This is a genomic window from Faecalicatena contorta (genome assembly GCF_001404335.1).
Lineage (GTDB): Bacteria > Bacillota > Clostridia > Lachnospirales > Lachnospiraceae > Faecalicatena > Faecalicatena contortus_B.
In genome coordinates, this window is sequence record NZ_CYZU01000008.1 from 1 (window position 1) to 112,706 (window position 112,706).

122 protein-coding genes and 5 pseudogenes (1 of these 127 running past the window's edge) are annotated in these 112,706 nt (G+C 47.7%); 79 read left to right on the forward strand and 48 right to left on the reverse strand.

What is annotated here, in order from left to right:
- Positions 1-181 precede the first annotated feature (181 nt).
- Positions 182-310 carry a putative holin-like toxin gene (locus ARB69_RS28235; RefSeq protein ID WP_334291936.1) on the forward strand — a complete coding sequence of 43 codons (129 nt, stop codon included), beginning with the start codon at positions 182-184 and terminating at the stop codon, positions 308-310.
- A 665-nt stretch (positions 311-975) separates the two neighbouring features.
- Here ARB69_RS28235 and ARB69_RS05470 read toward each other — a convergent pair.
- Both ARB69_RS05470 and ARB69_RS05475 read right to left on the reverse strand, forming a co-directional pair.
- Positions 976-1,890: an IS3 family transposase gene (locus ARB69_RS05470; RefSeq protein ID WP_055151734.1), complete on the reverse strand. Its 915-nt coding sequence runs from the start codon at positions 1,888-1,890 to the stop codon at positions 976-978.
- Complete coding sequence (locus ARB69_RS05475; protein ID WP_009245215.1) at positions 1,887-2,171, reverse strand: transposase; 285 nt, start codon at positions 2,169-2,171, stop codon at positions 1,887-1,889. Before ARB69_RS05475 ends, ARB69_RS05470 begins: the two co-directional genes overlap by 4 nt.
- Positions 2,172-2,281: 110 nt before the next feature.
- On the opposite strand from ARB69_RS05475, the gene ARB69_RS05480 reads away from it, so the two are divergent.
- Positions 2,282-2,728 (forward strand): hypothetical protein, encoded by a 447-nt coding sequence (locus tag ARB69_RS05480; protein WP_055151737.1) that lies wholly within the window; start codon positions 2,282-2,284, stop codon positions 2,726-2,728.
- A 67-nt stretch (positions 2,729-2,795) separates the two neighbouring features.
- On the opposite strand, the gene ARB69_RS05485 is transcribed toward ARB69_RS05480, so the two are convergent.
- A complete protein-coding gene (locus ARB69_RS05485) occupies positions 2,796-2,999 on the reverse strand; it encodes a helix-turn-helix domain-containing protein (RefSeq protein WP_055151740.1) in 204 nt (67 codons plus the stop codon).
- Between the two features lie 73 nt (positions 3,000-3,072).
- Positions 3,073-3,417, reverse strand: coding sequence for a helix-turn-helix transcriptional regulator (locus tag ARB69_RS28240; RefSeq protein ID WP_334291935.1), 345 nt, complete (start codon positions 3,415-3,417; stop codon positions 3,073-3,075).
- On the opposite strand from ARB69_RS28240, the gene ARB69_RS27885 reads away from it, so the two are divergent.
- A complete protein-coding gene (locus tag ARB69_RS27885) occupies positions 3,377-3,511 on the forward strand; it encodes a hypothetical protein (protein WP_278312360.1) in 135 nt (44 codons plus the stop codon). The two genes, ARB69_RS28240 and ARB69_RS27885, sit on opposite strands and share 41 nt — an antisense overlap.
- Positions 3,512-3,958: 447 nt before the next feature.
- On the forward strand, positions 3,959-4,411 hold the full coding sequence (locus ARB69_RS05495) for a helix-turn-helix transcriptional regulator (RefSeq protein ID WP_055151746.1): 453 nt from the start codon (positions 3,959-3,961) through the stop codon (positions 4,409-4,411).
- A gap of 356 nt (positions 4,412-4,767) precedes the next feature.
- Here ARB69_RS05495 and ARB69_RS05500 read toward each other — a convergent pair whose 3' ends face one another.
- Together ARB69_RS05500 and ARB69_RS05505 are read right to left on the reverse strand one after the other, a co-directional pair.
- Positions 4,768-6,300 carry a response regulator transcription factor gene (locus ARB69_RS05500; RefSeq protein WP_055151749.1) on the reverse strand — a complete coding sequence of 511 codons (1,533 nt, stop codon included), beginning with the start codon at positions 6,298-6,300 and terminating at the stop codon, positions 4,768-4,770.
- Positions 6,287-6,643, reverse strand: a complete 357-nt coding sequence (locus ARB69_RS05505; protein WP_055151752.1) for a sensor histidine kinase — start codon at positions 6,641-6,643, stop codon at positions 6,287-6,289. The genes ARB69_RS05500 and ARB69_RS05505 overlap by 14 nt, the downstream gene beginning before the upstream one ends.
- Positions 6,644-6,899: 256 nt before the next feature.
- Here ARB69_RS05505 and ARB69_RS05510 point away from each other — a divergent pair, with 256 nt between their 5' ends.
- A complete protein-coding gene (locus tag ARB69_RS05510) occupies positions 6,900-8,324 on the forward strand; it encodes an ATP-binding protein (RefSeq protein ID WP_055151755.1) in 1,425 nt (474 codons plus the stop codon).
- A 61-nt stretch (positions 8,325-8,385) separates the two neighbouring features.
- Here ARB69_RS05510 and ARB69_RS05515 read toward each other — a convergent pair whose 3' ends face one another.
- Together ARB69_RS05515 and ARB69_RS05520 are read right to left on the reverse strand one after the other, a co-directional pair.
- A complete protein-coding gene (locus ARB69_RS05515) occupies positions 8,386-9,909 on the reverse strand; it encodes a response regulator transcription factor (protein WP_055151758.1) in 1,524 nt (507 codons plus the stop codon).
- On the reverse strand, positions 9,899-11,662 hold the full coding sequence (locus ARB69_RS05520) for a cache domain-containing sensor histidine kinase (protein ID WP_055151761.1): 1,764 nt from the start codon (positions 11,660-11,662) through the stop codon (positions 9,899-9,901). The genes ARB69_RS05515 and ARB69_RS05520 overlap by 11 nt, the downstream gene beginning before the upstream one ends.
- Before the next feature lie 307 nt (positions 11,663-11,969).
- Here ARB69_RS05520 and ARB69_RS05525 point away from each other — a divergent pair, with 307 nt between their 5' ends.
- The 5 genes from ARB69_RS05525 to ARB69_RS05545 all read left to right on the forward strand — a co-directional run bounded on the left by ARB69_RS05525 (position 11,970) and on the right by ARB69_RS05545 (position 17,984).
- Complete coding sequence (locus tag ARB69_RS05525; RefSeq protein ID WP_055151764.1) at positions 11,970-13,316, forward strand: ABC transporter substrate-binding protein; 1,347 nt, start codon at positions 11,970-11,972, stop codon at positions 13,314-13,316.
- A 126-nt stretch (positions 13,317-13,442) separates the two neighbouring features.
- Positions 13,443-14,333, forward strand: coding sequence for a carbohydrate ABC transporter permease (locus ARB69_RS05530; protein ID WP_055151967.1), 891 nt, complete (start codon positions 13,443-13,445; stop codon positions 14,331-14,333).
- A 15-nt stretch (positions 14,334-14,348) separates the two neighbouring features.
- Positions 14,349-15,167, forward strand: a complete 819-nt coding sequence (locus ARB69_RS05535; protein WP_025653733.1) for a carbohydrate ABC transporter permease — start codon at positions 14,349-14,351, stop codon at positions 15,165-15,167.
- A 39-nt stretch (positions 15,168-15,206) separates the two neighbouring features.
- Positions 15,207-17,270, forward strand: coding sequence for an alpha-amylase family protein (locus ARB69_RS05540; protein ID WP_055151767.1), 2,064 nt, complete (start codon positions 15,207-15,209; stop codon positions 17,268-17,270).
- A gap of 75 nt (positions 17,271-17,345) precedes the next feature.
- On the forward strand, positions 17,346-17,984 hold the full coding sequence (locus tag ARB69_RS05545) for an SGNH/GDSL hydrolase family protein (protein ID WP_055151770.1): 639 nt from the start codon (positions 17,346-17,348) through the stop codon (positions 17,982-17,984).
- 274 nt (positions 17,985-18,258) lie between these two features.
- Here ARB69_RS05545 and ARB69_RS05550 read toward each other — a convergent pair whose 3' ends face one another.
- Together ARB69_RS05550 and ARB69_RS05555 are read right to left on the reverse strand one after the other, a co-directional pair.
- A complete protein-coding gene (locus ARB69_RS05550; RefSeq protein WP_055151773.1) occupies positions 18,259-19,227 on the reverse strand; it encodes a LysM peptidoglycan-binding domain-containing protein in 969 nt (322 codons plus the stop codon).
- Between the two features lie 153 nt (positions 19,228-19,380).
- A complete protein-coding gene (locus tag ARB69_RS05555) occupies positions 19,381-19,800 on the reverse strand; it encodes a helix-turn-helix domain-containing protein (RefSeq protein ID WP_055151776.1) in 420 nt (139 codons plus the stop codon).
- 275 nt (positions 19,801-20,075) lie between these two features.
- On the opposite strand from ARB69_RS05555, the gene ARB69_RS05560 reads away from it, so the two are divergent.
- The gene (locus tag ARB69_RS05560; RefSeq protein ID WP_055151779.1) at positions 20,076-20,942 is read left to right on the forward strand and encodes a sigma-70 family RNA polymerase sigma factor; all 867 of its coding nucleotides are present in this window, start codon (positions 20,076-20,078) and stop codon (positions 20,940-20,942) included.
- A 278-nt stretch (positions 20,943-21,220) separates the two neighbouring features.
- Here the strand turns inward: ARB69_RS05560 and ARB69_RS05565 are convergent, their stop codons facing one another.
- Both ARB69_RS05565 and ARB69_RS05570 read right to left on the reverse strand, forming a co-directional pair.
- Positions 21,221-22,384: a tyrosine-type recombinase/integrase gene (locus ARB69_RS05565; RefSeq protein ID WP_055151782.1), complete on the reverse strand. Its 1,164-nt coding sequence runs from the start codon at positions 22,382-22,384 to the stop codon at positions 21,221-21,223.
- Positions 22,385-22,983: 599 nt separating this feature from the next.
- Positions 22,984-23,478 (reverse strand): helix-turn-helix domain-containing protein, encoded by a 495-nt coding sequence (locus ARB69_RS05570; protein ID WP_055151785.1) that lies wholly within the window; start codon positions 23,476-23,478, stop codon positions 22,984-22,986.
- A gap of 145 nt (positions 23,479-23,623) precedes the next feature.
- Between ARB69_RS05570 and ARB69_RS05575 the strand changes: the two genes are divergently transcribed.
- From ARB69_RS05575 to ARB69_RS05635, 14 genes are all read left to right on the forward strand, one after another.
- Positions 23,624-23,818 carry a helix-turn-helix domain-containing protein gene (locus ARB69_RS05575; RefSeq protein WP_055151788.1) on the forward strand — a complete coding sequence of 65 codons (195 nt, stop codon included), beginning with the start codon at positions 23,624-23,626 and terminating at the stop codon, positions 23,816-23,818.
- Positions 23,819-23,893: 75 nt separating this feature from the next.
- The gene (locus ARB69_RS05580; protein WP_055151791.1) at positions 23,894-24,124 is read left to right on the forward strand and encodes a helix-turn-helix domain-containing protein; all 231 of its coding nucleotides are present in this window, start codon (positions 23,894-23,896) and stop codon (positions 24,122-24,124) included.
- Positions 24,124-25,533: a DNA primase family protein gene (locus ARB69_RS05585; protein WP_055151794.1), complete on the forward strand. Its 1,410-nt coding sequence runs from the start codon at positions 24,124-24,126 to the stop codon at positions 25,531-25,533. The genes ARB69_RS05580 and ARB69_RS05585 overlap by 1 nt, the downstream gene beginning before the upstream one ends.
- 176 nt (positions 25,534-25,709) lie before the next feature.
- Positions 25,710-25,937 (forward strand): hypothetical protein, encoded by a 228-nt coding sequence (locus ARB69_RS05590; protein ID WP_055151797.1) that lies wholly within the window; start codon positions 25,710-25,712, stop codon positions 25,935-25,937.
- A gap of 112 nt (positions 25,938-26,049) precedes the next feature.
- Positions 26,050-26,223, forward strand: a complete 174-nt coding sequence (locus ARB69_RS26625) for a hypothetical protein (protein WP_154253260.1) — start codon at positions 26,050-26,052, stop codon at positions 26,221-26,223.
- Positions 26,224-26,406: 183 nt separating this feature from the next.
- Positions 26,407-26,751: a hypothetical protein gene (locus tag ARB69_RS05595; RefSeq protein ID WP_055151800.1), complete on the forward strand. Its 345-nt coding sequence runs from the start codon at positions 26,407-26,409 to the stop codon at positions 26,749-26,751.
- Between the two features lie 239 nt (positions 26,752-26,990).
- A complete protein-coding gene (locus ARB69_RS05600) occupies positions 26,991-27,509 on the forward strand; it encodes a hypothetical protein (protein WP_055151803.1) in 519 nt (172 codons plus the stop codon).
- 6 nt (positions 27,510-27,515) lie between these two features.
- Entirely contained in the window at positions 27,516-28,358 is an 843-nt protein-coding gene (locus ARB69_RS05605) for a hypothetical protein (protein ID WP_055151807.1), read from the forward strand.
- A gap of 75 nt (positions 28,359-28,433) precedes the next feature.
- Positions 28,434-28,799, forward strand: a complete 366-nt coding sequence (locus ARB69_RS05610) for a hypothetical protein (protein WP_055151810.1) — start codon at positions 28,434-28,436, stop codon at positions 28,797-28,799.
- Complete coding sequence (locus ARB69_RS05615; protein ID WP_087148797.1) at positions 28,783-28,989, forward strand: hypothetical protein; 207 nt, start codon at positions 28,783-28,785, stop codon at positions 28,987-28,989. Before ARB69_RS05610 ends, ARB69_RS05615 begins: the two co-directional genes overlap by 17 nt.
- A 407-nt stretch (positions 28,990-29,396) precedes the next feature.
- The gene (locus tag ARB69_RS05620; RefSeq protein ID WP_055151816.1) at positions 29,397-30,092 is read left to right on the forward strand and encodes a response regulator transcription factor; all 696 of its coding nucleotides are present in this window, start codon (positions 29,397-29,399) and stop codon (positions 30,090-30,092) included.
- An 11-nt stretch (positions 30,093-30,103) separates the two neighbouring features.
- Positions 30,104-32,692, forward strand: coding sequence for a sensor histidine kinase (locus ARB69_RS05625; protein ID WP_055151819.1), 2,589 nt, complete (start codon positions 30,104-30,106; stop codon positions 32,690-32,692).
- A 217-nt stretch (positions 32,693-32,909) separates the two neighbouring features.
- Positions 32,910-34,061: a class I SAM-dependent methyltransferase gene (locus ARB69_RS05630; protein ID WP_055151822.1), complete on the forward strand. Its 1,152-nt coding sequence runs from the start codon at positions 32,910-32,912 to the stop codon at positions 34,059-34,061.
- 87 nt (positions 34,062-34,148) lie between these two features.
- Complete coding sequence (locus tag ARB69_RS05635) at positions 34,149-36,584, forward strand: C39 family peptidase (RefSeq protein ID WP_055151825.1); 2,436 nt, start codon at positions 34,149-34,151, stop codon at positions 36,582-36,584.
- 97 nt (positions 36,585-36,681) lie between these two features.
- On the opposite strand, the gene ARB69_RS05640 is transcribed toward ARB69_RS05635, so the two are convergent.
- Both ARB69_RS05640 and ARB69_RS05645 read right to left on the reverse strand, forming a co-directional pair.
- Positions 36,682-37,179 (reverse strand): QueT transporter family protein, encoded by a 498-nt coding sequence (locus tag ARB69_RS05640; RefSeq protein WP_050639073.1) that lies wholly within the window; start codon positions 37,177-37,179, stop codon positions 36,682-36,684.
- A 449-nt stretch (positions 37,180-37,628) separates the two neighbouring features.
- Entirely contained in the window at positions 37,629-38,552 is a 924-nt protein-coding gene (locus tag ARB69_RS05645; protein WP_055151828.1) for a helix-turn-helix transcriptional regulator, read from the reverse strand.
- A gap of 172 nt (positions 38,553-38,724) precedes the next feature.
- Between ARB69_RS05645 and ARB69_RS26630 the strand changes: the two genes are divergently transcribed.
- From ARB69_RS26630 to ARB69_RS27620, 8 genes are all read left to right on the forward strand, one after another.
- Complete coding sequence (locus ARB69_RS26630) at positions 38,725-38,928, forward strand: hypothetical protein (protein ID WP_055151830.1); 204 nt, start codon at positions 38,725-38,727, stop codon at positions 38,926-38,928.
- A 3-nt stretch (positions 38,929-38,931) separates the two neighbouring features.
- The gene (locus ARB69_RS05655) at positions 38,932-39,288 is read left to right on the forward strand and encodes a hypothetical protein (RefSeq protein WP_055151833.1); all 357 of its coding nucleotides are present in this window, start codon (positions 38,932-38,934) and stop codon (positions 39,286-39,288) included.
- A gap of 17 nt (positions 39,289-39,305) precedes the next feature.
- Complete coding sequence (locus ARB69_RS25815; RefSeq protein WP_055151836.1) at positions 39,306-41,147, forward strand: bifunctional DNA primase/polymerase; 1,842 nt, start codon at positions 39,306-39,308, stop codon at positions 41,145-41,147.
- A 198-nt stretch (positions 41,148-41,345) separates the two neighbouring features.
- Complete coding sequence (locus ARB69_RS05665) at positions 41,346-41,702, forward strand: hypothetical protein (RefSeq protein WP_129878870.1); 357 nt, start codon at positions 41,346-41,348, stop codon at positions 41,700-41,702.
- Positions 41,671-42,021 carry a hypothetical protein gene (locus tag ARB69_RS05670; protein ID WP_055151839.1) on the forward strand — a complete coding sequence of 117 codons (351 nt, stop codon included), beginning with the start codon at positions 41,671-41,673 and terminating at the stop codon, positions 42,019-42,021. Before ARB69_RS05665 ends, ARB69_RS05670 begins: the two co-directional genes overlap by 32 nt.
- Positions 42,022-42,092: 71 nt before the next feature.
- Positions 42,093-43,265, forward strand: coding sequence for a sigma-70 family RNA polymerase sigma factor (locus tag ARB69_RS05675; RefSeq protein ID WP_242857543.1), 1,173 nt, complete (start codon positions 42,093-42,095; stop codon positions 43,263-43,265).
- A 427-nt stretch (positions 43,266-43,692) separates the two neighbouring features.
- Positions 43,693-44,343, forward strand: coding sequence for a hypothetical protein (locus tag ARB69_RS05680; protein WP_055151842.1), 651 nt, complete (start codon positions 43,693-43,695; stop codon positions 44,341-44,343).
- Positions 44,344-44,492: 149 nt separating this feature from the next.
- Entirely contained in the window at positions 44,493-44,978 is a 486-nt protein-coding gene (locus tag ARB69_RS27620; RefSeq protein WP_240285572.1) for a helix-turn-helix domain-containing protein, read from the forward strand.
- A 317-nt stretch (positions 44,979-45,295) separates the two neighbouring features.
- Here the strand turns inward: ARB69_RS27620 and ARB69_RS05690 are convergent, their stop codons facing one another.
- A complete protein-coding gene (locus ARB69_RS05690) occupies positions 45,296-45,841 on the reverse strand; it encodes a Uma2 family endonuclease (protein ID WP_055151845.1) in 546 nt (181 codons plus the stop codon).
- 102 nt (positions 45,842-45,943) lie between these two features.
- Positions 45,944-46,123, reverse strand: coding sequence for a hypothetical protein (locus ARB69_RS05695; RefSeq protein WP_154253259.1), 180 nt, complete (start codon positions 46,121-46,123; stop codon positions 45,944-45,946).
- A 431-nt stretch (positions 46,124-46,554) separates the two neighbouring features.
- Between ARB69_RS05695 and ARB69_RS05700 the strand changes: the two genes are divergently transcribed.
- The 14 genes and pseudogenes from ARB69_RS05700 (at position 46,555) to ARB69_RS05765 (ending at position 53,737) form a co-directional block, all read left to right on the forward strand.
- Positions 46,555-46,830, forward strand: coding sequence for a hypothetical protein (locus ARB69_RS05700; RefSeq protein ID WP_055151851.1), 276 nt, complete (start codon positions 46,555-46,557; stop codon positions 46,828-46,830).
- A gap of 115 nt (positions 46,831-46,945) precedes the next feature.
- On the forward strand, positions 46,946-47,413 hold the full coding sequence (locus ARB69_RS05705; protein WP_129878869.1) for a hypothetical protein: 468 nt from the start codon (positions 46,946-46,948) through the stop codon (positions 47,411-47,413).
- A gap of 88 nt (positions 47,414-47,501) precedes the next feature.
- Positions 47,502-47,795, forward strand: a complete 294-nt coding sequence (locus tag ARB69_RS05710; RefSeq protein WP_055151857.1) for a hypothetical protein — start codon at positions 47,502-47,504, stop codon at positions 47,793-47,795.
- A 35-nt stretch (positions 47,796-47,830) separates the two neighbouring features.
- A complete protein-coding gene (locus tag ARB69_RS05715; protein WP_055151860.1) occupies positions 47,831-48,226 on the forward strand; it encodes a hypothetical protein in 396 nt (131 codons plus the stop codon).
- On the forward strand, positions 48,214-48,393 hold the full coding sequence (locus ARB69_RS05720) for a hypothetical protein (RefSeq protein ID WP_055151863.1): 180 nt from the start codon (positions 48,214-48,216) through the stop codon (positions 48,391-48,393). Before ARB69_RS05715 ends, ARB69_RS05720 begins: the two co-directional genes overlap by 13 nt.
- Before the next feature lie 72 nt (positions 48,394-48,465).
- Positions 48,466-48,732, forward strand: coding sequence for a hypothetical protein (locus tag ARB69_RS05725; RefSeq protein WP_055151865.1), 267 nt, complete (start codon positions 48,466-48,468; stop codon positions 48,730-48,732).
- 165 nt (positions 48,733-48,897) lie between these two features.
- The gene (locus ARB69_RS05730; RefSeq protein ID WP_055151868.1) at positions 48,898-49,143 is read left to right on the forward strand and encodes a hypothetical protein; all 246 of its coding nucleotides are present in this window, start codon (positions 48,898-48,900) and stop codon (positions 49,141-49,143) included.
- An 11-nt stretch (positions 49,144-49,154) separates the two neighbouring features.
- Complete coding sequence (locus tag ARB69_RS05735; protein ID WP_055151871.1) at positions 49,155-49,442, forward strand: hypothetical protein; 288 nt, start codon at positions 49,155-49,157, stop codon at positions 49,440-49,442.
- A 197-nt stretch (positions 49,443-49,639) separates the two neighbouring features.
- Positions 49,640-50,773: a DUF6017 domain-containing protein gene (locus tag ARB69_RS05740; RefSeq protein WP_002566677.1), complete on the forward strand. Its 1,134-nt coding sequence runs from the start codon at positions 49,640-49,642 to the stop codon at positions 50,771-50,773.
- Positions 50,774-50,790: 17 nt separating this feature from the next.
- The gene (locus tag ARB69_RS05745) at positions 50,791-51,003 is read left to right on the forward strand and encodes a DUF5348 domain-containing protein (RefSeq protein ID WP_002566676.1); all 213 of its coding nucleotides are present in this window, start codon (positions 50,791-50,793) and stop codon (positions 51,001-51,003) included.
- 43 nt (positions 51,004-51,046) lie between these two features.
- Entirely contained in the window at positions 51,047-51,523 is a 477-nt protein-coding gene (locus ARB69_RS05750) for a PcfB family protein (protein ID WP_002566675.1), read from the forward strand.
- Positions 51,520-53,061: pseudogene (locus tag ARB69_RS05755) on the forward strand (VirD4-like conjugal transfer protein, CD1115 family); the annotation flags it as partial. The gene ARB69_RS05750 and the pseudogene ARB69_RS05755, both read left to right, overlap by 4 nt.
- Before the next feature lie 96 nt (positions 53,062-53,157).
- A complete protein-coding gene (locus ARB69_RS05760) occupies positions 53,158-53,535 on the forward strand; it encodes a TnpV protein (protein WP_055151874.1) in 378 nt (125 codons plus the stop codon).
- A gap of 10 nt (positions 53,536-53,545) precedes the next feature.
- On the forward strand, positions 53,546-53,737 hold the full coding sequence (locus ARB69_RS05765) for a hypothetical protein (protein WP_055151877.1): 192 nt from the start codon (positions 53,546-53,548) through the stop codon (positions 53,735-53,737).
- Between the two features lie 19 nt (positions 53,738-53,756).
- Here the strand turns inward: ARB69_RS05765 and ARB69_RS05770 are convergent, their stop codons facing one another.
- Positions 53,757-54,800 carry a DUF6076 domain-containing protein gene (locus tag ARB69_RS05770; RefSeq protein ID WP_055151880.1) on the reverse strand — a complete coding sequence of 348 codons (1,044 nt, stop codon included), beginning with the start codon at positions 54,798-54,800 and terminating at the stop codon, positions 53,757-53,759.
- 331 nt (positions 54,801-55,131) lie between these two features.
- Here ARB69_RS05770 and ARB69_RS05775 point away from each other — a divergent pair, with 331 nt between their 5' ends.
- From ARB69_RS05775 to ARB69_RS05810, 7 genes are all read left to right on the forward strand, one after another.
- Positions 55,132-55,356, forward strand: coding sequence for a helix-turn-helix domain-containing protein (locus ARB69_RS05775; RefSeq protein WP_055151883.1), 225 nt, complete (start codon positions 55,132-55,134; stop codon positions 55,354-55,356).
- Between the two features lie 115 nt (positions 55,357-55,471).
- Positions 55,472-55,678 carry a hypothetical protein gene (locus tag ARB69_RS05780; RefSeq protein ID WP_055151886.1) on the forward strand — a complete coding sequence of 69 codons (207 nt, stop codon included), beginning with the start codon at positions 55,472-55,474 and terminating at the stop codon, positions 55,676-55,678.
- 324 nt (positions 55,679-56,002) lie between these two features.
- On the forward strand, positions 56,003-57,247 hold the full coding sequence (locus tag ARB69_RS05790) for a hypothetical protein (RefSeq protein WP_055151893.1): 1,245 nt from the start codon (positions 56,003-56,005) through the stop codon (positions 57,245-57,247).
- Positions 57,248-57,262: 15 nt separating this feature from the next.
- Positions 57,263-57,949, forward strand: coding sequence for a CHC2 zinc finger domain-containing protein (locus tag ARB69_RS05795; protein WP_055151896.1), 687 nt, complete (start codon positions 57,263-57,265; stop codon positions 57,947-57,949).
- Entirely contained in the window at positions 57,909-59,267 is a 1,359-nt protein-coding gene (locus ARB69_RS05800; RefSeq protein ID WP_055151899.1) for a virulence-associated E family protein, read from the forward strand. Before ARB69_RS05795 ends, ARB69_RS05800 begins: the two co-directional genes overlap by 41 nt.
- A gap of 267 nt (positions 59,268-59,534) precedes the next feature.
- Complete coding sequence (locus ARB69_RS05805) at positions 59,535-59,762, forward strand: hypothetical protein (RefSeq protein ID WP_055151902.1); 228 nt, start codon at positions 59,535-59,537, stop codon at positions 59,760-59,762.
- Positions 59,763-59,774: 12 nt separating this feature from the next.
- Entirely contained in the window at positions 59,775-61,424 is a 1,650-nt protein-coding gene (locus ARB69_RS05810; RefSeq protein WP_055151905.1) for a recombinase family protein, read from the forward strand.
- A gap of 70 nt (positions 61,425-61,494) precedes the next feature.
- On the opposite strand, the gene ARB69_RS05815 is transcribed toward ARB69_RS05810, so the two are convergent.
- On the reverse strand, positions 61,495-62,415 hold the full coding sequence (locus ARB69_RS05815; RefSeq protein WP_055151908.1) for a helix-turn-helix transcriptional regulator: 921 nt from the start codon (positions 62,413-62,415) through the stop codon (positions 61,495-61,497).
- A gap of 215 nt (positions 62,416-62,630) precedes the next feature.
- Between ARB69_RS05815 and ARB69_RS05820 the strand changes: the two genes are divergently transcribed.
- The 20 genes and pseudogenes from ARB69_RS05820 to ARB69_RS27625 form a co-directional block, all read left to right on the forward strand.
- The gene (locus ARB69_RS05820; protein ID WP_055151911.1) at positions 62,631-63,644 is read left to right on the forward strand and encodes an ABC transporter substrate-binding protein; all 1,014 of its coding nucleotides are present in this window, start codon (positions 62,631-62,633) and stop codon (positions 63,642-63,644) included.
- Positions 63,610-64,683, forward strand: coding sequence for a FecCD family ABC transporter permease (locus tag ARB69_RS05825; RefSeq protein WP_083487028.1), 1,074 nt, complete (start codon positions 63,610-63,612; stop codon positions 64,681-64,683). Before ARB69_RS05820 ends, ARB69_RS05825 begins: the two co-directional genes overlap by 35 nt.
- A complete protein-coding gene (locus tag ARB69_RS05830) occupies positions 64,680-65,675 on the forward strand; it encodes a FecCD family ABC transporter permease (RefSeq protein WP_055151914.1) in 996 nt (331 codons plus the stop codon). The genes ARB69_RS05825 and ARB69_RS05830 overlap by 4 nt, the downstream gene beginning before the upstream one ends.
- A 13-nt stretch (positions 65,676-65,688) precedes the next feature.
- Positions 65,689-66,501, forward strand: coding sequence for an ABC transporter ATP-binding protein (locus tag ARB69_RS05835; protein WP_055151917.1), 813 nt, complete (start codon positions 65,689-65,691; stop codon positions 66,499-66,501).
- A gap of 142 nt (positions 66,502-66,643) precedes the next feature.
- Positions 66,644-68,422 carry an ABC transporter ATP-binding protein gene (locus ARB69_RS05840; protein WP_055151920.1) on the forward strand — a complete coding sequence of 593 codons (1,779 nt, stop codon included), beginning with the start codon at positions 66,644-66,646 and terminating at the stop codon, positions 68,420-68,422.
- Positions 68,419-70,167, forward strand: a complete 1,749-nt coding sequence (locus ARB69_RS05845) for an ABC transporter ATP-binding protein (RefSeq protein ID WP_055151923.1) — start codon at positions 68,419-68,421, stop codon at positions 70,165-70,167. Before ARB69_RS05840 ends, ARB69_RS05845 begins: the two co-directional genes overlap by 4 nt.
- A 464-nt stretch (positions 70,168-70,631) precedes the next feature.
- Entirely contained in the window at positions 70,632-71,000 is a 369-nt protein-coding gene (locus ARB69_RS05855) for an FMN-binding protein (RefSeq protein WP_055151929.1), read from the forward strand.
- A 319-nt stretch (positions 71,001-71,319) separates the two neighbouring features.
- Positions 71,320-71,595, forward strand: a pseudogene (locus ARB69_RS05860) (type IV secretory system conjugative DNA transfer family protein); the annotation flags it as partial.
- Positions 71,596-71,659: 64 nt separating this feature from the next.
- A pseudogene (locus ARB69_RS25820) lies at positions 71,660-71,788 on the forward strand (Maff2 family mobile element protein); the annotation flags it as partial.
- Between the two features lie 161 nt (positions 71,789-71,949).
- A complete protein-coding gene (locus ARB69_RS05865; RefSeq protein ID WP_055151935.1) occupies positions 71,950-72,990 on the forward strand; it encodes an XRE family transcriptional regulator in 1,041 nt (346 codons plus the stop codon).
- A 166-nt stretch (positions 72,991-73,156) separates the two neighbouring features.
- Positions 73,157-73,600: a sigma-70 family RNA polymerase sigma factor gene (locus ARB69_RS05870; RefSeq protein ID WP_055151938.1), complete on the forward strand. Its 444-nt coding sequence runs from the start codon at positions 73,157-73,159 to the stop codon at positions 73,598-73,600.
- Positions 73,593-73,793, forward strand: a complete 201-nt coding sequence (locus ARB69_RS05875) for a helix-turn-helix domain-containing protein (protein WP_006858003.1) — start codon at positions 73,593-73,595, stop codon at positions 73,791-73,793. The genes ARB69_RS05870 and ARB69_RS05875 overlap by 8 nt, the downstream gene beginning before the upstream one ends.
- Before the next feature lie 55 nt (positions 73,794-73,848).
- Positions 73,849-74,220, forward strand: a complete 372-nt coding sequence (locus tag ARB69_RS05880; RefSeq protein WP_055151941.1) for a lipoprotein — start codon at positions 73,849-73,851, stop codon at positions 74,218-74,220.
- Positions 74,221-74,836: 616 nt separating this feature from the next.
- Positions 74,837-75,232 carry a plasmid mobilization protein gene (locus ARB69_RS05885; protein ID WP_055151945.1) on the forward strand — a complete coding sequence of 132 codons (396 nt, stop codon included), beginning with the start codon at positions 74,837-74,839 and terminating at the stop codon, positions 75,230-75,232.
- The gene (locus tag ARB69_RS05890) at positions 75,204-76,826 is read left to right on the forward strand and encodes a relaxase/mobilization nuclease domain-containing protein (RefSeq protein ID WP_055151949.1); all 1,623 of its coding nucleotides are present in this window, start codon (positions 75,204-75,206) and stop codon (positions 76,824-76,826) included. Before ARB69_RS05885 ends, ARB69_RS05890 begins: the two co-directional genes overlap by 29 nt.
- A gap of 184 nt (positions 76,827-77,010) precedes the next feature.
- The gene (locus ARB69_RS05895) at positions 77,011-77,223 is read left to right on the forward strand and encodes a hypothetical protein (protein WP_055151952.1); all 213 of its coding nucleotides are present in this window, start codon (positions 77,011-77,013) and stop codon (positions 77,221-77,223) included.
- Positions 77,213-77,956 carry a phage replisome organizer N-terminal domain-containing protein gene (locus ARB69_RS05900; protein ID WP_055151955.1) on the forward strand — a complete coding sequence of 248 codons (744 nt, stop codon included), beginning with the start codon at positions 77,213-77,215 and terminating at the stop codon, positions 77,954-77,956. The genes ARB69_RS05895 and ARB69_RS05900 overlap by 11 nt, the downstream gene beginning before the upstream one ends.
- Positions 77,953-78,810: an ATP-binding protein gene (locus ARB69_RS05905; RefSeq protein ID WP_055151958.1), complete on the forward strand. Its 858-nt coding sequence runs from the start codon at positions 77,953-77,955 to the stop codon at positions 78,808-78,810. The genes ARB69_RS05900 and ARB69_RS05905 overlap by 4 nt, the downstream gene beginning before the upstream one ends.
- Positions 78,807-78,995 carry a transposon-encoded TnpW family protein gene (locus tag ARB69_RS05910; protein ID WP_002569233.1) on the forward strand — a complete coding sequence of 63 codons (189 nt, stop codon included), beginning with the start codon at positions 78,807-78,809 and terminating at the stop codon, positions 78,993-78,995. Before ARB69_RS05905 ends, ARB69_RS05910 begins: the two co-directional genes overlap by 4 nt.
- Before the next feature lie 111 nt (positions 78,996-79,106).
- A pseudogene (locus ARB69_RS27625) lies at positions 79,107-79,292 on the forward strand (recombinase family protein); the annotation flags it as partial.
- A gap of 7 nt (positions 79,293-79,299) precedes the next feature.
- On the opposite strand, the gene ARB69_RS27630 reads toward ARB69_RS27625, so the two are convergent.
- From ARB69_RS27630 to ARB69_RS05940, 6 genes are all read right to left on the reverse strand, one after another.
- Complete coding sequence (locus tag ARB69_RS27630; RefSeq protein WP_002604471.1) at positions 79,300-80,973, reverse strand: recombinase family protein; 1,674 nt, start codon at positions 80,971-80,973, stop codon at positions 79,300-79,302.
- Between the two features lie 77 nt (positions 80,974-81,050).
- Entirely contained in the window at positions 81,051-81,224 is a 174-nt protein-coding gene (locus tag ARB69_RS25830) for a transposon-encoded TnpW family protein (RefSeq protein WP_002604472.1), read from the reverse strand.
- 458 nt (positions 81,225-81,682) lie between these two features.
- Positions 81,683-81,925, reverse strand: coding sequence for a helix-turn-helix domain-containing protein (locus ARB69_RS05925; protein ID WP_002604473.1), 243 nt, complete (start codon positions 81,923-81,925; stop codon positions 81,683-81,685).
- Positions 81,909-82,346, reverse strand: a complete 438-nt coding sequence (locus ARB69_RS05930; protein WP_002604474.1) for a sigma-70 family RNA polymerase sigma factor — start codon at positions 82,344-82,346, stop codon at positions 81,909-81,911. Before ARB69_RS05930 ends, ARB69_RS05925 begins: the two co-directional genes overlap by 17 nt.
- Positions 82,347-82,819: 473 nt before the next feature.
- Positions 82,820-83,803, reverse strand: coding sequence for a 23S rRNA (adenine(2503)-C(2))-methyltransferase RlmN (gene rlmN / locus ARB69_RS05935; protein WP_002584956.1), 984 nt, complete (start codon positions 83,801-83,803; stop codon positions 82,820-82,822).
- Positions 83,804-83,819: 16 nt separating this feature from the next.
- A complete protein-coding gene (locus tag ARB69_RS05940; protein ID WP_003431289.1) occupies positions 83,820-84,005 on the reverse strand; it encodes a cysteine-rich KTR domain-containing protein in 186 nt (61 codons plus the stop codon).
- Positions 84,006-84,403: 398 nt separating this feature from the next.
- On the opposite strand from ARB69_RS05940, the gene ARB69_RS05945 reads away from it, so the two are divergent.
- The 3 genes from ARB69_RS05945 to ARB69_RS05955 all read left to right on the forward strand — a co-directional run bounded on the left by ARB69_RS05945 (position 84,404) and on the right by ARB69_RS05955 (position 86,586).
- Positions 84,404-84,760 (forward strand): helix-turn-helix transcriptional regulator, encoded by a 357-nt coding sequence (locus ARB69_RS05945; RefSeq protein WP_002584957.1) that lies wholly within the window; start codon positions 84,404-84,406, stop codon positions 84,758-84,760.
- 201 nt (positions 84,761-84,961) lie between these two features.
- On the forward strand, positions 84,962-85,291 hold the full coding sequence (locus ARB69_RS05950; protein WP_002584958.1) for a plasmid mobilization protein: 330 nt from the start codon (positions 84,962-84,964) through the stop codon (positions 85,289-85,291).
- Positions 85,252-86,586, forward strand: a complete 1,335-nt coding sequence (locus tag ARB69_RS05955) for a relaxase/mobilization nuclease domain-containing protein (RefSeq protein ID WP_002584959.1) — start codon at positions 85,252-85,254, stop codon at positions 86,584-86,586. Before ARB69_RS05950 ends, ARB69_RS05955 begins: the two co-directional genes overlap by 40 nt.
- A gap of 201 nt (positions 86,587-86,787) precedes the next feature.
- Here ARB69_RS05955 and ARB69_RS05960 read toward each other — a convergent pair whose 3' ends face one another.
- The 23 genes from ARB69_RS05960 to ARB69_RS06060 all read right to left on the reverse strand — a co-directional run bounded on the left by ARB69_RS05960 (position 86,788) and on the right by ARB69_RS06060 (position 109,002).
- Positions 86,788-86,997 carry a transposon-transfer assisting family protein gene (locus ARB69_RS05960; RefSeq protein ID WP_002584960.1) on the reverse strand — a complete coding sequence of 70 codons (210 nt, stop codon included), beginning with the start codon at positions 86,995-86,997 and terminating at the stop codon, positions 86,788-86,790.
- A gap of 4 nt (positions 86,998-87,001) precedes the next feature.
- Entirely contained in the window at positions 87,002-90,349 is a 3,348-nt protein-coding gene (locus ARB69_RS05965; protein ID WP_002584961.1) for a YodL domain-containing protein, read from the reverse strand.
- Between the two features lie 125 nt (positions 90,350-90,474).
- Positions 90,475-90,843, reverse strand: coding sequence for a cysteine-rich VLP domain-containing protein (locus ARB69_RS05970; RefSeq protein WP_002584962.1), 369 nt, complete (start codon positions 90,841-90,843; stop codon positions 90,475-90,477).
- Positions 90,840-92,915 (reverse strand): type IA DNA topoisomerase, encoded by a 2,076-nt coding sequence (locus tag ARB69_RS05975; RefSeq protein ID WP_002584963.1) that lies wholly within the window; start codon positions 92,913-92,915, stop codon positions 90,840-90,842. Before ARB69_RS05975 ends, ARB69_RS05970 begins: the two co-directional genes overlap by 4 nt.
- A complete protein-coding gene (locus ARB69_RS05980) occupies positions 92,912-93,661 on the reverse strand; it encodes a DUF4366 domain-containing protein (RefSeq protein WP_002584964.1) in 750 nt (249 codons plus the stop codon). Before ARB69_RS05980 ends, ARB69_RS05975 begins: the two co-directional genes overlap by 4 nt.
- A complete protein-coding gene (locus ARB69_RS05985) occupies positions 93,651-93,917 on the reverse strand; it encodes a DUF4315 family protein (RefSeq protein WP_002584965.1) in 267 nt (88 codons plus the stop codon). The genes ARB69_RS05980 and ARB69_RS05985 overlap by 11 nt, the downstream gene beginning before the upstream one ends.
- Positions 93,918-93,923: 6 nt before the next feature.
- Positions 93,924-94,646 (reverse strand): phosphoadenosine phosphosulfate reductase family protein, encoded by a 723-nt coding sequence (locus ARB69_RS05990; protein WP_002604475.1) that lies wholly within the window; start codon positions 94,644-94,646, stop codon positions 93,924-93,926.
- Positions 94,647-94,659: 13 nt separating this feature from the next.
- Complete coding sequence (locus ARB69_RS05995) at positions 94,660-96,630, reverse strand: C40 family peptidase (protein WP_002604476.1); 1,971 nt, start codon at positions 96,628-96,630, stop codon at positions 94,660-94,662.
- Complete coding sequence (locus tag ARB69_RS06000; RefSeq protein WP_002604477.1) at positions 96,627-97,583, reverse strand: DNA-methyltransferase; 957 nt, start codon at positions 97,581-97,583, stop codon at positions 96,627-96,629. Before ARB69_RS06000 ends, ARB69_RS05995 begins: the two co-directional genes overlap by 4 nt.
- Positions 97,580-99,976, reverse strand: a complete 2,397-nt coding sequence (locus ARB69_RS06005; RefSeq protein WP_002604478.1) for a VirB4-like conjugal transfer ATPase, CD1110 family — start codon at positions 99,974-99,976, stop codon at positions 97,580-97,582. Before ARB69_RS06005 ends, ARB69_RS06000 begins: the two co-directional genes overlap by 4 nt.
- A complete protein-coding gene (locus ARB69_RS06010; RefSeq protein WP_002604479.1) occupies positions 99,936-100,328 on the reverse strand; it encodes a PrgI family protein in 393 nt (130 codons plus the stop codon). The genes ARB69_RS06005 and ARB69_RS06010 overlap by 41 nt, the downstream gene beginning before the upstream one ends.
- Before the next feature lies 1 nt (position 100,329).
- Positions 100,330-100,878, reverse strand: a complete 549-nt coding sequence (locus tag ARB69_RS06015; protein WP_002604480.1) for an MT-A70 family methyltransferase — start codon at positions 100,876-100,878, stop codon at positions 100,330-100,332.
- 10 nt (positions 100,879-100,888) lie between these two features.
- Positions 100,889-101,740 carry a VirB6/TrbL-like conjugal transfer protein, CD1112 family gene (locus tag ARB69_RS06020; protein WP_003502113.1) on the reverse strand — a complete coding sequence of 284 codons (852 nt, stop codon included), beginning with the start codon at positions 101,738-101,740 and terminating at the stop codon, positions 100,889-100,891.
- Positions 101,741-101,825: 85 nt separating this feature from the next.
- Positions 101,826-101,987: a Maff2 family mobile element protein gene (locus ARB69_RS28430; protein WP_083487031.1), complete on the reverse strand. Its 162-nt coding sequence runs from the start codon at positions 101,985-101,987 to the stop codon at positions 101,826-101,828.
- 21 nt (positions 101,988-102,008) lie between these two features.
- A complete protein-coding gene (locus ARB69_RS06025; RefSeq protein WP_002605633.1) occupies positions 102,009-103,619 on the reverse strand; it encodes a recombinase family protein in 1,611 nt (536 codons plus the stop codon).
- 100 nt (positions 103,620-103,719) lie between these two features.
- On the reverse strand, positions 103,720-103,902 hold the full coding sequence (locus ARB69_RS06030; RefSeq protein WP_002605634.1) for a transposon-encoded TnpW family protein: 183 nt from the start codon (positions 103,900-103,902) through the stop codon (positions 103,720-103,722).
- Positions 103,899-104,756 (reverse strand): ATP-binding protein, encoded by an 858-nt coding sequence (locus ARB69_RS06035; protein ID WP_002605635.1) that lies wholly within the window; start codon positions 104,754-104,756, stop codon positions 103,899-103,901. Before ARB69_RS06035 ends, ARB69_RS06030 begins: the two co-directional genes overlap by 4 nt.
- Positions 104,753-105,511 carry a phage replisome organizer N-terminal domain-containing protein gene (locus ARB69_RS06040; protein ID WP_002605636.1) on the reverse strand — a complete coding sequence of 253 codons (759 nt, stop codon included), beginning with the start codon at positions 105,509-105,511 and terminating at the stop codon, positions 104,753-104,755. Before ARB69_RS06040 ends, ARB69_RS06035 begins: the two co-directional genes overlap by 4 nt.
- A complete protein-coding gene (locus tag ARB69_RS27350; protein ID WP_006058351.1) occupies positions 105,501-105,692 on the reverse strand; it encodes a hypothetical protein in 192 nt (63 codons plus the stop codon). Before ARB69_RS27350 ends, ARB69_RS06040 begins: the two co-directional genes overlap by 11 nt.
- 186 nt (positions 105,693-105,878) lie before the next feature.
- Positions 105,879-107,501, reverse strand: coding sequence for a relaxase/mobilization nuclease domain-containing protein (locus tag ARB69_RS06045; protein WP_002602093.1), 1,623 nt, complete (start codon positions 107,499-107,501; stop codon positions 105,879-105,881).
- Positions 107,473-107,871 carry a plasmid mobilization protein gene (locus ARB69_RS06050; RefSeq protein ID WP_002602094.1) on the reverse strand — a complete coding sequence of 133 codons (399 nt, stop codon included), beginning with the start codon at positions 107,869-107,871 and terminating at the stop codon, positions 107,473-107,475. The genes ARB69_RS06045 and ARB69_RS06050 overlap by 29 nt, the downstream gene beginning before the upstream one ends.
- Positions 107,872-108,404: 533 nt before the next feature.
- The gene (locus tag ARB69_RS06055; protein WP_002602095.1) at positions 108,405-108,608 is read right to left on the reverse strand and encodes a helix-turn-helix domain-containing protein; all 204 of its coding nucleotides are present in this window, start codon (positions 108,606-108,608) and stop codon (positions 108,405-108,407) included.
- Positions 108,598-109,002 carry an RNA polymerase sigma factor gene (locus ARB69_RS06060; protein WP_055151961.1) on the reverse strand — a complete coding sequence of 135 codons (405 nt, stop codon included), beginning with the start codon at positions 109,000-109,002 and terminating at the stop codon, positions 108,598-108,600. Before ARB69_RS06060 ends, ARB69_RS06055 begins: the two co-directional genes overlap by 11 nt.
- A gap of 300 nt (positions 109,003-109,302) precedes the next feature.
- On the opposite strand from ARB69_RS06060, the gene tet(O) reads away from it, so the two are divergent.
- Both tet(O) and tet(40) read left to right on the forward strand, forming a co-directional pair.
- Positions 109,303-111,222: a tetracycline resistance ribosomal protection protein Tet(O) gene (tet(O), locus tag ARB69_RS06065; protein WP_000691758.1), complete on the forward strand. Its 1,920-nt coding sequence runs from the start codon at positions 109,303-109,305 to the stop codon at positions 111,220-111,222.
- Between the two features lie 69 nt (positions 111,223-111,291).
- Entirely contained in the window at positions 111,292-112,512 is a 1,221-nt protein-coding gene (gene tet(40) / locus ARB69_RS06070; RefSeq protein WP_055151979.1) for a tetracycline efflux MFS transporter Tet(40), read from the forward strand.
- Positions 112,513-112,666: 154 nt separating this feature from the next.
- Here the strand turns inward: tet(40) and ARB69_RS25855 are convergent.
- Positions 112,667-112,706, reverse strand: a pseudogene (locus ARB69_RS25855) (Maff2 family mobile element protein); its annotated part runs 89 nt beyond the window's last position; the annotation flags it as partial.

Consider the following 112,706-nt stretch of genomic DNA (forward strand, 5'->3'; position numbering starts at 1 on the left):
TCGTCCGCTATAAGGCGTTTTAAACCGACCATACAGGCCGGAGGGCTTGCCGCTTACAGTCCGCTTGGCTGGTTCATCCGATCGGCAGGAAAGAACTCGTTGCTAAGTTGGGAGCCCGAAACGGGGGCGGCGGATAGGAGTGGCTATGCGGATTGCGTACCTTGCTCTTCTTTTCGGGGGGATGATTCCTTCCAGACGAAAGAAAGGAGGGTGCTATGTGGTTACATATTCTGATCTGATTCAGTTTAGTATACTCATAGTTGCCCTTGTAGGTCTGTGTTATCAGATATTCAGGGACAAAAAGAAATAGCCGCCACTACTACCAATAGTGACGGCTGCTTTAAATAGTAACTTCACATAATAAAGGGGTAAGCCGCTTTCGGTCTCCCTTTTGTATTTTTACTATACTATATTTACATAATAATTTCAAGTACTATGCCTTCATTTCGGGATAATATAAACCAATTACAAAAGTAAAATGTAACAGTTCAGGCAAGCATGAACTGTTACAGTAAAAGTACTCTGCATTTTGTTTCCTGATTGTCACTGTATTCATAGACTGTCTATTTCAGGCCCTGAATAAAGTTCGTTCTAAAAGTATCTATCAACACAAAATGATACATTAAGAACAGCGAAAACCCCTGCAGTGTCGGCAACAGGGGTTTCGTTGTTTTTATAGTTATCTAAAGGAATGAGGGGATATCGAACTGGTTTATATCGTATTATAAAATGCTACAAATCCCGGAAATCCGGGTTTTTCTTAATTTAGTAAACATATAAGTTGTTATATTTATTTGTCCCGATTTGACCAACAAGTTGGGTTTTGGCTAAGAAGGGTTAATAACAGAGTGACAACGATATAAGGTAATGTTATAATACATATATAATAAAAGTATCGAATAATAGTTAAAAATTAAAAAGGGGGATGGTCCTATGTCAAGATTTAGTACAAGTTAAAATGAGGTTTTCCTCATCTTAACTTGCCATCAGCAATTCGTCTTTCTGGATTCTACGATACAGTTCTTCATAATCATTTGGAGACATATAGTCACAATGGCTATGAATACGTTTTGTATTGTAGAATGCTTCCAGATATTCGAAGACCAATCGGTACGCATGATCATAATCGCGGATTTTGAAGCGGTTCAGCCATTCACGTTTGATCAATGAATGGAATGATTCAATACATGCGTTGTCCCAAGGATAAGCTTTTTTCGAATAGCTACACTGTATACCGGCAGTTATCCTCTTGTATTCTTTGGATACATACTGGCTGCCACGATCGGAATGCAGAATCAATGGTTCTTCGATTTTACGTCTTGCTTTAGCTTTATTTATTGTTTCAATCACGCAGGATACTTCCAGTGTTTTAGAAAGTGTCCAGGCAATGATTTTTCTGGAATATAAATCCATAATACTGGTTAGATAAACAAATCCGTCTATCGTCCAGATATATGTGATATCAGAACACCAGACAGCATTTGGGCGTTCCGGATTAAACTGTTCATCAAGGATATTTTGCAATTCGCTACTGAAGTCAGAATCTTTTGTGGTAATAGTCCATGGTTTTACCCATTGTGCTTTGATTCCCATTTGCCTCATGTATTTACCAACTGTACGTTCAGAGATTATTTCCCCTGATTTTCGCAGTTCTTTGGTAATCTTTGGGGCACCGTAATTCTGTTTTGATTCATCATAAATATCCTTGATTTTGGCTTTTACCGTTTCACGACGCTGTTCAGCGTTTGAAGGAACATGTTTTAGCCATGCACGGTAACCAGAACGGGAAACGCCGAGATATTTCAACATTCCGGAGACAGAAACCCGGCGTCCAGCCTTATGGGCAGTTTCTGCCTTCTCAGCAACTTCGAGATAAATGGCTTCCGTCATTTTCCCAGAATGTTGATTGCTTTTTTTAGTACATCAAGAGCGTCCTGTGCATCACGAAGTTCACGTTTTAATCGTGCGATTTCTTTTGCTTCATCAGAAGCATAATTACCGGAACCACGGCATTCAATATCACCTGTCTCACGTAGCTCCTTTTGCCAACGTGATAATGTTTGTTGACTGATTCCTAAATTTGATGCACAGCCCTGCAGTCCTAAGTCTCTGTGATCATGATAATACTGGACTGCATCCAGTTTAAACTGTTTGTCATAGTGCTTTGCCATAATGAGATCCTCCTTCAGTGCGGTACCTACATTGTACCATGAAATATTAGATTAGGAATTCTCATTTTGACTTGTACTATTTATATTCTAGCACCAGGAATGATTAGCTTATGCATGAGAAAACAAGTTTTTATCAAATAGTCAAAGAAAATTTACAGGGGAAATGGTGTGATGGTTTAGCTATGTTAGATTTATCAGACCAAGACGTTACCATCTATAATATTTTTTCGGCAAATGGCAAAGAAATCAGAATAGATGAGTATCCAATATTGTTACATGAAAAGATTTTTTCAAAAGTTGTTGAAACAGATTATAAGCAGGCGATTAATCAGTTCAAAATAAATAACTGTGATATTATTAGTCCCAAAGTATCAACGGATGAGGTTATCACATTTGAGGGATATAAAAGTATTCAATATGGGCGAAATGTTTATTCTCATGAACGGAATGGTAAAATTATAGTAAATGATACGCATCATTTTGATAACTTAGATGAAATTATTAATTCTGGTCTTATAAGTGAAAAAGAAATTGCAGGTAAATGGTTGGTGTTTTAGCCAATTAATGTTTTATAATTGCAATTAAAAAAGATACTACAAATTCAACAAATGTTTTGTAGTATCTTTATTTTATGGGTTCTACTATAAATTCCATTATATCTGATACATCACATTCCAATATCGCACACAATTTATTAATGGTATGAGCAGAAACGCTTTCGCCTTTCTTCATAGAATAATTTGAACGTGAAAATCCTCTTTTTTCGAGTTCATAGGTACTTATATTTTTTCGTTTCATTGTCTGGAACAATGGTTCGTAGCTAATCATATGTACACCTCATATAACAATTATATGCGTATACTCGGATATTGAACATGTACGAGAATCCACACATACAAGGCTATTCTTCATCTTCAACATATTCTATAATGTCAGAGACAGAGCACTTCAAGATTTTACAGAGTTGATTAATTGTATTTGTACTAACACTATTACCTTTCCGAATGGAATAGTAGGTGGCTTTTGGAAAACCTTTCTTAAATAAGGCATAAGACGTAATTCCTTTTGCGGACATTGTTTCAAAAAGTGGTTTATAACTAATCATTTGAACGTCCTTTCCTCTATCATATGAAATAATTGTAAAGTTATACTCGAATATTGAAAATGTAAGAATATCCGAGTATAAAAAAAGAGGAGCATCGCCAATGTATATTGAAAAAGGACTGGAAAAAATAACTTCAAGCATAAGTCCAAAAGAATTATTAGATGAAGCAGGGAGTGATAGTGAAAAGCTACAATTTGAACAACTGCTAAAATTATTTGACGAAGTACTGGAATAATCCGAAGATTACACATTGTTTACTTCCCTAAGTTGGGTTATGTCGCTATTGACGGTAAATACATGCCCGGCTGTAAAAGTGATTTTGTAATAAGCAAAATCATGTTTCAGCAATTCTTTCCCACACCAAAAGAAATGGCACACAGCTTAATAGAGAACCTACGCTGGCAATGGTATATGAAGAATGGAAGACTCGTGTGTACGGATCATTACAAGTCAATCTTGGAAATGGATAACGAACTTTCAGAGAATGAATATCCAGAATATTTTCAAATACTAAAGAGATATGAACTTGAAATAGATAAAATTATGGGGAGTAGAGCCAATAGAGGGCATAGGACAAGTGGATGGAGTCCTTGTTGTTACCGGAATGGAAACACGGAGAATCTAAAATGTTACTTTTCACAGTGTTTGTGATGTACTATAGTTAAGAAAAGGAGGTTACGCTATGGCATTGAATGATAATATACGAAAGCTGCGGGAGGAAAACAATCTTACCCAGCAACAATTAGCTGACAGGCTATATGTTTCCAGACAAACTGTCTGCCGGTGGGAAAATGGTTCGAGATGTCCGGATTTGGTTACTGCTAAGAAATTAGCGATTGCATTCGATGTAAGTTTAGACGAACTGATTTCTGATGAAGATATAGAAAGTTCTAAAGATGATTTGGGCTTCTGGAAATCAGAGAGGCTTAAAGACAGAAAAAGACTGCACGGATATCAAAAACTTATTTTAAAATGTATTCAGATTGTAGGCGCAATATATATTGTGATTTCTGTGTTTTGTAGAATACAATTAGATATAAGGGTTCCCGTATGGTGTACTCTTACAGGACTTTGTATTGCAGGTGCGGCATTTGTAATAAACTATCTGTTATCCAGGAAATTGGATCATCTGTAAATTCAAATCCAAAGCGGGGGGCATTATTTTCAGAGCAGCGAAAACCCCTGCAGTATCGGCTGCAGGGGTTTCGTTGTTTTTATAGTTATCTAAAGGAATGAGAGTAAAGTGTGATGTCCTGGGCTTCCCCGGACATCAATACTTTATGAGGGGGGAGATAGTTGTTTATCAACTATCTAAGTACAAGTATAAGGGGTAAATGTGCATAAAGTATGTCGATTCTATAAAAGAAGTGGAAAAAATATTATAGAATTCTAAAAACTATATTACTAAAAAGTTCCAGAGTCTCCCGGCGTCAATACTTCGGCGGGTTCCAGCACATCTCAAAGTAAAAAATTACACTCCCCCTTCATCATTTACTTAGCCTGGCTTTCCAGCCATGCGGAAGGTGTCATTCCTGTTTCGTTTTTAAAGATCCGGCTGAAATAACGCGAGTCTTCGTATCCTACGGATTGGGCAACGGATTTGATATTGATATCCGGGTTTTTCAGCAGGATTTCTTTTGCGCGGGACATTCTTAAAACGGTCTGATACTGAATCGGAGAAGTCCCATACTCTTTTTTAAAAAGCCTGTTGATATAGGATGCTGTATATCCGAAGCGCTCTGACAGGTCGGTCATGGATACCTGCTGGCTGTAGTTCTTTTCCATATACTCCGCAATCCGTGCGCAAAGCGTGCTTCCGGTGTAATGGGAGGAGGCATTTTTCCAAAGTGATTTGAGCGATTCTGTGAGGCTGGAAATGCATTCCTCGGGCGCTTTCATTGTGGGGATCCGGCTGCAAAATTCTGCTTCTGCAATGGTACAGTCCTGCATACTGATTTGAAAACTATTGTGCATTGCCTGATAGACCAGATGGATACACGGATGAAATACAGCGGAGGGGAAGTGCAGGATATCCGGAAACATACGGCCGATGCACTGCAGAAAGGCGGCTTCGTTGTTGAGTGTAAACAGGATCTGCATATCCCTGAGAACGGCTTCGGACTGCCCGCTTTGCATATCTTCTGTACTGCCCGCTATTTTGGCTTCCTGCACAAAAGGCCGTGCCAGCCGCTGGGTAAGCGTGCGCAGATGGCGGGCGGTTTTCCAGAGATCCTGGTAGGGGATCAATTCCGGGCTGGAGAGAACAAAAAACGGTAAATCATGAAAACAGGCGGTAAGATATTTCTTCAACAGGATACAAAAGTAGTCTGCGGAAAAATGGGCTGTGTCCATATGCAGGATGAGGAATTTCTGTATCGGCAGATGTTCATCGATCAGCCAGAGATGCTCGATTTCCCCGGCGTTCTCAAAACACCTGGCAAAATCGGTTTTCTGCCAGAGCAAACCGGTATCCTCAGTACAGAACATGGGCGCCCCCTCTACGGACGGAGGCAGATTTCCAAGAGTTATGTGAAACAGAAGAAATCCGCCTTCACTGAACATATAGGGAATGTCGGAATCTATGGAATTGTTCAGGGCAAGGGAAAGAATTTCCCGCCCGTCCATTCTACGCTCTTCGTCAATTCGTGCACAGAGCCCGCGCAGAAGGCCGCAAAGTGTCTCCTGCTCTACCGGTTTCAGGAGGTAATCTTCAACGCCGTAGCGGAGTGCCGTGCGAGCATATTCAAAATTGCTGTACCCGCTTAAGATGATGATATGGACGCTGGGAAAGGATTCTTTTACCTGACGGATTAGTTCGAGCCCGCTAAGCCCGGGCATTTCGATATCTGTAATCAGAATATCCACGTGGGTATGGCCCAGAATCTCCAGGGCCTCCATTCCGGAGGACGCCTTTCCGGCAATCCGGATGTCCGGAGAGGCGCCCTGCACCTTTTTGGCGATGTTATTTAAAATAATTGGCTCATCTTCTGCGACCAGTACAGAGAATGTATTATTTTGTTTCATCTAGAATTCCTCCTATGGTAATAGATACGCCTTCGTATATGGAATCGGGAGGCACTTTGTTTTCCAGCTGAAAGGTGAACTGACTGCTGTAATAAAGTTTTAGGCGGAGATAAATGTTAACCAGCCCCATTCCATTGATGCTGAGGGCCGGATGCTGCTGCTCCGGATTCATATCAGCAATTCTGTCCCTGATCATCTTCAGAGCCTCCTCTGAAAATCCATTCCCATTATCCCGGATATTGGCATACCAGCAGCCATCTTCGCTCCAGATACGTATTGAAATCTTCAAAACCCGATCCGGGCTGCGTGAATATTTTACACAGTTTTCTACAATAGGCTGCATCCTGCAATGGCATATAGGTTCTTACGGAATTCCCAGTGGCTGGCAACATTGTGCTGCTTCTTATTTCCTGTACCCTTGAGTGTGTCTGAAAAGTGCTTCCTGTGTGTAAGCAATATATAACGAATTAACGATCAGAATTAACGAAATCGTTAATTCTTGAAAATTATAGTTAATTCTATTGGAGATACAGTTAATTATTGATTTTATAGTCGAAATATTTTATAATAAATTCAACATCTTTAAGGAGGTCGTGTTAATGCAAACTGAAGCTCTCAAAAAACTGGTTTTAGATATAAAAAACCTGAAAACAGAAACGCAAACAATTGAGTTAAAAGCAGCTATGAAAGGCTGTCCCACAAGATTATTTGATACTCTTTCTTCGTTCTCCAATCAAGATGAAGGCGGCATTCTCATTTTTGGTGTTGATGAATCAGATAACTATGCAATCAAAGGAGTGTATGATGCTCAGGATCTACAAAAAAAAGTTACCGAACAATGCAAGCAAATGGAACCTTCTGTCCGTGCATTGTTTACCGTGTGCGATATTGATGGCAAGACAGTTGTATCTGCTGAAATCCCCGGTGTTGATATTTCCGAACGTCCAGTATTTTACAAAGGAGTAGGGCGCATTAAAGGTTCTTATGTTCGTGTTGGTGAGTCTGACGAGCTGATGAGTGAATACGAGATATACAGTTATGAAGCTTTTCGTAAGAGAACTCGTGATGATATTCGCACCATAGAAAATGGGAAACTAAATATGATTAACAAAAAACGGATGGAAGATTATCTGACCACTGTGAAAAATGAGCGTAAAAATCTTGCCGAAAATGTTACCGAAGATGAAATTTTGGAACTTATGGGAATTACCAATGGAGGTGTTCCTACGCTTGCTGGACTTATGACATTTTCAAAATATCCGCAGGGTTATTTTCCACAGCTATGTATTACCGCGGTATCTCTGCCGGGAACGGAGCAAGGAACGATTGGCGATGATGGAGAGCGCTTTATAGATAATAAGCGTATTACAGGTGCTATTCCAGATATGCTCGAAGAAGCAGTTGAATTTGTACGCAAAAACAGCCGTACCAAAACAATTATTGATGACAACGGCCGCAGAGCCGACAAACCGGAATATCCGATCAAGGCAGTTCGTGAAGCAATCCTCAACGCTTTGGTACATCGTGATTACAGTATTCATACTGAAAATGTACCAATACGCATTGAAATGTACCGTGACCGTATGGAAATCATCAACAGCGGTGGATTATACGGAAAAATCTCTATAGACGCACTCGGCAAAGTGCGTCCAGAAACAAGAAACGCTGCACTTGCTAATATGCTTGAGCTTCTGAACGTGACTGAGAATAGATATTCGGGCATCCCTACTATGCGTAGTGAATTTGCCAACGCCGGACTTCCTGCGCCGATTTTCTCGGCTGTTCACGGTGAATTTAAAGTGGTTATGAAGAACGGTTTATTTGCAGAAACAATGCCTGTTTCTGATTCGCTTGTAGAGTTTTGCGCTACTCCCCGAACAAGAGCCGAGATCGTTGTATTTGTAGGAAAGTCAAAGAATTATGTCATGTCGCAAATTGTCAATCCGCTTGTGGAAAGCGGCAAGCTGAAAATGACAATACCGGAGAAACCGAAAAGTCCAAAGCAACAATTTGTGAAAGCGTAATTATTATCCCAGATATATCTTTTTCTCAAGCCACAGTTCGTCGGGCTTTTACTGTAGCGCTCTAATGCGAAAGGTGCATAAATTCCTTCGGTGAATGCCCGCAGAACGCTTTAAACCGCTTACTAAAGTAGAAGACGTCCGTATAGCCGACCATTTCTGCAACCTCTGCGACTTTATACTGTCTGGTTTTCAGCAGGTTCTTTGCCTCTGTCATGCGCAGGGTCGTGAGAAACTGCAGGATGGAGGTATGATTTACCTTTTTAAACACGCTGCCCATATAAGAAACAGTCAGGTTAAACTGTTCTGCCAGATTTGCAACGCTTAATGACGGTTCCTGGTAGTGCTCCATCAGATAATTGATAATGCCCTGGCTGAGCCGGATGTCCGACGGAACTGCATCGGCGCTTCGCATATAATTCAGTCCATAGCCGCTTAAGGTAGCCTGGATTTCTTCTAATTGGTATTCTTCTGCTATGACAGATTGTGCATAATCCCGCGGAAGAGGGCGGCAGTTTTTCCGGGAAGAGGACAAAATGGAGAAAACGCTGCATATTTCCATTACTGCCATATGGAGGTAATCTGCGGATTTTGCCATTCCAATCGAGCCAAACAAGGTTACCATATAATCATGGAACCCCGCCGTATCCCCGGCATTTAGTAAACGTGTCAGGGACTGCCGGATGGAATCGATGTCCACAATGCGGTCTGACGGGGAATCCGTCTCTTCAAAAACCTGGCTCACAGCGGAAGAAGAGAGCTCGCCTGCAGCAGAGAAAAAACGTGCGTCCAGCCGGTTTAATGCCTGTTTTCTGTAAGGCATCCAGTCTGTATCTGCCGCAAAAAGTTCCCCGAAATAGTAAAAGTGGGGTTCTGCAAATGCACGGAAAAATCGTTTACAATGATACCGGCAGAGCGGTTCCGGCACATCATCCTCCAGAAAAAGCTGGATATAAAAAATGTGATCGCTCTCGATAAAATATTCGCACTCTATTTCCTGGGCGCGCAGGGCTGAAATCAGTTCTCCTGCGGCCGGGGCACTGTCAGCGTCCACATAAAAAGTGTAGAATGCAGAGTAACGGATCCCGGCAAATTCACGGTACAGGGACTGCATGGAATGGAACGTGTCTTTTCCGCGCAGGACCGCGTTGAGCCGTATGTTTTTTTCATAGTGGGAAAGGCTGTCCAGGCGGTTTTGCTCCTGCCTGCGTTCGTCTATTCTGCGGATGCAGTTTTCGAGGGTGGTATTTAAAGTATCCGCTTCTACCGGTTTTAAAAGATAATCAAATACCTGATAGCGAAGCGTTGTCTGGGCATATTCAAAATCACTGAACCCGGAGAGGATAATGACCTTAGTTTCGGGGTGATTTTCGTGTATAACCCGTGCTGCCTCCAGGCCGGAGACCTTTGGCATACGGATGTCCAGAAGGACGATGTCGGCGTGATGCCCGGACAGATAATCCAATACCCCCTGGCCATTTTCGAAATCACCTGCCAGTTCCAGCCGAAGCCCTTCGTAATCAATAATCTTAAGTAGTTTTTTGCGAATATAAAACTCGTCGTCTGCAACAATAATCTTATAGCTCATGTTCTGCCCCTTCCTCTCCTGGTATTATGATAATCGTTCTAAGACCGCCCTGTTCCCGGTTCTGCATGGTAAGTCCATAGTGATCACCATAATACATCTGAATCCGTTTTTGTATGCTTTGGATACCAAAATGCCCTTCCCCGGAAATATTTTGAAGATTCAAAGCTTCCTCCGGTATCCCGGGACCATTATCTTCAATCACGAATTTAATGTCGGAATGACACATCAGCACCCGCACCGTGATATGGCCGAAGCCGTCCAGCTCTTTTACACCGTGATAAATGCTGTTTTCAATGATTGGCTGCAAAAGCAGCTTCAGGCAGCGGCGCGCACGGATCTCCCCGGGACAGTCCACAGAAAAGGAGAATTTGTCCACATAGCGGATCTGCATGATATTGACATATGCCTGCGTCAGCTCCAGCTCCTCTGCAATGGAGACGATCAGATTACCGCCGCTTAAGCTGTGCCGGTAGAATTCGGACAGGTTTGAGACAAGCCGGATAAGAAGCGCGGTTTCATCCAGTTCCGCCAGTGACCCGATATTGTCCAGTGTGTTATACAGAAAATGGGGATTCACCTGCTGCTGCAGAAGATCCAGCGATAATTTGTCTTTGGTCTTCTGGGCGACAATCAGATCCTGGGTGAGCTTTTCCTGGGACAAAAGCATACTGTCAAACTCCTGGAATAAAAGATGAAAATCCACGTCTTTGGGAGCATTGTTCAGCGGACTCCAGTTTCCCTGCTTTACCTTTTGGATATGTGCAATCAGGAGATACAGCGGTTTTGTAATCGTTTCGCTGACTTTTCTGGATATTACCATGGAGAATGCCAGGAACAGCAGATAAATCAGTACTGTTATCATAAGAATGCGGTACAGCGGCTGGAAAAAGGCGGAGAGTTTCACTTCATTTACGATAAACCAGTCCAAATCATGGATGTATGATACAAAACAGATAGACCCATTTCCTGTGTAAAACTGCTTGGGAATGCTGCCGCCCTGATTGGCGATGGGGGCAAAGCGTTTATTTAACGGATAGGTGCCGTCTGTGCTTACAATGTTCCCCGACCGGTCTGTGATCAGCAGTTTACTGGTCTCTGAGGTATTGGCGGTATATAGCGCCGCGATATCCTGTTCGGCAATGGAGATCTCAATATAACCCAGCTTTTTCCCGGTTGCAATCTCATAGAAAGGGCGCAGCAGTGACAAGGTCTGTACCTCGGTCTTCATGTTGAAATTGGAAAACTTTTGTGTAATGGCATAAACACTCTGGCTCTCTGCGCCGAGGGTCTCAAGAGGCGCGGGGGATAAAGCGGTTGCGGTTGAAGCAATGCAGGTATAATCATCCGCATAAATGGTTGCGGAGTGAATATAGGGAATTGTCTGAAGAAACTTCCTCATCTCGGAGCGCAGGAGAGTCCGGTCCGCCTCCGTGTATAGTTCAAAGGGGTCAGACCCCTTTGAGGCCTCCGCGTAGTTCCTTCCGGAATCTTCATACTTGATGACATTTTTCTGGATCATGGTATCGCTGATCATCATTCTGGAATAATTGTCCAGAGAGTCCAGATAAAAATTCAGCTGCTTGTTCACTGCGTTCAGCTGGAGGGCGGAGGATTCCGCCTGTACGGAGAAAAAATGGCCGTAAAAAATAAAGGACATGATGATCAGAAGCAGGACGGTCACGGAGGTGGTCAGGCTGCTCATGGAGAGAAAAAATTTGGTTTTGAGGGGGGCTTCCCGTTTTTGTATCTGCATATATACCCCTGCCTTCTGTAGTGGTAAAATTACTATAATATGTATCATTTTCATATGTCAAGAATATCGGACAAGGTTTATTTTTTCACAGGGGAAATGTACATGCCGCCTAGATTTTGTCCATTTTAATATGCCTGGTTTGCGGTTAGAATAGCAGCATAAAGGTAACAGTTACAGCCCGGTCTGAATTGTTACGCATAAAGTAACAGCTCAGGCCTGCCTGCACTGTTACAGCATAAAGCAGCCGGGGGCCATCCCGGCAGGTTAATAGTTATAACAAAACATAGGTGAGAAAAGGAGAATCATGATGGCAAGAAGGAGACATGTAAAAAAGAAAGTCATATCCATGCTGCTGGCGGCAGCGCTTGGGGCAACAATGTTAGCAGGATGCTCAAGCGGTAATAAGGAAGCTGCGGATAAGGGGAAAGAAACGGGGGATAAGGTGACAATCCGTATCTTAACAAGAATTGCGGGAACCTCCAAACAGACGCAGATCTACAATGAGATACTGGACGAGTTCAAGGAATCCCATCCGGAGGTTGAGATTGTGGATAACTCTCAAAGTGAGGAAAGTGCATTTAATAACCTGATTGCTTCGGATATTGCCTCCGGCGATATGGCAAATATCTTCCGGATTCAGGGTGTTGCGAATCTGGCGGATTATATTGACAACGGCCTGATTAAGGACGTCTCAGATTATCTGGAAAAAGACCAGGAATGGGGCGGCGGTTTCACAGAGGGCGCGCTCAATTACTTTAAAGTTCCGGGCCACGATGGAGTATATGCAATTCCAATGGAATCCGGTACGATTAGTTTTTACTATAATAAAGATCTGCTGAGCAAGGCCGGGATTGATCAATTTCCGGAGACCTGGAAGGAGCTGCTGGACGCAGTTGCAAAACTCAAAGAGACGGGCGTGATCCCGATTGCAATGGGCGCACAGTCCACTTATATGGCTGGACATCTGCATGATTCCATTTTTTACAAATGGCTGGGGACGGATGCTGCAAAAGAGCTTGGAAGCAGGGAAATGAACTGGACGGATCAGGGTGTGGTAGAGACGCTGCAGTTTGTGAAAGATCTGATTGATGCAGGTGCGTTCGACCCCAATGCGGCTGGTCTTACTGATGAGATGGCGCTCACCCAGTTCCGGGAGGGACAGGCAGCCATGGTTCTGACCGGGCTTTGGAACAGTGACAGCTTTTTGGATGAGACGCTGACCCCGGTTTCTGATCAGATTGAGACTGCAAATTTCCCTTATTTTGAGGAAAAACCAGAGTTTAAAAATGAAAATATGCAGACAATTGGTTCCTATATGATCAGCGGTCAGCTGGAAGGAAAAGAGCTGGATCTGACAATGGAGCTGATAAGGATGCTGACTGATAAAGACGCAGCCAAGAGATTTGCTGAGGAGGCAGGCGTTCTGATCCCGAGAAATGACATCGATCTGGATGAGACAAAGGTTCCAAGGCTTCTGGCGGACAATATCAAACTCTGTGAGAATAATACCGGTATCGGAGTAGATGTGTTTGATTTTGACCCGATTCCTTCTATGATGGACCGGACAAGGAATTCTATTGTGAGTATGTTTATCAATGCATCGGCGGAAGATGCGGCAAAAGAAATTCAGGCAGAAGTGGATGCGGCACAGTAAATGAAAGCCATCTGTCCGGGAGATGCGGCTTGGGCCCGCGTTCCCGGAGGGTGGCTCGTTTTATACCTCTGGGCATACCATAAGGCAGGGCGCATGGGCGCCCACTGGATCAGGAAGGAGAGGGCAATGCTCAAAATTAAAAATAAAAAGGATATACTGACGGTCTTAGTTTTTCTGCTTCCGGCAGTGATGATATACACCGTGTTCCAGATTATTCCGCTGGTGCAGGCGGGGTATTTTTCGGTAACGAACTGGAACGGAATTGCCGGCTCTGCAATAGAGTTTGCCGGTTTGGATAACTTTAAAACGATATTTAAAAGCCCGGATTTTTTGCTTGCGCTGAAGAACATGTTTAAGATGGTTGTTTTCAGTGTCTTGTTCCATACTCCGGCTGCGCTGCTCCTGGCAGTGGCTCTGAACACGAGGTGCAGAGGGTTCCGCATATTTAAAGCCATGTATTTTGTACCTACGGTATTTCCCTTATCGGCCGTCGGACTGATGTGGTATTTCATATTCATGCCTACGGGTGCAATCAACGCGTTTTTAGATGTGATCGGTCTTTCGGATATGATGACACCATGGCTGGTCAATGAAAGTACGGCTATGAATTCGATCATCTTTGTGAATATCTGGGCTGGTATCGGCTATTATATGGTGATTTTATTGGCCGGGCTGACATCGATCCCGGAGGATGTGTATGAAGCGGCTGCAATTGACGGCGCCGGTCCTGTCAAAAAGTTTTTTTGCATTACGGTACCGATGCTGAAGGATGTGATTTTTGTCTGCATCTTAATTGATATTATGGGTTCGGTAAAGGTCTTTGATTTGGTGTATGCGATGACAGGCGGAGGGCCGAACGGGCTGACCAATCTGCCCACAACGCTTTTGTACAATGAGGCTTTCAAATATAAACACTATGGACAGGGCAGCGCCATCGGGATTGTGATCCTTTTGATCTGTCTTGCAGGAACCCTGGCAACAAATCTGATTCAGGCTAAGACGAAGAAAAACGATTAGGAGAAAGGGAGAACGATGAAGAAAAAACGGGTTGGAGTATATATTTTTCTGTCGGTCATGGCAGTGATGTTTGCGGCGCCAATGCTTTTTACGCTGATGTCTTCACTGAAGACAAAGGTGGAGATCTTCGCCGCCCCATTCGCGCTTCCCAAAACGCCAATGTGGTCAAATTATATAGATGCGTGGCAGGGGGCCCGGATGAGCCGGTATTTTTTGAACAGTATCATACAGTCGGGAATCACGGTGATTGTTTTGGGGATTCTCTCTTCTATGGCGGCATTTGTATTATCCAGGTTCCGGCTTCGCATCAGCAAAGGGGTCATGCTTTTTTTCCTCATCGGGATGATGGTTCCGATGCATACGGTGCTGGTACCGATATCCTATATGATTGGGAAGCTGAATCTTTCCGACAATATACCGGCGCTGATCTTGGTATATGTTGCCTTTGGACTGCCATTCAGTATTTTAGTCCTGACCAATTTTATGCGGGGGGTGAACCGTTCCCTGGAAGAGGCGGCGCTGGTGGATGGGGCAAATTATGTCCAGATCTACTGGAAGGTGATGCTCCCGATGACAAAGCCGGCGATTGCTACGGTATCTATCTTTAATTTTCTGAATGCGTGGAATAATGTGATCTTTCCGCTGATTTTTATTAAGGATAATGATCTGAAGCCGGTGGCTCTTGGCATTCTTAATTTCAATGGGGAGAGAGGCACCGAGTATGGGCTGATGATGGCGGCAATCGTCATTACGGTAGCCCTGCCGATGTTCATTTATATGCTGTTCCAGGAAAAGGTAGAGGGCGGGCTTGCCGCAGGGGCGGTGAAAGAGTAGTTGAAGGCTGAAAATATACAGAGCAGAAGGAGACGTAAAATGGAAAAATTAAGATACAGACAGGTACATATGGATTTTCATACAAGCCAGTATATAACAGAGATTGGAAAAGATTTTGATGCGGAGAGGTTTGCAGAACGGCTGGAACGAGCGCACGTGGATTCTGTGACGTGTTTTGCCAGATGCCATCATGGGTGGCTGTATTATCCGTCCGTGAATCATCCGGAGCTGATACATCCGAATCTGGAAAACAGGAATCTTTTGCTGGAACAGATCGAAGCATGCCACAAACGTGGGATCCGCGTGCCGGTCTATACAACCGTGAGATGGGACGAGAGGATTATCCGTGAGAATCCAGAGTGGCTGTGCCGTGATGAACATGGTAACCCGGTGGACAAAGGAAATGTGCCGGAACCGCATTTTTACTATGACATATGCTTGAACAGCGGCTACCGGGAGTTTTTTAAAGAGCATCTGAGGGACATCATTGAGGTGGTTGGAAGAGAGAATCTGGATGGAATCTTTATGGATATCATGTCCCAGACAGAATGCTGCTGTAAGGACTGCAGGCGGTTAATGCTGGAGGAAGGGCTGAATCCGGGGCTTCGGGCAGACCGGGTTTATTTTGCAGAGCTTACACTGAATCGTTTCCGGAGCGAGATATCGGCTTTGATTCGGGAAAGTGCACCGGATGCCACGATCTTCTATAATGATCCGGGCGTGGATCTGGTCATGAAACGCTCCGTTGACACCTACAGCCATCTCGAACTGGAATCACTGCCGAGCGGGGACTGGGGGTATGATCATTTCCCAATTATGGCAAGGTATGCGGGGCATTTTGGAAAAGAAATGATTGGGATGACAGGGAAGTTCCACACTTCGTGGGGGGATTTCCATTCTCTGAAAAATAAAGCGGCGCTGGAATTCGAATGTTTCCATATGCTTGCCATGGGAGCGGGCTGCTCCGTGGGAGACCAGCTTCATCCGTGGGGGCGATTGTCGGAAGCGACCTATGATTTGATCGGCAGTGTCTATGAGAGTGTGGAACAGAAGGAGCAGTTCTGCCGTGGTATATATCCGGAGGCGGAGATAGCGGTACTTACACCGCATGTGTTTTTAAATCCGATTCTGGACGGAAGAGAGCTGCCCAAATCACTGATCGGCGCAGTGCATATGCTGCAGGAGATGGCGTATCAATTCACGCTGATTGATCCGGAAGAATGCTTTGAAGCGTATCCGCTGCTGCTTTTGCCGGATGATATTCCCTATTCGGAGGAACTGGAGAGGAAGCTGAGTGCGTATGTGGAGAAGGGGGGAGCGGTTTTTGGCTCTTTTGACGCGTGTATCAAGGGAGACGAAAGTGAGCTGTATGGTATCCGTGATATGAACAAATCAGAGTACAGCCGGGAATTTGTACTGCCGAATGAGACGATTGGGGAGGAGCTTCCGAAAGAGCCCTTTGTCATGTATGAGAGAGGAATGGATGCGGAGGCTGTTTCTGCAAATGTGATCATGGAGAAGATTCGTCCGTGGTTTGAGCGGGGCAGCAGGGGCACATGGTCAGAGGGAACTGCGTCCTGTGAAGGTTTGGCTGGACATGAGGGGCTTCGTTTTTGCAGCCACCAGCACGCGCCTACCCCGGATTATGAGCGAAAAGGGGAGCTGTTCCAGAAAGGAAATGTGATTTATTGTGCACATCCTGTATTTGGGATTTATAGGAAAAATGCGCCGAAATGGTGTAAAGTTATGGTGGGTGATGCAATCCAGAGATTATGTGGAAATAAAATGGTTTCCCATAACGGCCCGTCCAGCCTGCTGTGTATATTGAATCAAAAGACACCGGATCAGGCAGAAAAGAATTGTAAAATAATGCATCTGCTTCACTATATTCCGGAAAAAAGATCGGAGGAAATCTATACGATTGAAGATGTGATTCCTTTATACCATACGGAGTTCAGGGTACATTTGGGCGGGCGCCATGTGAAGGAAATGCGGCTTGTTCCGGAGAATAAACCGATTGTTTATGAGGAAACGGATGGATATGCTGAATTTGAAATCGAAAAGATAGAAGGGCATCAGATGGTTGAGATCAGATTAGAGTAACAAAAGGCGCCGATGATAAAGGATTGAACCAATTGGATTTCTGAAAGATAGATAAGCGTGCAGGAGGTACAAAATATGCTGTTGACAGAAAAATGGAAGAATAAAAGGGTATGCTGCATGGGAGACAGCCTGACGCAGGCAGGCGTATGGACGGAACGGTTAAGCCAAAATCTGGGCTGCAGGGTGTACAGACACTGCAAAGGCGGTCTTAAAATGCGGGAGATTGTGGACGGCGGCGTCGGTGCGGAGGGCGTACTCCCCCCGTTGTCCGCCTCAGTTCTGGCGGGAATGGATCTGGCTATTTTTTTTGCGGGATATAATGACAGGGTGGATACGGACACAGCATCTGCCTTGCAATATTGCATTGATACCATTTACGACTGCCTGGAGGAGGCCGGCAATCTGGCCTGCCGGATTCTGATTGTCACACCGCACTGCGTAGGCAAATATTCATATATTGATGCGGATGGGTATGAGGAGTATCCGCCCGGGTCAGGAAGGTCCCTGAAAAAAATGGCCGAGATTATGGAAGCAGTAGCCGCGGATAACAGCATACCGGTGTGTAACCTGTGGAAAACAGCGGGGATTAACAGGAGAACATGGTGCGTTTATGGAGCGGTTCCGGGAGAAGATATGGTTCATTGCTCTGATAAAGGTTATGAACTGATCGGGGATGTAATCAGCGGGGCGGTCGTTAGTAGTTTTGGAGGATGATATGTCTTTTCAGCAGAACAATCACGCATAAAAAACATAATACACAGCGAAAACCCCTGCAGTATCGGCTACAGGGGTTTCGTTGTTTTTATAGTTATCTAAAGGAATGAGAGTAAAGTGGGCATTCTGTGCATTTCAGAATGCCTTTACTTTATGAGGGGGGAGATAGTTGTTTATCAACTATCTGAGTATCATTATAAGAGATAAATGTGCATAAAGTATGTCGTTTCTATAAAAGAAGTGGAAAAATTATTACCAAATTCTAAAAACATTCTTATGAGATTCTAATCGTATTCCCGGCGTAGATCAGATTTGGGTTGCTGATGCCGTTGAGCCTCTGCAGTTCGCTGACCGTAGTACCGAATTTCTGTGCGATTCCGCTCAGTGTATCCCCGGGCTGTATGGTGTAGTAGCGCGCGGTGGAGCTGCCGTCCTCCGGAATACGGATCGTCTGGCCGGCATAAATCAGGTTTGGATTGGTAATGCCGTTCAGTGCGGCGAGCGTCTGATAGGTAGTGCCGTAGCGTGCTGCTATGCCGCTTAATGTGTCGCCGGGCTGTACCACATACGTAATGTAGTCCTGAACGGGCGGCGGTGCAGGATTGCTTCCTCCGTCAAGATGATTCAGGCCGGCTTTGCGGATGACGGCGGGATAATCGATAAAGCCGGTATCCAGGTCTACATTGCCGCTGATCCCGGGAACACTGCCCTGGTCCGTAAACTGCCATATTCCGCAGTTGGTGCCGTCGAACTGACTGTTATAATAGGCATACCACAGTGCGTAGCGGTCAGACAGATCGGCCGGGAAATAGGTATTCAGAAAGTTACGGTTACTATAAAACATGGCATAATAACCACGTTCCTCCACTCTGTCACAAAAGCTCCGGACAATCTGCGTCGCAAGGGATGGGGTAAGTGTCACCCCGTTCTGGGCTGCGTAGTTGACCGTTGCCTGTTCTATATCGTAGCATATCGGATAATCCAGACGATAGGAAGAGATTGCATTTATACAGCCGTCAGCCTCCCGGCGGGCCGTTTCAGGGCTGATGGCATAGCAGAACCAGTATACGCCGATGGGGAGTCCAATTCGGTTACATTCTGCGGCGTTTCTCTGAAACTGCTGATCTAAAGTGCCGAAACCGTATCCGGCACGGAGCATGGCAAACTGATATCCGGCAGCTTTTACCTGCTCCCAGTCTACAGTACCTTGAAATTCACTGACATCTAGTCCTCGTGTGCTCATAAAAAAACTCCTTTGCCATATAAAAAGTGGCTATACTTATCATTCTATTATATGTCTCAGGAGCAAAATTGGTTACTATTGATGCATCAGAGACCGTGGAGCGGGACGGTATATTGCGGCAATGAATTTTCAGATACGCTCTGGCACAGCGGCCTATTTTCTCTCCTTTTTATATTCCGGTATCTTCGTCAGCAGTTCGACCAGACGGATGGCTTCAGCTTGTCCGTTCCCATTGAGTGACTCCATATATTGGAGCACGGTCTCCTGGCTTCGGGTGATTTGAGTTTCTAAAGAAACTGTTTTCTTTTCCCGTTCTGCCATCCTATCCTGCAGAACCTGGCTTCTGGCTTTTTGTACGTGTTCCTTTTGTTCCGGCGCAGTATAGCCCAGTAAGTCATAAAGTTCCACGTTCAGTATCCGTGCGATCTTCATAAGCTGATCATTGCGAGGCTCCCGTTTGTTCGACTCGTACTGGCGTATTGTGATCTCGGCTGCCCCGCATTTTTCCGCAAGCTCTTTCTGGGTCATCCCGACGCTCTTTCTTGCATTTTTAATATGATCTCCGACTGACATTTTATCCCACCTTTTTCTATTCTCACACTTTCTATCTCAAAACTATAACATATTAAGTAGTGTTTGAATAGATTCAAAGTGAATAATAAAAACATATTGACGATTCGAAATGAATATGATATGATTTTTATAGATTCGAAGTGAATCTATAAAATATGGAGACGCGGATAGGATATTATTTGTGAGGGTATCCCGGACTTTCAAATTTTATGATTGTCCGGGGTATTTGTAAAAATGCGGTGTAAGAGCAAAAATAACAGGAGGCGGATGGGATTATGTTAAATGAGCAGTTAACAGCACGAATTCAGGCAGGAATAGACGAAGCGGATAATATGCTCCGGCTCTGGCAGCAGAACGAACCCTTTATCAGAATGATGGGACGGCGCTTTGCGGGGCCGGGCAAGGCGGAATTAGAGGATTTGATGCAGGAGGGCTATCTTGCACTGTGTGAAGCGGTCAGGCACTATGACATGGAACAGGAGGTGCCATTTATCAGTTACGCCGCCTTTTGGATTAAACAGGGAATGAAGCGCTACATAGAAAATTGCTGTGGAACCGTCCGGATTCCCACGCACGCAAGGGACTGGGTCCGCAGATACAGGAAGATGACAGCAGAGTACTGTAAATATTATGGCTCAGAGCCGGGGGATGATACTTTATGCGCGCTGCTTCAGATCAGCCGGGAAAAGCTGCAGGCGGTCAGAAAAAGTGCGGATATGGAGAAGATATGCAGTCTGAGTGAACCTCTGGGGCAGGTGGACGGCGGCCTGGATATGGAGGAGACCATCGCTTCGGGAGAGGATCTGGAGGAGGACGCTGTACGGCGGCTGGATTATCAGAATATGAAAAGTATGCTCTGGGAGGCCGTGGACGGTCTGGAGGAGAAGCAGGCGGAAGTGATTCGCTGCAGATTTCAGGATCAGAAAACGATCAGGGAAACCGGAGAGGCAATCGGTATTACAAAGGATGCCGCTGCCCATCAGCAGTATAACGCCCTGCGTCTGCTCGGACAGCCCAGCAGATGCAGGAGGTACCGGGGATACTATGAAGAGTACCTGGCTGCATCCTGTTATCACCATGTGGGGCTTGAGACTTTTAACAGAACCTGGACGAGCGAGGTGGAGAGGGAGGCTTTGAGATAAGAGATGGCGCGGCTGGAAGCGGAAGAAGATGAATCGCCCCATCGGCTCCCTGGGTAAGCATTTTACATCCAGAGGGCATTCCGTAATTCATGCCCTTGCGGGCGGATCAGCAGAAAACTGCGGAATAATGTATAAGGTTCTAATCAATTTAAGAAAAATATAAGAGCAATAGTGTTGGGAATGGCGTAAAATGGGCATTCCTGGGAATAAACAGCACTAATAAAATTCTAATAGAAGAGCCATGAGTACAGCGGGTAAGGCTGCATTCATGGCTTAAATTAAATTTTCTCAATGGCCTTTCGAAGCTGGTTGATATCCTTGTGGGCGTATACTTTTTCATTGATATCCTTTCCTGCGTGCCCCATAATTTTGTACCGGGCTACTCGGTTCACTTCCGCGTTATCCAGCAGGGTATTGCAGGTATGCCGGCAGTCGTGTGGGGTGTGAGGTTCGGTGATCCCACAATCCAGCAGCGCTTGATTGAACTGTTCCCTATAGTCTGCCTCAGATATATCTTTCGTTCCGTTGTGGTATATCAGGCTTTTGAACTTAGGGTCATACCTGGCTGCCACCATGTCGATAATTTTGGAATGTATTGGTACAGTCCGGTTACGGCTGTATTTGTTTTTCAATCCCCCGGTGAATGTCCGGTTAACCAGGTCGATATCTTTCAGCGGCATCCGGGCCAGTTCATTGAGCCGCCAGCCGGAGTAACAGTATATAAGGATGGTATCGACAAAAGGCCGATCCTTATTCTTCCAGAGGAGGGCAAGCTCATCCTCGGTAAATGGTACACCGGGTTCGGTATCATCCTCTTTGCCTATCTGAACAAATTCTGAGAGGTTCTTTGCCACGATCCCAAACTGCAGCGCGTACTTATACATCTGGCTAAACAGGTTTTTTATATGCTCCAGCGTGGAATGGGATAAGTCTTCCCTGTCCAGAATCTTCTGCAGCTCTGTGGTCTGTAATTTGGACATTACGCGGTCGTGCAGGTCTTCGCAGTGCTTAAATGCTGCCACGCTGCAATACTGGGAGCTGGTCTTTTTGCCCTTTGCGTCTACGGGCTTCTTGAACTTCCACTTGTACCAGTCCTCAAACACTTCTTTAAAAGTTTTCTGGCGGTTCGCTGGGTCGTAAGGGTCCTTATTGTATTCAGCCAGGGCGATGTCTGCAGATATCTGATCCGGGAAGTTTCCCAGAACATCATAAATCGGATAGCCCCGATCATCGATCCGGGTATTGACCCGTACCTGGTACCGGTTCTTTTTCTTGCCCTTTATGGGGACAATGGTGCCTGTGCCGTTTGGACGGCGTTTTCCGGCACGTTTGGGCTTCCGGGCAGGAATTGGTTGATCCTGCAATGGAAAGCCGCAATGCGGGCAGAATAACGCCTTGTCAGATATGTTCCCGGTGCATTCCGGGCATGTTATCAGTGCCATCTATATTCTCCTTCCATTCATCCACGGTGCGGGTGTGGGCTTTGGAATGGCTGGAAGATATATTGACAGAATCCGTAATATTGACTATAATATACTTACTAAGACAGTCGAGAAGATAGCTCAAACCTATCCGCCTCGGCGAGAACTTAAAAGTTAACTATCAGAGATAGCCGCCTAATTCTTTACCAGAGAGCAGGGCGGCTATTTTCTGTCTTTGTCATTTCTGACTAATGTGATAATAGCGCATATCATAATCACGAAAGTAAATAAATCACTATATGTAATCATGTATATCATCCCCTTCCTAAGACTCAAAGCGGATGATATGGCCGCCCTCTCGGCTGCCTTAATAAGTATATTATTGTCAATGTGCTTTCGTTGAACCAGTGAATTCAGGTACGGGTTGGACTGGGGAATCTTCCCTTGTCCTGCGTCGAAAAATCGACGGTGGTGCTAAAATTTTAGCGGCTTTGTACACTGGCATAAGGCGTACAAAAATGTACGGCTTTGTACACTGGCATAAGGCGTAGAAAAATCTACGGCTTCGTACACTGGCATAAGGTGCCGAAATTTCGGCTACTAAAAAATTAGTAAGCTCTCTATTCTTTGTCTTTCTGATATTCAGGGATCTTGGTCAGGAGTTCTACTTGTTCTATGGCTTTGTCTTGTCCGGAGTCGTTGAGTTTCATACCGAGTTTATCCATTTTATTTATAAAATCAAGTTCCTTCTCTTCCTGTTCTCGTTCCGTTATTGATTCGGGTGTTTGTTTGCGAACTGGTATAACAATTTTACCATCTGTAATACAACTCATAGCATCATTATATTGCCTTTTGTTAAATGATTCATTTTCTGCGTATTTAGGATTGGACACAGTATCAACAAAACAGTGAAAATAAGGTTCTCCATTCTGTGCGTAAGTATATCCGATACCAAGGACTTCCGATATCTTAGCAAGTGTCTCTTTCTTTGGCTTTCTTACTCCTCTTTCGTACTGCGCATAATTTTGTGGCGTTGTTTTCAATCTTGTAGCCATGTCTTGTTGTGTAAGTCTTGCTTTTTTCCTTGCTTCTTTTAAACGGTTTCCAAAGCTCATATTGTTCACCTTCCTTCGATGTAAGAATAACATATCAGAACAAAAAACACAATCAAAAAGATTTTTTATCATTGACAAACAAATCATAATGATTTATTATTAAAACGAACCAATCAATTTGATTTGCAAAAGTGGGGTGAGAAAAATGAGAATCGACAGACAGAAATACATGATAGCCAGGGCACGGGCTTGCATGGGTCAGAAGGAGCTTGAAGCTGCTGGCATCCCAAAAGGGACTCTGTGCAGGGCGATGAGAGACGATTTAAGACCCGAGACTGTCGGCAAAATTGCGAAGGCTCTCGGCGTAGACGTAACTGAAATCATTGAGACTGAAAACTAACACACGGTGCGGGTGTGGGCTTTGGAATGATTGGAAGGTTTTAGCCTGATATCAGGCAGAAAGGAGTGAATCAGGATGGTATGTGCAAAAGTACAGGTTATTATAGGGGCGATGGCAAAAAGCTGCCTGACCCCGCAGGAAATAGCCGATAAGGCGGGGGTAAGCGTCAATATAGTCTATCGGATGCGAAGGGGCTATATGGTCAAGCTGGAGCGATTTGGACGGGTCTGCAAGGCACTGGAGATTGATCCAGATGCAGTAATAGATTATGACAGGCTGGAGACGGGAAAGGCAGCGGGTGAATAATGATAGGCATCGAGGAACTAGACAAGCTGCAGCCGTCAAGATATCCAAGGAACGACATAGGGGCCAGTACATTATTTTGTAATATATACAAAGAGAATCTCTTATATGTTATAGAGCGGAAGTCATTCTTTGTGTATGACGGGAAAGTGTGGCGGCACGACATAGACTCACTGCAGACACATGCGCTCGCAAAAGAGTTTGCGACATCGGCGGCAAATTACTTCAATAGTAAAGAACATGAAAATGAGGATTCAGCCAAATTCTATGCGAAATATTTCTCTTACGAAAAGCGGTGTAAGCTGATAAGAGACGCTATGAGCGTGAATCCCAAGCCGTTCAGTATATTTGATAAACAGCCGTATTTGTTTAACTGCCAAAATTGTACAGTGAATCTTACCACAGGAGCGGCGAATCCACATGATCCATATGATTATCTTACAAAGATTTCAAATGTGTGGTATGACCCGGAAGAGAGCGGCGAAGAGTTCCAGAAATTTATTTCGGACATCATGCAAGACAATTCGGAGCTGATCGAGTATTTAAAGAGGGCGCTGGGTTATTCCTTGTCAGCAGCAACATTTCAGGAATGCTTCTTTATTACTTACGGTGAATCGACCAGGAATGGGAAAGGTACCCTCAATAGCACCATGCAGAATATGATGGGGGATTATGCTAAATCGGCATCCTATGAAACGTTTGAAAGTAAGAAGTACAAGAGCGGAGGCGGCGGGACAAGTGAGGATATCGCAAGGCTTGCAGGGGCGCGTTATGTGTCTGTATCTGAACCACAAGAAGGAATGACGCTCGATAGCGCACTTATAAAGATGCTCTCAGGTAACGATACGATTACGGCAAGGAATTTGTATGAGAAGAGTTTTGAGTTTGTGGCATCGTTTAAAATCTGGATAAACACCAATCACTTACCGAATATTTCAGACGATACAGTGTTCAAGAGCGGACGTGTACAATTGATTCCGTTCAATCGGCACTTCGGTGAGGACGAACAGGACAAAGGATTGAAAGCCAGGCTAACCAAAAGGGAAAATATAAGCGGTGCATTTAATTGGTGCATGGAAGGTTTTCAGCTCATGGCAACGGAGGGCGGTCTTAAAGTTCCGGAAGTTATCAGGCAGGAGATAGAAGCATACAGGGCGAAAAGTGACAGAATAGGAATGTTCCTGGAGGACTGTTATAAAAAAGCATTTGATCCGATGCACAGAGAAAAGATGTCTGAGGTATATAAGATTTATAAATGGTGGCTGGCAGACAATGGATATAAGGGTCAGTTGAGTAAGAAGAAGTTTAAACAAGAACTTGAGAAAAAGACTGGCGTAGAGTCCTATGGCGGGCAAGATGTTATGATCGGATTTGAACGCTCAGACATTGTCCCAGATACGATGTTCTACTGATATCCTTTTGGAAATTGGGAAAATTTGATTTTTTTCTAAAACTTTTTAATTTTGATTTCCATGTAAAAGTTTTAAAAAAAGTCCAAAAAATCCAAAAACCCAAACATGAAACAAAATAGTTTCCTGCGTTGATTGCTTGAACAGCAGTTTTGAGCAGCATTTGAAAGGAGAATGAAATGAAAAAAGAGTTTGAGAAAATTGTTAATGAGTTTTTAGAGCTTCCAGATGGAAGTGAATGTGAATTTAAAGAAGTATCGGATATGATTCCTATAGGTGCGCTTATATGCAAACGACTTGACCGTATAGCAACCGCTCTGGAAGGAATAGACAGCAAACTTGGAAAGTGCGTAGGAAAAGAAGGGACGTTCTTCATCTGTGGCGATGTGACAACTTATGAAGGGTAACAATGAAAACAGCCCCATAGATACGCCAATATCCACGGGGCGGCACAGCCGGAGCCATGCAGAAAGGACACTTACATAATAGCATGTGATCCGGGGAAAGGACAAGGAAATTATGAGGAAATTAAGGGAAGAAATTATACAGATGGTTGCTGAACTGATTGTAGAATGTCGGAAACTGTCAAAGAGTGAGTTCCAGCAGTGGAAAAACGAAGTTATGAGAGAGACAACGGCCACTGCAAAACCGTTCATAGAAAGAGTAATCATGGTGGTTGAGGATAGTTCATAAAAGTATTCGCCTTCCGGGGGACGGTGCGCCAACACCTGAACCCGGCGGCGGGATGTTAAGGCTGAGCGGAGGAACGTGGAATGAATGAGGAGAGAGAACAAAGGCTATATGACATAATGGATAACTACGGAGTGGATCAGGATACGGCAGAGTTGCTCCTGCTGGATGAAGAGGAGGAAGAGCGTGAGTAAAATTGAGGATATTATTCGTTTATGCATCGAAGTAAACACAACAGATGAGCTGGAGTATATGTTGGCTGAGGAATGTTGGACAGAGGGTGTGAAGAGGATTTTCAGAGATGAAATAAGCGAAGGAGACGAATACATGAGCGTAAAGATTAAAGTGTCCTATACGGACGATAAGGAGCTTTCAGAGGTATTAAAGCGGTTGCATCCAGTCAAGAGGGTAAGGCCGCAGCCAGCAAAAGGGAGGTTCAAAAGAGCGTATATTGACATCAAACAAGGTGGTTTATCTGCTGATTTGGTTAACGAAAACTGGTGGCAGACGGCGGAAAATAAGGAAAAATGATTGCATACCTACCCTATATGTGATAGAATAAATATAACAATATATCGAAGTACCGCACTGGTGTTTCTCCTACCAGTGTAAGCCTGAGGGCGTGGGAATAGCTTATGGACAGAAATGTCTTAAAGCCGTTCCTGCGTCCTCTTTTGATGTGTTGTTACTCCGGTTTTGAACTGCGTGCGGCATCACGGTATAAACTGCGAAAATTATAGCCGGCGGGCTTAAAACGGAAAGGAGCCAATATGGGCGAAGAATTATTGAATCAGGGTACAGAAGGTATTGAAGGTGCAGGGGCTTCCACTGCAGAAGATCAGGAAGGTGCGCAGGGCAATCAAGAAGGGCAACATAGTGAGCCTGAGAAAAAATACACAGATGCGGATGTTGACCGAATTATTGCGAAGAAGATCGCCGCTGAGCGTCAGAGGATGCAGAAGCTGTTCACGGAAGAACAGCAGGTAAGCGAATTAGAAACAAGAGAAAGGGAAGTGCTTAAAAGGGAGCTGAAAGCGGATGCAATGGATGCACTAATTGCGGATGGAATGCCTTCCTCATTGGCTACACTGATGGACTATAGTAGTAAGGAAGACTTTGAGAAAAGCTATGCAGAGGTGACAGACGTTTTCCGTAGGGCCCTTGGAGCTGAATTTAAGAGGCAGTTGGCTGGGCCTGCCCCACGGGTTGGAATCAATGATTCAAGTTCTAAAGGGGCCATGAAGGAACGGGCGATAAAAAATGCTTTTGCACCTAAAGCACTAAGGTAGAAATAAATGGCAATTAATTTAGTTACACAGTTTCTTCCACATGTGGATGAAATGTTTTACACAGAGAGTAAAAAGTCACTCCTGACAAACCAGGATTTTTCATGGACAGGAGCGCACACAGTGAAAGTACATAAAGTAAACACTGTGAGCATGAATGATTACGATAGGGCCGGATCAGGAAGCAATGATTCAAGATACGGGGCACTCGGCAGCGTAGGCAATACGCTTGAAGAGTTTACATTGAAGAAAGACCGTTCCTTTACATTCGTAGTTGATAAAATGGACAGAGACGAAACAGGCGGTGTATTGACGGGAGCGTCGGCCCTTGCAAGACAGCAGAGAGAAGTTATTATTCCGGAGGTTGACAAATATGTCTACGGAGTCATGACTGCCGGAGCAGGAACAAAGCCTACGGCAATCACGCTGACAAAAGATAATATCTATGATGAAATCCTGAAAGGGAATAACGCGCTTGACAACGCGGAAGTTCCAGAGACTGAACGCGTGCTTCTGATTACCCCGGATGTGTATTTGCTGATGAAGAAGAGTCCTGACATTATGATGGTAACGGACATCAGCGAAGAGATGCGGCTGAGGGGCGTAATTGCCATGATTGATGGGATTACGGTCATTAAGGTGCCATCTAACAGGGTGGATGCCAATTTCGGGTTTATGATTGCTCACCCGGTGGCAACAGTTGCCCCTACGAAGCTTGAGGATTACAAAGTACATAGTGATCCACCAGGAATCAGCGGAGAACTTGTGGAAGGGCGCATTGTTTATGATGCGTTCGTACTGGATAACAAGAAGAAAGCTATCTATTATCAGGCTAACAAGCCTGCGGCGTAGACAGTAATCAATAATTGATAAGGATACCCTGGGCGTTTTCTCCTTGCGTCTGGGGTATTTTTGAAGGAAAATTGCATGAATAAATTAGATAAAATGTATAAGAAAGCGCTGCACGACATGAAGGGCAGGGAACAAAGAGAATGGTTTATAAAGGTCAGTTCAAAAGCCGTTCCTGCTTATTTTGACATAGTATCGTACTACTATAACCGCGGCATGGAATGCCCTGATCTGAATACTGAGGGAGGGCAAATGGCTGTAAAGAACTTATTGGAAAGTCTGGATTTCAAAGAAGAGTATCCTAAATGTGAGGCTACTTTTGACATTCTCATGAAATGGTGGGACAAGCCGGCAGTGCAGGACAATAAGGCAAGGTACAGCCCGGAAGCAATAGCTGATCTTGATAGGCTTTTTGGGGGTGAACAATATGAGTATCCGACTTAGAATGGGGACTCCAACAGAGATAAAAAGGACGCTTGCCAGGGTGGCGAATATGGCCTTAAATGGCGAGATTGATACCAAGACGGCAAATACTATCATACTGGCCTGTAATGCGATTCTGGGGGCAATCAGGACGGATGAGCAGCAGAAGAAAATTGACGAATTGGAGGTGTTGCTGAGTGGGATTAAATAGAAACCATGAAGGATATCATGATCCTACGGCCTGTGAAGCTGTCAGGCGTTCACGCAAGCCACGGAAGAAACAACCGCACCTGTGGTATCTGATCGGTGAGGTTGAATCCTTACGGAACACAATTGAGGGTGAACGTGGGACTGTGAGGAATAGACAGAATTGCACTAGTAAAACGACACTAGTAAAACCCTAAAAAACGGCACTAATAAAATACTAGTAGAACATTAGAATCTCATATTTATAAAACGTCAAATTACTAGAAATCCCACAAAACCGCCCTTCCTGCTTCATGATGCTATCTTTATATTTTATAAGATTCTTATCAATTTAAGAAAAATATAAGATTTTCCCCAATGGGTCTTAAAAAATCACAGATATCATGTATACTGTAAGGGAGGTGATGAAAAATGTATAATATTTTAGTTTGTGATGATGATAAGGAAATCGTAGAAGCAATCGAGATATATTTATCCCAGGAAGGCTATCATGTACTGAAAGCCTATGACGGGGCAGAGGCATTGAAGATGCTTGAATCGGAGGAAGTGCATCTGCTTGTACTGGACGTCATGATGCCCAGGCTGGACGGAATCAGAGCCACCCTTAAAATTCGAGAGAACAACAGCATCCCGATTATTATCCTGTCCGCAAAATCTGAGGACGCGGATAAGATTCTGGGACTGAACGTCGGCGCTGACGATTATGTAACAAAACCATTTAATCCATTGGAACTGGTAGCGAGGGTCAAATCTCAACTGCGCAGATATACCCAGCTCGGAGGCAGTGTTAATGAAAAGTCCGAGCGGGTGTATGAGGTTGGCGGCCTTGCTATTAATGATGATCTGAAAGAAGTTACCGTGGACGGAGAGGTTGTGAAGCTGACACCGATCGAGTATAACATTTTATTATTATTAATGAAAAATCAGGGGAGAGTTTTTTCTATAGACCAGATTTATGAATCGATCTGGAATGAAGATGCAATCGGAGCTGACAATACGGTTGCCGTGCATATCCGGCATATTCGGGAAAAGATTGAGATTAACCCGAAGGAGCCCAGATACCTGAAAGTCGTCTGGGGAGTCGGGTATAAGATAGAAAAACTCTAGGAAGGAGCGCTATGAAAAACTGGTATAAAAAGCCGGTGACGAAAGGGATTCTGCTGCTGCTTGCCCACCTTACGGTAGTTACAGCTGTTCTTGGCATGGTAATCATGCTGGCTTTTTCCGGAAGCAGAGGGAGCGATAGTTTTCTGAAGTCTGCGAGCAAGCCATATGAAGAATCCGCGAGTTTTAAGAATTTAGTATCCAGTGCCACATGGGATGTCATGGAAGGCATTGCTATGAAGAATAATTTTGAGACAGACGGCAAATATAATCCCGAAAAGTTGGTTGATATTATAAACTTTGCGAAGAACGGAGTGATTGACGGGGAGAATGAAAGCGGTCTGGCATACACTCTGGAGGACCTCGTGAACTGGAGCAGCGAGTATACGGAGGAAGGGGCCAGCTACGATGACAATGGTGTGGTTGTCTGCGAGAAGCCGGACGGAACTTATCATTATTATTATATAGGGGAGTTTAAGGCTCTGATTGAGGATAATAAACTGAGGCTGGAAGTCGAAGGAATCACATCTGAAGATTTTATGAAACAGCTGGAAAACGGATATTATACATCGGGTTATTATAATAGTATGGCAATTAAGGATACCGATGGTATCACAGTGTATACGGACTGCTGGACATTCAGCGAGGCACTGCGGGAGAAGTATACGCCGGCAGGGGCTGCGAATATTTTAGAGGTAGTAAATAAGTCGCCGGAGCTCAATGGGAAACTGTCCCGGGTATACGGCTATCTGCAGAACATTCTGAGTACGCTGTCATCCCAGGTTGACAGATACCTTTATTCAGGTGATACATGGGAAGAAGGGAACACGAATTTCATTTACATGTTTGTAGATGAAAGTGCGAAAAAAGTATATACAAATAACAGTCATCTCCGGGATTACGATTCTGTAAAAGAGAATCTGGAACAGATGAAGGCCGGCGGCAGCAATAAGTATTTGATTGTGAGGCCGAAACTGGCAGAGTTTGAAACAAATATGGATATTTCCGCCAACGAATGGCGTTCTATGGTGAAGTCCTACAATTACAGACAGAAGGCAGACTGCATTTTTGCGGCGGCTGTGGATACAAACTTTCCGATACAGGACGCATTTTATGCGGATGCACAGGATTATAATACCTATGCGCCTTATATGAGTTTGGCGGCGGTTGGAAGCACAATCTGCTCCATCTTATTCCTTGCAATACTGATATGGATGACACTGATTGCGGGAAGGAGCGGACATGACGGAGAAGTCCACCTGAATCTGTTTGACAGGTGGAAGACGGAACTGGGTGCGGCGTTTGTTATCCTGTTATGGCTGATACCTGTCACCTTTTTAGGAAGCATGTGGGGCGGTGTCGGATCACTTTCTAATACATCGGTTTATCCGGATGGCAGCTATTCGTGGGAATTATTTACGGAGATGGCTTACAGAGGGTATGGCAGCTATTTAAGTTTGTCTGATCTAATATTAACGGGTATACTTACGGCATTCACTACGGCGTGTTTCCTGTTTGGTTACCTGAGCCTTGTGCGCAGAATTAAGGCAGGGACGGTCTGGAAGAACAGCCTGCTGAGGAGCGTTTGTCTGTTTTTAAAAGAGTTCTGGCTGAACCGTAATGTAACATTCCGGGCAGTATTCTCATTGGGGGTCTTTGTGGTAATACACTGGCTGGCAATTGGGGTAAGAGGTTTTTCCGGCTTCTTTATTCTTATGCTGCTGGCAGAGGCGGCCGCCGTATTTTTGGTAGTAAGAGGGGCTGTTTCCAAGAGCAGGATAAAAAGAGGAATCCGGGAGATTGCATCAGGCAACGTGGATTATCAGATTCCGCTGGACCGCCTTAACGGCGGGGACTTGAAGATGGCCGAGATGGTGAATAATATCGGCAACGGCTTGCAGCGGGCCGTGGAAGAGGGCATGAAGAGTGAGCGTCTGAAGACAGATCTGATCACAAATGTGTCCCATGATATTAAGACCCCGCTGACATCCATCATCAACTATGTGGATCTGTTAAAACGGGAGAATTTTAATGACCCGAAGATAAAGGGCTATCTGGATATACTGGAGGCAAAAGCGCAGCGCCTGAAAACACTAACGGAAGATGTTGTCGAAGCATCCAAAGTAAGCAGCGGGAATATTGTTCTGGAATTCATGGACGTCAATCTGGTGGAGATGATCAATCAGACTGCCGGGGAGTTTGCAGAAAAATTCGCGGCAAAGGACCTGGAAATGATTCAAAACCTGCCGGACGGGCCGGCAATGATTCACGTGGATGGGAGGCGGATGTGGCGTGTACTGGAGAATATCTATAACAATGCCGCCAAGTATGCAATGCCCGGAACGCGTGTATATGCGGATCTGTGGGTGACGGAGGAGAATGTAGGCTTCTCTCTGAAGAATATTTCCGAACAGCCTCTGAATATCTCTGCGGATGAACTAACCGAACGTTTTATCAGAGGTGATATCTCAAGAAGCACGGAAGGCAGCGGACTGGGCCTGTCAATTGCAAAGAGCCTGACAACAATGCAGGAAGGAGATTTCAGACTTTATCTGGACGGCGATTTGTTTAAAGTAACGATAGAGTTTCCTCGGGTGAAGTAAAGCGGGGAAGTGTTCAAAGGGGTCAGACCCTACTGCAAAGGGGTCTGACCCCTTTGCGTTCCTTTTTCAGAATATTCTCATTTTTTCTAATATGTTTAGGCTTTTTGAGGATACTGATATTATAAAGTGTACCCAATCAGGAAGTGTTTCTTGCACCATCCGGTGTTTTGCTTTACAATTAGGTAGGAACGAATGATGGTTGATTGAAGAGGTGCTTATGGAATCTTTACAGGATTTACTGGTTGATATTTTAAATATAGATTTTATTCAGGGGATTCTTAGTAATCCCCGTACGAAGGATGGGGTGCTGAAGATTAAGGTGCGGCCGGTGGAAAAGAAGGGAAGCCTTTATTTTCAATTTGAATCTTTCACGGCGACGCAGGCATTTCATGAAAATCTGACGGCGGAGGATGCGGGCAGGCGGATTGTGGAGTATATGGGAGCGTTCCGGCAGCTGCAGATGACGACGAGGTCAATGAATTATACGGTTCTTGTGAGCAAGAAGGGGAAACTTACGATTCAGAGGAAGAGGCAGGCTGCGGAGGTGAAGGCACCGGAATTATCACATAACAGAAGTAAGAAGTATATTGTTCAGGAGGGGACGGTGGTTCCGTTTCTTCAGGATCTGGGGGTGATGACCGGTGATGGGAGTGTTGTCAGAGCCCGGTTTGATAAGTTTCGGCAGATTAACCGTTTTCTGGAGTTTATTGAGGATATTCTGCCTCAGCTTGACCGGGGGCGTGAGCTTACTATTCTGGATTTTGGCTGCGGAAAGTCTTATCTGACGTTTGCGATGTATCATTACCTGCACGAAATGCAGCAGTATGATATACGCATCATCGGCCTTGACCTGAAGCGGGATGTGATTGAGAACTGCAATCGGCTGGCGGAAAAGTACGGTTATGATAAACTGCAATTTCTGGAGGGGGATATTGCGGATTATGAAGGCGTACAGTCTGTGGATATGGTGGTAACGCTCCATGCCTGTGATACGGCGACGGATTATGCGCTGGCCAAAGCCATTGGCTGGAACGCAAAGGTGATTCTTTCAGTCCCCTGTTGTCAGCACGAATTGAATGGGCAGATGGAAAACAGGGAGCTGGCTCCGGTCATGGATTATGGACTTTTAAAGGAACGGTTTGCCGCTCTGGTGACAGACGGGCTGCGGGCAAAGTATCTGGAGGCTTTCGGATATGCCACACAGGTCTTGGAATTTATCGATATGGAGCACACGCCGAAGAATATACTGCTGCGTGCGGTGAAAACCGGTAAAAACAGTACTGCTGCAGAAGAAAAAATCAAGGAATGTGAGACATTGCTTCATGTGAATCCGATACTGGGAAGGCTGCTGCATCCGGATGTGGAATGAGAATGGGAGTTGGGATAATCTTGTTGCTGTGCACGCCCGCAGAGTGTGAACAGTAACATAATCTTTTTTAATAAAGGGGACTGACAAATGAAAAAAAAGAGGTGGATAAAAGCGGGCATTCTGGCGGGCGTGTTTCTTATCGCAATTGTCATAAGCAGTCTGCTGACAAACAGAGGGACGGCCGATTTGACGGTTGACTTGGGTGAGCCTTCTTTGCCGCGGATATCTTTTACGGTACAGGGCAAAAATGTAAATGCGCTGGCCGGTTATGTCAATGAAATGGATATTACCGCTATGCGGGATACGATAACTCCGCTGGAAGAAAACGGAACGCTTCAGATGGCAGTAGATACGGATGGCAATGTAATACAGGAAATTCATTATGAGGTATACTCACTGGACGGGGAAGAGATTTATAAAAAGGGTGAGATTAAGGATCTGTCAGACACTGCAATACAGCTGGATCTGAATGGTGCTCTGGCGGAAGAGATATCGGAAGCTGTTCTAAAGGTCACACTAAAGGTGGAAAAGCAAAACATTTATTTCTATACAAGAATTGAGCGTCCGGATGATCTTGCTGTCGGAGAATGCCTGAATTTTGCAGAAGATTTTCATACCAAGACATTTGACAAAAAAAATGCGTCCGATCTCAGCACATATCTTGAGCCCAACGAAGAAGGAGATAATACGACCTTTCAGACGGTAACAATTCACTCCAGCAGTTCGCAGCTGACATGGGGAAACCTGGCCCCCGAGATTTCCAGTGACGTAGAATGGAGCATCAAGGAGAGCAACAGTGTATATACCTCTCTTCTGGCGAAGTATCAGGTAACATGTGTGGGGGATGGGGAAGAGGTCGAAACATACAATATCAAGGAATTCTTTCGGGTGAGATACAGTGGAGATGAATTATATTTGCTGGATTACAACCGAAGTATGAACCAGGTATTTAATGGCAATAAAAAAGTTTTAAACGAAAATGGTATCCTGCTTGGTATAGCCTCATCTAATGTGCCGTACGAGACGAACAAAAATGGCACAATCGTTTCTTTTGTACAGGAAAGGGACCTTTGGACATACAACCAGGATGCGGATGAGCTCTCATTGGTGTTCAGCTTTGCAAATAAAGAAGGACATGACGTTCGCAGCAGGTATGATCAGCATGAAGTACGGATCATCAGTGTGGACGACAACGGCAGTACGGCATTTGCAGTTTATGGATATATGAACAGGGGAGAGCACGAGGGGGAAGTCGGTGTTGACGTGTATTATTTTGACATCGACAAAAATGCGGTGGAGGAAAAGGCATTTATTCCAAGCAACAAATCTTTTGCCATTGCAGAAGACGAGCTGGGGAAGATGGTGTACTACAGTCATGAGCGGCAGATGCTCTATGTACTTGCTGGCGGAAAGCTGTACCAGGTAGATCTGGATAATAATAAGCAGGAAGTCCTTGCAGAGGATCTGGCGGAGGGGCAGTACACTGCATCCGATGACGGACACATGCTGGCTTATCAGACGAATGGGTCATTGGAAGAAGCTACGGAGATCAGAGTGCTCAATCTGAAAAACGGAAAGGAAAATATTGTGGAGGCAAAAGACGGAGAAACGATCCGTCCGCTCGGATTTGTGTCCAGCGACTTTATATATGGATATCAGAGGCCGGCAGATAAAGGCAGAACGGTTGCCGGGGAGGATTTGCTTCCTATGTATGCGCTGGAGATCCGGGACAGTAAAAATAAAGTTGTAAAAACCTATTCTGTGGAAGAAACGTATATTTCCGATATCTTTGTTGAAGAAAACCTGGTGACGCTGAATCGGGTCACAAAATCAGGAGACACATATACGGGAACGAAACAGGACTATATCAGCAATAATGAAGTAAGAAAAGAGAGCAATATCACACTGGAATCTTATACCACAGATTTAAAAGAAAAGCAGATGAGGCTCACATATGCGGATGGAATTGAAGACCAGTCACCGAAGATTCTGAGGCCGAAGCAGGTCATGTTGGATGAAGCAGTGAGAATTGCCTTTGACGGGAAAGTAAAAGCAGATAAATATTATGTATATGGCATGGGAGAGCTGATTGAAATTTACGACAAGGCGGCGTATGCAATTCAAAAGGCGGAACAGGTATCGGGCGTAGTGATATCTTCGGATCAGTCATATATCTGGGAAAAGGGCAACCGGGATCTGGTATACTACACAGAAGCACAGGCATTTAAGCGGGCCGATGATCAATCCTCTTTTGATGCTTGCGAGGAACAGATGAAGCAGTATCATGCAAAAAGGGTGAATCTGACGGGGTGTTCTTTGGATCAGGTGCTCTACGTTATTAATAAAGGCCTTCCTGTAATCTCAATGACAGATTCCAGCCACGCCATTCTTCTGACTGGATACAGTACGACGGATGTCACGTATATTGATCCGGACAGCGGGGAGGAGAATACCGTCAGCGTAAATGATATGGAGACAATGACGGCGGGAAGCGGCAATACATTTATAGGATATGTGAAGTAAACAAAAATGTAATATTAGAAGTAGAAAAAGGACCATTTTCCGGAAAATATATCTCCGAAGATGGTCCTTTGCAGATTTAAAAATAACACGCTTTATATTACGCTGTTCTGAAAATTGTGTGCCGATACTTGTTCAGTGCGGTATATACGATCATTCCAAGGACTCCGCAGGATATGACTTCCCCGATGCCTACGGTCAGCATCATAAAAGGAATCGGGAGCGGTACCTGGTATCCGTAGCGAAGGACAAACGGTACGATCAGTACATTAGCAAGAATGGGAGGCAGGGGGGCAAGAAATCTGCTTTTGCGGCGCAGCTGCCATGTAAAGACGGCGCCAATCAAAGTGGCAAGACTGCCAAAAATAATGTCCGGCAGAATACAGCCTCCAAAGATGTTGCTGATCAGGCATCCGATAAACAACCCGGGGATGGCAGCAGGGGTAAACACCGGAAGAATTGTCAGGGCTTCGGAAATACGAACCTGCACCTCTCCATAACTGAACGGCGCAAACACAATGGTCAGCACCACATAGATCGCAGCGATCATCGCTGCCTGTGCTGTGAACAGCACTTTTTTGCTCTGTGAATCTTTCATTATTAAATTCTCCTTTAGTTTTGTTTTACGAGTGGAAGGTCTCGAACACTCGGTTTGATTCAGCCCATAAGACCTTATTTTTCAGGGCTGGGAACGATTAGTAGTATAGCATGGGGGAAAGCTGAAATCAAGAAAAGTACAAAAAAAGTACAAAATTGGAATATGCAGCAGGAAGTTTTTAAAATAAGTGCCGGGTAGTCGCTTTTGAGGCGCCCGGCATGTATTATGAAAAAGTTTATTTGATTTTGGTATGTTTATAGAGTGTTATGAAGCCTCATTTTGCGGACTTTTTCATGATTTCTGTTTATCAGGTGTTACCTCTGATTATAGAATTGTGGTGTATGCACTTTTCAAAATAGTTCGAAGTAAGTCTGAAAATGAATAGGGTTTAAGTGGTGCATAGAAAATAGATACTTAATAAAAAGCTGTATTATAAAGAGAGAAGTGTATTATTTCTTCTGCTCATTCTCCATGTATCTTCTGGCTTCTTCATATTGTTCATCTATGGACATTTTTATAGCTTTTTTGAGTGGTATTTTATTTAAATATTGGCGGAATTCTTCCTCCAATTTCATAAGTGGATCATCAGCGGGAACTTTTTTAATTTGAATTTCTTTATCGGCAAACATTCTAATTGCTTCAACGAAACCTTCTTGTTTGGCTTGATTGTATTCGGTTTCGGGTGAGTTTTCCAATAGCGATTTTATTCGCTCTAATTCGGTCTGAATATCATCTTCACAATCCAAGTATTTGTCATAGTCCGTGCGTAAAAGAATGCGTGATGTCTCCAGTTTTCTGATACAATCATTAACTGCTTCTAGTAATTCTTCTATTTCACTACTTAGCATGGGACGTAGTTGGTAAGCCTCTTTATTTATATTTACAATCATATTATATAATAAATCAGAGATTAATCTTGATATATAATTGATTTCGTAAGAATTTATCAAAGGCTTGTAATGTGTAGCATATATTATATCGGCTATTTTTTTTGTATTAGGGTGCGAAAGTATAGCATCTACAAAGTTATTTATATGACTATCGGCTAAAAGATCAAGAGCCTCTTCTGAAAAATAGTCGTAAAGACTTTCATGATTTTTTCTCTTATCTTTATAACCTGTTCCAAATAAATAATCTAGAGAAACATTATATTTGTTTGCCGTATTTACAGCAATATCTATATTTGGACATCGTTCATTTCTTTCATACATACTAAGAGTATTCCTTGTTATGCCGATTAACTTAGCCGACTGTGCTTGGGTAAGGTGCCGCTCATTTCGCAATTCTATTAATTTTTCCCCAAAAGATTTAACAGTATATGACACATTAGCGTGCTTCTCTAAATTTTTTGAGCCTTTTTTTGTTACATCCATAGTCTTATCCTCCATACTGATATTTTTGAAGATCAAATTTGTTGCATTGGTAAATATATGGTAACAAAATATTGCAAATATAAAAATGTTACTTTATAATTGCTATTGTAACAAATGATTGCAATGATTACAAGCGTTGTATAAATAATGATAAACGGAAAGAGAGGTAGTTATGAAAAACAGAACGGTAACAGCAGTGGTAGGAGAATCACGATTGATGGACACAGAGGAATTAAGAGCCTACACCAACTTGGGGCGTAATAATGCCATGAAACTTGGTGAGGAGATTGGCGCAAAAGTCCAGATTGGACGCAGGGTACTATGGGACAGGCGAAAGATTGACGAGTATTTCAATTCACTGACGGGGGTAAAATAGGGAATGCAAAAAAATAAGCATAACAGAGTACATATAGGGAATCGGCCCGGCAAGGCAGATTATCCAATAGCAAGTCTCCTGCCTGTAGGCAAGGAAAACGCAATATCCACTGCTGATCTAGTCAAGCTGAGTGGATGCAGTTCCTCACGGAAACTACAGCAGCATATAGCCTATGAAAGGAACCACGGTGCAATTATCTGCAGTGGTTCAGGGAATGGCTACTGGAAACCAAAGGACAGGCAGGAGATAGTAGAGTTTTGCCGAATAATGGATGCAAGGGCAAGAAACACATTTGCGGCAACGAGAAGTGCTAAACAGGCACTAAAAGAACCAGAGGGGCAGCAGGATTTTATAAGATAACAAGGGGCGGGTGAATAATGGCAGAGGCAATGAAGGATTGGGCTTTAAAGTATGCTGAAATCGGGCTGGCAGTGTTCCCGTTGAAGCCAAAGGATAAGCGACCGGCAACAGAGAATGGATGTAAGGCAGCTACTATAAATAAACAACAGATAGAAGCATGGTGGGACAGATACCCGGATTATAATATCGGAATAGCAACAGGGAGCGTTTCAGGTGGCTTGGTGGTGATTGACTTGGATGTGGACGAGGAAAAGGGCGTTAATGGATATGAGAGTCTGACAGCCTGGCAGAAGGAAAACGGAGAATTGCCGGAAACCTGGACAAGCATCACTGGTCGCGGAGGATATCACTACATATATAAAGATGGAGCCACCAACCGAAACAGAGCAGGACTTTATGATGGCGTTGACATCCGGGGAGAAGGTGGCTACATAGTAGCACCACCCAGCATACACCCAAATGGTCGTCAGTATGAATGGGAGCAGGGGCCGGGGGATTGTGAAATCGCCCAGGCAGACAATAGAGTTATGAACTTCATTATGGGGCCTGCACCAGAGGACTGGGAGAAACAGACTTTCCAGGAGCCGGAAGTGATACCAAAGGGGGAGAGGACAAACAGTATGATCCGGCTGATTGGGAGCCTAAAGGCAAAGGGCCTTGATGATGGAGCCATAAAGGCAGCAGTTAGGGCCGAAAATGCAAAGAAGTGTATCCCGCCGATCACGGATCAGGAACTTGAGAAGACAGTATTCCCGGCGTTGAAACGGGGATGGAAAACTGAGAAACCTTATACTGCGATACATGATAATGGAAAATTCCGGCAGCAGAAAAACTATAGTCTTGAAATGTTAACGATGAAAGAGGTTGAAGAAAAAAGTCCTGAGTGGCTTATTACAGACTACATACCAAGATATCAGATCACAACGCTTGCCGGGGATGGGGGCGCAGGAAAGACAACTATATGGTGCGACATAGCGGCAGCGGTTAGTAGTGGGAATCCTTGTTTTCTTGAGGCCGGAATCCCGGAAGACTTTTCCAAGGCAGATCCGGGAACAGTTCTTTTCTTTTCATCAGAAGATTCGGCAGAGTATACGTTGCGTAGCAGGCTGAGAAAGGCTGGAGCCGCATTGGAGAATATACATTCCATCAGCCTGAAAGATGAACGGTTTTCTGATGTAAAGTTCGATAGCCCGTTTCTTGAAAGACTGATTGAACATTATCGTCCAAAGCTGGTAATATTTGATCCGATTCAAAGTTTTATACCGCCAGACATCCAGATGGGACAAAGAAATGCCATGAGATCATGCTTGAATCCTTTGATTGGTTTGGGCGAAAAATACGGGACTACTTTCCTTGTGATTGTTCATGCAAATAAACAGAGCGGTGTTTATGGTCGGAAAAGGATAGCAGACAGCGCTGATATCTGGGATATATCCAGAAGTGTATTAATGGTGGGAGATACTCCGGAAAAGGGTGTTCGCTATCTGTCACATGAGAAGTGTAATTATGGCATGACGGGTGATACGGTACTTTTCTCCATTGAAAATGGCAGTATTATAAACAAAGGCTATACAGAGAAGAAAGACCGGGAGTTTGTAAGCGAGAATTCATTTATTGTCCAGCAGAGGCCGCAAAAGGAAGAGGCGAAAGAGTTTATATTGTCATTCCTGAGTGATGGTGAAAAAGAGGTTGCGGAACTGGATGAGATGGCAGCGGCGCAAAGTATAACCAAGAATTCATTAAAAAATGCCAAAGCCGAATTAAGGAAAGAAGGTAAGATAAAATACCGTAATTTTGGCTATGGGAGTGACCGTAAATATTTCATTTCTCTTATACCCAGTGAAAAAGTCAACGAGTAAATAAAAAACATAGTATTTATAAGGGTTTGAGATACTAGAGGGGGGTCAACGAGTAAAGCGAGTAAAGGCTATTTACTGGAGGGGGGCCTCTAGTAAATGGAGCCCTTGTAAACAGGGCGTTTGCCCTTTACTGGTTGACCGGTGGCCCGGGTATATGAGAATCAACGAGTAAGGAGAGGAGCCAACGAGTAAGTGAGCGTGAACATATTAGCAGATTTTAAGGAGAATGGTATTGATAAAAATGAGCCACATATTGTGCTGTATACAGATAATGAGTATGAGGCAGGCATGATTATAAAGGCGAAACTGGAGGAGAGAGGCTGTAAGGTTGAATCTCTGATTGTGGTTGAAGGAAAATGGACGCTGGTGCAACTTCATGATATGGCTAATTATGGTACTGGAATAGAAAAGGTACATCCCCGGCTGTTGTATGTGTCTGGCGACATGTTGCAGTATCTGAACGGATTAAGAAACAGGCCGGAAGAAGTGGCACAACTAAAAAATGAAATCAGGAGAAGGGCAAATGGACAGAAAGGAAACAGGGAAGCGCAGTAGGAATAAAGGTAAAGCAGGAGAACGCGAGCTGGCAGGAGTATTAAGGGATTATGGATATGATTGCAGGAGAGGGCAGCAGTTTTGCGGCAGCAATGGGGACGCTGATGTCGTTGGTCTTCCTGGAATACATATCGAGTGTAAGCGGACGGAGCGGTTAAGCCTGTATGATGCAATGGGACAGGCTGAAAGGGATTCACGTAGAGAAGAGATACCAGTAGTTATGCATCGTAGAAACCATTGTGAATGGCTTGCGATCCTTCCTCTTGATAACTTCATGGAGATTTACAGAGAGTGGGAGGCAGGCCAGATGCAAAAATAAAAGAGCTTGCCACAAAGGACAAGCCCACAGCCTTAAAAACCTAACATTTATTGTAAAGGAGTGGGCTGTATATGTCAAATGAACACCGGGTGAACCCCGGCAATTTTCAAAACGAACTACGGAGGAACAACGGGGAATTTCAAAATAAGCAAAGAGGAAGCAGTGAGAACTTTCCAGTTGAACCATTGGTGAACAACACAAAATTACAGGTTGAACCGAGAGCGAACCGTGAAAAATTTTCTGAAATGACTGGGAGGGGCGGTCTGAAAAGTTCCGATAAAATTCATCAGACCGCATGCCCTCCAATCCTCACACAAAATTCCGAATACGAACAAAAAAGTGGTACATCTGCGGAGACGATGGAAGATCCCCTTTTCCGATCCAATGAGCAGTTAGTCGCGTTGATCCGGGCCAGTATAGATGAAGCTGACAATATGCTGCAGCTATGGCAGCAGAACCAGCGGTTTGTAAAAATGATGGCTGTGAAGTTTACGTGCCGTGCTGAATTAGATGATCTTATGCAGGAGGGATATATTGCTTTGTGTGAAGCTGTCCGACACTATGACCCGGAGAAGGGAGTTGTATTTATCACTTATGCTGCGTTCTGGATCAGACAAGGTATGCAACGATATATTGAGAATTGTGGTAATGTGGTGCGTATTCCTACACATGCCCGGGAATGGATGCACAAATATAAGAGGATGGAAGCAGAGTACCGGAAATATTACGGCACCACTCCAACGGATCAGGTATTGTGTGCGCTCCTGGGGATCAGCCAGGAGAAACTAAAGTCCATCAGAGAAAGTATAGGAATGGGGCAGATTTGTAGCCTGAATGAACCTTTAGGGGATGAAGAAGGCGAACTGACTGTAGAGGACTCTGTTGGATCAGGTGAGGAGCTGGAAGGGGATATAATCGGCCGGCTGGACTACCAAGGCATGAAGAAACAGCTCTGGGAAGCGGTGGACAGCCTGCCAGGGATTCAATCGGATGTAATACGCTGCCGGTTCCTGGATAGCAAAACTCTACAGGAAATAGGAGAGAAGTATAATCTTTCACGGGAGGTAGCACGGAGTTATCAGGACAAAGCTATGCGGGAATTAAGAAAGCCCAGCAGGAGCCGGAAGTTCAGAGGGTACTATGAAGAATATATTGCGGCTGCATCAATTCATCATATAGGGCTTGAATCTTTCCGGCGTACATGGACAAGTGAGGTTGAGAGGGATGCCATTGGAATATGGTGACGTTCCGAACGTTCGGAAACCGACGAATGCGAACGGTATTTATTTGTTGGGATCTGGCAGCAGGCTACATTGTGCTGAATCCCCCCTAAAATAAAATGCAGGAAAGCCTATAGTAGACCGGTTGTGGGGATTCAGATAATGCACGGGCCGCATATATGGGGGTGTGGTATTGAAGACAAAGAGAAGCCCCCCGACCCTTCCAGCACCGATTTAAACGTGATAGGAACCGGAGTGGGTAACTGTTTCCAATGGTGCAGCACTCTGAAAATATTTTTTCCATCTCAATCTAAGAATAAACTCGAATACTATTTGAAGTGTTGCAATAATAGATTGGGGACAGGATCAAGACATTCGAGATCCCCTAAAAGGGACGTTGCAATGTTGTATACTTAGTATTTCGTATATTTACAAAACAAAGGAGCGGAGAATGAGAAGCTATATTGATGTAAAGGATTGCATAAAGCTGGGCGCGAGGAACATGACTGCCGCCATAGCAAAGATAAACGGAAAAGAGTACAACATACAGTTCACGAAGCAGAGGACAGGATTTGGTGAAAAGCTGTTTCTTGTTTGCCCGAAGTGTGGCAGCAGGCGTACAAAGCTATATCTGTATGGAGATGGGCTTCTGTGCCGGGAATGCTATCCGTTTCCGGTTTATGACAGAATTAAGAATGTATCTATCGGCAGCTATAACTATATTTCCTACAGGATGCTCGGGCTTGCAAGGCGTGAACGAATTCCGATTAAGTTCCCGTTCCATTATCTTGAATATGAGAAACCAAAATATAAGCAATTTGATAAATGGCACATGACAATTACAAAGCTACAGGCATTGGAGAACATGAGGAACCAGGCTATATTTTTCGGTAAGAAGTATTCACGGGCGACAATTAACAGTATCTTTGAAGAGCGGAACCTATATCTGTATGTCTGTGATCTGTACGATCTGGAATTGTATTTCTATGATTGGGATGTTGGTTTCTTGAAATATCCGGGAAATGAGCCAGAGGTCAAGCCAACCGGTATAATGAGTCAGGCAAGTAAATACCAGAGAGCGGTGTTGGGACGGCATCGTTAAGCGGGATAGAGGTAATTCGGACATGGTTACGTTCATGTGGAAATAAATCACTTTTAGGTGAGGTTTTGGTAAGGTATGTGGAAGTGATCATCGTTATCACATAATATGAGCTGATATGGTATGGCTATGTCTGCATAAAGGAGGAAAACATGAGATTAAATGTGAATAGATATAAAGAACTATTGGAAAGTAAGAATTTGGATGAACTGGACATTGAGAGGAAAACAGGACTTTCGATGAGTACAATTAACTGGATATTTGAAAATGAGTATCTGGAGATAAGCACGCTGGAGCGGCTGGCTGATGTTGTAAAGTGTGGTACAAAGGAGATTGCTCTGCCAGATCATAACAACATTGAGAATGTCATTGAATGGCAGCGAGACAGTAAGACCGCTACGGTGAGCCTAACACAGGGCAGAACCATTACAAGAGTGATGAAGCTGGCTGAGAGCCGCCCGGAGGAATGCCGGATCATTGCAGAGAATAAAGATGGCAGCATTTGTGCCAGGGTTCCGGTAGGATGGATAAGAATAAACCCGGGAATGAACTTGAATGAGGAACAGAGAGAAAAACGGGCTGATCGGATGCGCTGCAATATTTTGAACAACGATTATAGTCGTGGTGAAATGGGATAAAATCAATTTAAATGCCTTTAGGGTAGAAATATAAGGCTAAAGGTTTAAAATGGCTTTTTAATAAGAATTGCATGGAATAGTGTTGGACATTGATAATTTGCATATTAGGGGGATATGAAACAGGCTGTTATATACTTGATAGAACAGCAGCGGGATGCTTCTGCTTTTATATCTTAAAAATATTCTTCATTTTCTGAGTCCCTAAAAGGAGTATCTTGACAAATATGAGATTCTAAAAAGGTTATTCCGACATTTCCGACGCCCTAAAAGGGAAAATAAAACCGCCCTCAATCCTGATGGTCGGGGGCGGCAGTGGGTTAAATATTCAATTGTCCGAAGTCGATTGACAGGTCTTCATAGATGCCTGCTTTTACGGAATCGGAGAAAGTATAGTCCCCTGTATCCTCAGATTCAAAATTATAAACCAAAATACGGTTCTTCTCAGGATCGACTATCCAGTATTCCCGTACACCGGCAGTACGGTATTTGAATAATTTAGTTAAATAGTCTATGCGCTTACTGCTTGGTGATACAATTTCAATAACCCAGTCAGGCGCTCCCGTGCAACCTTTATCCGTTAATTTGTCAGGGTCACAGATTACGCTGATATCCGGTTCTACGTATTTCGTATCGTCTTCATTGAGAAATACGGCAAATGGGGCAGGAAACACTTCACAAGGTCCACCTTTAGAGTGGATATAGTTACCGATTGTTCTATCAAGGTGATGTAATATTCTTTGGTGGGTAGTACTTGGTGGGGCCATATAATAGATCTGCCCGTCGATCAGTTCGGCACGTACCCCATCAGGCAGGGCATAGATATCTTCGATGGTGTATTCTTTCTTCTGGTTTGGTAATGACATGATAACACATCCTCTCATGAAATAGTATTGACGGAGTGGCAGTGGTTATTCAGAGATTTCCGAGGCCCTAAAAAGGAATCTGGTTTCGCTCACTTTTGAGCTTTATTCAGTATCGCGTTCCATTCGTTCATCAATAGCCTTTTTAATGTAACCGTTGACTGATTCCCCTGTCATATCTGCATGTTGGCGTACTGTTTCTTTGTAACCCTTTGGGACAACGAGATTAATTCTTTCTCTATTTTCAGACTGCCACTTATTTTTATAGTCTGTTTTTCCTGCCAAAAGTATCACCTTCTTTCATGGGGGGCGCTCTGATAATGGAGACACCTTTTCTATTATGGTTAGATTATAACATTAATTTCAATCGTGCACAAGATACAAAATAGCCAAATCTTGCACACGATATTTGTGTATAATGTCAATTGAAAACATATCGTGTACACGATATAATATAATCAAGATAAAGGTAAGGCAAACGAACAGCCCGAAAAGCTGTGAAGCTGAAAACCATATACCTGTGAGTGAACAATAGAGGGATCAATAGCCAGGAAGATGATTCAGCCGGATGCCAGACCGGTATCAACAATAAATAAAAGCAACCGGGGAAGCCGAAAGCCCCCACAAACTTTGAGCCATATACTTGTGAACGGTCTGGAGATGCAGTAATAGTCAAGAAGATGCTCAAGGGATTGCACTGGAAAGGAGATTTTACAATGACAGAGAGAATGATTGTCAACCGCGTAAGAAAGCTGAAAGAGCTGGAAGCGCAGCAGAAGGAGATTGAGGAACAGATTGAGGCACTGAAAGCGGAGATCAAAGCAGACATGCAGAGGAAGGATCTGGAGGAGCAGAAGGCCGGGGATTATATGGTAAGGTTCACAACGGTTATCTCAAACAGATTTGATGGTAAAGCATTCAAAGCGGATCATGCAAAGCTGTATGACCAGTACATCAGGACAACGGAGAGCAGAAGATTCTCCATCGCATAAAAAATAGCCCTTGCCAGTGCTGCGAACACTGACAGGGGCGGCATAGCCGGAGCTACACTATAAAGCAAATACATAGTAGCATAATCCCGGTGGGAAGGGCAAGAACAAATTGAATTTGGATAATTTAGAGAAACTTATAAAATACCATCCATACCATATCTGTACTTTTGCTGACTTTGCAAATGTAACGCAGGATTTGTTAGAAGTGGCATTAAAGGGAGAGGAGGAGCTTGAACCGGTAGAAGTTAGGAATATTTCGGAATATGTACAAGTTCCGTATCGGGTCTTGACCTGTAAAAAGATGATTATGTTAAGCAAGGATAGGTACCGCCACCGTATTATGTTTGAAGAGCTCTACGAAAAGCTATTTGAAATATGGGAAGCAGCGGAAAATGGGAGCAAAGAAGCCGCCAGCTATAAGCGATATAATTATAAGCATTTGGTAACACTCGTGGCAGACTTTCAATATCGGGGAGCAGTTACTTATTGTCGTTATTTGGGAGTCAAAGAAATGATGGAACAGTACCTGTTGTTTATACGATGCGAAATGCGAAAACCAAGAGGAAGGGAGATTCCGACATGAGTAACGAAGAATATAGGCGGAAAAGACGATATAAAGCCAAAGGGGCAAACGATGTTGTTGCTGATCTTGATGAAAGAAGGTGCTGAGTATGCAAAATGAAGGATATAGGCAATGCATAGTACAAATGCTTTATCTAATGGATAAGGAAGAAGATAACGAGGTTCTGGAAGAGATATATACCATTGCACGCTACCATTATATTAAAATGGCTCCTGACAGAAGGAAGCAAATTGATAAGTGTAGAGGTATAGTATTCAGGATCATAGCCGGAATGGATGAAGAGCGCGTCAGGCAATTATATAACGTATTAGTTGGACATTACAGATTTTCGGGGGAGCGGTGCGGTGACATCGGCCCCCTGGGAAGCAGCCGCCATAAATAAAAATATGATTGATAAGTTAGTGGGAGGATTAATTTATGGTTGAATATATAAAACTTAAACCCGGTGATGAGCTGTGGAAAGCTGAAATCCTTAATGAACAAACACTTTTCGGAATGCTTACCGATGAGCAGTTTTCTAAAATCGAAGATGGGAGGTGCATGGAATTAAAGGGAGTCTGCTTCATGCAGAGGCCGCCATTTTACGGAATATCCCCTCAAATAGACTATGAAAAGAACACGCCCTATATAGAATTGATTGAGAGCTTTGATGTAAATTATCTTATGCAGGAAAGGGGGTGCGAAGCTGTATTTAACAGCATTGATTATGCTGACCAGATTGTAGACCTACATAAAATGATTGGGCGGTTTAGCAGGGACATAGAAATTGTTAAGAAATTGATGGACAGGAGGGGCACTACATGGCGAAGCTGACACCAATTAAGGCGATCAGAGCAAAGTGCCTGGATTGCTGCAATGGTCAAATGAAGGAAGTCAGGCTTTGCACTGTTGAGAATTGCGCGTTACACGAGTATAGGGACGGACACAGACCGAAAGGCGAAGAAGTTACCATCGGAGATGTTTTCGCTGAAAAATCGTGAGATAGGGCAACAATTTTTTTCAAGATTAATGCATTGGGGCTGTTCAGACCTTAAGGAAAGAAGGTGAATTCTATGAAAGCCGATATATTGGAACAAATGTACCGGTACTATGTACAAATGCCGCGCTATAAGGAACTGCGAAAGATATATGACTATGACATTCCCAAGGCCCGGCGCGATGATCTGGAAAACAGCATGGGAGCAGAGAACTATTCGAAAGCCCAGGAGATGGCCTTCTCTATATCTGATCAGGCTGAACGGGTGGGATTCATACTTGGATTCCAGATCGGATCAAAGCTCATGTGCGAGTCTATAGGAGAATGGGAGGTGGACGAATGACCGGAAAAGCAAAAACCCCAAGGGTGCGGCAACACCCAAGGGGCAAAAAATAAGCATAACCCAATACACACAGTACGGGCTATATTGATTATATACCGTCATATAGCCCATTTGCAAGACAAGATTCACCTGCTGCCAGGCAGCAGTGAGAGAAAGGACGGTTATATGTCAAGAATTGGAAATATATACACAGAATCATACAGCAAATCATCGGCTGCCATATCAGCGGATGGCAAATTGTCTGAAACGATCCAGGAAGAAATCGTGGACAGGATCGGGGAGCCAGCCAGCATGACGAAGGAATCTGTAGCAGATTTAATTTATGCCGGGAGCAGTTATGGACAGAAAGCAGGATTTGAGAGCGGTTTTAACTATGCAATAGCCCTGATATTTGAAAGCCTAATGAGTTAGGCGGTGGTTATATGGCAGTCGATAAAAGAGTCAGGAAATTACCAAAAGGAATACAGCAAAGGTATACTGACTATGAGGGGCGTTTCATGTACAAGGGAGAAAGATATCTGGTACATGGTGCGACAATTACGGAAACACAAAAGAAAATGACTGACTTAAAGTACAAACTGCAGCACGGCCTGTTTGTAGAAAGTAGCAAAACCACCCTGGATGAATGGTTTGAAACCTGGCTGAATGTTTCTATTAAAAACTCTGATTATTTCAAAAAAGCCCGGAAATACGGGCAAATCACGGGATAAGGACACCGAATTTACTACCCATTTACTACATTCGGAGGGAGCCTTGACACGCTGTCCTTTCCCATGAAGCCCACTATCCCAAACAGCGCACATCGAAAAATCGAATACGACACCGCAGACGGCGGCGTTCTCTTTTCCCTTTGGGGAGATCAGGACGCCGCTTTTTTGCGCCCAAATAGAGGAAGGAGCGACCGCCTATGTACTTTACGTCCGGCAGCGACCGGGCCTTTGAACAGCTCATGCAGACAAGGCCAGGCGCAGATCATTTTGACAGCGGCGAGGCCGGAGCGCCGGAGGACTGCGGCACTTGCCGATTTTACCGCCCACACTGGAAGTATCAGTTTTGCATCTACGCAGAATGTCCTTACCAGCCGGGCAAGCTCACCGTCTTTGACACGGTGAAATTTCAAGTGAAAGGAGTGTGCGACAAGATGGCAGTTTTTCGAGTGGAGAAAAACCGAGGATACACGGTGATGTCCAACCACCACCTGCGGAATAAGGACTTGTCCCTGAAAGCCAAGGGCCTGTTATCGCAAATGCTCTCTCTGCCGGAGGGCTGGGACTACACGCTAAAGGGCCTGTCTTTGATAAATCGGGAAAGCATCGACGCCATACGGACGGCGGTGTGGGAGCTGGAACGGGCCGGATATATCACCCGACAGCAGAACCGGGACGGCAAGGGAAAGATGGCAGATATGCTCTATACCATCTACGAGCAGCCGCAGACCGAAGCATCGGTGTTGGAACAGCCGATATTGGAAAACCCGGTGTTGGAAAATCCAACATCGGATAACCCGACACCGGAAAATCCAACGCAAATAAATAAAGATAGATCAAGTAAAGAGAAATCAAATACAGATGGACGAATTACCGATTCCATTCCTATCCTTTCCCCTCCCTCTCCTTTGGAGAAAGCAGCGGCTGCGCCGCCGGAACGGAAAGGAACGGGAGCGAAGTCACAGAGCGCCGTAGCGGTTTATCGGGAAATCATCAAGGATAACATCGAGTATGAACACCTTTGCCAGCACACCAAGGGGATTGACCGGGAACTGCTGGACGAGATCGTGGACTTGCTGGTGGAAACCGTATGCAGCGCCCGAACGACCATCCGCATTGCCGGGGACGATTACCCCGCTGAGCTGGTGAAATCCAAGTTGATGAAGCTGAACAGCTCCCACATGGAGTTTGTCTTTGACTGTATCAGCAAAAACACCACGGAAATCCGAAATATCAAGAAATACCTGCTGGCGGTTCTGTTCAACGCCCCAAGCACCATCAACGGCTATTACACGGCACTGGTGGCCCACGATATGAACACCGGCAAAATCTGAAAAAGGAGGACAGCCCTATGAAACAGGGAACTTTGATTTTTGACGAGCAGGCAGACCGCTATGACATCCGTTTTGACCTAGCGGACTACTACGGCGGCCTGCACTGCGGAGAAACCTTCGATGTACTGGTAGGCGGCAGATGGAGGCCCACCCGCATAGAAATGGCTGAAAACTGGTATCTGGTGGGTATCCGCACCGACGACCTCTCCGGCCTGCGGGTGCGGATCTAAGCCGTGCCGCCTGCCTGCTTTGACTTCCAAGGAGGGATAGCAGTTGCAGGAAGAAATCGAACAGAAAACCATCGCGTTAGCGGTTAAGACGGGCAAGCTCACCGGCCAGGTATTGCAGGCGGCCATGAAGAAATTTCTGGCCGCCCGGCAGAAAGGGACAGGAAAGGCACATCACGGAAAACAGAGCTTGCGGCAGCTCAAAAAGGACGGTTCCGCCCTGTCCAACATTGAAATCACCGATGCCAACATCGGCCTGTTTCGGCCCTGCGCCAAGAAATACGGAATTGATTTCACCCTGCGGAAAGACCGCACCACCCATCCGCCCCGGTATATCGTGATTTTCAAATCCAAGCAGGCGGACAATCTGGAACAGGCGTTTAAGGAGTTTACGGCCAAGAAGCTCAAACAGCAGGAACGCCCCTCCATCCGAAAGGCCCTGTCGGCTATGAAGCAAAAGACGGCGGCCAGAAACCGCCAGCAGGCCAAGGAGAAAATCAAGGAAAGGGGGCTGTCTCTATGAGGCCGGAAGTGAAAAAGCTGATAATCGCAAACCTGCCCTATCTGCTGTTCGTTTACCTGTTTGGCAAGCTGGGACAGACCTACCGGCTGGCGGCTGGGGCGGATGTCTCAGAAAAGCTGCTGCACCTTGCGGACGGCTTTTCCCTTGCCTTTGAAAACGCCGCCCCCAGCTTCCACCTGTTCGATCTGGCGGTGGGTGTGGCCGGTGCGGTGGCATTGCGTCTGATGGTGTACTGCAAGAGCAAGAACGCCAAGAAATACCGCCGAGGCGTAGAATACGGCAGTGCCCGGTGGGGCGGCCCCAAAGATATAGCCCCGTACATCGACCCGGTGTTTGATAACAACATTCTCCTGACCCAGACGGAACGCCTCACCATGAACAACCGCCCCAAAGACCCCAAGACCGCCCGGAACAAAAACGTGCTGGTCATCGGCGGTTCCGGCAGCGGCAAGACGCGATTTTTTGTGAAGCCGAACCTGATGCAGTGCGTGTCCAAGGATTATCCGGCCTCTTTCATTATCACCGATCCCAAAGGGGGCCTGATCGGGGAGGTGGGCCAGCTCCTTGTGCGAAGCGGCTACCGGGTCAAAGTGCTGAATACCATCAACTTTTCCAAGAGCATGCGGTACAACCCATTCCGCTACATTAATTCGGAAAAAGACATCTTAAAGCTGGTCAACACCCTGATCTGCAACACCAAGGGGGAGGGCGAAAAAAGCGCCGAGGATTTTTGGATCAAGTCGGAACGTCTGTTGTATTCGGCTCTCATTGGCTACATCTGGTACGAAGCGCCGGACGATGAAATGAATTTCACGACGCTGCTTGAAATGATCAATGCGTCGGAGGCCCGCGAGGACGACCCGGAATTTCAATCCCCGGTGGATGCCATGTTTGAACGGCTGGAAGAAAAAGACCCGGAACACTTTGCGGTGCGCCAGTACAAAAAATTCCTTCTGTCGGCAGGCAAAACCCGCAGTTCCATTTTGATTAGCTGCGGAGCCAGATTAGCGCCATTTGACATCCGGGAAGTGCGGGAGCTGATGGAGGACGACGAGCTGGAGCTTGACACCATCGGGGATGAAAAAACGGCCCTGTTCCTCATTATGAGCGACACGGACACGACGTTTAACTTCATTCTTACCATGGTGCAGAGCCAGCTTATCAACCTTTTGTGCGACCGGGCCGATGACAAATACGGCGGGCGGCTGCCCGTCCATGTGCGGATGATTCTGGACGAGTTTGCCAACATCGGTCAGATTCCCAACTTTGACAAGCTGATCGCCACCATCCGAAGCCGGGAAATCTCGGCTTCTATCATTTTGCAGAGCCAGTCACAGTTAAAGGCCATCTACAAGGATGCAGCGGAAATCATTTCCGACAACTGCGACTGTACGCTTTTCCTGAGTGGAAGAGGTAAAAACGCCAAGGAAATCGCTGACGTGCTGGGCAAGGAAACGATTGACAGCTACAACCAAAGCGAAAACCGGGGCGCGCAGACCTCCCACGGACTGAACTACCAAAAACTCGGAAAGGATATGCCATAATTGTTCGTGAAGAGTTCAGTTGCCTTGAATTTTACATGAACAGGGACACGATCAACTGGATTCTGAAAAAACGAATACAGGAGGTCGGAAATGGAGAAATTACCGAAATACACCCACGCAAACGGCATCGACTATGTTCTTGCCGGGGATTATTACATCCCTATGCTGGCGCTGCCGGAGGAAAGCCGCCCTATTGGGCGCTGGGGACGGATGCACCAAAACTATCTGAAAGAGTTCCGTCCCGGATATTATAGCAGCTTATTGCTGTCGGGTAAACTGTGGACTTACCTTGCCGATCTGAATGAACAGGCACAGGATCGGCTGGATACGGTCACAGCGCAGATGATGGCTGCGGAGGGCGTGACCGAGGAATTGAAGCGCACTTCCCAAATGGAGTGGGTTCGGGCTGCTAATTCCATCCGCAGCCGGGCGGAAGAAATCATCCTGCACGAAATGATTTATGTATAAGGAGACTGCCATGAGATATCGGGTTGAACGGCGGGAGGGCCAGCACTGCCTGATTATGAACAGCCGGGCGGAGCTGCTGGAATACCTGAAGCATACCCCGCCCGGAACAATCGCAGACATACGGAAAATTTATAAGAATGGGATTACGGATTCTGTCATGGAAACCTACTTCCCTTATGGCGGATACAGAAGCAAGGGATAACGGCCATCAGGCTGCCTTGTCAGTGCTCCGCCAAATCCAAAATGATATTCGTTTGCTGCACGAGCCAGTCCGTAAATTCATTCGGGCTGGCTTTTTCCGTCTTGATCGCCCGTTTCCTTTTCAGGGCTTCCTTTTTGAACGCTTCAAAAGCCGCTAGCATTTCTTCCAGCCGGTCAGCCGGGAAGTTGGGATTTTTCTTTGCCTTATTGATGATATTGCGCCAGTGCTGGCACTCGTTTTTATAAACGAGGTCATATTTGTTATTTCTGGCCCGTTTATCAAAGCCCCGCTTGTTTTCAAGCGCCTGCGCTTTCCGGCATTTCTCACTGCACAATTCGTAGCGCTGGCTCCTGGCAAGAAAGATTTTCCCGCAGGTTTTGCATTTCCGGATATACAAGCCCCAGTCGGAAAGCCGGTTCAGATAATAGATAATCAAAGGATGGAGGGACACATAAGCGGCAACGCATTCAGCCCCTCTTTTATTGTCGGGATACCAGAGGTCGAGCCGGGTATCTTCGGCTGGCACCGATCCCCATATCCGATGGGAGATATTCAGCCGCTGGGGTCTGCCGGTATCCGGGTCAAATTCCAGCGGCGGGTCTTCCATAAATGTGGCTGTAAAGCCGTTCATTTTACGGATAAAGCGGTCACAGGCGGCTGGCCTGTCCCGTGGTTCCCTGGCTCGCAGATACTCGTTCCAGATACGGAACGCCGCATACATTCTCACCGGATCGCCGGTGAGATATTTTTTTGAAAGAAATTCTCCGGCTGCCTGTTCCAACGCAGGCTGTTTCCAGCGGTTCGAGTGCAGGGCTTCCCGCAGCGGGGACAGTCCCAAACAGTTCCATTCCCCGTCCGGGTCATGTTCAAATTCAGAAAGAAATGTCCCCAGAGGCCGGATGACGTCACAGAGAAAATCCGCATCCATGTCCCCTTGCAGGCGGAAACGGACTTGCGCCTCTTCGCCAATCAAAATACGCTCTTTCATTTTCTGCCTGTCCAGTGTCAGGACGAACAAAATCCGGTCATAGACCGGTTCATGCCGGTTAAATGCAAATTCCATAGGTTTGTTCCTTTCAATGCTTATGGTAATTTTATAATTGAGTTCAATCCGTTACATAAAGAGTACCGCAGAAGTATTGATTTGTCAAGTTTAAGCCGATATGATGATTGGCACATGGTAATTTCATTACATGCAGTACCTTGACAAGTGAATGACCGTCTGACAGGGATATGACCGGCAGGAGAAGTGACGCATGAAGCGCACCAATGCAGGGATACGCCGCAGGAATGGGGCAGCCGCAGGGATGCGGCTATGAGGATAACGGCTGTCAGGCAGAACGGCGAAAGGAAACAAAAATTTTATCAAATTGAATAACAGGAGGAACAACAAAATGAGTGAAAGCAAGAGACTGAAAAACTACGACGATCTCCCGCTGGTGCTGGATGTGGCGGACATCCGGCGTATTATGGGAATTTCCAGAGTGAGCGCTTACGAGCTGGTTCACACGCCCGGTTTTCCGGCGTTCAGAAGCGGGAGGCTGATTAAAGTCAGCAAAAAGGCGTTCTTTGACTGGATGGCAAAGGGGACTGAAACCGTACCGGAAAGCGACAAATGAAGGAAAGGTATCTTCCCCTGTCTGGAATATTACCGGCCTTTTTCAAGGGGCATACAGAGGGGAAAATGCCCAAAAATGACACCGAAACATGACAGTAAAACGGAGGGAACAGCAAATGCCGAGAATGAGTAAAAAACGTAAGGAAGAACTGGCTTTCTTCCTGAATGACCGCAACCGTGTCATTTATAATGAACTGTGCCGGAAATGCCGCCATAGCTGCAAGCAGAGTTTCCGGGTGCAGCTGATCGAATGCCCGCAGTATCTTTCAAAGCGGGCGGCGATCCCCGTCATAGAGCCGGATGATCTTCCACCGGCGGCATGACGGGATTTCCAATTTCGGCAGGAAATTGGAAACCGGCAGAATCGGAAATAAGACAGCTCCATGCTGGCAGTTTCCGATTTTGCCGGGCGGGAGTACAGAGGGCGCAGCCCTTTGTGCCGGGTACAGGGCGGCAGCGCCTGTGCAGAGTGTAGAGGCAGCGAGCCTTTACTCCGGTGTCCAGAGGTGGAAAACCTCGGCCCAGGGAAAGTTGATGTGTGCGTCAACTTATACTGGGTATTACCTGACGCAGACTTTCGCAGGATTTGCGGCTTCGCCGCCCTCCCCCGGCCCCGGAACATCTTTCGCAGGAAGGAGGAAATCTGTTTGAAACTGACACGACACAATGGGCGCTCCGGCAAGCATGGCACTTACAATCCCCGTCACAATGACCGCCGGTTCGATGTGGAGAACAGCGAACACATTGACGCTGACCGGGCCAGACAAAATATCTACTGGGACTGCTACCGAGGCTTTACCACCCATGAGTTCCGGGAGAACCCGGAACAGCCGGATTTCAGCTTTGAGGAAATTGAGCGGATGTTCTACTACGAGCATTACGGCGGCCATGTGGAGGCCCAGAACGCCCGCAATGAGAAAACACGCCACACGGAGCGCAACCGTACTGTGGAGGACTTGCTGAAAAATAACAAGACCTGCCCGGAAGAAACGCTCTACCAGATCGGAACAATGGAACAATCTGTTCCACCAGAAACGCTCTTTCGCATCGTCACGGAATTTCAGGAGGAATTTGACCGCCGCTTCGGTTCCCATGTCCATATCATTGATTGGGCGCTTCATCTGGACGAAGCCACGCCCCACATTCATGAGCGGCACGTCTTTGACTGTGAGAACCGATACGGGGAACTGTGTCCCCAGCAGGAGAAGGCGCTGGAAGAACTTGGCGTCCCTCTCCCAAAACCGGACAAGCCCAAAGGCCGGAACAATAACCGCAAGCAGACCTTTGACGCCATCTGCCGGACACTGCTTTTTGACATCTGCCGCAGGCATGGCCTGCATCTGGATCAGGAGCCGTCCTACGGCGGGCGGGACTATCTGGAAAAGCAGGATTATATCCTGATGAAGCAGAAAGAGCAGCTTGCGGCGCAGGAGCAGAAACTGGAAGAACTGACGCTCAAAATTGAGGACGTGGAGACGCTGTTAGATGATGTTTCCGATGTGGCCTATGACAAGGCGGTGGAGGTCGTGACCGATACCGTCCGGCAGGAGACGCACAAAGAAGATATTCGTCTGATTGAGGATACGAAAAAATGGGTACTTTCGCCGGAGCGCAAGGCCCCGAAAAAGGAACGTGATTACGCCGCTGCCCGTCTGGATGGGGTCATTACCAAAATCAAAAACGCTATGCAGCATGCTCTGGCAAAAATCCAGCGGACGCTGATGCAGCCGGAGATCAAGCAGGCCAGGAAGGAGCAGATCAAGAAGAAAGCCAAAGAATCCATTATGGATAAGCTGGCAAAAGGAAAAATCAGCGCTGATCGGAAGAACCGGGAGCGCTGGGAACGTGAGGGGCGCATTGCCCCGGAAAAAAAGAACGATATGGAGCTATGAGGCATCTGATTTTCTATGGAAACCGGGTGCCTTTTGCTCTGTCTGGAGGTGAGAAAATCGAATGTGTTTGAAGCAGTAAAGCAGGCTGTCCCCACAAGGCAGGCTGCGGAATCTTACGGGGTGCAGGTCGGCAGGAACGGGATGGCCTGCTGTCCCTTGCACGATGACAAGCATCCCAGCATGAAGGTTGACCGCCGTTTCCACTGTTTCGGCTGTCAGGCGGACGGGGATGTGATTGATTTTACCGCCCGTCTGTTTGGTCTGAGCAGTAAGGAGGCGGTGTTGAAACTGGCGGATGATTTTTCTGTCCGCTATGACGCCAAAGGCCATGACCCGCCCCGCAGAAGGCCGGTCAAGCGAAAAATCAGCGAGGAACTGCGCTACCGGCAGGCGGAGCAGAAATGTTTCCGCGTATTGTGCGATTACCTGCATCTGCTGGAACGCTGGGAGCAGGAATACGCCCCGCAGAACCCGGATGAAACATGGATTCCGCTGTTCGTGGAGGCCCTGCAAAAAAAATCGTACACGGAGTATCTGCTGGATATTCTCTTGTCCGGCAGCATAGAGGAACGTGCTTCCGTGGTCGCTGAATACGGAAAAGAGGTGAGGAAGATTGAGCAGCGAGTATCAGAGTTTACCGCCAGCTACCCGGCAGGCCGTCATGAGCGCAGCCGAAGCCTTAGCACCGGAGCAGAGCGTTGACGAAGTGCGGGAAAGCCTTTCCGTCACGGAAAAAGGTCAGCCCGCCAACACCATTGGAAACTGCCAGACGGTGTTCTGCCACGATCCGCTGCTGCGAGGGGCGATTCGTCTAAACATTTTGACTGACCGGGTGGACATTGTGCGGGATTTGGGCTGGCGCAGGAATACCAGCGCCCTGACGGATACAGACGTGAAGTATCTGCTTCTCTATTTTGAGCAGACCTACGGCCTGACCAGCGAGAAGAAAATGACAGCGGCCCTGTCCATCGTGGCGAATGAAAACTGCTACCATCCCATACAGGACGTGCTGAACAGCCTTGTCTGGGACGGGACGCCCCGCATCCGCTCCTGTCTCCATCATTTCTTAGGTGCAGAAGAAAGCGACTATGTGGAGGAAATGCTGAAGCACTTCCTGCTGGGGGCTATCCGGCGGGTGTTTTCTCCCGGCTGCAAATATGAGGAAATGCTCTGTCTGGTGGGCGGACAGGGGGCTGGAAAGTCCAGCTTCTTCCGGCTGTTGGCAATCCGGGACGAATGGTTTTCCGATGACCTGAAAAAGCTGGACGATGACCGGGTGTTTCTAAAGCTGCAAGGCCACTGGATCATCGAGATGTCGGAAATGCTGGCTACCAGCAGCGCCAAAAGCATTGAGGAAATCCGATCTTTCATCAGCCGCCAGAAGGAAACCTATCGCACACCCTACGAGGCCCAGCCCAAAGACCGGCTGCGGCAGTGCGTGTTCGGCGGTTCGTCTAACACGCTGGACTTTTTGCCCCTTGACCGGGCCGGGAACCGGCGGTTCCTTCCGATCATGATTTACCCAGAGAATGCGGAAGTTCACATTTTGGAGGACGAGGACGCTTCCAGAGCCTATCTGTTGCAGGTCTGGGCGGAGGCCATGACGATTTACCGCAGCGGCCACTATTCCATGAAGTTCAGCAAGTCTATCCAGCGCCAGCTGGTGGAGGTACAGAAGGATTTCATGCCGGAGGACACCGAGGCCGGGCAGATACAGGGCTTTCTGGAACACTACACCGGCAGCATGGTCTGCTCCAAACAGCTGTTCAAGGAGGCGCTGGGCCACACCTATGACGAGCCGAAGCGGTGGCAGCTTCATAATATCAACGAGATCATGAACACGGTGGTGACGGGCTGGAAGCCGTTCTCTAATCCGAGAATGTTCGCCGGATACGGCAGGCAGAAGGGCTGGGAACGGGATGTTTCCGGCAACGAACTGCCCGGCAACGAAGATGGATTTGTGGAACTGAGCGAGGAAGAATGCCGCCAGTTGGAGCTTCCAAAGGAGTGGATCGCCTGAAAATAGCGGTCTGTTGCCGGGATGGTTGCTGCTTGGTTGCCGGGTTCGTTGCCGGGTTTTTCCCTGTCTGGATACGGGAAAAGCCTGTAAATAAGGGATATTTTTATCATTATCTTTATCTCCGGCAACGAAAGCAACGAGATTTTTCAAGAAAATTCACAAAGTAAGATTTGCGGGCCAGACGGTAGTTTACAGGTTTTCAGAGGTTCGTTGCCGGACTTCGTTGCCGGAATTGCCGTCCGGCCTGCCTTTCTATGGAGGTAGCCTATGGAAAAAAGCAAAAATCAGAAGAATAAAGTCCGTTTTGTGGTGGTGCGGGAGTTCTCCGGGGAGAAGTCCATGCGGGAAGCCTTTGAGCAGCTGATCGAGCGCCAGACCTGTGAACACTTCGAAGAATGGCGTCAGCAGCGCGAAATGGCAGAAAAAGCGGCGCAAAAACGGTTGATTCGGGGACAGGGGCATGGTACTATAATGGTATCGTGTCCCTGTTCATAGAAGGAGAACGCTATGAGCAGGAAAAAACAAGTCTATGAAAAAATCACCGCTCTCTACTGCCGTATCTCTCTGGATGATGGCGGCGACAATGAGAGCATGAGCATCAGCAACCAGAAACTTATGCTCCGGGACTTTGCAGAAAAGCATGGGATGTTCCAGTATGAGTATTATGTGGATGACGGCTATACGGGCCGCAATTTCAACCGCCCTGCCTTCCAGCGCATGATCGCTGACATTGAGGCGGGGAAAATCGGCTGCGTCATCACGAAAGACCTATCCAGACTTGGTAGGAACTATATCGAAGCTGGAAGCTATATCGAAATCTTTTTCCCAAAACACAATGTTCGCTATATCGCCATCACGGACGGCGTGGACAGCCTGACCCGTCAGGAAATGGACATCACGCCCTTTAAGAATATCCTGAACGATATGTATAGCCGGGATATATCCAAAAAGGTGCTGGCAGGGCGCATGACCCGTTCCAGACAGGGGAAATACGGCGGCGGTCCGACACCTCTCGGTCTGATGCGTGACCCGGAGGACAAAGGGCATCTTATCCTTGACCCGGAGACAGCGCCCATCATCCGCAAGATTTACGACTATGCCCTGGACGGGCTGGGCTGCATGAGGATTTCCAAACGGCTGATGGAAGAAAAGATCCCGATTACCCATGTGAAGGCAAACACAGAATGCGACGCCAACTATTATGCCTGGGGCGGGGCGAGAATCAGCCATATCCTGCGAAATCCCTTTTATAAAGGTGCACATCTTGTCTGCCGGACACATCAGAAAGGCATCCGCTCCAACACCTATGACATTATCCCCCGTGAGGACTGGGAAGTGATTGAGGGCTGCCACGAAGCGATTGTGACGCCGGAGGAATGGGAGCAGGTGCAGGAAATCATTGACCGCAGGCCCACCATTATGAAAGGCAACGCCTGCCCCTTTTATAATCTGTTCCACGGGCTGGTCTACTGTGCTACCTGCGGGAAGTCCATGCAGGTGCGGTATGAAAAAGTGGGCCGGACTGGGAAGAACCGATTCACCGGCGAGATGCGGGAGCCGATTGACAAGGCGTATTATATCTGCCAGACCTACAACCGGATGGGTTGTAAGGTCTGCTCCAGCCACAAGATTGAAGCAAGGGATTTGTATAATCTGGTGCTGAAGGATATACAGGAATTGGCGGCGCAGGCCATGAAGGATGCTGATGCGTTCTATCAGCGGCTCAGCATCCGGATGGAGCACCGGTATCTGGTGGACGCTTCCCAGACGGAGAAGGAACGCAAAAGGCTGGAGGCTCGGAATCAGGAAATTGACGGGATGTTTTTGAGCCTATACACGGATAAGGCTAAAGGCATCCTGACCGAGCAGCGGTTTATGAAGCTGACGGCGGCGCTGGAACAGGAGCAGGAAGCCAACCAAAAGCGCCTGCATGATCTGGCAGTGATGCAGAGCCGGGTTGACGCCCAGGAAAGCGAAGTCCGCACCTTTATTAAGGAAATCCGGCGCTATGCCGCCATTGAGGAACTGGACGAGGCGGTGTTGAACCGGCTTATCAGCAAGATTCTGATTGGCGAAGTCAAGAAGGTGGACGGCCAGAAGGTGCAGGAAGTTAAAATCGTTTATAACTTTGTCGGGGAAATCCCAGGAATTAACTGACGCATAAGAGCAGCAAGGCCCTCTCCATGCCGGGGAGGGCCATTTTTAGTGCGCCAGGCGGGCGCACGTTCTATATTCTTGATTCAACACCTATGGCTATCACCTTGTGTGGGGAAACCCCGTAATATCTTTTGAAGGTCTCTGAGAAATGACTGATATTCGTATATCCGACAGTAAAAGCAGCCTGACTCACATTATACTGCCCGTCTTGAAGTAATACATATGCTTTCTTCATTCGTTCTTCTCGGATGTACTGATAGATTGTTTTTCTGTAATATTGCTTGAAAAGGCGCTTCATCTTATAGTCATTCATCCGGATTAAGTGGGAAAGCTCCTGAAGGGAGGGTGGACAATCTAATCGACGGATGAGAATCTCGCGGGCATTATGGAGGCATTCCATATCTGCGGCAGAGAGAGAAAGAGGGCGTTTTTCTTTCCAATCGGGGCATATGAGCCGTTCGATATTTATGGAAAGCAACTCCAACACTTGACTTTCCAACAAAAGGTGATTCAACTGATCCTTCGGCATTTCCATTTCGTTGTCAAGCTTGTTCAGCAATATTTCTTCCTGTACATCTTGACAAAAGGAATAATACGGGCAATTAAAATTTTGAAAAGCGGAGAAATTTTGTCCTTTTTTCCCGCAGACTGCTTCACAGAAAGCATCAAATATATGTGGTTCAACCCAAATAGAGAATGTCCTAATTTCGTCTCCACATTGATACTCTGAATAACTTCTGGTTTCCCCTAAAAAACCCAAATTAGAATAACCGGGTTTGACTTCAACAGGAACGTTCCCTACCTCACTGTACAAAGAATTTTTCTGACTATATGCAAGTTCAAAAATAGAACCAGTAGTAGCTGTCACCCACTGAAATTTTCGATCTATGATCCCGGAAGAAAACAAAAGATGAACACCAGGTCGAACTTCAATCTGCCTGCGCAATGGAAATCCAGATGACGATTTGAATTTCAGAGATAAGTCGGACATACGGCACCTCATAGCTAAACCAATTTGCAAATTTGAACACTCAGTTTCCTCTAAACATAGTATAGTTAGTTGTTGCTAACTTGTCAAGCTGTTAATATCCCTTTAGGGGCAAAAAAAATCCCTCTGGGGGCAGAAAGTGGTATGACAATGTGTTATTATTCGTATTGATTAGTTGATACTAACCAATAAACATATCTAAACAAGGAGGACAATCAATGAAAAAAATGTTGAGTGGATTGCTTTGTTTTGCGATGCTATTCAGCATGGCGGCTTGCACAAGCGCCACAGGAACAAATGACACTTCAGAATCGCAGTCAGGTGAAGCAGAAATATCACAAACGGAGCAGAACGGAGACACGATTACAGTAACGGACATGAAGGGAACTGTTGAAATCCCAGCAAATCCACAGCGCATTGTAGATACTTCCGGCTCTGCCGATGAACTGATCATTCTTGAAATGCCTTTTGTCGGATCAGCAAATACTAGCATGTTTGATTCCACTACCGTTCCTGAATATTTGCAGGAATACTTTGCAGAAAACAACGTGGAAACTGTGGGCAATTATTCAGGCTCCGCCGGCGACCTGGATCTGGAAAAAATTGCAGAGTTGGAGCCGGATTTGATTATTATGAATATCCGCCACGACAATGTTTACGATCAGATGTGTGAAATCGCTCCCACCGTCATGCTGGACGATGATATCAGCTATGTAAACTGGAGAGGTCGATTCCAGCAACTGGGGGAATGGTTCGGGAAAGAAGATGTGGTTGAGGAATGGCTTGCGAACTTTGATACACAGGCCGCTGAATATGCGGAACAGCTCAAAGCGGTCACAGGAAATGAAACTTTTGCTGTCATTGAAGACAACTCCGTGCGTTCTGGAACATATTACGTCTACAGTACAGGAGGCCCTGGAGAACTGATTTATGACGCTTTGGAGCTTCCGGCATCTTCCGGAGTGCCCGAGGATGTCTGGGGCGAAGAAGTAGATGCGGAATATTTTTCCCAAATAGATGCCGACCACATTCTTTACTTTAGCGATGACGGAACAGTAGGCGATACGGCAGATCTTCCCACCTGGCAAAATTTGAAAGCTGTGCAGGCAGGGAACGTGTACTGCGGTGTCAACGAACAGCAGTATGATTTGGCTTATACGCCTAACGGCAAGTTGATTTACATGGAGCGGATAGTCAATGCAATCCTCAACCACCAAAACATTGATGAGTAAAAAGCGCTTTGCGGGTGGATCCACTGCTTCCGGGCAGTGGATCCACTCCAAGACCGGATACATCCTTTTTTTGCTGATTTTAACTGTACTTTTAATTGCTTCTGCACTTATAGCAGTAGGCGTAGGTATTGCCGGGGGGAGCGTTTCGGAATTGATCCATACTCTTCTACACTTGGATCTGTCCACATCGCTTTCACAGATCATGCTGGAAATGCGCTTGCCAAGAGTTGCTGCCGCCTGTATCACCGGGGGGGCTTTTGCACTGTCTGGCACTGTTATGCAGGGAATCACCTGCAACCCTCTGGCTGACGCCGGCCTTTTAGGTATCAATGCAGGGGCTTGCTTTGCCGTTACACTTTGCACTGCGTTCTTACCGACACTATCTTATAATGGGTTGATGGGTGCAGCGTTTCTGGGCGCAACTGTAGCAGCCCTAATAGTTTACGGATTCGGCGCGAAGAAGAAAAAAGCCGATCCGATTCGGCTAATTTTGGCAGGTTCGGCTGTTTCATCTTTTTTAACAGCTCTCAGCCAAGGAATGTCTCTCGCATTTGGCCTTTCTAAAGACCTTTCCTTTTACACGGCGGGTAGCCTTTCCGGAATACTCTGGCCTCAGGTCAAAGCAGTGACTCCCTGGCTGCTGATAGCTGTTATAATCGGACTTCTTCTTGCACCTAAACTATCCATCTTGGCGCTGGGCGATGAAAGCGCTTCAGGCCTCGGAGTAAATGTCGGCCTTGTCCGTGCATTTGGCCTCTTTGCCGTGTTGCTATTGGCCGGGGCAAGTGTATCGCTGGTTGGAGGCATATCCTTTGTCGGGATTATTATTCCTCATGTAGCACGAAAACTGGTAGGGGCAGATTATCGACGGCTAGCCCCTGCTGCCGCACTGATGGGGGCCGTGCTCTTGATACTTTCTGACGTTGCGGCCCGCATGCTCCAAGCACCTTTTGACACCCCGACAGGAGCGCTGGTTTCTGTGATCGGTGTGCCGATTTTCCTATTGCTGACCTATCGGAATGGGGGGACTAAGTTATGAGAAGAAAGCGCACATGCCTGATACAATTCATCTTAGTCCTTGGCCTCATCGCCACCGTGCTGCTTTCACTTAACAGCGGATACTCACAGACTGGCCTCGCTGACCTGTGGGGGGCAATTACCGGTACGGCAGAGAAAACAAGCACACTGATTCTGTTAAAGATGCGGTTGCCAAGAATCATATTGGCCGTTTTATGCGGTATGGGACTGGCTCTGTCTGGCTGCACTTTGCAGACCGTGACAGATAATTCTCTGGCAGATCCAGGGATCATTGGTATTAACGCTGGGGCAGGCTTTTCCGTCATGATTTTTATGTGGATGTTCCCGTCCCTGCATATTGACACCAAGTTCTATCGCCCCTTGTTTGCGATGATGGGCGGTCTGCTGACAGCATTTTTCCTTTATAACTTCGCCAAACGAGACGGCAGAATACGCCCGGCGCATTTCCTTCTTGGTGGCATTGGCGCCTCAGCTGGTTTCACTGCTATGATGACCATATTGGGAACAAATATCAACAGCTCCATTTATCAAATGGTTCAGCGCTGGCTTGTGGGCAATATTTGGGGTACTGATTGGTATCAGATCAAGATTCTGTTGCCCTGTCTGCTCGTATTGGTTCCGCTTCTCTTCTGGCGGGTTAATGTTCTCGATCTTCTTTTGCTGGGAGAAGATTCAGCGTCTGCATTAGGCGTTAGAGTCGGACAAGAGCGCAGGGTGCTACTCTTTCTTTCTGCCGCACTAGCCGCAAGTTGCGTTGCGGTCAGTGGAGGGATCGGGTTTATCGGTCTGGTTGCGCCTCACATTGCCCGAAGGATTACGGAGGTGCGGCACCGCAATTTGCTTCTTACTTCTATGCTGACTGGCGGAATTCTGCTGGTGCTGGCAGATACAGTGGGGCGCATCCTGTTTTCTGGGATAGAAGTTCCGGCAGGTATCGTCATCTCCATATTGGCAGCGCCATATTTCCTGTATCTGCTGCACAAGCAAATTTAAGGAGGTGGGTTTGATGCAACGGGGAATCGTAGCGGAAAATTTGTCGGCAGGTTATGGGGACACACCTGTTTTTCAAAATCTTAATTTGAAAATATTGCCTGGCAAAATCACAACGCTGATCGGAACAAACGGGTCTGGTAAATCCACAATTCTAAAGACGCTGTCCAGATTGCTGACACCTGAAGAGGGAACTGTCTGCTTGGATGGCGACTCGATCTTTCGTATGTCAACAAGAGCAGTGGCACAAAGGCTGGCAGTGCTTCCACAAGGAGCGCAGGCCCCCAGCGGCATTACGGTGAAAGACTTGGTCGAGTACGGAAGATATCCTTACCGTAAAAGACTATCTGGCCTGACCAGTGAGGATGAAGAAATTATTAAGTGGGCTATGGAAAGTACAAATATACTGAATATGGCTGGCCGGGAAATGGATCAGCTCTCTGGCGGCCAGAAGCAGCGAGCATGGATTGCAATGGCTTTGGCTCAGAAAACAGGAATCCTTTTTCTGGATGAACCTACGACCTATCTGGACATTTCTCATCAGTTGGAAATCCTGCAGCTGCTTAAACAATTAAACAGGAAGCAGGGTGTGACGGTGGTTATGGTACTGCATGATCTGAATCATGCTATCATGTTTTCCGACCATTTGGTGACTATCAAGAACGGAGAAAAATATCTGGAAGGTCCGCCGGAGCGGGTTGTTACCCCACATATGCTGCGAGAGGTTTTTGATGTGGAAGCGGTGGTTATTCAACATCCTGTGTTGAATGTGCCAGTATGCCTGCCTTATGGTGTGCGTGATCAAATATTTGGAAAACTTGATAGCTGAATATCGTATAGGAAAAGAACTTTTCGAGAAATGGACATAAACATTGGACATAGCGAGTCAGCTTTGAAAGGAAAAATTTTGAAAGCCCTATAAATTCAGGGCTGAAGATTCCGAGAATTTATAAAGAGAGGAGGAATGTGATTTGAAAAAGCAATCAAATCTGTCAAGATTGCTGACGCTGGCTGGAGGGCATAAGAAGCTCACATTTCTGGGCTGCGCTCTTTCCGGGATCGCGGCGGTACTCGGCCTGATTCCTTATGTGTGTGTATGGCTGGCGGCAAGAGATGTGCTGGCTGCCTACCCGGACGTCACGGGAGCCTCCGGCATCGTCCGGTGGGGCTGGATGGCGGTCTGGTTTGCCGTCGCCAATATCCTGGTTTACTTTGCGGCGCTGATGTGTACGCATATCGCCGCTTTCCGCACGGCGCGGAATATGCGCCATACAGGAGTTGCTCATATTCTGGAGCTTCCTCTGGGATTCTTTACGGGGAACCAGTCGGGAAGGCTCCGGAAGATCATCGATGACAATGCGGCTCTCACAGAGGACCTGCTGGCCCATAAGCTGCCGGATCTGACGGCGGCGGTGGTGACGCCCATAGCGGCTGTGATTCTGCTCTTTGCCTTTGACTGGAGGATGGGGCTTCTCTGCCTGCTGACCATGATTCTGGCTTTTGTGTGCATGGCCAGCATGATGGGCGGCAAGAACGCGGGCTTTTTCCACCGCTACCAGCAGGAGATCGAGAAAATGAGCGCGGAGGCTGTAGAATATGTCCGGGGAATCCCGGTGGTGAAGGTGTTCCAGCAGACCATATATTCCTTTAAGGCCTTTTATGCGGCCATCCAGTCCTACAGCGATCTGGCCAGCCAGTATGCCATGAGCTGCCGGAACGGGCAGACCTCATTTCTCACCTGCATCAACGGAGGCTTTGCCCTGCTGATACCGGCGGCCCTGCTTCTGGCTTCCGGCGGAAACGTCTGGGAAGTGCTGACAGACTTTATCTTTTACGCCCTGTTTGCCCCGGCCTGCGGGGCCATGATCAACCGGATTATGTATGCCTCCGAGTCTGTCATGGAAGCAAATGAGGCTGTAATGAAGCTGGATCATATTCTGGAGCAGAAGCCCCTGGAGGAGACGGACCATCCGAAGAAGCCGGGGAACGAGACCGTATCCTTCGAGCATGTGACCTTCCGGTATCCCGGCACAGAGCATCCGGCGCTGAAGGATGTGAGCTTTACAGTAAAAGAGGGAACTGTCACCGGACTGGTGGGTCCTTCCGGCGGGGGAAAGTCCACGGCAGCCTCTCTGATCCCGCGGTTCTGGGACGTCCAGGGCGGCCATGTGCGGATTGGCGGCGTGGACGTGCGGGATATGGACAGCCGGGAGCTGATGAAGCATGTGGCCTTCGTCTTCCAGGACACGAAGCTTTTCCAGGTCAGTCTTCTGGAAAATATCCGTATGTCCAGGCCTTCCGCCACAGTGGAAGAAGTGAAGGCAGCTGCCCATGCGGCCCAGTGCGATGATATTCTGGAAAAGCTGCCGGCAGGCCTCGACACTGTGGTGGGAACGAAGGGGGTCTATCTCTCCGGCGGCGAGGCCCAGCGGATTGCGCTGGCGCGGGCGATTCTGAAGGACGCGCCCATCGTGGTGCTCGATGAGGCGACCGCATTCGCTGACCCCGAGAACGAGGCCCTGATTCAGAAGGCGTTTAGGGAGCTGACCAGAGGAAAAACTGTGATTATGATTGCCCACAGACTCTCTACGGTGCAGAACGCAGACAAGATTCTGGTGATTGACAAGGGCTCCGTGCGGGAGCAGGGAAGCCATGAAGAGCTTCTGGCCGCAGGCGGACTGTATGCGGAGATGTGGTCGGATTATCAGAAGGCGGCGGCCTGGAAGGTAGAAAGGGGTGAGGAGATATGATTCGCAGGCTTCGGCATGTATTTGCCCTCAGTGAAAGGGGTGCGAAGGATTTCGTAAAAGCAGTCATCTGGTGCTTTTTCTGCAATATCAGCCTGATGCTGCCCGTAGGCGTGGTTATGGCTGTGATTCAGTATCTGTTGGGGACGCTGGAGGCAGGAGGAAACCCGGCGGAGGGCTTATGGCTCTATACAGGAGCGGCAGTTCTGGTCCTTCTGGTCCTGTTCATCCTCCACTATTTCCAGTACGCGGCCCTGTATCTGGCTACTTACAAGGAAAGCGCGGCAAGAAGAGTGAGCCTTGCGGAAACCCTCCGGCGGTTGCCTTTAAGTTTTTTCGGAAACCGGGATCTGAGCGACCTGACGGCGACCATGATTGCGGACTGCTCCAGTCTCGATCAGATGTTTTCCCACTATATCCCGCAACTTTTTGCTTCCATCTTCTCTACGCTGGTGATTGGAATCTGTATGTTTGCCATCAACTGGAGAATGGCTCTGGCTGTGCTCTGGGTGCTTCCGGTGGCGGTTCTTCTGACGGCTGGCTCCAAAAAACTCCAGGATATCTGCGGCACAAAGAATATTCTGGCCAAGAGGACAGTCGCGGACAATATCCAGGAGTGCCTGGAGACCATCCGGGATATCAAGGCCTGCAGCCGCCAGGAGGAATACCTAAAGGGACTGGACGGAAAACTGGAATACGCGGAGCGCTGCGCCATCCGCTCCGAGCTTGCCACAGGCGTTTTCGTGTGCTCGGCCCAGGCGTTCTTACGGATCGGGCTTGCCACCACGGTGCTCACAGGGGCCGGGCTTCTGATCCGGGGAGATCTTTCCTTCCTGTATTTTCTGGGCTTTCTGTTCGCGGCGGCAAGGCTGTACGATCCGCTGGGAATGGTTCTGCAGAACATCGCGGCCACATTTAACGCCAAGCTGCAGATCAACCGGATGCGGGCCATCCTGGAGCAGCCTGTCCAGACCGGGGCGGATACCTGTGAGCCGGACAATTATGACATTACCTTTGACCGTGTGAAGTTCGCCTACCGGGAGAATGAAGGCGTGCTGGACGACGTATCCTTTACGGCGAAGCAGGGAGAGGTGACGGCGCTTGTGGGACCCTCTGGTGGAGGCAAGTCCACGGCCTGCAAGCTGGCCGCCCGCTTCTGGGATATCCAGGGCGGCAGGATTACCCTGGGCGGCATCGACATCTCGAAGGTAGACCCGGAGGTCCTTCTGAAGCATTATTCCTTTGTATTTCAGGATGTGGTGCTGTTCCGGGATACGATTCTGGAAAACATCCGCCTGGGACGGCGGGGAGCTACGGATGAGGAGGTCTACGCGGCGGCAAAGGCGGCATGTTGCGACGAGTTTGTCCGGGATCTGCCGGAGGGCTATCAGACCATGGTGGGAGAGAACGGCTCCACCCTTTCCGGAGGGGAACGACAGCGGATTTCCATTGCCCGCGCCCTCCTGAAAGACGCGCCGGTGATTCTGTTGGACGAGGCCACTGCCTCCCTGGATGTGGAAAATGAGACGGCTGTTCAGGAGGCCATCTCCCGGTTGGTAAAGAACAAGACGGTTCTCATCATCGCCCACCGGATGCGTACTGTGACCGGGGCAGATAAGATCATCGTGCTATCTGACGGTCATGTGGCCGAGCAGGGAAGACCGGAAGAGTTGTATGAGAAGAACGGCCTTTACACCCATATGGTAAGGCTTCAGACCCAGAGCCAGAGATGGACTCTGGAGACATGAAAAGAACCTGAGGAGTAAAACCGCCGGCGCGCAGAGGGCTGTATAGTCTTGTATACAGACGCTGCCAGAAAATACATAAGGAAAAACGACTGCGGCAGGATATCTTCAGGTGTGACCAGGGGATATATCTGTCCGGTCTGCTTCCTGAAGCACAGCCTTCAACTGATTCAGATATTTTTAGGCCACTTTGAAGAGGGCGTGGTCAGGGCAAAATTTCAGCAAATCGGATACGAAAGCATCCTAATAGGCAGCATGTTCTCCAGGATTACTAGGTGATTAAAAATTGGCGCCAGTCGATTGAAATAAAATATAATCAATCGGCCTCGCCGCGAATTGTGAGCGATTTGTCCAGTGTTTAAGGACAAATAAGTGGGTGCGTTTTTGAGATAGAGGTCTGAAATTCTTATAAAATCAGGACTAAAGATTCCGAAAATTTATAGTTATTGGCAGGAGGAAAACAAGTTATGAAGGCAATGAAATTTTTATCTATGGCAGCGATTTGCGTCTTTGGCAGTGCGCTGCTTTTCTCCGGGTGCTCTGAATCCGGAAAATCAAGTGGCGTATATCAGCCTGGAACTTATACCGCTAGTGCTGAAGGGTATGGAGGGGACGTGACTGTCGAAGTAAAATTTGACAGCGAAAGTATTCTGTCCGTCACAATTTTAGATCAAAACGAGACAGAAAGGGTATCAGACCGGGCTTTAGAAGAAATCCCAGAACGAATTGTGGAGGCACAGACCAGCGAAGTTGATGCGATTACAAGTGCAACTGTCACAAGTGATGCGATTAAGACTGCTGTAACTGATTGTATCCGACAGGCCACACAGGAATAAGGAAGGGGTTCCAACAATTCAACAGAAGTGAAGCATGATGTACTCGTGGGTATGCCCTGACATTTACCCTAGTGTGCTGAACACGATGTCTTTTTCACGGTTTCTAAAAATCTTATTTTCACAAAGAAGAGGCTGTCTATTTCCCGACAGCCTCTTCTTTAGAATTAGTGAATATGGGATGTTGCCTATCAGCTCTTTTTCTACTGGATATGTTGGAAGATGAAAGATGCGAGACAAACACACAGAAATTCTACTCTAACCCTTCTCTTAACGGAGAGAGGGGTGTTTTTTTCTTTTTGAATTCATCACTTGACATTGTGGCAAAGAGCTGATGAGCCAGGACGAAATTGCAACCATGGACGGAGGCAAGTGTATTTTGCAGGTGCGCGGGGTGAGGCCGTTTTTCAGTGAGAAATACGACATTACCCGCCACCCCCGCTATCAATACCTCTCGGATGCCGACAAACAGAACACCTTTGATGTGGACAGGTACTTGTCGTCCCTGCGCCGGAAAAAACGGCGCGTGGTATCGGAGGATGAAACCTTTGACCTTTACGACATTGACCTGTCGGACGAAGATTTAGCCGCCCAGTGAAGCGGCTTTTTTCCTGTAATCAATCAAATTTGGTCGCCGGAAACCGGCAGAAAGTGAGGCATATATGGAATTTTTCAATAGTGCAGTGGATACGTTACAGACCATCGTTGTGGGCCTGGGCGGGGCGCTCTGTGTATGGGGCGGCGTCAATCTGTTGGAGGGATACGGGGCCGACAACCCCGCCAGCAATGCTCATGTGTGGTAAAGTAGCAACTAAGAATTTGATAGACAGCCGCTGACTATTCCGTTTTTAACTTTTAGTTAATTTTCTAAATCATCATTTTAACAACGGCTCTATTGTTCCTTAAAGCCTACGCTGCTATCATAAAAGCATAAACACAAGGAGGTTTGCTTATGAAAATCAATCAAATTATCCGAGAAAAACGGAAAGAATTGTCATTAACACAAGAACAAGTTGCCGAGCTTTTAGGTGTATCCACCCCGGCTGTAAATAAGTGGGAAAAAGGTAGCACATATCCAGATATAACCCTTTTACCGGCTCTTGCCCGTCTACTAAAAATGGATTTGAATACCCTGTTGTCATTTAATGAGGATTTAACTGATGTAGAGATTGAAAACTTTGTCAATGAACTTGATAAAGTTGTTCAAGAGCAGGGCTATCAAACCGCTTTTCAGATGGCAATCGACAAAATACATGAATATCCCACTTGTGATAGACTGGTATATTCAGCTATTCTTTATTTAGATGGCGCAAGATGGCTTTATAGTGTACCAGAGCCAGAACAATATGAGGAAACATTTGAAACTTTTTATAAAAGGCTGTCCGTAAATGAAATTCCAGAAATCAGAGATATAGCAATTAGTATGCTAATTTCCTATGCAAGAAATAGGGGCGAATATTCAAAGGCAGAGGAACTAATCAATACGCTACCATTCTCCACAATAGACAAAGAAGAACAGCTTGCAATTCTTTACCAGCAACAGAAAAAATACACAGACGCAGAAAAATTCTGGGAACACAGAATATTGAACGGTGTTACGGAGATACAAACCGCTTTAATAAATATGCTTGAAATAGCGTTATGCGAAAACCGCAATATGGATGCAGATTTTTTTGCGGATATGTACGAAACAATTACTTGTACGTTTTCTTTCCCGGAATGGATGCGTTACAATGCTCATTTGCAGCTTGCATTAGATAAGAAAGATAAAGACGAAAGTTTATCTATTCTTTCAAAAATGTTGCCTGCTATGAGAAAAGAATGGAAATCGCAGAATTGTAAGTTGTACCGCAATTTGGACGGAACAGAGGTAACAGCTCTTTCAAGTAAAGTGGCAGATTCTCTTTGCGAGGAATTGAACAGTAAAGATGAATTTGCATTTATGCGTGATTGTACGGAGTTTAGAGAACTAATGACACAAATGAATAGTTAAGCATATCTCTAATTTGTATAGCAAATCCAGCCGAGCCAGTCAACGGCAGGTAAATGGGCTGCGCCCACCGTTGACAGCCCCGACTGTCCTTGCTGGTGGGTAATCAAGGGGCGACAGCAAAAAGTGCTGCCGCCCTTTCCCATAATCGAAGAAAGGGGGATTTTCCATGACTGAATACGAAGCCCATCAAGAACATATCCGCTATACCCATGATACCTACTGCCGGATTGTTATTCGCCATGCGTCCTTTGACGCTGCCCGTATGCTGGCGGCGAGGTGGAAACGGGAAATCTCCCTTGAATATTTGACCGAAGAAAAGTTTGTCCCACTAAGCACCACAGACGAGTATTTTCAAGTGCCAGACTATGGCGAAACTTATCCATTCTCCGTCCGGGGGCAGACGATACTTTTAGATAGCTGCTCCCTTGCGGCGGCTCTTGCTGGACTGCCGGAACAGACGCAGGAGGAAATCTTTTTGTATTACTTCCAGCACTTGACGCAGAAAGAAATCGGGGAACAAAGCGGCTGGACACGCAGCACAATCGGGCGGCATATTCAGCTTGCTTTGAAGCGGCTGAAAGCGGAAATGGAGGTGTTGTCCCATGAGTAACCGACTTCTCCCCTATGACACTATCATAAAGGCACATGAGGGCGACCCCATAGCGATACAGGCTGTCCTTGACCGCTATGCCGGATATATCCGCTACTTCTCTAAGATGAACGGCTATTATAACTCTGATATGGAGGACTACATCAGAACAAAGCTGATTGAAAGCCTGTTTAAGTTCCGGCTTGACCGTTGAGTTTGGATTGATGATATGATAAAATTAGTCCAATAAATGCGAACGGGAGGTTAGTATGAAAAAAATTATATTGATAGTCTGTACATTAGTCTTTCTTATATCTTTAACTGCGTGTGGCACAAAATTTGATGGTAGTCGTACTGGAAACGATAGTGAATTTATCATGGAATATAGTGTGTTAAATACAACGGACGCACAGGATTTAACTATTGAAGCTGGAGATACTATTAGTGCTAAAATTGTAGTAGATAAAGGTAGCTTATCAATAAAAATTCAAAAAGACGGGGAAAAACCTATCTATGAAAGTAACGGAATTTCCACATCTAATGAGTTTGATGTTGAAATTGATGAAAGCGGAACATACACAGTTGAAGTAACAGGAAAAAAAGCAAAAGGAAGTGTTAGTTTCATAGTGCAGAGTAATTGATGAACTTCCAGTTTACTACACTGAACCACCATAAAAACTGAATATCCCGCCGCCCCGCAGCGGCAGCCATGAGCAGTAAATCCGAAAAAGATTTGCTGCTTTTTTTACGCCTATTTTTGGCAAATTTCCAAATGTTCCGTATTAGATAGTGAAACCCAAAAAAGGCTGCCATTTTTTCAGACAGCGGGTAAAACACAGTTTCCAAAACGCCTTATTATCGGGAAAAACCATGCCGCAGGAAAAGTTCTTGCCGAAAAGTCTGTCATTTTTGCTTTTTGCGGTGTTGTAGGGAGTAAGGGGAGAACGCCAGCCCGCAGCCTTTTATAAAAAAGCTGGTTATAGATTTCCCGAAAAAGTGGCAGCAGCAAGTGAACGGCAGTCTGACAGTTTCTTAGAGCAAGATTCTACCGAGGTGCCAAAATTCGCTTTCTGCTCATTTTGCCCCTGCGGGAATCTTGTTGGGGAGTGCCTTCCCCAAACCCTGCTTATACGGCTTGCGCCGCTTAAAAATCCCTCAAAATATTTTTTCGGATTTTTCAAAAACAGTTCCGCTTTACACCCTGTTTTTCTCCTATTAGTGAGAGGACACCACGCACAGAAAGGAGGTCTGCCGACCATGAAACGATACAACACGCCGCACCGCAGCCGGGTAGTCAAAACACGCATGACCGAGGAAGAATACGCCGAGTTTGCGGAAAGGCTTTCTGCCTGCAACATGAGCCAAGCCGAGTTTATCCGGCAAGCCATAACCGGGGCAGCCATACGCCCCATCATAACCGTTTCCCCCGTCAATGATGAGCTGCTTGCCGCTGTCGGGAAGCTGACCGCCGAATACGGCAGGATCGGCGGCAACTTAAATCAGATAGCCCGGACGCTGAACGAGTGGCACAGCCCCTACCCGCAGCTTGCCAGGGAGGTACGGGCGGCGGTTTCCGACCTTGCTGCCCTAAAGTTTGAAGTCTTGCAGAAAGTGGGTGACGCTGTTGGCAACATTCAAACATATCAGCTCTAAAAATGCCGACTATGGCGCAGCGGAAGCCTACCTCACATTTGAGCATGACGAGTTTACCATGAAGCCCACCCTTGATGAAAACGGGCGGCTGATACCGAGGGAGGATTACCGCATTTCTTCCCTCAACTGCGGGGGCGGGGATTTCGCCGTTGCCTGTATGCGGGCTAATCTCCGCTATGAGAAAAACCAAAAACGGGAAGATGTGAAAAGCCACCACTATATCATCAGCTTTGACCCACGGGACGGGACAGACAACGGCTTGACCGTAGACCGGGCGCAGGAGTTGGGCGAGCAGTTCTGTAAAGAGCATTTCCCCGGACACCAAGCCCTTGTATGCACCCACCCGGACGGGCATAACCACAGCGGCAATATCCATGTGCATATCGTCATCAACTCCCTGCGGATTTATGAAGTCCCGCTTCTGCCCTACATGGACAGACCAGCCGACACACGGGAGGGCTGCAAGCACCGCTGTACCAACGCCGCTACGGAATATTTCAAGAGCGAAGTCATGGAGATGTGCCACCGGGAGGGGCTTTACCAAATCGACCTCCTAAGCGGCAGCAAGGAACGGATAACGGAACGGGAATACTGGGCGGCAAAGAAAGGGCAGCTTGCCCTTGATAAAGAAAACGCTGTCAGAGAAGCAGCAGGACAGCCGACCAAGCCCACCAAGTTTGAAACGGACAAGGCGAAGCTGCGCCGGACGATACGGCAGGCACTTTCCCAAGCTGGTAACTTTGACGAGTTTTCTTCCCTTTTGCTGCGGGAGGGTGTGACCGTCAAGGAGAGCCGGGGGCGGCTTTCCTACCTCACGCCGGACAGGACAAAGCCTATCACAGCCCGGAAGCTGGGGGACGATTTTGACAAGGCTGCTGTCCTTGCCCTGCTCACGCAGAACGCCCACAGAGCTGCCGAACAGACCACAGCCATACCAAAATACCCCCACACCCAAAAGGGACGCTTGCAGGAAGAAAAAGCCGCAAAAACCACCCCGGCAGACAACACCTTACAGCGCATGGTTGACCGGGAAGCAAAGCGAGCCGAGGGCAAGGGCGTAGGCTATGACCGCTGGGCGGCAAAGCACAACCTAAAGCAAATGGCGGCTACCGTTACAGCCTACCAGCAGTACGGCTTTTCTTCCCCGGAGGAATTGGACGAAGCCTGTTCTGCCGCCTATGCCGCCATGCAGGAAAGCCTTGCAGAGCTGAAGCAGGTGGAAAAGACGCTGAACGGGAAAAAGGAGCTGCAACGACAGGTGCTTGCCTATTCCAAGACCCGCCCTGTCCGGGACGGGCTGAAACAGCAGAAAAACGCCAAAGCAAAATCAGCCTACCGTCAGAAGCACGAAAGCGACTTTATCATAGCAGACGCAGCCGCCCGCTATTTCAGGGAGAACGGCATTTCCAAGCTGCCGAGCTATAAAGCCCTGCAAGCAGAGATTGAAACCCTTATCAAAGAGAAAAACAGCGGCTACAACGATTACCGGGCAAAACGGGAGGAATACCGCCGCTTACAGACTGTCAAGGGCAATATCGACCAGATTTTACACCGGGAGCGCAAGCCTGTGAAAAGGCAGGAACAGGAACGATAAAAACCGCCCCAAAATGTACCCGAACCCATACAGAACAAGGGGGCTGCCCCATACCCTATCCGCAATACCAAAGGATTTTTTAACGGTCTTACAGGGCAGAAAAACCCCGGAAATGATACCGAGATGATACAGAATTACCGCCGATACCGTCACACCAGCGGAAACGGCAGAAAGGAGCGCACCCATGCCAAGAATGAGCAAGAAACGGCGGCTGGAATGGTCTTTTTTCCTGCGGCAAGTGAAAGTCGGGAATGCCACCTGCGACCGTATCACATACAACGACCTCTGCCGGGGCTGTACCCATAGCTGCAAGCAGAGCTTCCGGGCGGTTATCATACTCTGCCCCCGCTACTACTCCAAACGCCGGAAAAAGGAGGACAGGGACAATGGCAGATAACCGCAAGTATTACTACCTCAAGCTGAAAGAGAACTTTTTTGACAGCGACTCCATTGTGCTGCTGGAAGATATGAAAGACGGGATTTTATATTCCAATATTCTCTTGAAGCTGTACTTAAAATCGCTGAAAAACGGCGGGAAGTTGCAGCTTGACGAGCATATCCCCTACACAGCACAGATGATAGCGACACTGACCCGCCACCAGATAGGGACGGTTGAGAGAGCTTTAGAGATTTTCCGGCAGTTGGGGCTTGTGGAGCAGCTTGACAGCGGGGCTTTTTATATGACCGATATTGAGCTGATGATAGGACAGTCCTCTACCGAAGCCGAGAGGAAACGGGCTGCAAGGCTGGAAAATAAGGCACTTTTACCACCCCGGACAAAAGACGGACATTTGTCCGACATTCGTCCACCAGAGATAGAGATAGAGTTAGAGAAAGAGATAGAAAAAGAGAGAGAGGGAGAAACGGGACACCCCGCCCCCGCCGCTTATGGCAGATACAACAATGTGATACTGACCGATACAGAGCTTTCCGGGCTGAAAACAGAGCTGCCCGACAAGTGGGAGTATTATATTGACCGGCTTTCCTGCCATATCGCTTCCACCGGGAAGCAGTACCACAGCCATGCAGCCACCATTTACAAGTGGGCGCAGGAGGACGCTGCCAAAGACAAGGCTGCCCCGAAACAGGGCATACCCGATTATTCATGCAAGGAGGGCGAGAGCTTATGAAAAACGGGATTGAAGCTATGATTACGGACATTACAGCCACTACCGCCGAAGCGGAGGACTACACAGGCGAGGACGGGCTTTTATACTGCGGCAAGTGCCATACGCCCAAAGAAGCCTATTTTTCAAAAGAAACCGCCCAATGGTTAGGGCATGACCGACACCCGACAGAGTGCGACTGCCAGCGGGCAGCCCGTGAAAAACGGGAAGCCGCTGAAAGCCGACAGAAGCACCTTGAAACAGTAGAGGACTTGAAACGCCGGGGCTTTACCGACCCCGCTATGCGGAACTGGACATTTGAGCATGACAACGGCAGAAACCCGCAGACCGAAACCGCCCGTTTTTATGTGGAGAGCTGGGAAACCATGCAGGCTGAAAATATCGGCTACCTGTTTTGGGGCGGCGTGGGGACAGGAAAAAGCTACCTCGCTGCCTGTATCGCCAACGCCCTTATGGAGAAAGAAGTTGCCGTCTGCATGACAAACTTTGCAACGATACTCAATGACCTTGCTGCCAGCTTTGAGGGTAGGAACGAATATATTTCCAGCCTTTGCAGCTATCCTCTGCTGATACTTGATGATTTCGGTATGGAGCGAGGGACAGAGTACGGGCTGGAACAGGTTTACAGCGTGATTGACAGCCGTTACCGAAGCGGCAAGCCGCTGATCGCCACGACCAACCTCACGCTGGAGGAATTGCAGCACCCGCAGGACACGCCACACGCCCGTATCTATGACAGGCTGACTTCCATGTGCGCCCCCGTCCGCTTCACGGGCAGCAACTTCCGAAAGGAAACCGCACAGGAAAAGCTGGAACGATTAAAGCAACTGATGAAGCAGCGAAAGGAGAGCCTATGACAGAAACCAAACAGACAAGCACCACCAAAACAGACCGCCGCCCGGACTGTGTAACGGAAATCCGCATGGGCAACTCCGTCCTTACCGTTTCCGGCTTCTTCAAGCAGGGCGCAACCGACACCGCAGCCGACAAGATGATGAAAGTGCTGGAAGCGGAAGCTGCTACACAAAAAACGGCGATTTGACCGACCATAAAGAAGCAGATTTGACGCTTTTGCCGCTATACAGACAGCCGCCCCATGTGGTACAATCAAGGTACGGAATAGTGGGGCTGGCTGTCGGAAACGGAGGATTTTATGTTAAGACAGACCAACCAACAACCAATTACCGCCCTTTACCCAAGACTTTCCCATGAGGACGAGCTGCAAGGCGAGAGCAATTCCATTTCCAATCAGAAGCGTATCCTTGAAACCTATGCAAAGCAGAACGGCTTTTCCAATCTGCGCTGGTACACGGACGACGGTTATTCTGGTGCGAACTTTGCTGGGGTTAGATAGCGATACTTTTTACATCTACCATGTTGCGGCGGTCATGGTTGACAACTTGCGTCGGCTCCTGCTCGGTATCAACCTGTCCGACAAAGCTATAATGGATTTCGATTTTCCGGGTGTTGGTTTCCCGGTCTAATTCATGTATCAAAATACGGTCGATAAACTCATGGACGTTTTCATAGGTCAATTCCTGTATGTCGCTGTATTTCCCGACAATCTGAATAAACCTTGATATATCCCTTTTTCGCTCGGTAACGGTTGCGATCTGCTGTTGTAACTCGTCTATCCTTGCGGCAAGGGATTTCTTTTCGTCCTCATAGCCGGAAGTTAGAAACACAAACCGTTCATCTGTCAGTCTGCCTAATGCGTTGTCCTCATACAGCTTGCGGAAAAGCGTGTCAAGTTCGGTCATACGCGCCTGTGCTTTGAAAAGTTCCTTTTGCTGCTGCGCTAATGCCTTTCTCGCTTCCATGTCGCCGTACTCGGTAGCTTTACAGATAAAGTCCTGTTCGTGTTCCTTAACATACCGCAAAACCCGCCGCATATCTTCCAGCACTAAATCAAGAAGTACGTTTTTGCGGATATAATGAGAGGTACACTCGCTGCCTGTCCTTGCCCTGTTGCGCCATGCGCCGCAAGAATAGGAAAACTTGCGCGGCTCGATATTTACGCCCTGTTGGTAATACATCTTATGTCTGCAACCAGCGCAAAACAGCAAGCCGGAAAAAATATCAATCTCCGCTGCTTTTGTCGGGCGGTGGCGGGTAGCAATCCGCTTTTGCGCAAGTTCAAAGGTTTCCTCGTCAACAAGCGGCTCATGGGTGTTTGGGAAGAAATAGCGTTGTTCTTCTTCGTTCTTCCGGGTCTTTTTCGACTTGTAGGATACCTTGTGAGTTTTCGCGGTTATGGTATGCCCTAAATATTCCTGCCTTGCTAATATGTCATAGAGCGTTTTGTCCGGCCAAGTATAGGGGGCGATCATTGCCCGCTGATACCGCGCCTGTCCTGTACGCTGATAGCGCAACGCTCCAATCGTCAAGACTTTGTTTTCCGCAAGCCATTTTTGGATTTCGCACATACGCACGCCGCTAACAAACATAGCGAAAACCTGTTTGACAATCGGCGCGGTTTCCGGGTCGGGTATAAGGTGGTGGCGGTTGTTCGGGTCTGGGATATAGCCGTATGGATATTCCCCGTTGACGCGCTCGCCTTTTTGCGCCTGTGCCTGTTTAACTGCGCGGATTTTCTTGCTTGTGTCGCGGGCGTAAAACTCGTTAAACCAGTTCCGCAAGGGGGTAAACTCGTTATCCTCCCGCGCTGTGTCAACTCCGTCGTTGATCGCGATATAGCGTACTCCGTTTTCGGGAAATACAATCTCTATGAGTTCGCCCGTTTTCAGATAGTTTCTGCCAAGACGGGAAAGGTCTTTGGTAATGACCGTCGCCACTCGTCCGGCTTCCACTTCCTGCAACATCGCTTGCAGCCCCTCGCGCTCAAAACTCACGCCGGAAAATCCGTCGTCCACAAAAAACTTTGTGTTCAAAAAATGGTGTTCGTCCGCATAGCGTTGAAGTATCATTTTTTGGTGCTGTATGCTTCCGCTTTCTCCGGCTTGCATATCCTCTTGACTTAAACGGCAGTAAAGGGCGGTGATTTTATTCGACTGTAACATTAGTCCTCCTTTCCGACAGCCGAATAAACAGGTATAATGTGTTGCTATCATTATACCATATCCCGCCGCCTAATGCACTACTCGGACGCTAAAAATCCCGGATTTCCGGGCTTTTTCTGCAAATCCTTTACAATGAGTTTCTCAATCTTTTTATGGATTGTATCGGTTGCCTTTTCACTCGGCAACGCTTGAACAAGATAGGTGATTTTCCCTATTTTGCGTTCGGTTGTAATTGTCTGTTTTTTATCCATTAGAAAAACCTCCTTTTCCTGTATGGATAAACTATATTCGTCAAAAGGCAAAAACGGGCGGTTGTTAGCTGCAACCTCACGGGAGTTTCACCCCGGCCCATGCTTATGGGTGCGCCGCGCAATACTTTGAGGGTGTTCAACGCGGGAGTATCATTGTGCCGCCTTGTATGTCGTCGCCCACAAGCTGCTAAACCTGTTTTACGGCGCGGTAGTTCTCGCTCGGCTTTTCCCCTATGGGGAAAAGCTGTCATGGCGTACCCGCCGACTGGCTCGGTACAGACGGAATGTACCCGTTTGCCTGTTATGCTGCGCACCAAAGGCCGCTTTCTTTGTCAAAGAACAATAGGCTTTGTCGGCCTGCAAAAGCACATCAACAGCGGATATGCTTTTGCGGAACGACAAATAGCCCATAACGGGAAGCGTGGAAAGGGGACACGCTCCCCGCATGGGCTAAAAGATTATCCTACATGAAAAGCAAGGGTGCGGGTAATAAGGCGCACTTGCAGCCTGTTACGCATTTCCTCGTCCACATAGGAATAGGTATTGCCCGCGTCGTCTTTCAGCGTGCGGGTACAAAGTTTCGCTATGTAACCCTCGTAGTGCTTCAAGATCGCGCACATGGCGGTTGTGTCGCCGTTTGCCGCTGCGGAAATGACAGGGAACGGCAACAGATTTTCAGACTTCCTAACGGTATTCATCATCTGCTTTTCCCTCCAAATACTGTTTGATTTTCGCAAGCGCGGATTTCCTGTGCCGGAAAACCGTCGTGCGTACAACATTCAGCAGTTCGCCAATTTCCGCGTCGCTCATATCCAAGAAGTAGGACAAAAGGATAATGTCGCGTTTCCTTTCGGGCAAAGCGTTAAGGGCTTCGGCAAGCAGTTCATTTTTGACGAGTACATCAAAGCCGGACACTTGAAAACGGAAATAATCGCTTTCGTATTCGTCCGTTGTGAAAAGCTGCGCGAGTTCGCTTTCGCTCAAATCCGAAAAAGTAACTTCGCGTGCTGCGCGTTTCGCAAGAGTGCGGCGGTGGCTTTTCGCTTCGCCGACCAAAGTTTTCTTTGCTAATGCGTCGTACTGATGTTGTATTCTTTCCTTGTCGGAAGAAGATAGCTCCATAGAGTTCACCTCCTTCCCGCGTGGAGTAGAGGACGGGAGTTAAGGGCTTGTCCTCTCTGCCCCTTTCGCTCCGTACCCGTTCGGGAGATGGCTCTTGAGTGCGCTTTTCAGAAAAAAGTTGAAAAAAGCAAAATGCGCCCGTCCGCAAGACGCGGACGGGCGCAAAGGAAATGTAAGCAGTAGCTAAATGTATTGACAGTTCACATTCATAGCCGGAATATCCCGCTTGCGGAGCATAGCTTTTTTTGACCGCAAAGCATTAGGCGGGTTACAGTAAATAAAAATGGACACGGCGATACCTCCCCGATACCGCCGTATCCTTAAAAAAGGGCGACTTTAATACACTACCCGCAATCCATTCTATAATAGGGAACAGCGGCTTTTGCGCAATATTAAATAAAAAAGCCGATAACACATAGGTTTTTTGACCTAATGCGTTATCGGCTCTGCGTCTATGCGTCTGGCACTTTTAATCATTTTTTTTTGAATTTATTATATGTGTTAGCTAACTGTCCACAAGCCGCGTTAATCTCTCTGCCATGAGAAACTCTCATAGTAACTTCAAGTCCTGCTTGCTCTAATTGATGTTTGAATGCAACTATTTCCCGTTTCTGTGGTGCTTTAATTCTTGAATTGCTTGTTGGGTTGTATTGTAACACGTTAATCATAACTTTTTTGCCCCGAAACCATTTTGCAAGTTGTCTTACATCTGAGGGCCGGTCATTTATACCCGGTAAAAGCAAATACGCAAAGACAATTTTGCGATTATGCCTTTCAGAATAGGATAAGGCTTGCTTAACAACATCTTCAATAGCATATATGCGCATGTGAGGAATAATACGATTTCTTGCAGATTGTGTTGCTGCGTGTAAAGATATTGTCAACTGAATTTTAAGATGTTCCTCGCGCAATTTTTTTAATTGATCGACCGGACCAACTGTTGATATGGTAATGCCGTCGGTTGGAAAGTTGAGCCCATATCTATCTCGGAGAATATGGATTGCTTTTATCAAGTTGTCATAATTGAATAAAGGCTCTCCCATACCCATAAAAACGATACGGTTTACTTTTCGACGCAACAATATAATCTGTTGTACGATTTCTGACGATGTTAGATTACGAACAAAGCCATTTCGCCCGGACTCACAAAAAATACAACCAACAGGACAACCGACTTGTGTGCTCACGCAAACAGTTCCACCATCTCGCCGCTTGATAAAAACCGTTTCAATGTATTTGTTGTCTTTCAGTTCGTAAACATACTTTTCAGTATCACTGCTTTTGCAAATATTTTTTACCAACATTGATAGATTTTTTTTGCGTGGTAATTGCTTATATAATTCTTCATATAAGGCTTTTGCTTCATTCTCGCCAATAACTTCCGACATTTCTTTGTAAGTAAATCCGTATGGATCATTCCGTACTTCCGCAGGCGTATATTTAGGTAAACGTTTCATTTTTATATCCTTTCTTCTAAATAATAAAAGTTTGTTTTTCTGTATTTTTGATTACAATCTCTAATTTTTCTACATCAATGATATGCGTCAATTTGCATTTAGGGCAGAAAAGAGGAAAATCTTTTAATACAGTATTATGAAATACTTGAACTCTCGTCTTTCCGTTACAAATCGGACATTTTATCCAATATTTTTTAAGCATTATATTTCACTCGTCCTTTTTACACAAAAAAATGCAGGTCAATCCTCAACATGAGCATTGACCTGCATTTATAATGCACAGAGCAGTACAACAAAACTAAGGCATAGCTTGCACTATGTCTATACTATATCTATACGTCGTTAGTTTTTTGTATAGCATCCGCAAAATAAGCATGACAAAAAAGCCCATGTTGAAAATGGGAAAATCCTTTTTTTCAATGCTTATCTAATACGCATGCTATGCAACATAAACGCCGCCTCCTTTTACATAAATTTTATTTTATCAGAAAATCAGTCTACTGTCAATACACAACAGGAAGTATTTAACCTAATGATATGAATTGTGTGGACATATCCAAAAAGAAAGGTGAACTGTAAAATGTAACAGGGTGAATGAAAATGGCAAAAAGACCCGTACCATTGTACGACTTTAAGGCTTTCGGGGCAGCTATAAAAGCCGCGAGAAATGAATACGGCGAGAGCCGCAAAAAGGTAAGCGACGAGTTATATATTTCCCCGCGCTACCTTGCGAATATCGAGAACAAGGGACAACAGCCGAGTTTACAGGTATTCTATGACCTTGTAACCCGGTATCATATTTCGGTAGATCAATTTTTCTTCCCGAACAGCAATGCGGAGAAATCCACCGGGCGGCGGCAGCTTGACGCGCTGCTGGACGGTATGAGCGATAAAGGCATACGGATTGTAACCGCAACAGCAAGGGAGATAACGGAAGTCGAAAAAGCAGAGGATTAACCTCACAATATGAGAAATCGGGAGATTGCAGCGCATGGCGGCTGCAATCTTTTTTTGCGTCCAAAATCAAAGGAACGCGCAACAAATACCGCCTTTCGGTGGGGGTATGGAGTAGATAGCAAGCACAGCAAACGAGTACCCGTTTGCGGAAAATGCTTGTTGGGATAATCCCAAACCCTTATACCGAAAGGCGGTGCGGAAATGGAAAACCGAAAGAGAAATATACAGATGAAGTTTTACGTTACGGAAGAAGAAAAGCGGCTGATCGACGAGAAGATGAAGCAGCTTCCCATAAAGCAGTATGGGGCATACTTCCGTAAAATGGCGATAGACGGGTATATTCTTGTCGTTGACCGAAGCGACACAAAAGCATATATCCGGGAACTGCAAGCGGTGAGCCGGAACATCAACCAAATTGCAAAACGCGCCAATGCGACGGGGACGGTTTACAGGCAGGATATAGAGGACATTAAAAAGGCGGTGGACGAGATATGGCGGTTACAAAGACGCACCCTATTAAATCAACCTTAAAGGCTGCGATAGACTATATCTTAAATCCCGAAAAGACAGACGGGAAGCTGCTTGCGTCCTCTTTCGGCTGCGGGCTGGAAACCGCCGATATTGAGTTTGCATGGACGCGGGAAGCTGCCGGAGATCGCGGCACACATTTAGGGCGGCACTTGATACAATCCTTTGCGGTGGGAGAAACCACACCGGAAGAAGCGCACAAAATCGGCATGGAACTTGCCGGGGCGGTATTAGGCGGCAAGTATGAGTTTGTTTTGACAACTCACGTCGATAAAGACCATCTGCATAATCACTTGATTTTCAACGCGGTTAGCTTCGTTGACTACAAAAAGTACCATTCCAACAAGCAAAGCTATCACTTTATCCGGCGCACCAGCGACAGGATATGTAAAGAGCATGGGCTATCCGTCGTCGTACCGGGACAGGACAAGGGAAAAAGCTATGCAGAATACACCGCCGAAAAGCAAGGGACAAGCTACAAAGCAAAGCTGAAAACGGCGATAGATACTCTCATTCCCCAAGTGAAAGATTTTGACGAACTGCTGCGCCGCTTGCAGGAAATGGGGTATGAAATCAAACAGGGCAAATACATTTCCTTTCGCGCTGCCGGACAGGAACGGTTTACCCGCACAAAGACGCTCGGCGCGGCCTATACGGAAGAAGCGATAAAGGAGCGTATCAAGGGCGTGTATGTTGCCAAAACAAAAACGCTGCGGGAAGATAAGAAAATCCGGCTTGTCGTCGATCTTGAAAACAGTATCAAAGCCCAACAGTCGGCGGGCTATGAACGGTGGGCAAAAATCCATAATCTGAAACAGGCTGCTAAAAGCATGAACTTCCTAACCGAAAACAAGATTGAGTATTATAGCGAACTTGAAAGCAAGATAGCCGATATTATGACCGCTCATGACGCGGCGGCAAAGGCGGTTAAGGAAGTGGAACAGCGTATGTCTGATTTGTCGCTGCTTATCAAGCACACCACCACATACCGACAGTTAAAACCGATTTACGATGAATACCGAAAATCGCCGGACAAGGAAAAGTATCTGCGGGGGCATGAAAGCGAAATTATCCTGTTTGAAGCTGCGGCAAGGGCATTAAAGGAAATGCAGATAAAGAAGCTGCCCGATCTCGCCGCGCTGCGCAAGGAGTATAGAAGCTTAAACGACAGGAAAACCAAATTGTATGAAGATTATCGGCAAGCCAAGAAGCAAATGCAGGAATACGGCGTTGTCAAAAAGAACGTCGATAGTATTCTTTACCCGTCCCAAAGCAGGGCGCGGGAGCAGGAGCGATAAGGCGCAAAACATGGGGTGGCAAGTGGAATGTTAAGGGCTGAAAACGCCTGTGTTTCTGCGGCTTCCAGCGCATGAAAACGACATAGACGATAAAGTATATTCAAACCCGCAAAAACGGCTTTCTAATTGTCCACGCAAGGACAAAAAAAGAACAGGGGCGCGGTGCCGGAAATCGGCAACCGCGCCCCTGTTCTCTATGGGCTATTCCTCGTCGGTCAAGATAAACTCCCTTTCGGAAAACTCGCTGTCCGTCATGGCTTGCAGCTTGTTCACCGCTGCGGCGGCAAGCTGGCGCATATCCTCGTCCATGTAGGGCATGGCGGCAAGGATATTTTCAAGCGTTGTTTCCCGGCTGTCCTCGGCGTAGATCGCAACAATGTTTTCTTCCTCAATGGTAAAGCGGGTATTCATGCTATCAAACCTCCAAATCCTTTTTATGCTCTTTCTGTTTATCTTTCGGCTGCTGCGCCGCCTGTTTCTTGTATTCGTCCAGCTTCTTCAAAATGGACGGTTTTTTCTGCGGCTGTTCCCGTTTCTCGGCTTTTACCGCTTTTGCAAGGTCGGTAACGGAAATCGCTTCCCCCGCCTTTGCCCGCTGCTCAAAATCTGCAACGGTGGGCGTTTGCGGCGTATTGTTGATAAGCCCGTCAAAATTGTTGTCGTTCTGCTCTATGGTGTCCTCGACGTGCTTTAAGGGATTATCCCGCTGCGGCTGCTCGGCGGCTATGGCATAAGCCTGTGTGCCATTCCCCATAATGAGATACTTCCCGTCCTCCGACGCATGGTGAAAACCAAATCCCGCCGCTTCGATCTGTTCACGGCTCATATCGGTAATATGAAAATTGCCCCTCGGCGTTCTAACGGTTTCACCCGTCAAAAGGCTGTCGGGGGTCGCTTCCGGCTGCTGCTTTTCAAGCTGCCCGTCCTTGTAGGAATATCCTTGCGCCGCGATTGCTTCAAGGGTCTTGCCCGTAACGTCGCCATAAATCCGCTTGTCTGCGTCAACCAGCATTTGCAAAGTGTCTTGTACGGTGTCGGACAAGGCTTGCTGCTGTTCGGGCGGCAGCTTGTCAAATACGGGGGTCTGCTGCTCCTGCAAAAACTCCGGCACTTGCTGAAAACCGATACTGTCTACATAGTGGGCGGTGTCCTCGTCGTTCTGATGAAGCACAACAATGTCGGAAACGGAAAGGCTATGCCCCTTAAAGTCGGCGGGGTGGTCGATATTAAACCTTTCCCAAATGTCGCCCAGCGTCATATCCTTTGTAAGCGGTGCAGTATAGACGAGTTCATAATTTACCCGGTCAATGGTAAGTCCAGCCGCTTGCAGACGGTCATAAGGCTCAAAGCGCAAGTCCCTTGTTTCGTCCCCGCGCTTTAACTGATAAATGGAAAAGGTATCGCCCTGCTCCTGCTCGGCTTGCCGCTGCTGCTGCAACTCGGTAAAATGCCCCTCAATCTCGGTAATGAGTTCCTTTGCGGTGGTCTGTATTGTTTCAAGGGACGCTTTTAACTCGGTCATTTCCTTGCCGCTGCTCCAACCAGCCACATAGCCGAAAGAGTAATCGGAAGTATCAAGGCCGAAATGCTGGCAAACCGTATAAGCGACGCTTTCCGCTTCTACCTCGCAGGTATGGCGGTCAACGCGGTTTTGCTGCTCCGGCGGGGCGTTTAAGTCTACGTCGTGCAGCTTCGCATGGGCGATTTCGTGAATGGCGGTCTTTACCGCCTGTAATTCACTCACGCCCTCTTTGATTGCAATACGCTTGTCGGTCAAACTGAAATACCCATTTGCGCCGTTTGTGATCTGCTCAAATGCAATCGGGACGGGGGACGCTTTTTCAAGGGCGGCGAAAAAATCCTCGTACTGCTCCACATCGGCAAGCAGCGGTTTAACGGAAAGGTCGGGAAACTCCTTGCCCTCGGTCTGCGAAATATCAAAGACGGTTATAACCTTAAAGGCGGGGACGGTGATTTCCTTTTCTTCCTTTACCACTTTTCCCTCGCGGTCAAGCATGGGCTTTCTCGTTTCGGGGTCGATTTTATCAACCAGCTTTTTCACCTTGTAGGGCGCGGGGGCAAAGATTTTAATGCCTTTCTCGCCTTTCTTTACATGGCGGTCAAACTCCTTTTCCCATTGACGGAAGCCCATTACCAAATTGCCGCCCTGCATAGCAATTAGGATAGTGTTATTCAAACTATAATCATGGAACTTTGACATAGCGGTTAGAAACTCTTTGTAGCGGTCGCTGTCAAAAATCGCCTGTACGCCCTGTTCCAAACGCGCGGTGATCTCCTTTACCTTTTCGGCGGGCTTTTCGGAAGTAAGGATAATGGGGACGACGGGGCGGGGCTGCTGCGGCTCTGCGGCCTGTGCGTCTGCTTGCTGCGTTTCGGCTGCGTCCATATAGGCTTTGTCCTGTTCGCCGCGCTCCGGCTGCGGGTAACTCATAATGCGGTATTCTTCCGGCACTTCGCGCCCCTCAAACTGCCGTTCCCACTCGTCGCCGCTTTCCACGATATAGCCGTACTCGGTAAACGCGCCTTTTTCCTGCGCGGCAGCGTTCCTGCCAAAAGTAGAAAGGTCAATGCCGCCTTTCCATTCTTCGGGCATTTGTACCATGCCGGATTGATTTAAGTAATAGTCGCCCAAATCGTGGTAGTTATGTACTTCGGGGATATGGACGTAAAAATCCACGTTGTAGGTGAAGTCAATTACCTGTCCAATATTTGCAAGCCCGTTTTTCTGCTGCAAAGCTGCGTTCAGCTTGCCAACCTCGGCGGGGTCAAGCTGTTCGAGCCGCGCCGCAAGAAAATTGAGTTCGTCCACGTCGGCGGCGCATACCATTTCATAAGGCAAGGCAATATGTTTCTCCGGGTCGTCGGAATAGCCGCGAATGGAAAAATCCTGCGGGTTGTCGGCGGTAATGCCGACGTTCCGCATAGCTTCGTGCAACTGCTCCTTTGTGGCGGGCATATCCAACCAATAGCCGCCGGGGTCGCCCGCGTCAAAGCGGCTGCGGTTGCCTATCATAATAGAAAACTGTTCGCTCATGTGTTCACGCTCCTTTTCCTGCCCGGTATTTTCGGGGATAGCTGCCGCCTGTTGCTGCTGCGGGGGTTCTTCGCCCTCTATGGTGTAGTCCGGCATGAGCATACCGTTTACTTTGAAATAGTCGGCGTACTCCTGCGGGATAGGCGGGGAGATTTCCGTAAACAAGCGGTCATACGCTTTGATACGCCCATTCAGATACTTTTCCATAGCTGCCTTGTCGGTGAAAACCTTTCTATCTTGTCCGGCAATCTTCGCTTGGGTTCTGCTTGGGCTGTTGGTGCGCACGCTCCATGTAAGCGTCCATGAATACGGGATAGATTTCTGCGCTTCTTTGTCGTAGCGGGTATTCTCGTAAATGTAGTAATTCATCTGATATACCCGATTGCTGCGAATATGGCGGTTATGCTCGGTGGTCTGCCACTCGTTAGCGGTGTGCTGGACGTGCGGCGTTCTCACATATTCAAGTGTTTTATCCAGCAAAAGCGTTCTTCCCGCCTGTTCTTCCCATGCGGCGGCGCGTTCTTTAAGGTCGTCAAAAATCGCCTGTTCTGCCGCCGCGCTTTCGCTGCGCATGGAAAGTAGCTGCGCAATCGGCAAGGAAGCATAAGGGGCAATCTCCCTGTCCTTTGCTTCAAAATATATCCGGCGTTCTATCCGCATGGTTTCGGCGGCTTCTAATTTGTCATGGTCGTATGAGGAATACGGCATATTCTTTCATCACGTCCTTTCTCGGTCATATAAGGGTTTGGGACTATCCCAACAAGCAAAATGCCCGCGCTCTCTATGGGAAGCGCGGGCATTTCTCGCAAACGGGTACTCGTTTGCTGTGCTTGCTATGTAGTTGTTTTTATCCGTAAACGCCTGTTTCTCTCGCTTTGGGCTTTCTGTCTGCGGCGTATCTTTGCCGCGCAATCGGGGCAGTATTTCGCCCGGTTGCTGCCCGCCGCAAACGTGCTGCCGCATACCGCGCAACGCTTCAAATCGGTTTCCCCGCTGCGGGTGATCTGTTCGCAAAGCTGCCTGTCGGCGGGTAATACCGCTTCGCGGAAATAGCGGCATAGCAGCGAATAGCTGATACTCTGCACACAAACGCAAGTTTCCCCGTCGTCCAGCAGCAGACAATTCCCGCAATCGTTGTTTGCACAAGCGGCGCGGGTCATTTTCTTTACGGCGCGGTATTGCTTTTCATCAAGCCTTATCATTTTCGGTTCTGCTCGACGCGGAAGTTTACATACTTGCCGCCTGTGTCGGCAAGCAGCACAACTCCGTCAAAGGTCTTTCCCGTCTTGGTCGAGTACATACCTTTGATTTTTACCTTTCCGTCTTTCAAAAGGGCGGCGGCAATCGCCTTTGTGAAAGCCTTTTTGCGCTGCTCAAAAAAGCGGTCATTCTTCCACATCACAAAGCTGCAAGCCCTGTCGGAGCAGTAAAAGTTTTTCTTGCCCTCGTAAACCGCCGCGCCGCAACGGGGGCAAGTGCCGATTGCTTCCCGCTGCGGGGTAAACAGCTTCGCTTTATCCTCGGAAATCGCGGAATAGGTCTTGACAAGCCCCGCTGTCATTTCCTCAATCCCGCGCATGAAGTCGGCGGGGCTGTCGCTGCCCTTTGCAATCCCGGTAAGGCGCGTTTCCCATTCTGCCGTAAGCTGCGGGGACGTAAGGCTGTCGGGCAGAATAGCGACAAGGTTATACCCGTCCTTTGTGGGGATTAGCTTTTTGCCCTTGCGCTCGGCAAAGCCCGCGCTAATGAGTTTTTCAATGATACCCGCCCGCGTCGCGGTGGTGCCTAACCCTTTGCGCTCCGCGTCCTCCGGCGTGTCCTCCTTTCCCGCACTCTCCATAGCCGAAAGTAACGTATCTTCGGTAAATGCCTTTGGGGGCTGCGTGTAACGTTCGGAGATCTCCGCTGCCGGATTGTCAAAGGTCTGCCCCTCGGCAAGCGGGGGTAAAACCGCTTCCGGCTCTGCGTCCTCGTCCTGTTCCCCGGACGCGGCGCGGGATAGTCTTTCAATCTCGCGCCAACCCTCGCAAAGCGTCGTCCTGCCCTTTGCGGTAAAGGTATAGCCGCCGCAAGTGAAAACCGCCGTAACCGCTTCATACTCATAGGGCGCGGCAACGGCGCAAAGCAGTTTTGCGCACACAAGGGTCATTAGCTTTTTCTCACTTTCGGCAAGGGAAGAAAAGCCCGTTTTCACAAACTCCGCTGTCGGCAAAATGGCGTGATGGTCGGTTACTTTGCTGTTGTCGCAAATCCTCGCAAGGTCGGCTTGCAGCTTCACGCCCTGCATAAAGGGGAGAGCAGCGCAAAGGCCGGTGATAAGTTCCTTTGTGCTGCCCTCCATATCGGAAGTGATATATTTGCTGTCGGTGCGGGGATAGGTCAAAAGCCGTTTTTCATAAAGGGCTTGCGCATAGTCAAGGGTCTGTTTCGCCGTAAACCCATACAAACGGTTTGCTTCCCGCTGCAAGGCGGTGAGGTCAAACAGTTTCGGCGGGGCTGCGGTCTTTTTCTCTTTTTTAAGGGAAGTACAAACGGCCTGCGATTTCTCGCAAGCCGCTTTCATCTGCCGCGCCGCCGCTTCGTCGTCCTGCCTTTCGGAAAGGGCGGCAACGCCGCCAACGTCCAGCCGGACGACATGATATTTCTCTTTCTTAAAGCTGCTGATTGCATAGTCGCGGTTTACCAGCATAGCAAGGGTGGGCGTTTGCACTCTGCCGACATTCAATGTTTTATGGTAGAGGATAGAGAAAAGGCGGGTCGCGTTAATGCCAATGAGCCAATCGGCCTTTGCTCTGCAAAGCGCGGATTGATAGAGGTTGTCATAGCCGCGCCCGTCTTTGAGATTTGAAAAGCCCTCGCGGATTGCACTTGCTTCCATGCTGCTAATCCAAAGGCGGGAAAAGGGCTTTTTGCAATTCGCCTGTTCATAGACAAAGCGGAAAATGAGTTCCCCCTCGCGCCCGCTGTCGCAAGCATTGATAATCTCGGTAACGTCGCTGCGGTGCATAAGGTCTTTGAGAATGGAAAACTGCTGCTCCTTGCCGCTGGCAACAATAAACTGCCACTCCTGCGGGACAATGGGAAGATCGTCGTACTTCCATTTACGGAATTGTTCATTGTAGGTCGCCGCGTCTGCAAGGCTAATCAAATGCCCGATACACCACGACACAAGGTAGCCGCCGCCCTCAAAATATCCGCTGCGCTTTTCATTCGCGCCCATAACGGCGGCAATCGCCGCCCCGACGCTCGGTTTTTCTGCAATTACAAGTTTCATAGATTATCGTCCTCCTGCTCGGTCTGTTCGGTTTCGACTACTTCCGTTTCCTCGTCGTCCTCGTCAAAATCAAGGTCGTCAAGGCTGCTGCTGCCTTTCGCCGCGTCCTTTTTGGGCTTCAAAATCTTAAAGTAGTAGAACGCGCCGCCGCCCGCTGCGGCAACAAGCAGCACGACAAGCAGAATACCCATGCCGCCGCCTTTTTCTTCTTCCGGCGGCTGCTCGGTTTCTTCCGGCTCCGGCTCGGCTTCCACACCCGCGCACTCGCTCATGTTGACGCTGCAAACCGGGCAAGCGGTGTTGACGCTTCCGGCAACGCATTTATCGGTGCAGCTACAAACGGGGGCTTCGGTCTGCCCGTCCTCCATAAGGGCGGTTAAATCCGCTTCGTCCACTTGGTTAAGGAAATGGACGGTATTTTCCCCGTCCTCGGCGCGGTCAATGATGATGTAAAAATAGTTGCCACTTTTGGTAACGACGGTGATAAACTGCTTGTCGCCGGACGCTTCACCCGTTATATCGTCCACAAGGGACATATTCCCGTCCGGGGTAAGGGGCTGCGGCTCATAGCCGCCCGTCGTTTCTTCCGGCTCGGTTTCCGGCGCGGGGGTTTCCTCGGTTACGGGGGTAGGCGTGTCGTCGCTTTCATCGCCACCGCCCGCATAAGCGGTAACAGAAAAGCCGCACATGATAACCAGTGCGGCAAGCAATACGGTAAACTTTCGGATTATCTTTTTATTCTTCATTGTCGTTGTCCTCCTGTTCGGCGGGGTAAGTGGCTTCCGGCTGCGGCAAGGTGATTTCGCCGCTGGCGTAAGCGGAGAGGAACGCGGCAAGCTGCGTCCCGTCAAGGTGTACCGCCTTTACCATTTGCACGATCTGCGCGTTTTCTTCCTCGACTTTCTGCGCTTCAAGGTCTTTCAGCTTCTTTTGCTGTTCAAGGATTTTTGCCCTCGTTTTCTCAATATCCCTTTCGATACGGTCAAGTTTCGTGTTCGCCATAGTCATTTACTCCTTTCCAAACTGTTCTTTCCATGAATAGCTGCGCCCCAATCCCTTAACGGTTTTAAGATAGGGCATAGCGTTTTCTTCCAAAGTCGCCGCCCGGTTAAATAGATCGGGATAGTGTTCTTTGAGATATAAAATCTCTTGTTTCTTCATGCTCGGACAAAAGAAACAGGACGATTTACCCGGCTGCGGCAATCCTGCCGCTTTGATTTCCCGGATACAATCGTCCCTGTTCCAGCCCCATTCTTCAATGAGGGGGTAGCGGTTATGATATTTTTTGTCGGCTTCGTTGTACTTGCGGGAATGTTCATACCGTTTCACTTCTCCCGCGTCATAGCCGATATAGCGGTTGACTTTCTCGCCGCGCTGCCATACTTCGCGGCAAGGCGCATAGTGGTTGCAAAACTTTTCCTGCGGTGCGATTTTGTGTTTCTGCGAACAACGCTTATGCCCGTAGGCAATCGACGGGAGCGTATGAGAGCGCAAGCACTCGGTTTCAAGAGATAGGCGGTTGCCGTAGCGGTCAACATACTGCACAACGGTAATCTGCGGCATACCGTGTTCCGCAAGCCATTGATTGATTATCTCGATAAATTGATAGGTATGCGGGTGTTCCGCGCCCGTATCGGCAAAGGTGATAAGGTCAATCGGGATTTTGTGCTTGTATAGGCCAATAAGTAAGGCGGCACTATTCGTGCCGCCGCCAAAAGATACAATATTCATTTTTCAACTCCTTTTAATTGTAATTTAACCGCCCGTAGGCGTAAAAGTGGGATTGCCAATAGCTGGTGTCCAGCTTTGAATACTGGATAGGGTCGCCACAATGCAGCATGACGGGGCTTCCGTCCCCGTCCTCGCCCACATAAATCCCCACATGGGAAACGCCGGGGGTGTCGTATGTACCCGTAAAGAACACCAAATCCCCCGGCTGCGGGTTAGAAACAGGGGTTGAGATGTTGTAAAGCCCTTGCGCCCCAAGTCTGCCCGTATTGTATAGGCCGCTGTTCGTCAACACATAACTCACAAAGCCGCTGCAATCAAAAGAGGTTTCCGGGGTGCTGCCGCCCCACACATAGGGAAAACCGACGTATTTATCTGCTTCCTCCATGAGCCGCGCAAACTTTTCATCGGAACCCAGCAGCGCGGCGGGTACTTCATAATCGGCGGGCGGGTTTTCATAGTATTTAGACACATAGCCGGATTGCGGGAAAAGGTCGGGTCTGTTTCCCAGCGACGACATATACATAGCGTACATGGATAGCTGTTCTTCGCCCATGATGTAAACGGGGACATGGGAGAGGTTGAAGTTTTCCAAATCCACATGAAGAATGTAATAGTTATAGGGGACTTCAACCGTATAGGGGTTGCCCTCGCTGTCCGTCCTTGTTTCGGTGCGGTAGCGTACCTGTACTTCTTCCTCGACCGTCAAGATATACTGTTTCTCAAAGAGCATTTCAAGGGTGCTTTGCACTTCATCGAGTGTAAACACGCCCTCATGCCACGCGGAAAGGATAGAAATTAGCACATAGGGGTCATGCTCGATCTCGTCCGCGTTTACCCGGTATTCGTCATAGCCGGGGTATTCGCTTTCGATATTGTCCAGCATATCTTGTAACTCGGCTTCCATAGCGGCATACGCGCTTTCCGCGCCCGTTATATCCGCGTCCTCGGAGAGATAGGACGACGCAATCAAGCCGCTGCCGCTGTTGCCGCCAAAGAGGGAGCAAGAGGACAGCCCGCCGAAAAGCAGCAGCACGATAAAGGCAATCCCGCCCACAATCAAGCAGCCTTTCCAATGCCGGACAACAAAGAACGTCGCCCGTTTGGTTTCCTGCGCGGTTTTCTTCGCCGCCTTTGCGGTGGCTTCAGCGGTTTTTTTCGCTTTGCCGCCCGCTTTCAGCGTTTTTGCATACTGCTTTTTAATGCGCTGCTTCTGCCAAAAACGGGAAATGGGGTTGGAGTGCGCAAGCGCGGGGTTATCGTGCAACGCCTTTTGATAGAGAAAATCTGCGTTTGCCTTTACCGCTTGTTTTTCCGCTGCCGCCGCTGCCCGGTAGGGTTTCAGCTTATGGCGGCGTATGCCGCCCTTAACTGCCCGCGCCGCCATGCCGCCCGCTTTCTCTCCGGCAAGTTCTACCCGGTGCCCGCTTTCCACACCGACGTTTTCTTTCTCTACCTCGTAGATTTTCCCATGTACGGTACTGTTTAACTCCTGTGCCGGACGGGATAAGGGGTTATGCCGCAACTTGCCGTTTGGGGGCTTATCCGTCTTTTCAAAGGAAAGGCGCGTCTTTGCCTTGCCTTTCGCTTCGTCAAAAACGCGCTCTTTCTTGATTTTGGTCTGCTTGGGGATAGCCGCCCGCGCTGCGTCTAAACAGTCTGCCGCCTTATCCGATTTCTTGATCGCTTTTTGAAGTTCCGGCGTTGCCCGTTCCGCTTCGGAAAACTGCAAGCGGGAAGAATGGGTTTTAGGCTGCGTCGCGTCAAGGGCTTTTTTCTCCGCGCCTTTTGCTGCGTGTCGCTCAATCTCTGCGCCGATATGCTGCACAACCTTTTCCGCTGCCACCCCTGCGGGGGCTGAATAGTTTTCTTCCTGCGGCCTTTCGCTGATACTGGACGTTTCGCCCGTCGTGAGGTTTTCCGCAACCGCACCGTCGCGGGTCATTTTTTGCGTTACCTTGTCGGGGGCTTTCAGTTCCTTGCTCAATCTTCATCACCTCCAATCCGCTGTTTTGCAAGTTCGCAATAGTCGGGGTTTAACTCAATGCCGATATAGCGGCGGTTAAGCCGTTTTGCTACCATGCCCGTCGTGCCGCTGCCGAAAAAGGGGTCAAGGACAATCCCGCCGATGGGACAGCCCGCCAAAATGCACGTTTCCGCAAGTTTCGGCGGGAACGCTGCGAAATGCCCGCCATGATAGCCGACATTGTTAATCTGCCAAACGTTGCGGCGGCTGCGGACGGGAGAAATCAACTCGTCGGCGTATGCGCCCTTTTCGCGGGGGCGGTTGATTTTCTGCGGTTGGTTTTGCCCCGGAACAGTAACGTTATACTTATTTCCTTTGCTAACTCCGCTTTTCAGCCGCCCCGCCGTTGTGGGGGCTATCGGCTCGGCTACTGCTTGCCAATCGTAATAATACTTCTTTGACTTGGTAAGCAGAAACACATATTCATAGCAGCGGGTCGGCCTGTCCCGCGTGCTTTCCGGCATGGGGTTTGTTTTGTGCCAAATGATAGAACTGCGCAAATACCAACCGTCGCCCCGCAAGGCGAGGGCTACAAGCCACGGAATACCAATTAAATCTTTGGGCTTGCAGCCGGGGGCGCGGTGGTTAAACGCCACTTGCTGCCCGTTCCTGCCTTTGGGGTATTTGGGGTCTTGGTGGTCGGCTTTGCTGCCTGTGCCGCAATAAGTGTCCGCGATATTCAGCCAACAAGTACCCTCCGGCGTAAGCACCCGCTTTACCTCATGGAATACCGCCGTAATACGGGAAACATATTCCTCCGGCGTTGCTTCCCGTCCGATCTGCCCGTCTGCGCCGTAGTCCCGCAAGGCATAGTAGGGTGGGGACGTTACGCAACAATCAACTGCATTTTCCGGCAAGGTTTGAAGCACCTGCAAGCTGTCGCCGCAATAGATTTTGTCCATTTCTATCCTCATGCCGACACCTCGCCGGGTTTGGTCGTCATTACACGATAGAGTTCCGTATCTTGCGGGAAACGGTCAATAAAGGGCAAAATCACGTTGCCATAGAAGATAAGCCCCTCGCCCGCGTCGGAATGGGTTACATAGGTCATTTGCTGCTGCGAAATGTTAAGCTGCTTTGCAAGGATTTCCCTGTCGCCCTGGGCTTGGTTGAGCATATACACAAAATCGCTGTTTTCAAAAATGTTCTCCACCTCGCGGGACGATAACAAATCTTTCACGTTTTGGGTGATACCTGTCGGAATACCGCCCCATTTTCTAAAACGCTTCCAAATCTCAACGCTGTACGCTGCGGTCTGTTCCTCTTTGAGCAGCAAATGAAACTCGTCGATATAGTACCGCGTCGCCTTGCCTTCGCTGCGGTTTATGGTAACTCTGTTCCAAACTTGATCTTGGACAATGAGCATACCGAGTTTTCGTAGCTGGGTGCCGAGTTCTTTAATATCAAAGCAGACAAGGCGGTTGTGAATGTCAACGTTTGTTTGGTGGTTAAACACGTTCAAACTGCCATTTACATAGAGTTCCAATGCCGACGCGATACGCTGCGCTTCCTTTTCCGGCTGCTTCTTGATTTCATTGTAGAGGTCGCCCAAAATCGGCATATTCTCCGGCTTCGGGTCTGCAAGGTAGCTGCGGTACACGCTGATAACGGCGCGGTCAATCAAAGTCTTTTCAACCGCTTCCAGCCCGTTTTTGCCGCCCATAATCAACTCGCAAAAGGAAAGGATAAAATCGCTCTTTAAGGCTATGGGCGTGTCGCCCTCGCTGTAATTGAGGTTTATATCCATCGGGTTAATGTACTGCGTGCTGTTCTGCGAAACCTTGATAACCTGCCCTTTCAGCCGTTCCACAAGGGGGTAATATTCCGCTTCCGGGTCGCAAATGATAATATCGTCTGCGGTAATGAGAAAAGCGTTGGTGATCTCGCGCTTTGCCGAAAAACTCTTGCCGCTGCCGGGTGTGCCGAGTATCAAGCCGTTAGGGTTCTTCAGCCTTTTCCTGTCGCACAAAATCATGTTATTCGATAATGCGTTTAAGCCGTAATACAACGCTTCGCCGCTTTGGAACAGCTCTTGTACCGTAAAGGGGACGAAAATGGCGGTGCTGGAAGTCGTCAAGCCCCGCTGGATTTGGATTAGGTTTTCGCCCAATGGGATAGAGGACATAAGCCCCTGTTCCTGCCGGTAGTCAAGGCGGGTGAGCATACAGTTGTATTTCTGTGCGATACTTGCGGCCTGAAATACGTCGTTGTCCAATTTCTGCTTTGTGTCTGCCACATTCAAAACTAACAGCGTAAGCAAAAACATTCGCTCGTTCCGGCTCTGCAAATCCCGCAAAAGGTTTTTCGCTTCGCCGCCGTAGGTGGCAAGGTCGGACGGAATTATATCCATATCGTAGCCGCTGCGGATTGCCTTTTTCTGTTCCTCGATTTTCATACGGTCAAGGTCGGTGATTTTCCGCTTGATCGTCTTGATCGCTTCGTTGTGGTCGATACTCTGAATGTGCAGATTGACGACAATCCCGTTTTCCGCTTCCATGAAGTCGGCAAGCATACGGTCTGAAAGTTCCGGCGCGGCAATCTGCAAAAAGGAAACCGCGCCAAACTTCCCGCCCATTTGAAACATTCGCCCGTCGCCAAAACGGAAAGAGGACGGGGCAATAAAGTCTTTGACGGAAAGGCCGCTTACGGGTAGCCATTCCCACGCAAAGTTGAAGCGTTCCCCGTCCGGGTGGAAAAGCCCATGCAGCACTTCAAGCCGCTGCTTCCCGTCCAATACCCGCGCCGCCGCGCCGATCACCTTAAAATGGTTGAGGGTGTCCGTTTCGATACGGGCAAGCCGCGCCCGCGCCGATTTAATATCTTTTGCTTCAATGGTAAAGGTGAGAAACTTTGTCTTGATAAGCCCGTTGTTGCCGCGTTCAAGCTGTGTTTGCAGCATTTCGGTGTATTCGGCTCTGATACTGTCAAAGTCGTCATTCTGTGGGGCAATCGTGATACTGCTCTTGAAATCCTCCTTGTTCGCATGGCGGCTGATTAAGGAAAGCTGCACACTGATAGAAGCGTCAAAAGAGTTATACATATCGCAAAGGGCTTCAAAAATGGCGGTCTTGTCGTCCGGCTGCGCAAGCTGATAGTTAATATCTTCAAACTCAATGCACTTGGAATACCGCCCGTTTGCAAGGCGGCAAATCCCGTCCTTATACATTCGTTCAAACGGTATGCTGTCCTGCGCCGTATGGGGCTTCCCGTCGCCCTTTGACTGCCGGATAAGCGCGTCGATCTGTTTCTTTTCCTGCCGCGTAAGTTTACGCTTTTTGTTTTGGGTCTTTCCCTTTTCCTTTGACAATCGCCCGTACCTCCTTATCTAATCGCTCCTGCCGCGCAAGGGCGGTATAAAAATTGTTGGTCTGATAAGGTCGCTCTTTGGGGCGAAGAAACTTCACTTCCACAAATTGCCGTATAATCACTTCCAGCGGTTGCCCGTTCTTCTCGTACATAGCGAGTAGGAACATGGGCAGCATGGCAAGCACCATGCACAAAGCCGCCGTTGTCGTTCCCGCGCTGTCCTTTGTCAAAAAGAATAGCGGTAGCCCGATAGCCACCGCCGCGCCGAAACAGAGTAATTGTCTTTTGGTAAGGTTGAACATTACCTTGCTCTTGATTTTGGTTAAATCCTTTGGGACGGTTACATACGCCATTTCAAACCTCCTTTCCGGCAAACCGTATGTCGCTTTTGATTTCATTTCCCCATACGTCCCAACCAGGGGTATGCTGCCTTGCAAACAGTTCAATACGCGGTAGGTCGCCCATAAGGGCAAGTATCTTTTCCCGCGTTATATCCGGCTTTTTGCTGTGCTGCTCAACAGGGGAAATAATAAATTGATGTACCTTGTTTGATTGTCGCTTCGGGTGTCCTTTGGTAGCAAGCAAGCAGATTTCCGCATTTCCTCGCGTCCAAAAGCCCAAGCCATAAAACCAAGTGGGCGATTTCCGATTTTGCTTTAACCATACAAAGGCAACGGATTTATAGGTAAATCCCCAAGCCTTGATTAACTGCAACGCTTCTTTAAGCTGCGGGAACGTCGCCCATAGGAATAAAATACAGTCCTTATCCGCAATTTCTTTGACGGGTAAAGCGCAAAGTTCCTCAATACTCATAGTGGGATAGTGCTTTTCCGCTGCGCCCTGTACCTTGCTTCTCGCGTATCTCCAAGGGGGATCGGCGTAAATGATTTTGTATTTCTTCATCTGCACCCCCTTAATGCGCGCTGAATACGGATTTTGCAAGGCTTCCCGTTTTGAAAAGCGTAAAACACAAGAGGACGGTATAGCCCATGCAAGACCAGATCGCGCCGGATATGTCATCGGTTGCTGCGATTGTCTGTATCAAAACCGCATAAATACCGACGCACACAAGAATTAGAAAAGCCTGAAAACCGAGGGCAAGCAAGGATTTTAAGTAGTTCTGTCCCATGCCGCCCCATTCACGATTTACCATTGTCGCAACGGGGATAGGGGCGATACTCGTTACAAGGTATATTTCAATCATGCGCCCGTACACCACCAGCATGATACAGATAGACAACGCTTTCATGGTAAGCCCCACAAAGAGTGATTGAAACCATAGCCCCAAAAGCCCGCCGACGCTCATAGCGTCCAGCTTTGCTTCTATATCGGTGATAACGGTTGCAATATCTATGCTTGTGTCGGATATGATAACGCCCGCGCTGTCGTTGACGACGCTCTGTGTAATGTCAAATACGCCCATGACGATGTTCCAAGTATTTGTTACCAGCAGCACCGCAACAAAGGTTTTGAAAATCCACTTGAAGAAAATCCAAGTGTCGAGATCGTGCAGATTGTTTTTCTCAATTACAAGCTGGATTAGTTCGTAGCACATGACAAAGGTAATGATAACGCCCGCAATCGGCACAATGACGTTTTCCGATAGGCTGCGTATCATATTGAATATGCCCGCGTTCCACCCGGCGGGGGTTGTGCCGACTTGCGTTGCGATTTCTCCAACCTCTGTATTTACGCTGTCGAACAGCCCGGAGAGATTAGAGAGTATTCCGTCTGTCAAAATGCCGCGAAACCAATCTTCAATCATCTGCCATATCAAAAGCTAATCCCTCCTTTCCCGCGCCCTCCCGCGTGAAGCGGGAGAGCGCGGCGGGTAGTGTTAGTTTGTGGCATTATCCAAACAGGCCGGAGAGCAGCGGGACAAGGGTAAGGCCGATAAGGGCAACGCCGCCGCCCGCCATCAACTGTTTCATGCCCTGCGACTTTGCTGATGTGTGATAAAGAAGTAGTAGAAGTGTAAAAAATTTTGCCGTTCCTATCCGGCGTTTGCGCATTGCGCCGGATAGGTCGGGCGGTCATTCGGGCAGGTCTACCTTGCCAACGAAAGAGTAATAAATATCAATGTCCTGTCTGCGTGTGCCGTTCTCGTCATAGCTGCACTCATGCACAACGATTTTCTCCACAAACTCACGCAAAAGGGTAGGGGTAAGTTCTTCAAAGCTGGTGTACTTGCGGACAACATTCATAAACTTTTCTGCGTTTACCGTGGCTTCCTGCGCTTTGGAAAGCTCTGCCCGGATAGCGGCGGCTCTCTCTTTCAGTTCTTTCTGCTCGGCTTCATAGTCTGCCGACAGCTCCGTGAAACGCTCGTCTGAAATGCGCCCGGTCACGCTGTCCTCATACAGCCGCTTGAAGATAGCGGATAACTCGCTGATACGCTTCTCGGCGGCTTCCAGCTCCTTTTTCCTTGCGGCGTTCCTGCGCTTGCCCCCGTCCTCGTTCTGCTCGATCAGCAGCTTCATAAACCGGGCTTCGTGCTTCGCTGCATAGCTGGTGACTTTCCGCAGATTGTCGGTCACTCCGGCGGTCAACAGGTCGGTGCGGATAAAGTGCGCCGTACAGTCACGGGTACGCTTCTTGTAGCTCCCGCAGATATAACAATCCTGCTTGCGGGTGGCGTTCTGGTAACGCTGCTGGTAAAGGACGCTGCCGCAGTCGGCACAAAAGAGTATGCCGGAGAATAAGCCCACTTCATCATAGCGGTTCGGGCGTTTGCGCTGCTTGCGTAACTCCTGCACACGCTCCCACATCTGGGTGTCAATGATAGGCTCATGGTGGTTCTCGAAAATCGCCTGTTTCTCAATGGGGTTCTCTACGCTGTGCTTGGTCTTGTAGGACGGCTTCTCCGTCTTGAAGTTTACCAGACAGCCCGTGTACTCCCTGTTTTCAAGGATATGTACCACGGTATTGGTCGCCCACTTGCACTCATAGCCGGGGTGGTAGCGGCGGGTGCTTCCCGTCCGACGGTATTCCAGCGTTCCCGGCGTGGGGATCTCCTGCTCTGTGAGCATACGGGCTATCTTGGTCGGCCCGTTCCCGGCAAGGCACAAGCTGTAAATCTGCCGCACAACAGGGGCGGCTTCCCCGTCAATGATAAAATTTTCGTCCTCGTCCATAAAGTAGCCGTATACGGGTTTGCTCGTGACGGGCTTCCCGCTCATACCCTTAGACCGTTTTACTGCTTTGATTTTCTTGCTCGTATCTCTCACCAGCCATTCGTTAAAAATGTTCCGCAGAGGGGCAAAATCATTGTCGCCCTGTGCGCTGTCCACTCCGTCATTGATAGCGATAAAGCGGACGCCTTTCTGTGGGAAAATCATTTCCGTATACATTCCCACTTGCAGATAGTTTCGCCCTAACCGTGACATATCCTTGACGATAACGGTGCCGACTTTTCCGGCTTCAATGTCCGCAAGCATGGCTTGAAAACCGGGTCTTTGGAAGTTCGCCCCAGAATAACCGTCATCTGTGTACCATTGCAGATTGGAAAAGCCGTTCTGCTTCGCATAGGTTTCAAGAATACGCTTCTGGTTTGAAATAGAATTGCTCTCACCTTGCAGCTCGTCCTCGTGGGATAATCTCGGATAAAGGGCGGTAATAAGGTTTCGGGTGGTCTGTCTTAACATAGTGTCCTCCATTTCCGACAGCCAGCCCCACTATTCCGTATGACTATCATACCACACGCCGGGGCTGGCTGTACAGTCCTTTCTGCTTCTTTACGTCCCGTCAAATTGCCGATTTTTGTGTAGCAGCTTCCGCTTCCAGCACTTTCAGCATTTTATCGGCGGCGGTGGCGGTGGTGTCCTGCTTGAAATAGCCGGAAACGACAAGGACAGAATTACCTATGCGGATTTCCGTCACGCAATCCGGGCGGCGGGTGCTGCGGTCATTCTTTGGGGTGTTGGTCATAGGCGGCTCTCCTTTCTGTTCATCAGCTTTTTCAGTTGTCCCATTTTCTCCTGCGCCGTGGCTTTTCGGAAGTTGCTCCCGGTAAAGCGGACAGGAGAACACATTTCAATCAGACGGTCATAAATGCGGGCGTGGGCGGTGTCCTCCGGGTGCTGCAAGTCCTCCAGCGTGAGATTAGTCGTGACGATCAGCGGCCTGCCGCTGCGGTAACGGCTGTCAATCACGTTGTAGACCTGCTCTAAGCCGTATTCCGTTCCCCGTTCCATTCCAAAATCGTCAAGGATAAGCAGCGGGAAGCTGCAAAGTCGGGAGATATATTCATTCCTGCCCTCAAAGCTGGCGGCAAGGTCACCCAATATCAATGCAAAGTTTGTCATGCACACGGGGATTTCACGCTCCATAAGGGCATTTGCGATACAGCCCGCAAAATAGCTCTTGCCTGTGCCAACGCCGCCCCATAGCAGATAGCCAATGTTGCGCTCTTTCATGGTTTCCCAGTTCTCCACATAGAAATGGGCGTGTTCCATTTGCGGGCACTTGCCGTTGTCGTTCTCAAACGTCCAGCCCTGCATAGCCGGGTCTGTAAAGCCCCGCCGCTTCAACCGCTCGACAGTTTCAAGGTGACTGCGCTGTTTCTCTGCGGCTTCCCGTTCCTCACGCTCTGCCCGCTGGCAGTCACATTCTGCCGGGTGGCGGTCACGCCCCAGCCATGCGGCGGTTTCTTTGGGGAAATAGCCCTCTTTGGGCTTGTGGCACTTCCCGCAGTATAAAAGCCCGTCCTCGCCGGTGTAGTCCTCCGGCTCCGGCGTGGTGTCGGTCATATTCAAAATCATTTCATCAAATCCATTCGTCATAAGCTCTCGCCCTCCTTACAGGTATAATCGGGTATGCCCTTTTTCGGGGCTTTCTTGGCTGCGTCCTCCTGCGCCCACTTGAAAATCGTGGCTGCATGGCTCTTGTATTTCCTCCCGCTGGAAGCGATATGGCAGGATAGGCGGTCAATGTAATACTCCCACTTGCCGGGAAGCTCTGTTTTCAGCCCGTCAAGCTCCGTATCGGAAAGAATGACATTGTGGTATCTGCCATAGGCGGCGGGGGCGGGGTGTCCCGTTTCTAACTCTCTCTCTTTTTCTATTTCTATATCTATCTCTTTCTCTATCTCTATCTCTGGTGGACAAATGTCCGCTCGATATGGTGGACATTTGTCCGCCCCTGTCTGCGGCAGGGCTTTTTGTTCCTGCAAAGCCAGCCGCGCCCTGCGCTTGCGCTCCCCCTCGGTAGAGGACTGGCCGATTAAAAGCTCAATGTTGCTCATGTAGAGTGCGCCGCTTGGCAAAGGCTCCACAAGCCCCAGCTTCATAAAGATTTTCAAAGCTCTCTCTACGGTACCTACCTGCTGGCGGGTAATGGTCGCAATCATCTGGGCGGTGTAGGGGATATTCTCGTCAAGCTGCAATTTCCCGCCGTTTTTCAGCGATTTCAAGTACAGCTTCAAGAGAATGTTGGAATAGATAACGCCGTCCTGCATACTTTCCAGCAGAACGATTGCATCATCGTCAAAATAGCTCTCTTTCAGCTTGAGGTAGTAATATTTGCGGTTATCTGCCATAGGCTGCGTCCTCCTTTTTCCAGCGTTTGGAATAATAGCGAGGGCATAGTATGATAACCGCCCGGAAGCTCTGTTTGCAGTCACGGGTGCAGCCCCGGCATAGGTCGTTGTAAGTGATACGGTTGCGGTGGTTGAGGAAGAAAGACCATTCCAGCCGCCGCTTCTTGCTCATTCTCGGCAATGGTAAGCTCCTTTCTGCCGTTCCTATCGGTGTAGCGGGATAGGGGGCATTTTCTGTATGTTCTCGGTATCATTTTCGGGCTTTTTCTGCCCTGTAAGCCCCGTTTGGAAGTCGGGGAGTATTGCGGTAAGGGTTCATATCATACCTGTATTTTTGTAGGGTTTCGGTATCATTTCGGGGCGGTCTTTAACGCTCCTGTTCACGCTTTTTCTGCTGGCTCGGTGCGCCCCTTAAAATCTGGTCGATATTGCGTCTGACTGTCTGAAGCTCCTGCGCCCGCTGGCGTTTCTCCCGGTAGTCGTTATATCCGGCGTTCTTCTGGACGGTAAGCTGCTCAATCTCCCTTTGCAGGGCTTTGCTGGCTGGCAGCTTGGTTATTCCATGCTCCCGGAAATAACGGGCGGCTGTGTCCGCTATGATAAAATCGCTTTCGTGCTGTTCCCGGTAGGCTCTCCGGGCTTTCTCCGATTTCTGCGCTTTCAGACCGTCACGGGCGGGCTTCGTGCCGATATAGCCCAAAAGGTTGCGCTGCAATTCCTTTTTCTCCCGGATAGCGGCTTCCAGCCCTTTCAGTCCGGCAAGGCTCTCCTGCGTGGCGGTGTTGGCTGCGGAAATGGCAGCGTCCAGCTCGTCCGGGGAAGAAAAGCCATACTGCTGGTAGAGCATGAGGGTAGCCGACATCTGTTTGAGGTTGTGCATGGTCGCCCACTTCTCATAGCCCCGTCCTTTCCCCTCGGCTCGCTTGGCGGCTATGTCTACCATGCGCTGTACAGCGTCATTGTTCGGGGCGTTTTTCGCTTCTTTTTTCGTCCGTAAGCGGTCTTTGATACTGCCGGGGTATTCCGCTATGGCTGCGGGTTTTTCGGCGGCTCTGGCGGCGTTCTGCTCCAAAACGGAGAGGACAGCAGCCCGGTCAAAATCGTCCCCCAGCTTCCGGGCGGTAATTGGCTTCGTCCTGTCCGGCGTGAGGTAACTTAGCCGCCCCCGGCTCTCCTTGACGGTCACACCATGCCGGAGAAGCAGGGCGGCAAACTCATCAAAGCCGGAAGCAGCGGCAAGGGCTTCCCGGATAGTCCGGCGCAGCTTCGCCTTATCCGTTTCAAACTTGGTCTGCCGGGGCGCGATACCGTCCGCAGCAATAGGGGCGTTGGCTCTGTCAAGGGCAGCCTGTCCTTTCTTCTGCGCCCAATACTCACGCTCGGTAATGCGTTCTTTGCTGCCGTTCAAAAGGTCTATCTGGTAAAGCCCCTCGCTGTGGCACATCTCCATGACTTCGGCTTTCAGATAGTTCATAGCTGCGTCCGTACAGCGGTGCTTGCAGCCTGCTTTCCTGTCCGCTGGCCTGTCCATGTGGGGCAGCATGGGAACCTCCGCAATCCGCAGACTGTTAATGACGATATGCACATGGATATTTTCGGTGTGGCTGTGTCCGTCCGGGTGGGTGCAGACAAGGGCCTGGTGTCCGGGGAAATGCTCGGCGCAGAACTTCTCGCCCAGCTCCTGCGCCCGATCAACGGTCAAGCCGTTGTCCGGGCCGTCCCGTGGGTCAAAGCTGATGATGTAGTGGTGGCTCTTTACGTCCTCCCGTTTCTGGTTCTTGCCGTAGCGGAGATTGGAGCGCATACAGGCAACGGCAAAATCCTCCCCGCCACAATTCAGAGAGGATATGCGGTAGTCTACCCTCGGTATGAGCCGCCCGTCTGCGTCAAGGGTGGGCTTCATGGTAAACTCGTCATGCTCGAATGTGAGGTATTTTTCAGCGTCCCCGTAGTTGGCATTTTTAGAGCTGATATGTTTGAGTATCGCCAACGGCTTCACCTACTTTCTGCAAGACTTCAAACTTCAAGGCGGCAAGGTCGGCGGCGGCTCCCCGCACTTCCTTTTCCAGCCCCCGGTAGGGGCTTCCGTATTCGTTCAGGCTCCGGGCAATCTGGTTTAAGTTGCCGCCGATTTTCCCGTACTCTGCCGTGAGCTTGGAGAGGGCGGCAAGCAGCCCGTCATTGACCGGGGAAACGGTGACAATGGGGCGTATGGTCGCTTTCCGTATGGCTTGCCGGATAAACTCGGACTGGCTGATTTCATAAGCCGCCAGCCGCCCGGTGAAGTCGGCGTATTCTTCATCGGTCATGCGGGTCTTTACCACATGACGGCGGTGGGGCGTATTGTATTTCTTTCGCATGGTCTGTGACCTCCTTTCTCGCCCGACAGGGCGCATAGCAGGGTTTGGGGAAGGCACTCCCCAACAAGATTCCCGCAGGGGCAAAAATAAGCGGAGAGCGAATTTTGGCACCTCGGTAGAATCTTGCTCTGAAAAACTCCGGCGTTCCCCGGCTCCCGTCCTTTCCGCTAACAAAACGTTTCAAAAGGGCTTTGCTACCCGCTATTCCGGCTTATCTTGAAAATTTTCCTTTCACTACCTACAACACCACGCAAAGCAAAATGGACGGAGATTTTTAGAATTTCCCCTCTATTCCCTACAACACCACGCAAGCCGGAATAGGCGGACAATGGCAGTATTTTTTTCTTTGATACCCTCTACGGATAAGTAAGGGATTTTGCCAACTGCGGCGGCTATTTTCCCTTTTGTTTTTTCATACTGGGGATTTTCAAAAATGCCAAACAGGAACGAAAAAAAGCAGCAAATCTGTTGAATAGATTTACTGCTTTCTGGTTGCCGGCGAAGCGGCGGTTATTCAGTTGTAGGCGGTAGGGCTATCTCCCAAAGCGGAACTTGAAAATAGCTGTGAGAAGCGTCTGGGTGATGTAGTCCTCTGTATCTTGGTCTACCCGTCCATTCACACGGGCGGCACATTGTATGCGGCGGCGGTAATACTGCAATACAGTTCCCACCGCTTCCGGCTCCCCGCTGGCGGCTTGGACGATTGTTTCATAGGGGAGAAGCCTATTATTTCTCATATGCCATTCCCTCCATTTCCGCTTGGAGCTGCCGTAGGGCTTTTCGGATATGGTAGCCCGCTGTGCTGCGGCTGCGCCCGTACTGTCTGCCAATTTCGTGCTGTGGAATACGCTTGAAAAAGGACAGGTAAATCATTTCCCGCTCCCGTTCGTCCAGCCGTGACAGGGCTTCCGCAAGTAAACCGCTGCTGAAAATGACCGTATCGCCGCAAAGGGTAAGTATGTATTCCTCGTCCGGCTCCGGGGCTTGGAAATATTCATCTGTCGTGCCTAAAGGGTAGTGCTTTTCGTCTGTGAGGTATTCAAGGGATATTTCTCTTTTGTGCTTCCTGCTCCGTGTCCTCGCTGCGTTGATCGTTGCATTTCGGATATTTAGTTTGTCAGCTTGACAAATAAAGGGTTAAGGAATATAATTAGATTCAGTATTATACAAGGAGTTAATAAATATGCGGCAAGGTATTCTTAAATAAACTGTCAATTTGATAGTGGGAACAAAAAGTAGCAGTCCCGTTTCACTTTTAATATGGGGCTTAGTTTTTTGTACCCAGTTTAAGAATACTTTTATCATGTAATTTTATATGCCCGAAAACATATAAGTGTTTTGGGGCTATTGGAGTTATTTACCCAGTGATAGGAGTATTTATCACTGGGTATTTTTATGCCCTTTTTTGGGTGTTGATAGGAGGAAAATCACATGAAAATAATTAACTTAGGCATTCTGGCTCACGTTGACGCAGGAAAGACAACATTAACGGAAAGTTTATTGTATACCAGTGGTGCAATTGCAGAACTAGGGAGCGTAGATGAAGGCACAACAAGGACAGATACAATGAATTTGGAGCGTCAAAGGGGAATCACTATCCAGACAGCAGTGACATCTTTTCAGTGGGAGGATGTAAAAGTCAACATTATAGATACGCCAGGCCATATGGATTTTTTGGCGGAAGTATACCGTTCTTTATCCGTATTAGACGGAGCAGTATTATTAGTTTCTGCAAAGGATGGCATACAGGCACAGACCCGTATACTGTTTCATGCACTACAGATAATGAAGATTCCGACAATTTTTTTCATCAATAAAATTGACCAAGAGGGGATTGATTTGCCAATGGTATATCGGGAAATGAAAGCAAAGCTTTCTTCGGAAATTATAGTGAAGCAAAAGGTTGGGCAGCATCCCCATATAAATGTAACGGACAATGACGATATGGAACAGTGGGATGCGGTAATTATGGGAAACGATGAACTATTAGAGAAATATATGTCAGGGAAACCGTTTAAAATGTCAGAACTGGAACAGGAAGAAAACAGGAGATTCCAAAACGGAACGTTATTTCCCGTTTATCACGGAAGCGCTAAAAACAATCTGGGGATTCGGCAGCTTATAGAAGTAATTGCCAGTAAATTTTATTCATCAACGCCTGAAGGTCAATCTGAACTATGCGGGCAGGTTTTTAAGATTGAATATTCAGAGAAAAGGCGGCGTTTTGTTTATGTGCGTATATATAGCGGAACATTGCATTTGAGGGATGTTATTAGAATATCTGAAAAAGAGAAAATAAAAATCACAGAGATGTGTGTTCCGACAAACGGTGAATTATATTCATCCGATACAGCCTGCTCTGGTGATATTGTAATTTTACCAAATGATGTTTTGCAGCTAAACAGTATTTTGGGGAACGAAATACTGTTGCCGCAGAGAAAATTTATTGAAAATCCTCTCCCTATGCTCCAAACAACGATTGCAGTAAAGAAATCTGAACAGCGGGAAATATTGCTTGGGGCACTTACAGAAATTTCAGATGGCGACCCTCTTTTAAAATATTATGTGGATACTACAACGCATGAGATTATACTTTCTTTTTTGGGGAATGTGCAGATGGAAGTCATTTGTGCCATCCTTGAGGAAAAATATCATGTGGAGGCAGAAATAAAAGAGCCTACTGTTATATATATGGAAAGACCGCTTAGAAAAGCAGAATATACCATCCACATAGAAGTCCCGCCAAATCCTTTCTGGGCTTCTGTCGGGTTGTCCATAGAGCCGCTCCCTATTGGAAGCGGAGTGCAGTATGAAAGCAGAGTTTCACTTGGATATTTAAATCAATCGTTCCAAAATGCGGTTATGGAGGGGGTTCTTTATGGCTGCGAGCAGGGGCTGTATGGATGGAAAGTGACAGACTGTAAAATCTGTTTTGAATATGGATTGTATTATAGTCCTGTAAGTACCCCCGCAGACTTTCGGCTGCTTTCCCCTATCGTATTGGAGCAGGCTTTAAAAAAAGCAGGGACAGAACTATTAGAGCCATATCTCCACTTTGAAATTTATGCACCGCAGGAATATCTCTCACGGGCGTATCATGATGCTCCAAGGTATTGTGCAGATATTGTAAGTACTCAGATAAAGAATGACGAGGTCATTCTGAAAGGAGAAATCCCTGCTAGATGTATTCAAGAATACAGGAACGATTTAACTTATTTCACAAATGGGCAGGGAGTCTGCTTGACAGAGTTAAAAGGATACCAGCCAGCTATTGGTAAATTTATTTGCCAACCCCGCCGCCCGAATAGCCGTATAGATAAGGTTCGGCATATGTTCCACAAGTTAGCTTAACAGCTTGCAAAAGTCATATAAAATGAGATTTGAAAGGATTAGAGACTAATTATGATGAAATGTAACTTCATGTTTGCTAAAAATTCAAAGGCATATTCTGTCTACCTGCTGTTCCGATTTGTCTGTTCCCTGGCGGTTTCTATGTCCACAGTGCTTTCCATCGTGTACCACCTGGAGGTGGTGCAGCTGGATGTTTTCCAGCTTGTCCTGGTAGGGACGGTTCAGGAGACCTCCTGCTTTCTGTTCGAGATACCCACCGGTGTGGTGGCGGATTTGTATAGCCGTCGGCGCTCGGTGCTGATTGGAATGTTCCTCTACGGCCTGGGCTTTCTGATGGAGGGTGCGCTACCGTGGTTCGCGCCGGTTCTGCTGGCCCAGGTTGTCTGGGGTTGCGGTGATACCTTCATCACCGGCGCTCTGGAGGCGTGGATTGCCTCGGAGGAAGAGGACAAACCCATAGACAAGGTGTTCCTGCGGGGCAGTCAAATGGGGCAAATCGGCGGCGTTCTGGGCGTGGTGCTGGGCACACTGCTGGGAAACATAAACCTGCAAATGCCTCTCATCTTGGGGGGCAGTTTGTGCTTGTTGTTGGGGCTGGTGTTGGGTCGCATCATGCCAGAAACCAACTTCTCCCCTGCTATTGAGGAACGGCAGGGCTTGCTTAAAGACTTTGTCTGCCTGTTCAAGCTCAACCTGGGCTTTGTGAAAGGCGCACCTGTGTTGCTGGCGCTCTTAGCAATCACACTATGCGGGGGACTTGCCAGTGAAGGCTTTGACCGGCTCTCCACCGCTCATTTTCTGGATGACACGGTAATACCCGTTATCGGGCCGCTGAACAGCGTCACTTGGTTCGGTGTTATCAGTCTTATCGGCAGCGGCTTAGGTATTCTGGCTTCTCAGTTGCTCATCGCCCGCATGGAGAAAAAAGGGACTGTCAGCCGAACCAGTGTGGTCATGTCCACCAGCGCCGGGTATATCCTGTGCCTGGTTCTCTTCGCGGTGGGGCGGAGCTTTTGGTTCATGTTGTTGGTGTTCCTGCTGGCGGGGCTTATGCGCACCATCAAGGAGCCTGTGCTGGCCGCCTGGATGAACGACCATGTGGATGAGAAAATGCGCGCCACAGTCTTTTCCACCAGCGGACAGCTGGACTCTTTCGGGCAGATCATCGGCGGGCCTATTGTGGGGCTGGTAGCCCAGCAGGTGTCCATACCCTGGGGGCTGGTCTGTACCGCTTTCCTGCTGTTGCCCGCGCTGTTCTTAGTGCCGGTGGCGGGAAAGAAGCGGGATTGATATGGCATAGTTAAGTTTACTGACGAGCGGGAGATTACTTCCGCTCGTCTTCATTTAGTAGCGCAAAATTTGAGGACTCTTTATTTCCTTATTCGGTATAGCGGAGGCGGCTGTCAATTCGACATAATTTTCTTGTGATACTTTACCGTACATGAGCATTCGCGCCGGGGTTATCGTTGCCGTACCCCTCCATG

Coding starts and splice junctions, on each gene's coding strand:
- ARB69_RS28235 (WP_334291936.1), top strand. CDS start 182: ATGATTCCTTCCAGACGAAAGAAAGGAGGGTGCTATGTGGTTACATAT.
- ARB69_RS05470 (WP_055151734.1), bottom strand. CDS start 1,890: ATGACGGAAGCCATTTATCTCGAAGTTGCTGAGAAGGCAGAAACTGCC.
- ARB69_RS05475 (WP_009245215.1), bottom strand. CDS start 2,171: ATGGCAAAGCACTATGACAAACAGTTTAAACTGGATGCAGTCCAGTAT.
- ARB69_RS05480 (WP_055151737.1), top strand. CDS start 2,282: ATGCATGAGAAAACAAGTTTTTATCAAATAGTCAAAGAAAATTTACAG.
- ARB69_RS05485 (WP_055151740.1), bottom strand. CDS start 2,999: ATGATTAGCTACGAACCATTGTTCCAGACAATGAAACGAAAAAATATA.
- ARB69_RS27885 (WP_278312360.1), top strand. CDS start 3,377: ATGTATATTGAAAAAGGACTGGAAAAAATAACTTCAAGCATAAGTCCA.
- ARB69_RS28240 (WP_334291935.1), bottom strand. CDS start 3,417: ATGCTTGAAGTTATTTTTTCCAGTCCTTTTTCAATATACATTGGCGAT.
- ARB69_RS05495 (WP_055151746.1), top strand. CDS start 3,959: ATGGCATTGAATGATAATATACGAAAGCTGCGGGAGGAAAACAATCTT.
- ARB69_RS05500 (WP_055151749.1), bottom strand. CDS start 6,300: ATGAAACAAAATAATACATTCTCTGTACTGGTCGCAGAAGATGAGCCA.
- ARB69_RS05505 (WP_055151752.1), bottom strand. CDS start 6,643: ATGCAGCCTATTGTAGAAAACTGTGTAAAATATTCACGCAGCCCGGAT.
- ARB69_RS05510 (WP_055151755.1), top strand. CDS start 6,900: ATGCAAACTGAAGCTCTCAAAAAACTGGTTTTAGATATAAAAAACCTG.
- ARB69_RS05515 (WP_055151758.1), bottom strand. CDS start 9,909: ATGAGCTATAAGATTATTGTTGCAGACGACGAGTTTTATATTCGCAAA.
- ARB69_RS05520 (WP_055151761.1), bottom strand. CDS start 11,662: ATGCAGATACAAAAACGGGAAGCCCCCCTCAAAACCAAATTTTTTCTC.
- ARB69_RS05525 (WP_055151764.1), top strand. CDS start 11,970: ATGGCAAGAAGGAGACATGTAAAAAAGAAAGTCATATCCATGCTGCTG.
- ARB69_RS05530 (WP_055151967.1), top strand. CDS start 13,443: ATGCTCAAAATTAAAAATAAAAAGGATATACTGACGGTCTTAGTTTTT.
- ARB69_RS05535 (WP_025653733.1), top strand. CDS start 14,349: ATGAAGAAAAAACGGGTTGGAGTATATATTTTTCTGTCGGTCATGGCA.
- ARB69_RS05540 (WP_055151767.1), top strand. CDS start 15,207: ATGGAAAAATTAAGATACAGACAGGTACATATGGATTTTCATACAAGC.
- ARB69_RS05545 (WP_055151770.1), top strand. CDS start 17,346: ATGCTGTTGACAGAAAAATGGAAGAATAAAAGGGTATGCTGCATGGGA.
- ARB69_RS05550 (WP_055151773.1), bottom strand. CDS start 19,227: ATGAGCACACGAGGACTAGATGTCAGTGAATTTCAAGGTACTGTAGAC.
- ARB69_RS05555 (WP_055151776.1), bottom strand. CDS start 19,800: ATGTCAGTCGGAGATCATATTAAAAATGCAAGAAAGAGCGTCGGGATG.
- ARB69_RS05560 (WP_055151779.1), top strand. CDS start 20,076: ATGTTAAATGAGCAGTTAACAGCACGAATTCAGGCAGGAATAGACGAA.
- ARB69_RS05565 (WP_055151782.1), bottom strand. CDS start 22,384: ATGGCACTGATAACATGCCCGGAATGCACCGGGAACATATCTGACAAG.
- ARB69_RS05570 (WP_055151785.1), bottom strand. CDS start 23,478: ATGAGCTTTGGAAACCGTTTAAAAGAAGCAAGGAAAAAAGCAAGACTT.
- ARB69_RS05575 (WP_055151788.1), top strand. CDS start 23,624: ATGAGAATCGACAGACAGAAATACATGATAGCCAGGGCACGGGCTTGC.
- ARB69_RS05580 (WP_055151791.1), top strand. CDS start 23,894: ATGGTATGTGCAAAAGTACAGGTTATTATAGGGGCGATGGCAAAAAGC.
- ARB69_RS05585 (WP_055151794.1), top strand. CDS start 24,124: ATGATAGGCATCGAGGAACTAGACAAGCTGCAGCCGTCAAGATATCCA.
- ARB69_RS05590 (WP_055151797.1), top strand. CDS start 25,710: ATGAAAAAAGAGTTTGAGAAAATTGTTAATGAGTTTTTAGAGCTTCCA.
- ARB69_RS26625 (WP_154253260.1), top strand. CDS start 26,050: ATGAGGAAATTAAGGGAAGAAATTATACAGATGGTTGCTGAACTGATT.
- ARB69_RS05600 (WP_055151803.1), top strand. CDS start 26,991: ATGGGCGAAGAATTATTGAATCAGGGTACAGAAGGTATTGAAGGTGCA.
- ARB69_RS05605 (WP_055151807.1), top strand. CDS start 27,516: ATGGCAATTAATTTAGTTACACAGTTTCTTCCACATGTGGATGAAATG.
- ARB69_RS05610 (WP_055151810.1), top strand. CDS start 28,434: ATGAATAAATTAGATAAAATGTATAAGAAAGCGCTGCACGACATGAAG.
- ARB69_RS05615 (WP_087148797.1), top strand. CDS start 28,783: ATGAGTATCCGACTTAGAATGGGGACTCCAACAGAGATAAAAAGGACG.
- ARB69_RS05620 (WP_055151816.1), top strand. CDS start 29,397: ATGTATAATATTTTAGTTTGTGATGATGATAAGGAAATCGTAGAAGCA.
- ARB69_RS05625 (WP_055151819.1), top strand. CDS start 30,104: ATGAAAAACTGGTATAAAAAGCCGGTGACGAAAGGGATTCTGCTGCTG.
- ARB69_RS05630 (WP_055151822.1), top strand. CDS start 32,910: ATGGAATCTTTACAGGATTTACTGGTTGATATTTTAAATATAGATTTT.
- ARB69_RS05635 (WP_055151825.1), top strand. CDS start 34,149: ATGAAAAAAAAGAGGTGGATAAAAGCGGGCATTCTGGCGGGCGTGTTT.
- ARB69_RS05640 (WP_050639073.1), bottom strand. CDS start 37,179: ATGAAAGATTCACAGAGCAAAAAAGTGCTGTTCACAGCACAGGCAGCG.
- ARB69_RS05645 (WP_055151828.1), bottom strand. CDS start 38,552: ATGGATGTAACAAAAAAAGGCTCAAAAAATTTAGAGAAGCACGCTAAT.
- ARB69_RS26630 (WP_055151830.1), top strand. CDS start 38,725: ATGAAAAACAGAACGGTAACAGCAGTGGTAGGAGAATCACGATTGATG.
- ARB69_RS05655 (WP_055151833.1), top strand. CDS start 38,932: ATGCAAAAAAATAAGCATAACAGAGTACATATAGGGAATCGGCCCGGC.
- ARB69_RS25815 (WP_055151836.1), top strand. CDS start 39,306: ATGGCAGAGGCAATGAAGGATTGGGCTTTAAAGTATGCTGAAATCGGG.
- ARB69_RS05670 (WP_055151839.1), top strand. CDS start 41,671: ATGGACAGAAAGGAAACAGGGAAGCGCAGTAGGAATAAAGGTAAAGCA.
- ARB69_RS05675 (WP_242857543.1), top strand. CDS start 42,093: ATGTCAAATGAACACCGGGTGAACCCCGGCAATTTTCAAAACGAACTA.
- ARB69_RS05680 (WP_055151842.1), top strand. CDS start 43,693: ATGAGAAGCTATATTGATGTAAAGGATTGCATAAAGCTGGGCGCGAGG.
- ARB69_RS27620 (WP_240285572.1), top strand. CDS start 44,493: ATGAGATTAAATGTGAATAGATATAAAGAACTATTGGAAAGTAAGAAT.
- ARB69_RS05690 (WP_055151845.1), bottom strand. CDS start 45,841: ATGTCATTACCAAACCAGAAGAAAGAATACACCATCGAAGATATCTAT.
- ARB69_RS05700 (WP_055151851.1), top strand. CDS start 46,555: ATGACAGAGAGAATGATTGTCAACCGCGTAAGAAAGCTGAAAGAGCTG.
- ARB69_RS05710 (WP_055151857.1), top strand. CDS start 47,502: ATGCAAAATGAAGGATATAGGCAATGCATAGTACAAATGCTTTATCTA.
- ARB69_RS05715 (WP_055151860.1), top strand. CDS start 47,831: ATGGTTGAATATATAAAACTTAAACCCGGTGATGAGCTGTGGAAAGCT.
- ARB69_RS05720 (WP_055151863.1), top strand. CDS start 48,214: ATGGCGAAGCTGACACCAATTAAGGCGATCAGAGCAAAGTGCCTGGAT.
- ARB69_RS05725 (WP_055151865.1), top strand. CDS start 48,466: ATGAAAGCCGATATATTGGAACAAATGTACCGGTACTATGTACAAATG.
- ARB69_RS05730 (WP_055151868.1), top strand. CDS start 48,898: ATGTCAAGAATTGGAAATATATACACAGAATCATACAGCAAATCATCG.
- ARB69_RS05735 (WP_055151871.1), top strand. CDS start 49,155: ATGGCAGTCGATAAAAGAGTCAGGAAATTACCAAAAGGAATACAGCAA.
- ARB69_RS05740 (WP_002566677.1), top strand. CDS start 49,640: ATGTACTTTACGTCCGGCAGCGACCGGGCCTTTGAACAGCTCATGCAG.
- ARB69_RS05745 (WP_002566676.1), top strand. CDS start 50,791: ATGAAACAGGGAACTTTGATTTTTGACGAGCAGGCAGACCGCTATGAC.
- ARB69_RS05760 (WP_055151874.1), top strand. CDS start 53,158: ATGGAGAAATTACCGAAATACACCCACGCAAACGGCATCGACTATGTT.
- ARB69_RS05765 (WP_055151877.1), top strand. CDS start 53,546: ATGAGATATCGGGTTGAACGGCGGGAGGGCCAGCACTGCCTGATTATG.
- ARB69_RS05770 (WP_055151880.1), bottom strand. CDS start 54,800: ATGGAATTTGCATTTAACCGGCATGAACCGGTCTATGACCGGATTTTG.
- ARB69_RS05775 (WP_055151883.1), top strand. CDS start 55,132: ATGAGTGAAAGCAAGAGACTGAAAAACTACGACGATCTCCCGCTGGTG.
- ARB69_RS05780 (WP_055151886.1), top strand. CDS start 55,472: ATGCCGAGAATGAGTAAAAAACGTAAGGAAGAACTGGCTTTCTTCCTG.
- ARB69_RS05795 (WP_055151896.1), top strand. CDS start 57,263: ATGGAAACCGGGTGCCTTTTGCTCTGTCTGGAGGTGAGAAAATCGAAT.
- ARB69_RS05800 (WP_055151899.1), top strand. CDS start 57,909: ATGAGCGCAGCCGAAGCCTTAGCACCGGAGCAGAGCGTTGACGAAGTG.
- ARB69_RS05805 (WP_055151902.1), top strand. CDS start 59,535: ATGGAAAAAAGCAAAAATCAGAAGAATAAAGTCCGTTTTGTGGTGGTG.
- ARB69_RS05810 (WP_055151905.1), top strand. CDS start 59,775: ATGAGCAGGAAAAAACAAGTCTATGAAAAAATCACCGCTCTCTACTGC.
- ARB69_RS05815 (WP_055151908.1), bottom strand. CDS start 62,415: ATGTCCGACTTATCTCTGAAATTCAAATCGTCATCTGGATTTCCATTG.
- ARB69_RS05820 (WP_055151911.1), top strand. CDS start 62,631: ATGAAAAAAATGTTGAGTGGATTGCTTTGTTTTGCGATGCTATTCAGC.
- ARB69_RS05825 (WP_083487028.1), top strand. CDS start 63,610: ATGCAATCCTCAACCACCAAAACATTGATGAGTAAAAAGCGCTTTGCG.
- ARB69_RS05830 (WP_055151914.1), top strand. CDS start 64,680: ATGAGAAGAAAGCGCACATGCCTGATACAATTCATCTTAGTCCTTGGC.
- ARB69_RS05835 (WP_055151917.1), top strand. CDS start 65,689: ATGCAACGGGGAATCGTAGCGGAAAATTTGTCGGCAGGTTATGGGGAC.
- ARB69_RS05845 (WP_055151923.1), top strand. CDS start 68,419: ATGATTCGCAGGCTTCGGCATGTATTTGCCCTCAGTGAAAGGGGTGCG.
- ARB69_RS05855 (WP_055151929.1), top strand. CDS start 70,632: ATGAAGGCAATGAAATTTTTATCTATGGCAGCGATTTGCGTCTTTGGC.
- ARB69_RS05865 (WP_055151935.1), top strand. CDS start 71,950: ATGAAAATCAATCAAATTATCCGAGAAAAACGGAAAGAATTGTCATTA.
- ARB69_RS05870 (WP_055151938.1), top strand. CDS start 73,157: ATGACTGAATACGAAGCCCATCAAGAACATATCCGCTATACCCATGAT.
- ARB69_RS05875 (WP_006858003.1), top strand. CDS start 73,593: ATGAGTAACCGACTTCTCCCCTATGACACTATCATAAAGGCACATGAG.
- ARB69_RS05880 (WP_055151941.1), top strand. CDS start 73,849: ATGAAAAAAATTATATTGATAGTCTGTACATTAGTCTTTCTTATATCT.
- ARB69_RS05885 (WP_055151945.1), top strand. CDS start 74,837: ATGAAACGATACAACACGCCGCACCGCAGCCGGGTAGTCAAAACACGC.
- ARB69_RS05895 (WP_055151952.1), top strand. CDS start 77,011: ATGCCAAGAATGAGCAAGAAACGGCGGCTGGAATGGTCTTTTTTCCTG.
- ARB69_RS05900 (WP_055151955.1), top strand. CDS start 77,213: ATGGCAGATAACCGCAAGTATTACTACCTCAAGCTGAAAGAGAACTTT.
- ARB69_RS05905 (WP_055151958.1), top strand. CDS start 77,953: ATGAAAAACGGGATTGAAGCTATGATTACGGACATTACAGCCACTACC.
- ARB69_RS05910 (WP_002569233.1), top strand. CDS start 78,807: ATGACAGAAACCAAACAGACAAGCACCACCAAAACAGACCGCCGCCCG.
- ARB69_RS27630 (WP_002604471.1), bottom strand. CDS start 80,973: ATGTTACAGTCGAATAAAATCACCGCCCTTTACTGCCGTTTAAGTCAA.
- ARB69_RS25830 (WP_002604472.1), bottom strand. CDS start 81,224: ATGGATAAAAAACAGACAATTACAACCGAACGCAAAATAGGGAAAATC.
- ARB69_RS05925 (WP_002604473.1), bottom strand. CDS start 81,925: ATGATGAATACCGTTAGGAAGTCTGAAAATCTGTTGCCGTTCCCTGTC.
- ARB69_RS05930 (WP_002604474.1), bottom strand. CDS start 82,346: ATGGAGCTATCTTCTTCCGACAAGGAAAGAATACAACATCAGTACGAC.
- rlmN (WP_002584956.1), bottom strand. CDS start 83,803: ATGAAACGTTTACCTAAATATACGCCTGCGGAAGTACGGAATGATCCA.
- ARB69_RS05940 (WP_003431289.1), bottom strand. CDS start 84,005: ATGCTTAAAAAATATTGGATAAAATGTCCGATTTGTAACGGAAAGACG.
- ARB69_RS05945 (WP_002584957.1), top strand. CDS start 84,404: ATGGCAAAAAGACCCGTACCATTGTACGACTTTAAGGCTTTCGGGGCA.
- ARB69_RS05950 (WP_002584958.1), top strand. CDS start 84,962: ATGGAAAACCGAAAGAGAAATATACAGATGAAGTTTTACGTTACGGAA.
- ARB69_RS05955 (WP_002584959.1), top strand. CDS start 85,252: ATGGCGGTTACAAAGACGCACCCTATTAAATCAACCTTAAAGGCTGCG.
- ARB69_RS05960 (WP_002584960.1), bottom strand. CDS start 86,997: ATGAATACCCGCTTTACCATTGAGGAAGAAAACATTGTTGCGATCTAC.
- ARB69_RS05965 (WP_002584961.1), bottom strand. CDS start 90,349: ATGCCGTATTCCTCATACGACCATGACAAATTAGAAGCCGCCGAAACC.
- ARB69_RS05970 (WP_002584962.1), bottom strand. CDS start 90,843: ATGATAAGGCTTGATGAAAAGCAATACCGCGCCGTAAAGAAAATGACC.
- ARB69_RS05975 (WP_002584963.1), bottom strand. CDS start 92,915: ATGAAACTTGTAATTGCAGAAAAACCGAGCGTCGGGGCGGCGATTGCC.
- ARB69_RS05980 (WP_002584964.1), bottom strand. CDS start 93,661: ATGAAGAATAAAAAGATAATCCGAAAGTTTACCGTATTGCTTGCCGCA.
- ARB69_RS05985 (WP_002584965.1), bottom strand. CDS start 93,917: ATGGCGAACACGAAACTTGACCGTATCGAAAGGGATATTGAGAAAACG.
- ARB69_RS05990 (WP_002604475.1), bottom strand. CDS start 94,646: ATGAATATTGTATCTTTTGGCGGCGGCACGAATAGTGCCGCCTTACTT.
- ARB69_RS06000 (WP_002604477.1), bottom strand. CDS start 97,583: ATGAGGATAGAAATGGACAAAATCTATTGCGGCGACAGCTTGCAGGTG.
- ARB69_RS06010 (WP_002604479.1), bottom strand. CDS start 100,328: ATGGCGTATGTAACCGTCCCAAAGGATTTAACCAAAATCAAGAGCAAG.
- ARB69_RS06015 (WP_002604480.1), bottom strand. CDS start 100,878: ATGAAGAAATACAAAATCATTTACGCCGATCCCCCTTGGAGATACGCG.
- ARB69_RS06020 (WP_003502113.1), bottom strand. CDS start 101,740: ATGATTGAAGATTGGTTTCGCGGCATTTTGACAGACGGAATACTCTCT.
- ARB69_RS28430 (WP_083487031.1), bottom strand. CDS start 101,987: ATGCGCAAACGCCGGATAGGAACGGCAAAATTTTTTACACTTCTACTA.
- ARB69_RS06025 (WP_002605633.1), bottom strand. CDS start 103,619: ATGTTAAGACAGACCACCCGAAACCTTATTACCGCCCTTTATCCGAGA.
- ARB69_RS06030 (WP_002605634.1), bottom strand. CDS start 103,902: ATGACCAACACCCCAAAGAATGACCGCAGCACCCGCCGCCCGGATTGC.
- ARB69_RS06035 (WP_002605635.1), bottom strand. CDS start 104,756: ATGACGAATGGATTTGATGAAATGATTTTGAATATGACCGACACCACG.
- ARB69_RS06040 (WP_002605636.1), bottom strand. CDS start 105,511: ATGGCAGATAACCGCAAATATTACTACCTCAAGCTGAAAGAGAGCTAT.
- ARB69_RS06050 (WP_002602094.1), bottom strand. CDS start 107,871: ATGCGAAAGAAATACAATACGCCCCACCGCCGTCATGTGGTAAAGACC.
- ARB69_RS06055 (WP_002602095.1), bottom strand. CDS start 108,608: ATGAGAAATAATAGGCTTCTCCCCTATGAAACAATCGTCCAAGCCGCC.